Here is an 83,810-nt window from a genome sequence, read left to right as displayed (position 1 = left end):
AGTACATCCGCCAGCAGCAGCGCCCGGCCTGACCACACCCTGCTCCCCGGCTCCGCCGCGAAGCAGCCCCGACGCTCCGCGTCGGCTCATGGACAAACCGGACCCTGCGGCGCTCCGCGCCGCTACGACCAGATCGGCTACACCCCCGCCGTAAACGGCGGAGCCCTGCCGATGAACTTGGGAGGTCCCCCCCGGAGCGGATCCACCTCTACGGCTGCGCGGCCGTCGAGCCGACCGACGAGGACGGCGTCGTCCCGCGTGACGGGCCTGGTGGAGAAGCCGTCGCGCGAGAACGCACCGAGCCACTACGCGGTCATCGGCCGCTACGTCCTGGACCCGGCCGTCTTCGGCGTCCTCGAACGCACCCCGCCCGGCCGCGGCGGCGAGATCCAACTCACCGACGCCCTCCAGGAACTCGCCACCGGCGGCACGGTCCACGGCGTCGTCTTCGACGGCCTGCGCTACGACACCAGCGACAAGGCGGACTACCTCCGCACCGTCGTCCGCCTGGCCTGCGACCGCCCCGACCTGGGACCGCAGTTCGTGGCCTGGCTCAAGGAGTTCGTCGGGGGCTCGGGGACACCGAAGCCGACGGGCACCGGCAGCCGGCCCAGGAGTGCGGGAACGACGACGAGGGCATCGCGGCCTGACGAGGACGACAGACGCGCGCCAGGAAACGGGCGGCGGCCACAGGCCGCTGACGGACAGCCGACGCGGGTCGGAGCCAGTCAGTCACAGGTCGCCGACGGACAGCCGACACGGGGCGGGGCCGGTCAGCCACAAGCCAACGGCGAACGGCCAACGGCCAACGGCCAACGGCCAACGGCCCGACGACACCACAGGGTCCCGGCCGGAAACGACGTACCCGCGGCCGGGTCCCTCTTCCGTGACGGGAGTCAGCTGTTGGGGCGCAGGGTCCAGACGACCGTCATCTCAGTGGTCACGGCGCCGTCCTCGCGCTGGATGGCGACGGAGACGGGGAACTCCGGGCGCTTGCCCGCGTCGAGTTCGGCGACGACCTCCGCGATCGGGCGGCCGAGCGTGGCCGTGGCCCTGACCGGGCCGAGCGCGATCTTCTTGAAGGCGATCTCGGCATTGACCGGCAGCGGCACGGCGCGGGAGAGCTGGTCGCCGAAGGCGGCCAGGACGATCGCGCCACTGGCCGACTCGCCGAGGGTGAACATCGCTCCGGCGTGCGGTCCGCCGACGTGGTTGCGGTACTCGCTCTGGTCCGGGAGGGCGAGGACGGCCTTCTCCGGAGTGGTCTCCAGGTACTCCAGGTTCAGGGTCCGAACCATGGGCACCGTAGCGGCGAGCAACTCGCCGATCGACATCTGATCTGCGCTCATGACCGACACGTTACCCACGAGTAGCCTCCGCTGGCCAGACCCTGGGCCTCCGCCTTCGGTACGCCCCCGACAAGCGTCAGTGACCAATTCGTGTCCCAGGCGGCACCAGGGTTGCTCGGCATGTGACCAGGACAACAGCAGCCGCCCGGGGGCGAGCACAACCCGCAAGGGCAGAACAACCCGTACCAGCAGCCGGGATACCAACAGTCGAATCCGTACCAGCAGCCCGGCCATCAGCAGCCCAACGCAGATCCTCAGCACGGTGCGGCTGCACGGGGACCCGACGGAGAGCTGACCGGGCCGAACGCTACTCATCATCCAGCGTCAGTCCGACTTCTCCTCCGGTCGACTGCTGGGCACGGATGTGCAGGACGTCCCCGATGAACAGGTCGTACACCAGCACTCCGATCACGCCGCCGATCAGCGGCCCGACAATGGGGATCCAGAAGTAGTTGCTGAACGACCCCGACAGGGTGCCGGGCATCGCCAGATCCTGCCAGCCGGCAGCCCAGGTGAGCAGGCGCGGGCCCAGGTCACGGGCCGGATTGATGGCGTAGCCGGCGTTCGCCCCGTAAGACATGCCGATCGCCGCTACGACGAATCCGATGATCAAGGGCCCCAAGTTGGCTTTCACAGCGGTGTTACGCAGATCGACGACGGCGACGATCAGCATCACCAGGAACATGGTGCCGACGATCTGGTCGATCAGTGGTCCCCAGATGCCGCCATGGAAATACGGCGCCGGGAAGGTGCCGAAGATGGAGAAGGACGCGAGCGTGTGGCCATTGGTCTTCGGGCCCTTCATGGCAGCGTCGAAGGTGCTGATCGCGTCGTGGTAGACCCCGTAGACCAGCGCGGCACCGGTGAATGCCCCGATCAGCTGCGACGCCATGTACGGGAGGACCTTGGCCCAGGCGAATTTCCGGCGCACCGCGAATGCCAGGGTCACCGCCGGGTTGAGGTGCGCCCCGCTCACTCCCCCGGCCACGTACACACCGAAGGTCACGGCCAGTGCCCAACCCCAGGCGATCAGCAGCCAGTCCCCTGCTCCCCAGAAGAATGTCGTGGGCCCCGAGGTACGACCCGACCCCGGCAGGGCCGCGACCGTCATGGCCACCACACCGCAGCCGAAGGAGATGAGAACGAATGTCCCGAGGAACTCTGCCAGGCATTCGCCCCACAGGCCTCCACGGCGTCTGAGCCTAGAGGGCTTGAGAAGTGGCGGGATCTCTACAGCCATGGAACCTCCCAGACTGTCATCTGTCGCGCCGACAGGCGCTCGATCCCCTCCCTCCGATGCTGGTCATCCTACCGTGACCTGGACCTGCGGGCTCGGTGACGCCATGTCCCGCCCGAGCCTGCGAACGCAGAGGCGGTTGCCCTTCGATCGGCCATTCGTGTGGGCGCCCGCGCCGGAGGACCAAGCCGGTGACCCAGGGCGAGCCGGGCGCTGAGAACGGTTCAGCCGATACCGAAAGCCCCGTCGGGGGGCTCGGGGGACGGTACGGCGTCCTCGTCCCGTACGGGCCGCGCGTCGCCGATGAAGTCCCTCAGCGCGGCCCCGTGTTCGACGCGCGCCGGGAAGGCGTCGGCGGCGGCGAGCCGGGCCAGGGCCGCGGTGTCGAGCGGGTGGTGCGCGGCGACGAGCACCGCGTTGCCGAAGCGGCGGCCGCGCAGTACGCCCGGTTCGGCGATCAGCGTCAGTTCCCGGAACTCCGCGGCGAAGGTGGCGAGTTGGGAGCGCAGGAAGGCGAAGGGCGCGGCGTCGGCGAGGTTGGCCAGGTAGACGCCGCCGTCGCGCAGGACTCGCCGGGCCTCGCGGGCGTAGCCGAGGGACGTCAGGTGCGCGGGGACGCGGGAGCCGCCGTAGACGTCGGCGACGAGGACGTCGGCCGAGTCGTCGGGGGCGGCCTCCAGCCAGACGCGGGCGTCGGCCGCGTGCAGGGTGACGCCCGCGCCGTCCGGGAGCGGGAGGTACTCGACGACCAGCTTCAGCAGGCCCTCGTCGGCCTCGACGACGTCCTGCCGGGAGCCGGGCCGGGTCGCGGTCAGGTACCGGGGCAGCGTGAGCGCGCCCCCGCCGAGGTGCAGCGCGTCCAGTGGACGCCCCGGCTCCGCGACGGTGTCCAGGACGTGCCCGAGCCTGCGGGCGTACTCGAACTCCAGATGCGTCGGCTCGTCCAGGTCGACGTACGACTGCGGTGCCCCGTCGACGGTCAGCAGCCAGGCCCGCTCCCGGTCGACGTCGGGCATCAGCTTGGCGGCCCCGTGATCGACGACTCGGCTTACGGGTATGGGCTCGTTCACCCTCCCATTGTGCCCGCGTGGAGCGCCCCGGAGTGGCCCGGGGGACCGCGCGACCGGCCCTGGCCGGCCCCGCGGTCCCCCGCCCATGGAGCACCCGTCACCCGACGGCGGTCACGGTCCCCGCCCCGACGGTCCGCCCACCCTCGCGGATGGCGAAACCGAGCCCCGGCTCCAGCGGGACCTCGCGGCCCAGCTCGACCGTCATCGTGACGGTGTCGCCGGGGCGGGCGACCGCCGTCTCGCCGAGGTCGACGTCGCCGACCACGTCCGCGGTGCGGATGTAGAACTGCGGCCGGTATCCGGTCGACACCGGGGTGGTACGGCCGCCCTCGCGCCCCGACAGCACGTACACCTGCGCGGTGAAGCGCCGCCGGGGCACCACGCTGCCGGGCGCCGCGACGACGTGCCCGCGCCGGACCGCGTCACGCGGCACCCCGCGCAGCAGCAGCGCGACGTTGTCACCGGCCTGCGCCTCCGCCATGGGCTTGCCGAAGGTCTCCACGCCGGTGACGACGGTCTCGACACCGGCGCCGAGCACCTCGATCCGGTCGCCGACGCGGACCGTGCCGCGCTCCACGGCGCCCGTGACCACGGTGCCCCGGCCGGTGATGGTGAGCACGTTCTCCACCGGCAGCAGGAACGGCGCGTCCACGTACCGCTCCGGCATGGGCACATACGTGTCCACCGCGTCGAGCAGCGCCTCGATCGACGCCGTCCAGCGCGGGTCACCCTCCAGGGCCTTCAGCCCGGAGACGCGTACGACGGGGGCGGCGTCGCCGCCGTAGCCGTGCGCGGTGAGCAGTTCGCGGACCTCCAGCTCGACGAGGTCGGAGAGCTCCTCGTCGCCCATGTCGGCCTTGTTGAGCGCGACGACGATGTGGTCGACGCCGACCTGACGGGCGAGCAGCACGTGCTCGGCGGTCTGCGGCATGATCCCGTCGAGCGCGGAGACGACGAGGATCGCCCCGTCGAGCTGCGCGGCCCCGGTGACCATGTTCTTGACGTAGTCGGCGTGGCCCGGCATGTCCACGTGCGCGTAGTGCCGGGTGTCGGTCTCGTACTCGACGTGCGCGATGTTGATGGTGATGCCGCGGGCGGCCTCCTCCGGCGCCCGGTCGATGCGGTCGAACGGCACGAACGTGCCGGCCCCGCGGTCGGCGAGGACCTTGGTGATGGCGGCGGTCAGGGTGGTCTTGCCGTGGTCGACGTGGCCCATCGTGCCGATGTTCAGATGCGGTTTGGTGCGCACGTATGCCGTCTTGGGCATGGCGGTACCTCGAAGCCTCTCAGTGAGCCGAGTGATGGTCCCGGCGCTCGGAGCGCGGCCGGGACAGGGACCCCGAGAAACTGGCCGACCCTCCCCCTGCGGGGTCCGCCGGACTATCCGGAGAGGGTCAGCTTCGGGCGCCGTCGACTGCTGCGACGACCACGGGAACGGCAGCCTTCGGGGCATCCGCGACCGCGGATGCTGCGAGGAGGAAGGCGTACCGGAACATGACACCGATCATTGCCGACGCGTCACCTCACGTCGAATGGTTTTCCGGGCCACGACCTGCGTGGGCACGCGCGCGTGGACGCGGTTTTCACGCGCGCGTGGACGCGGTTTTCCCGGGGGCCATACGGCGATCACACACGTAAGTCGGTTACTGTCACCGGATGCTCGATGCCACCACCCGCTCTGGGGGCACCGCCACGGCCTCTCCCCGGGCCGCCGCGACGGAGTGCACCGTCGCCCTGTCCACGCCCGCCGGTTTCGGCTCGCGCTGCACGAGAGTGCTGCTCTCGCCCTGGTCCCGGTTCGCGCTGCTCGTCGTGCTGCTCGCGGCGGCGGCGGCGAGCGTGCTGCTCTTCGAGCCGCAGAAGCTGCTGGCGCACGGCTGGCCACCGCATGTCGGGGGTGCCGCGGCAGCCGTGGTGTTCGGCGTGGCGTACGGCCTGTGCACGGTGGCGTTCGTGCCACGGCCGTTGCTGAACCTGGCGGCGGGCGCGCTGTTCGGCTCGCAGCTCGGGGTCGGTTCGGCACTGGCGGGCACCGTACTCGGCGCCGGGATCGCCTTCGGTCTGGGCCGGGTGCTCGGGCAGGACGCGCTGCGGCCGCTGCTGCGGGGCCGCTGGCTGAAGGCGGCGGACGGGCAGCTCAGCCGGCACGGCTTCCGCTCGATGATGGCGGCCCGGCTGTTCCCCGGGGTGCCGTTCTGGGCGGCGAACTACTGCGCCGCCGTCTCCCGCATGGGCTGGCTGCCGTTCCTGCTCGCGACGGCGCTCGGGTCGGTTCCGAACACCGCCGCGTACGTCGTCGCGGGCGCCCGTGCCTCCGCGCCGACGTCGCCCGCGTTCCTCATCGCGATGGCCTGTATCGCCGTACCGGCGCTGGTGGGCGCGGTGGTGGCGTGGCGCAAGCGCCACCACCTGCGGCCCAGCTGACGACCTGTTATGCGGCTTCCAGGATCATGGCGTTGGCGAGGCCGCCCGCCTCGCACATCGTCTGCAGGGCGTAGCGGGCTCCGCGCTCGCGCATCGCGTGGACCAGGGTCGTGGTCAGACGGGTGCCGCTCGCGCCGAGGGGATGCCCGAGCGCGATCGCGCCGCCGTGCACGTTGACCTTGGCGAGGTCGGCGCCGGTCTCCTGCCGCCAGGCCAGCACCACACTGGAGAACGCCTCGTTGATCTCGAACAGGTCGATGTCGTCGAGGGTCAGGGAGGCCCTGCGCAGTACCTTCTCGGTCGCCGGGATGACGCCGGTGAGCATCAGCAGCGGGTCGGAGCCGGTGACGGCGAAGCTGTGCAGGCGGGCCAGCGGGCGCAGGCCGAGGCGAGCCGCGGTCTCGCCGGCCATGATGAGTACGGCCGAGGCTCCGTCGTTGATCGGGCTGGCGTTGCCCGCGGTGACGTTCCACTCGATCTGCGGGAAGCGCTCGGCGAAACCGGGGTCGTAGTAGGCGGGCTTCAGGCCGGCGAGGATCTCCGTGGTGCTGCCGGGCCGTACGCACTCGTCGCGGGTGATGCCCTCCAAGGGGGCGACCTGGGCGTCGAAGAGGCCCGCGTCCCAGGCTGCGGCCGCCTTCTGGTGCGAGGAGACCGCGAAGGCGTCCAACTCCTCACGCGTCATGGACCACTTCGCCGCGATGAGTTCGGCACTGATGCCCTGCGGCACGAGGCCCTCCGGGTAGCGCCCGGCGACCCCGGGACCGAAGGGGTCGGTGCCCGGCAGCACCGCCGATCCCATCGGCACCCGGCCCATGGACTCCACACCACAGGCGACGACCAGGTCGTACGCCCCCGAGATCACGCCCTGCGCCGCGAAGTGCACCGCCTGCTGGGAGGAGCCGCACTGGCGGTCCACCGTGGTCGCGGGCACCGACTCCGGGAAGCCCGCCGACAGCACGGCCTGCCGGGTGATGTTGACGGAGTGCTCACCGACCTGGGTGACCGTGCCGCCGATGACGTCGTCGATGAGCGCCGGGTCGACGCCGGAGCGGTCGACGAGGGTGCGCAGGGTGTGGGCGAGGAGCTCGACGGGGTGGACGTGCGCGAGGGCGCCGTTCGGCTTGCCCTTGCCTATCGGGGTGCGTACGGCTTCGACGATCACTGCATCACGCATGTGCGGGCCTCCAGGACGAGCAGCGACTCACTACCAGTGAGTAGGAAATTCAAACTCACCATAGCTCCACGAGTTGGAAAATCAAACCCTCCCCTAGACTTGGCTCCATGGCCGCCACCCGAGACCCGCGCCCCTGCTCCATCGCCGACGCCCTGGCGCTCGTCGGTGAGAAGTACTCCCTGCTCGTCCTGCGGGAGGTGCTCCTGGGCAACGGCCGCTTCGACCAACTGGTGCGCAACATCGGCGCCCCGCGCGACATCCTGGCCACCCGGCTGCGGCGTCTGGTCGACGCCGGGGTCCTGACGAAGCGCGTCTACAGCGAGCGACCGCAACGCTTCGAGTACCGGCCCACACAGGCGGGGCTCGAGTTGGAGCCGGTCCTGATGACCCTCATGGAATGGGGCGACCGTCATCTCCGTAAGGACGCCGAACGCCCCATGGTGATCGAGCACGTCTGCGGCAACGAACTGGTCCCGCTCGTCACCTGCTCAGCCTGCGGCGACGAGGTCCGCCACGAGGACCTGACGGCCCACCCCCAGGCCCCGGGCTGGACGGTGACGGGGCCGACGGCGGCCTGAGCGCTTCACTGGAAACGCGGTGATGAAGCTGCGGGCCGACCGATGAACCTGCGGGCCGGCCGTGGCTGGTCGCGCCCACGCGGCGGAGCCGCACATGTCACAGCCCCGCACCCCTGAGGGGCGCGGGGAACTGCGGCCCTCAGGGCCCGGCGTAGCAGTGCACGGCCACCGTCCGCCCCGGCCCCCACAACTGCTCGACCGTCGCCATGCGCTCCCACCCCAGCCGCTCGTACAGGGCGGCCGCGGCGGTGTCGGAGGATACGACGTCGAGCACCGGGTGCAGACCGTGTCGCCGCGCCTCCCGCACGGCCCGGTCGATCAGCAGGGCGCCGATGCCGTACCCCCGGGCCCACGGCGCGACGAACAGCCGGCCGAGGACGGCGGCCGACTCCGCGTCCGCACCGGTGCGCTCGTCCCACAGCCCGGGAGCAAGATCACCCTCCGCGCTCCGCGACAGTCCGACGTGGCCGGCGAGACGGCCGTCGAGTTCGGCCACCCAGGCCCCGAGGGAGGCGGCCGGCGACAGCCACTCCCCGGGCCGCTCGGGCCAGTTCACTGGATAGCCGTCACGCCGATGGACCTCGGACAGGACCCGCACGCACTCCGCGAGGTCGTCGTCCGTCCTGTCGCGGACCGGACCGGCCGCCCGTCCGTTCACATGCTCCCCTGCCGGATCTCGTACACGTCGAGCCTGCCGCACATCCCGAACCTCCCGTGCTCCGAGGGCTGTTCGGATCGTACGACGGCCCCGCCGAGGTGGGAGAGGTCGCCCCGTTCGAGGCGGTCGAGCTGCTCCCCCGTCGCCGCGGCGGCCGCCTCGGCACCGCGCCGCCAGCGCTCGCGCCACTCGGTGATCCGGGGCCGCACCAGCGCGCCGGCGGCCCGGTGGAAGGCGGCCAGCGCCTCGGGCCCGTCGGCGCCGCGCAGCGCCCGGTAGCCCTCCAGGGCGAGGTCGCGGCGGGCGCGGGCGATCCGCTCCCGTTCCGCCTCGGGCGCGTCGGCCGGGATCGTCGTCGCGGCGGCGTACGTCTCCGGGTCGGTCAGGTACGGCGGAGGCAGCGTGAGCACCGCGTCGCCCGCCTCCGGCAGACCGCTGTTCTGCATCAGGACGGTGATGCGCAGGTCGTCCTCGTTGACCAGCCGGTGGATCGTGCCGGGCGAAAACCAGGCGACCGTGCCCGGCGCGAGCGGTGTGACCGCGTACCCGGACCCGGTGAGCGTCTGCACGGCGCCGCGCCCGCCGGTGACGACGTACGCCTCCGAACAGGCCAGGTGCATATGGGGGGTTCCGCCGCACAGGCCGTCGGCCGCCGGCCAGTCGTACACCGACAGCTGCGAGAGACCGACCCCGCCCGGCAGACCGGCGAACTCCGCCGCGCTCACCACGGGTGCGCCTCCAGGTACTTGGCGATCTCCTCCCGTTCCCAGGCCCCGTCGGCCACCACGATCCGGTAGCGGCGGGTGAGCGTGTCGCCGGGGGCGAGTTCGAGCTCGTCGTAGAAGGACCAGGACGGGGCGACGCCGGCGAAGGGGTCGTTGCGGACGAACCAGTGGGCGGGGTGGGCGCCCTGGGTGCCGGCGTGGTCGTTCTCCGGGGCGTGCGCGAAGACGAGGGTCGCGTGACCGTCCGTGCCGTCGTGCTCACCACAGAGGGCGAGCCAGGGCGACTGGGAGCCCATGAGCTCCTGCCCCTCGCCCTCGGGGCCGATGACGCGGCCGTCGCGGAAGGCGCGCGGGCCGCGCCAGAACAGGCCCGTGTAGCCGGCCGTCTCGCGCCCGGCGGTGGTCGGGCTGCCGAACCGCAGCGGCTCGTCGCGCCGGTTCGTCACGGCCGTCGTCCAGGTCAGCGCCCAGGAGCCGGCGGCCGGGTCGACGTCGTGGATCTCGACGCGGCGCTGTTCCTCGGCCCACAGCTCCCCGCTGTACGGGTGCCAGGTGAGCCGTTCGGCGATGACGACACGGTCGCCGTCCGAGGCGACTTCGTCGAAGGTGACGTGCGCCATCGAGCCGACACGCTCTGGGAGTTCGAGATATCCCTCTCCGTGAACGTATGTGTTGCCGCCCCACAGATTCGCCCCCGACAGATGGGATGCGGTCAGCGACAGGCCCTTGTGCCAGCGGTGGTCGTTGGGCCGGTAGTCGGTGACGACGTCGCCGGCCAGGGTGCGGATGGGGTGGACGTACGGCTTGGGCGCCTCCCAGGCCGCCTCCGGCCGGTAGACGTAGGAGAGCAGCTCGACACCGGTGGTGGGCTCGGTCACGGTGATGCGGTCGCCGTGCGCGTGGACGATGCGCAGTCCGTTCGTCATGCGGGCACTTCCTCGCTCGTGTCGGGCTGTGCGACGGCGGTCGCGGGCGCCCAGCCGGGTACGCCCCCGTGCAGGGCCGTGTAGAACGGGTCACCGGGCCCGATCTCGCCCCGTCGCACCGTGACGTCCGTGAACGCCGACTTGTACAGCGCGCTGATCAGTTCCAGGCTGCTGCGCCCGTCTTCGCCGCTGCTGCGCGGCCGTTCCCCGGCGCGCATGCTCGCCACCAGTTCGCGCAGCTGCTCCAGGTGTGAACTGGGCACGTCCGCGCCGAAGTCCTGCCAGGCCGCCACCTCGTCGGCCGGTACGTCCGCGGCCGCGGTGATGCGCCAGTTGGCGTTGCTGTGCCCGTAGAGGTGGGTGAGTTCGACGGTGGCGCGCTCGCAGTCGATGCGGATGCGGCTGACCTCGTCGGGGCTGAGGACGCTGTTGACGATCGTCGCCATGGCCCCGTTCTCGAAGCGGACCAGGGCCGTGGACACATCCTCGGTCTCCACGTCGTGAACCAGGCGACCGGCCATGGCCCGCACCTCGGCCCACGGCCCGAGCAGATCGAGCAGCAGATCCATCTGGTGGATCCCATGCCCCATCGCCGGGCCGCCGCCCTCGGTCTGCCAGCGGCCCCGCCAGGGCACGGCGTAGTAGGCGGTGTCGCGGTACCAGGTGGTCTGGCAGTGCGCCACGAGCGGCCGGCCCATGGTCCGCTCGGTGAGCAGCCCACGGACGTGCCGGGAGCCGGAGCCGAAGCGGTGCTGGAAGACGATCGACGCGTAGGGACCGGCCTCGGCGCCCTCCTCCGCCTCGACGGCGTCGAAGTCGGCGAGGGTCGGCACCGGCGGCTTCTCGCACCACACCCAGGCCCCGGCGCGCAGCGCCGCCACCGTCTGTTCACGGTGCAGGGTCGGCGGGGTGCAGATGGTGACCAGGTCGGGCCGCTGCTCGCGCAGCATCCGGTCCAGGTCGGTGTACGCATGCGGAATCCCGCCCGCCGTACAGAACTCCTGCACGGCGACGGCGTCGATGTCGACCGCGGCGACGACCTCCGTCTCGCCCTCCTCGGCCAGCTGGGCCAGCGCCGGCAGATGGGAACCGCGCGCGATGGCGCCGGTACCGATGACGGCGGCGCGGATGCGGCGGCCGGTGAGCGGAGAGGAGAGCGGAGCGGCGAGCGGAGCGGAGTGGGGCTGGGACGTCCCGGGGTGGGCGGCGGGCGTGGACATGGACGTGATCAGCACTCCTCCGGAGCGACGAACAGAACGGCAGCGCGGCAGTAAGCGCTTTCCCTTTCGCTGCAACGTATGCGGCGGCACCGCGGCCGGTCAACACCCGGAGGCGCCTCCACGCCGACCGCCTCACCGACCGCCTTCGAAACCCCTGTGGTGGGCCTGTCACCCGGGGACGCTACGCTGCCCCACGGCGCACGTGATCAACGCGCGCGACGGAACGCGTGTCCGTATCACCGCACGGCGGACCCGGCGGCCCCTCGCCCCTTCCACAATCGGCACTTGGACTCCCTCACTTCATGTCTTGGTTTGAATCCCTCATCCTCGGACTCGTCCAGGGGCTGACCGAGTTCCTCCCCGTCTCCTCCAGCGCGCATCTGCGGCTGACCGCCGCCTTCTCGGGGTGGAACGACCCCGGGGCGGCCTTCACGGCGATCACGCAGATCGGCACGGAGACCGCCGTACTGATCTACTTCCGCAAGGACATCGGACGGATCATTTCCGCATGGTCCCGCTCGCTGTTCGACAAGGCGATGCGCGGCAACCACGACGCGCAGATGGGCTGGCTGGTGATCGTCGGCTCGATACCGATCGGCGTGCTCGGCCTGACGCTCAAGGACCAGATCGAGGGGCCGTTCCGCGATCTGCGGGTCACGGCAACCATGCTGATCGTCGTCGGCATCGTCATCGGCATCGCCGACCGGCTCGCGGCCCGCGACGAGCAGGGCGGCCGGCACCGGGCGCCCAAGCAGCGCAAGACACTCGAGAACCTGGGCGTGAAGGACGGCCTGATCTTCGGCCTCTGCCAGGCCTGCGCCCTCATCCCAGGCGTGTCCCGCTCGGGCGCCACCATCAGCGGCGGCCTGTTCATGGGCTACAAGCGCGAGGCCGCCGCCCGGTACTCCTTCCTCCTCGCCATGCCGGCGGTCCTCGCGTCCGGGGTCTTCGAGACCAAGGACGCGCTGGAGAGCGACCATGTGGCGTGGGGGCCGACGATGTTCGCGACGGTGATCGCGTTCGCGTCCGGCTACGCCGTCATCGCGTGGTTCATGAAGTTCATCTCCACGAAGAGCTTCATGCCGTTCGTCTACTACCGAGTCGCCCTCGGCATCGTCGTCATCGCCCTGGTCGCGACGGGCGCGCTGAGCCCACACGCGGCGGAGTCGGCGAGCTGACCTGGTGTCCGACGGCTTCGGGGACCCGCCACGGCTGCTCACGTGGGACTTCTGCCGCGATGCCGGTAAGCGCGCTCTCCGTCTCGTCGTCCGGATCGACTGATCACGCGTCATCGACTGATCACGCGTCGGTGACCAACCCCATACGGTCTGAGTAGCCACCCGGTAGCGCAGTGTCAGTGCTTGCGCCTAGGCTTGCCCGCATGTCCCCCGAATCCGTGGCCCCTGGTTCCGTGCGGTCTGCTGCCGAGGTGAACGAGCAGATCCGGGCGCTCTGGCTGCGCGCGGGCGGCTCCCTGTCGCCCCAGGAGCGGGCGGAGTACGCGCTGTTGGTCGTCGAGTGGGCCGCGGCGATCCGCGGCGAGGTCATCACGGCGGCTTGAAGTCGGCCGACGGCTTCCTGAGCAGATCCCCTACGGGGAGCACGTGACCGGCGTCCCGCCGCGCCGCGGTCGCCGTGCCGACGAGCCGCTCGCCGTCCGCCTCGGCCGAGGTGTCCACCCGTACGGTGCCGCAGCGCCCAACCTGCCGTGCGCAACTCCTGCGCCACCTCCTCGGCGGCCTCGGCCATCACGGACGTAGCCACCGCCACGTCGTGCCCGCCCGCCGCGAGACACCGACCGGCCGCGGCGCCGGTTCCCCGGCCGCCGCCCGTGACCACAGTCCCGGGCCGCACCCCCGGGCAAGGCGCAAAATGGACGTATGAGCGTCCGGCGCGTGTCGGTGGATCACCTCCTGGAGCAGCCGCTGAGCCGCGGGCTGGTGGCAATCCCGATCGTCCTGATCGTGGCGATCACCGTGGTGGACCTCCAGGTCCCGAACGATGTCCATCTGGGCCCACTGCTGGTCATCGCCCCCGCTCTCACCGCCTCCGTCGCCGGAACGCGGCAGACTGCCCTGGTCGGGGTCCTGACAGTGGCAGCGCAGGTGCTCATCGCCATGCTCCACGGCGGCCTGACCACACCCAACCACCTGTCCCAGATCACCGCGCTGACCGTGCTCTCCGCCCTCGTGGTCCTCCTGCGCCACATACGGGAGCGGCGGGACCGTGCGCTGAGCCTGGCACGCTCGGTGGCCGAAACAGCCCAGCTGGTTCTGCTGCGGCCTCCACCACGCCGGGTCGGACCGTTGCGCGTGGCCTGGATGTATCTGACCGCGGAGGACGAGACCCAGATCGGGGGCGACCTGTTCGCGGTCGCCCGCGCCGCCGATTCCGCCACCCGCGTGCTCATCGGTGACGTCCGGGGAAAAGGCCTGGGGGCCATCGCCGAGGCCTCGCTGGTGCTGGGAGCTTTCCGTGAAGGCGCTCACCGGTACGCCACCCTGCCCGAGCTCGTCGCCGCCGTCGATGACAGCGTCCACCGGAACCTGCAGGACGTCGCAGACACCCAGCACGACTTCGGCGAGCACTTCGTCACCGCGCTCCTGCTCGACATCCCCGACCACGACTCGCAGGCCGAGATGATCAACTGTGGCCATCCCCCGCTACTGCTGGTACGCGATCACCAGGTCACCGCCCTGCCCGCCCGACACCCCGTACCCCCGCTGGGCATGTGCGAACTGCCCGTCCCGACCCGCCCCACCGATCCGATCACCGTCAAGGCCGGCGACTTGCTCGTGCTGTACACCGACGGTGTCGTCGAAGCCCGTTCACCGACCGGAGCCTTCTACCCGCTCGCCGAACGGGTCGCCTCCTTTCTCCCCACGACCAGCCCCGACGCCCTGCTGCGTCAGATCCACCAGGACCTGCTCAGCCACATGGGCGACGGCCCCGCCGACGATGTCGCCGTCCTGGTGATCGAACGCACCCCGTCCCGTCACCTGCACCGGCCGCACCTCGCCGCCCACGCCCTCGACGGCCACTCCCGGCACCACGCCGACGAGTCACCCCGGGAGCCGGCCGACTGACCGCGGACGACGGGTCACCAGGAGCCGCGCAGCCGTTCGGCCGTACCGCTCCCGTGTCGCCCCTCGCCGCCCCGATGGCCGTCCGTTAAGGTCGCAACGCCACGAAGGTCCCGATCTTTACGGAGGGCAGGACGGCGGAGATCAATCGCGAGCGCCTGGTCAGAACGCTGACGTTCTGGCTGCGTCCTTCCTTCGCCTTGCGCGTCATCAACCGGTTCCAGAAGATCGTGGGCTTCGACCGCTCGATGGCCTTGGCATCCAGCGCGCTCACCGCGGTGATCCCGCTCGCGATCCTCGGCGGCACCCTGATGAGCAACTTCGCGGACTACGACGCCGCGGAGCGGATCATCAAACGCTACGGCCTCACCGGGGGAGGCGCCGAGGCAGTCAGATCCCTCCTTTCCCCTGCCGAGAACACCGGTACGAGCGTGGGCGTCTTCGGGGTCGTGTTCCTGACGATCTCCGCGCTGAGCTTCGCGCGCGCCGCGCAGCGACTGTTCGAACAGACCTGGGAACTGAAGCCCCTCAGCGTCCGCAACACACGGAACGGCCTGTGGTGGGTCCTCGCTCTCGCCGGCTACACGGCGGTCACCGGATGGATCTACGCGGTCCTCGGCGAAGGCCGGCTGGAACTGACGGCCGCGGCGTGCGAGGTACCGGTGACCGCCGTCTTCCTCGTCTGGAGCGGCCGGATCCTGTCCGCGAAGCGGATCGACTGGCCGGACCTGCTCCCCTTCGGCATCACCGCGGCCGTCCTGACGGCGGTCTGTTCGGTGGGCGCGACCCTCTACCTGCCGCGGCTCTTCAGCTCCTACGCCTCACGCTATGGAGCGGTCGGTGCCGTCTTCGCGATGATCTCGGCACTCTTCGGCGCCATGCTCGTCACCGTCGCGTCGGCGGCCCTGGGACGAGAGGTACGCGGCGAACTCATCCGGATCCGACAGGGCCTCCGCCCTTCGGACAACGAGGTCCGCCGCCAGTGGGACAGCGTGGTCGAACAGACCCGCTCGCGTTGGCGCACCGCACGGGAGCAGGTCTCTCATCGTCGGCCCAAGGACTCGGAGAAGACGTAGGCCTCAAGCAGCCGGAGTCGCCGCCCGTCCTCCGTGGTACCGGGGATTCACGATCACCGGGCAGGTGTTCCACAGCTCCACCCCGGCCGTGATCAGCTCCAGTACCGCGCGTCGTTCGTCGGGCGTCCACGCGGCGGACTCGCCTCCGAACAGCTTCTCGTACGCGCTGTTGTGCACCGCTCCCTGCTGGGGCAGTCGGTGGACCGCGTCCACACCTCGGGCCAGGTCCTCGAAGAAGTTCCACGCCTCCAACACGGGGCCCGGCGGCACCTTCCGGCGAATCGGATCGTCCAGCCAGTGCTGGACTCGGACCAGCTCCAGCGTGCCGACCTCGGAAGCGGCCGTCCTCCACCCGTGCCGGCGCACGTACGCCCGCATCTGCCGGCCAGTCACGAACACCGGTACGCGCCGACGACCGCCTCCCGCCAGGGCAAACACCTGGTCGGGTTCGTCACCCCGCCCACCGATCCACAGAACGATCCCGCCGCGTCCGCGCCCGCGCACCCGGTACGGGTAGAGACTCCCACGTCCTCGACCGGCTCCGGCTCCGGCTCCGGCTCCGGCTCCGGCTCCGGCTCCGGCTCCGGCTCCGGCTCCGGCCTCGAACGCGTCTTCCTTCTCCGTCGTTGTCACGCCACGCACACTGACATGACGTCTGTCACCCGGGGGCGCCCGGGGCGTGACTGTCCATGACCATCGAATACCGCCGCACGCCCCCTTGGCGCGGCCCGCCCCATGCCCAACACTGAGCCGATGACGCAGCGTGTGGAGCTCGCGACCGTGATGGACCGGCTGGCCGTCGACGGACTGATCACCGACTACGCGGTGGCGGTGGACGACGGGGACTGGGGGGCGTACCGAGGCCTGTTCACCCCGGACGGGCGCGCCGACTACCGCTCGGCCGGCGGTGTCGAGGGGGACGCCGGGAAGGTCGCCGCCTGGCTCGCCGACAGCATGCGGCTCTTCTCCATGCGGCAGCATCTGATCGTCAACCGCCGGGTGCGTTTCGGGGTCCTGGAGCAAGACGCCGGGGACACGGCCCGGGTCCAGGCCGACTACGTCAACCCCATGCGCTTCGCCGGTCCCGACGGCGACTCGGCCGCCGCGCCGCCGGACTTCGTGTGCGGCGGCCGCTACGCCTTCGGCCTGCTGCGGACGTACGACGGCTGGCGGCTGCGCGAGGTGGTCGTCGAGGAGAAGTGGCGCCGCATGCCCGGCCGACCGGCCAACGCCGTGGACGACTGAGCCGAGGCCCTCTGTCGGAGTTCCTCCCCCGGCGCGCACACTGGAACCACCCTGACCGGGTAGGGAGGCTCGGTATGAGGACGATCGACCGGTGGCTCGCCTCCCCGTGGCGCCGTGCCGCGCTCGCGGCACTGGCGGGTGCCCTGCCCGTACTCGCCTTCCCCGCCCCGTCCCTGTGGTGGTTCGCCTACGCCGCCCTGGTCCCGTGGATCCTGCTGGCGCGCTCCGCCCCGAACGGGAAGCGCGCTGCGTACGACGGATGGGCCGGCGGGTTCGGGTTCATGCTGGGCATGCACCACTGGCTGCTGCCGAACCTGCACGTGTTCACGCTCGTCATAGCGGGCCTGCTGGGCGTGCTGTGGGCCCCGTGGGCCTGGCTGGTGCGCCGGTTCCTGGCCGGGGTGCCCTCACGGAGCCGGGTCATGGCCGCCCTCGTCGTGCTGCCGTCGGGCTGGCTGGCGATCGAGCTGGTGCGTTCCTGGCAGGGCCTGGGCGGGCCCTGGGGCATGCTCGGCGCGAGCCAGTGGCAGGTGGAGGCGGCGCTGCGGCTCGCGTCGGTCGGCGGAGTGTGGCTGCTCAGCTTCCTGGTGGTGGCCGTGAACGTCGCGTTCGCCGTCCTCGCCTCGGTCCGGGAGTCCCGGGTGCCCGCCCTGGCCGGCCTCGTCGCCACCGCCGCGGCCACCTCGGCGGCCTGGGTGTGGTCGCCACGGCCCGACATCGACGGACGGGCCCGGATCGCCGTGGTCCAGCCCGGGATCATCGACGGCACCGACAGCGGCGACCATCGCTTCGCCCGTGAGGAGCAGCTGACGCGTGAGCTCGTCGGGCGGGACGTCGACCTGATCGTCTGGGGCGAGAGCAGCGTCGGCTTCGACCTCGGCGACCGGCCCGACCTGGCGCGGCGGATCGCCACGCTCTCCCAGGAGACCGGCGCCGACATCCTGGTCAATGTGGACGCCCACCGCTCCGACCGGCCCGGCATCTACAAGAGCTCGATCCTGGTGGGCCCGGACGGCCCCACCGGCTACCGCTACGACAAGATGCGGCTGGTCCCGTTCGGCGAGTACGTCCCGGCCCGCTCCCTGCTCGGCTGGGCGACCTCCGTCGGCAAGGCGGCCGGCGAGGACCGCAGGCGCGGCACCGAGCAGGTGGTGATGAACGCCGGGCACGGGCTGCACATCGGCCCGCTGGTCTGCTTCGAGACCGCGTTCCCCGACATGACCCGCCATCTCGCCGAGGACGGCGCCGACGTACTGGTCGGCCAGTCGTCGACGTCGACGTTCCAGCAGAGCTGGGCCCCGGAGCAGCACGCCTCGCTGGCGGCGCTCCGCGCGGCGGAGACCGGCCGCCCGATGGTGCACGCGACGCTGACCGGGGTCTCCGCCGTGTACGGCCCGAGTGGGGAACGGATCGGGTCGTGGCTGGGGACGAGCGCGAGCGCGGCGCAGGTGTACGAGGTGCCGCTGGCCACGGGTATCACCCCGTACGTCCGCTTCGGCGACTGGCCGGCACATGCGGCCCTGCTGGTGCTCGCGGCGCTGTGCCTCACCGAGGGCGCACGGGCGGTCAGACTGCGCCGGAGCGCTCCCGCACCGCACGCACCACACGCTCGCACAGCTCATGAGTGGCCAGCGCATCCCGGGCACTGAGGACCTTGCCCGCACGCACGGCATCGAGGAAGGCCAGCACGGCCTGTTCGATACCGCGCTGCCGGGCCACCGGCACCCAGTCGCCACGTCGGCGCACCGTGGGCTGGCCCTTGTGGTCGATTATCTCGGCGAGGTTGACCACCTGGCGCTTGGTGTCCTGGCCGGAGACCTCCAGGATCTCCTCGGCCGAGCCGCTGAGGCGGTTCATCACGCCCAGTGCGGTGAAACCGTCCCCGGCGAGCTGGAGCACGACGTGGTGCAGCAGGCCGTCGCGGACGCGGGCCCGGACGCTCACGTCGTCGACCGGTCCCGGCACCAGGAAGCGCAGTGTGTCCACGACGTGGATGAAGTCGTCGAGGATCATCGTGCGTGGCTCTTCCGGCAGCCCGATGCGGTTCTTCTGCATGAGGATCAGCTCGCGCGGGTGCTCGGCGCACTGCGCGTACCCGGGGGCGTGGCGCCGGTTGAAGCCGACAGCGAGTGACACCCCGCGCTCCTCGGCGAGCGCCACGAGCCGCTCGGAGTCGGCGAGTTCGTAGGCGAGCGGCTTGTCGACGTACGTCGGTACGCCCGCTTCCAGCAGCCGCGTGACGATCTCGGGGTGCGCGGCGGTGGAGGCGTGCACGAACGCGGCGTCCAGGCCTTGGGCGAGGAGGGAGCCGAGGTCCCGGTGACGCTGGGTGCCGGGGAGGTGAAGGGTGTCGGCGACCCGGTCGAGGGTCGCGGGCGTCCGGGTCTGGAGGTGCAGTTCGACCCCGGGCTGGACCCCGAGCACCGGCAGGTATGCCTTCTGCGCGATGTCACCGAGTCCGATGCAGCCGACCTTCACGGGGGCTCCTTCCCTGCTTGTCCGGGCTTGCCTGCACGGCAGCATACGGGCGCTGCGGGGGCCGCCGGTCCGCGATGCCGTCGAAGCCGTCGAAGCCGTCGAAGCCGCGCAGGAAGAGCGCCGGCCCCGCCTTGGAGAGCGCGGCGATCGCGGTGTTGCGCCGGCCCGATCGCCGACACCGCGCTCGCCCTGCTCGCCGAGCACGGGATGCGCGGGCTCACCCACCGGGCGGTCGACGAGGCGGCCGGGCTCCCGCAGGGCTCGACGTCCAGTCCCGCGCGGCCTCGGCAGGCGCTGCTGGAGCTCGCCGTACGGCGCCTGGCCGAGCGGGAGGCGCGGGTGCTGACGCTGGAGGAGAAGCCCGGTCCGCGGGCCGCACCGGCCTCGCTGGTGGACGGGCTGATGTTCTCCTGCGTGGCGGGGGTCCTTCGCCACCCGGGTGCCGGGCCCGCAGGAGGTCCGGGCCTCGCTGCGGGAACTGCTCCGGCGCATGCCCGGCGACTGAAAACGCCTGGTGGGAGAAGGCGAGTTGGGGGATGATGCGGGCATGACGCCCGAGCGCAGCGAACCCGCCCAGAACGCCGACGAACGCACCATGCTCGAAGGCTGGCTGGACTACCACCGGCAGACGCTCGCCTGGAAGTGCCAGGGCCTGACCGACGACCAGCTCAGGACCGCGTCCGTGCAGCCGTCCGAGCTTTCCCTGATGGGGCTCGTCCGGCACATGGCGGAGGTGGAGCGCAGCTGGTTCCGCAAGGTTCTGGTGGGTGCCGACCCGGGGCCCATCTACTACAGCGACGAGGACCGGGACGGCGAGTTCCATCTCACCGAGGCGGACACCTGGCAGGAGGCGTACGCCACTTGGCAGGCCGAGATCGAGGCCGCCCGGCGCAACGCGGCCGGCTTCGGTCTCGACGACCTCTCCAAGGGCGCGAGCAGGTTCACCGACGAGCCGTTCAGTCTGCGCTGGATCTACACGCACATGATCGAGGAGTACGCGCGCCACAACGGCCACGCCGACCTGATCCGCGAGCGCATCGACGGCGTCACGGGCGACTGACGTCAGCCTCGGCGGGCCCGAAGCCTCCTTATGGGGCGGGACATCACCCTTGGGGGGGGCAACCTCCGCTCGTCCGCTGTACCTCACGGCTGCGGACCCAGCAGAGTTGCGCGGGTGTATCGAACGACGACGACCGCAGCGCTCCTGGTCACCGTGGCCGTCTCGGCCCTCGCCGGCTGTGTGACGGTCCAGCACCCGCCCGCGTCCAGGCCTCCGACGGCCCCGGTGGCGCCCCCACCGACGTCCGTGCCCCGGCCGGACGGCGAGGCCGATCCGCAGGTCGTGCAGGCGCCGGCGCGGGAGGCGCTGGAGCTCGTAGGGCCGTCCCGGCGCGCGGAACCGAGGCCGCCTGCGCAGCAGGCGCCGGCTCCCCGCACTCCTGCGCACGACCGCTCCCAGCCGCCGCATCCGGAGCCCCGGCGGCATCAACAGCCGCGCGTCGAGACCCCGGACGTGTCCGAGCCGGTACGGAAGAACACGGACGTGTGCGCGCTCGGCAAGCAGTACGGGGGCTGGCGGGCGGACAGTCCGGAGGCGGTGATCTGCGAGCAGACGTACAGCCGTTGAGGCGAGCGGAGGCCGCCCTTTCAGGACCGCTGTCGCGGCGGCTTCCAGCTCCCCCCGCCGGAGTCGCCCCCCTCGCCCAGCCGCAGCTCCATCCGGCTGATCGCCGCCCGTACCCCGTCCCCGTACGTGTCGTCGCCCAGGGCTCCCGCAGCTCCGCGGGCCCGGCGGACGTGGCTGCGGGCGGCGTCGGAGCGGCCGAGCTTCACATAGTCCGCCGCCAGGTTCAGATGCAGCGACGGATACAGCGCCCGCGCAGCGACCGCCCCCTCGTTTCCCGCCTGCCCCGCTTGCCCGGCGAGCCGCTCGTCCGTGAGTTCCTCGGCGGCGGTCAACGCCCGTAGATCCCAGGCCAGTTCGTCGCCGGGATCGTCCTGGGTGTCGGCGAGGTAGTGGGCCAGGGTGCAGCGGTGCAGTGGGTCACCGTGCTCGCCGATCTCCGCCCACAGGTCCAGGAAGCGGCGGCGGGCCTCCTCACGGTCGCCTCCGTGATGCAGCATCACAACCTGCCCGATCCGCGTCAGCACGGCATCGGGCGCCGCCTGGTCCTGTCGCTCCGCCACGGTGTCCTCCGCGTGCTCGTCGGCCGTCCTGGCCGGTCTTTCCTGACCGACGCTAACGGCAGGCACCGGCGATCCGGGGCAGGCGGCACCGGGCCGGCCGTGGAAGCGACCGGCCCGGCGGCGGTCAGCCCAGGTTCGGGACGGTCCAGTCGATCGGCTCGTGGCCCTGCTGCGCCACCGCCTCGTTGATCTGCGTGAACGGACGGGAACCGAAGAACTTCTTGGCCGACAGCGGCGAGGGGTGCGCGCCCTTGACCACCACGTGCCGAGTTTCGTCGATCAGCGGGAGCTTCTTCTGCGCGTAGTTGCCCCACAGGACGAAGACCGCCGGGTCGGGCCGGTCGGCCACCGCGCGGATCACCGCGTCCGTGAACTTCTCCCAGCCCTTGCCCTTGTGGGAGTTCGCCTCACCGGAGCGGACGGTGAGCACGGCGTTGAGCAGCAGCACGCCCTGCTGGGCCCACGGCATCAGATAGCCGTTGTCCGGGATCGGCGTGCCCAGCTCCTCGTGCATCTCCTTGTAGATGTTGCGCAGGGACGGCGGGACCCTCACCCCAGGGCGGACCGAGAAGCACAGGCCGTGGCCCTGGCCCTCACCGTGGTACGGGTCCTGGCCGAGGATCAGGACCTTCACCTGCTCGTACGGCGTGGCGTCGAGTGCGGCGAAGACCTCCTCGCGCGGTGGGTAGACGGGACCTTTCGCCCGCTCCTCCTCGACGAACTCCGTCAGCCCCTTGAAGTAGGGCTGCTGCAGCTCGTCGCCCAGGACCCCGCGCCAGGATTCGGGCAGCATGGCGGTGTCGGTCACGTCAATGTCCTTATGTCGTGCGGTCGCTTCCAGGCCTCAGAACCTACAGGCGACCACTGACACTCGGCCCCGCGGACGGCACTACCAGCTGGTCTTGCGCGACAGCTGCCACATCATCATGATCGTCGACGGGTCCAGCGCACGTTCCCCGCCCGAGATGTCCTCGTTGGCGGCCACGTACTGCTTGCCCTGCCACAGCGGCAGCAGCCGCGCGTCGTCGACGAGGATCTGCTGGGCCTCCTCGAAGTCCTTCTCCACGTGGGCGCGGTCGCTCTCCTGACGGGAGCGGGGCAGCAGCGTCGCGGTGATCTCATGCGCCGGGTAGGGCGTACCGAGCGCGTTCTGCTCGCCGACGAACGGCGCGATGAAGTTGTCCGCGTCGGGGAAGTCGGGGAACCAGCCACGCCCGAACACCGGGTACTCGCCCTTCTGGTAGCCCTCGACGTACGTCTTCCAGGGCCGGTCCTTGAGCGTGATCGTGAACAGGCCCGAGGCCTCGAGCTGACGCTTGAGCTCCGCGAACTGCAGGGCCGTCTCGGAGCCGTAGCGGTCGCTGGTGTACCAGAAGGCGAGCGGGACCGGCTCGGTGATGCCCGCGTCGGTGAGGAACTTGCGGGCCTTGGCGGTGTCCGGGTCGCCGAAGTCGTCGAAGAAGCCCGTGGTGTGGCCCGTCAGACCCTTGGGGACCATGGAGTACAGCGGGTCCACGGTGTCCTTGTAGATCTTGTGGGTGATCGCCGCCCGGTCGACGACCTGCGCTACGGCCTTGCGCACCGCGAGCTTGCCGGCCCACGGGTCCCGCGGGTTGAACACCAGGTAGCTGATGTCGGTGCCCGCGCCCTCGACCAGCTGGAGATTCTCCGCGCCGTCCTTCTTCTCGAGGGCGACGATGTCGCCCGCGGCGAGACCGCGGTAGGTCACGTCGATCTGCTTGTCGCGCAGGGCCTTGACCATGGCGGCCGAGTCCTGGAAGTAACGGATCGTCACCGCATCGTTTCTGCGCTCCGCGAAGCCCTTGTAGTTCTCGTTCGTGACGAGTTCGGCCTTCTTGCCCTCGTCGTACGACCGGAGCTTGTAGGGCCCGGATCCGTAGACCTTGCCGTCCTTGCGGAGGGCGCCCGCCGGGTAGTCGTCGGGGTCGACGATGGACATGGCCGGGGTGGCGAGGACGAACGGGAAGGTCGCGTCGGGCTGGTTGAGGTGGAAGACGACCTCGCGGTCGCCGAGCACCTGCACCCGGTCCAGGCTGCCCAGCAACCCGGCCGGGCCGCCGGACACGTTGATCTTCTTGATCCGGTCGAACGAGTGCTTGACGGCCGAGGCGTCGAGCGCGTCCCCGTCGGAGAACTTCATGCCCTCGCGCAGCTTGCAGCGGTACGTGCGGTCGGAGTCATCGGTGAACCCACAGCTCTCGGCGGCGTCGGGCTGGGGCGTCGTCGCGCCGTTCGGGTAGGCCAGCAGCGTCTGGTAGATGTTCCGGAACAGTTCCCAGGAGCCGTCCCAGGAGGCGGCCGGATCCAGCGTGCTGGGGGCACTGGTCGTCCCCACGACGATCGGTCCCTCGCTGCCGGAGCCGCTGTCCGAGAAGTAGCCGCATCCAGTCACCAGGGATATGGACGCGATCGCCGCCACTTGCCGCAGGCTTCGCTTCCGGTTGAACACGCGCACGCTCCTCGATCTGCCATACCAAGGGTCGGCAGACCATACCGCAGTGCCACGCGAGTTGAACCTGCTTCGTACGGGGCTCTCGATCAACTCGCGGTCGGCGAGGTTGTCATATGGCTGTGAGTCCCCTGTGCGCCGAAACGGGCGCCGTTTCCGTAAAGATCCGCAGGCATCCGTAAGGATCCGTTGCGGAGGAAACAGCGCCCGTGTCGGGCTCGCGCGTGTCAGCCGACGCCGGCGTTGAGGAAGATGCCGCCGTCGACGACGAGCGTCTGGCCGGTGATCCAGTCGGACTGCGTCGAGGTGAGGAACGCGGCGGCGCCACCGATGTCGGAGGGCACGCCAAGCCGTCCCAGCGGGTAGGACGCCGCCGCCTCCGCCTCCCGGCCCTCGTACAGGGCCGTCGCGAACTTGGTCTTCACGACGGCCGGGGCGATCGCGTTGACCCGGACCTTCGGCGCGTACTCGTGCGCCAGCTGCTGGGTCAGGTTGATCATCGCGGCCTTGCTGACCCCGTACGCGCCGATGAAGGGCGAGGCCGAGAGGCCCGCGACGGAGGCGATGTTGACGATCGCGCCGCCGTTGTCCTTCTGCCAGGCGTGCCAGGTCTTCTGGGCGAAGCCGAGTGCCGAGATCACATTGGTCTCGAACACCTTGCGCGCGACGTCCAGGTCGAGGTCGGCGATCGGCCCGAACACCGGGTTCGTACCGGCGTTGTTGACCAGGAAGTCGACGCGGCCGAAGGCCTCCATGGTGCGCTCGACGGCGGCGGCCTGGTGGTCCAGGTCGTGGGCCTTGCCGGCGACGCCGATGACCCGGTCGGCGCCGAGCTTCTCGACGGCTTCCTTCAGGGCGTCCTCGCCCCGGCCGGTGATGCAGACCCGGTCACCGCGGGCGAGCAGCGCCTCGGCGACGCCGTAGCCGATGCCGCGGCTGGCGCCCGTGACGAGGGCGACCTTTCCCGAGAGCTCGGGGCGTTCAGTCATGTCCGTGATCCTTAGTTGAGCGGTCCGCCGGCGACGTACAGCACCTGGCCGGAGACGAAGCCGGCGGCCTCGCCCGTGAAGAAGGCGATGGCGTTGGCGATGTCCTCGGGCTCGCCGACACGCTGCACCGGGATCTGGGTGGCGGCCGCGGCCTTGAACTCCTCGAAGCCCATCTTGACGCGGTCGGCGGTGGCCTTGGTCATCTCGGTGGCGATGAAGCCGGGCGCGACGGCGTTGGCGGTGATGCCGAACTTGCCGAGCTCGATGGCCAGGGTCTTGGTGAAGCCCTGCAGACCGGCCTTGGCGGCGGAGTAGTTGGCCTGACCCCGGTTGCCGAGCGCGGACGACGAGGAGAGGTTGACGATCCGGCCGAAGCCCGCCTCCACCATGTGCTTCTGGATGGCCTTGGTCATCAGGAACGAGCCGCGCAGATGCACGTTCAGGACGGTGTCCCAGTCGGTGGCGGTCATCTTGAACAGCAGGTTGTCGCGGAGCACACCGGCGTTGTTGACCAGGATCGTCGGGGCGCCGAGCTCCTCGACGACGCGGGCGATCGCCGCCTCGACCTGCGCCTCGTCCGAGACGTCGGCGCCGACGGCGACGGCCTTGCCGCCCGCCGCGGTGATCTTCTCGACGGTGTCCTTGCAGGCGGCCTCGTCGAGGTCGATCACGGCGACCGCGCGGCCTTCGGCGGCCAGTCGTACGGCGGTGGCGGCGCCGATGCCGCGCGCTGCGCCGGTGACTACGGCGACCCGCTGCTCAGTGGTGGACATTGCTGGTTCTCCTCGCGCTTGAGATGCGGCTCCCACGGTACGCCCCTCTGGTGAGCGACCGCTTAGTACCTTCAGCAGACGTGACGCTAGAAGCCCTGGCACTCGGTGTCAACGGCACACCGCGCGCGTGTGATCCATTACCTGACGAGCAGGCCGAGCAGACGCTCCGTCTCCGCCGCCGGATCGGCGGTCAGCCCCGTGTGCACAGGGCCCGGCTGGACGACCGTGGAACGCGGCGCGATCAGCCAGCGGAAGCGTCGGCCGGCGTCGTCGCGCGCGGCCTGCCCGGCCGCCTCGCCGCCGGCGCACACGCCCTCGACCGCGCGCAGCGCGGCCCGCACGCCGGCCACGTCCACGTCCGGGTCGAGGGCCAGCAGCCTTTTCTCGTCGAGGTGCGTGCGCACGCCCACGAAGGACTTCGCCCGGCAGTACACGAGGACCCCGGCGTTGATGCACTCACCGCGTTCCACGCGGGGTACCACTCTCAGCACCGCGTACTCGAAGACGTTCCGCTCGTTCATCGGTCCCCCTCGATGCGCTCGTGGATGAACCCCGCGCGCGCGAGCAGGGGCCGCGCGTAGGCCTGCCGGAGGTCGTCCGGAGTGTCGAAGCCCGGCTCGTCCGTGAGCCAGGCGTCCGGAATCCCGGCGGTGACCTCGGCGAGGAGTTCCTCGGTGACCAGCGGCGCCAGTTCGGCGGCGGCCGCGGCGACATCCGGCGCGAACGGCCTGAGCGCGTGCTCGGAGATGTCGTAGGGGCGAGCCGCGGAGGCTTCGGCGCCGCGCCAGTTGTGGTGCCAGATCATGGTGGCGCCGTGGTCGATGAGCCACAGCTCGCCCCGCCACATCAGCAGGTTGGGGTTGCGCCAGGAGCGGTCGACGTTGTTCACCAGCGCGTCGAACCAGACGATCCGCCCGGCCTCCTCGGAGCTCACCCGGAAGGCGAGCGGATCGAAGCCGAGGGCCCCGGAGAGAAAGTCCATGCCGAGGTTGGTGCCACCGCTGGACTTGAGCAGCTCCTGCACCTCCTGGTCGGGTTCGCCCAGCCCCAGCACCGGGTCGAGCTCGACCGTCACCAGGCCGGGCACCCGGAAGCCGAGCCGCCGGGCGAGTTCCCCGCACACGACCTCGGCGACGAGCGTCTTGCGGCCCTGTCCCGCGCCGGTGAACTTCATGACGTACGTCCCGAAGTCGTCGGCCTCGACGAGTCCCGGCAGCGAGCCGCCCTCACGCAGGGGCGTGATGTAGCGGGTCGCGGTGACCTCTTTCAGCATTTTCCCAGGCCACCCATCTCATCAACCTTGCAATCCACGATCCGTCGATGACGGTACGCCCCTTGCTTCCGGCCTCCGGCCTGAAGTGAGCATAGTAACCGAGGGTGATCGCCGGCGAGGAGTGCCCGAGCCACCGTGCCAAGGTCACGACGGACTCTCCGGCTTCCAGGTGTAGGTGTTCCACGTGTTCACCGCGACGGCGTTGCCGAGCCGCGTGGTGAGCAGCAGGGAGAACTTCCTCCCCTGCCCCTCCGGCTTCCCCCACGGAAGCTCCACCTCCACCGGTGGGAACGCTTCGACGCGACGCTTCAGCTCCTCGGCCACCGAGGCGGGCAAGTCGACGGTACGGATCTTCTTCCCCTTCGGCTATGTACGCGCTGGTCCTTGTGGGCGGGGTGGTCGGTGCCGTCGAGGGCGAAATGACGCAGGGCGGTGAAGTGGATTCGACGCTCGCTGAGCAGGCCCTCGGCCGGCCGCGCGAGCTCGTCCCGAACGAGACCGGTCAGGCCGTCAGCACCATCACCCCCATCAGCGGCACCATGACAGGACTGCCCAGCCGGGCGAGCCGCGTCCCCAGCCCGGTGCGCCCTGCCGCGCGAGGCGGCAAAATGCCCGCGAACAGAGCTGTGCGGGCGCCCGCCCAGGCCAGCGTGACAGCGACGGTGACGGCCGCGGCCGGTGCCGGCAGAGCGGTGTGGCCCGCCTGGCCCGCGGCTGCGGGCCAGGCGGTCAGCGCGAGGAGCACCGCGCAGGCGACCAGGTCGGCGCACGTGTACCAGCGGGCGCCGGACGGGCCTGCGGTGGGCCGGGCAGTGGCCGGACCGCTGGCCGGCCACCCCGACCACACCGCGCTCGCGGCCAGCACCGCCGCGCCCGTCCAGGGCACGACGGCACTGGTGCCCGGCAGACAGGCCACGGCCATGACGACCCCCATCACCAGATGAGGCAGCCAGCAGCGGACGGACGCCCGGCTCCGAGCGGACCGGAGCGCGGCCAGGGCGCAGCCCCCACCGAGCACGGCCATGGCCGTCATCAGCACGGTGTGCGCCGCCCCGCCGTGCGTAGCCATGTGCGTCAGTGGCACGACGGTGCCTGCTCACCGCCGTGGCAGTGCCCACCGTTGCTGCTGCGCGGCACGTCGAGGGTCGGGTTGCGGTCGAAGAAGCCGACCGGCTTGAGGGCGAAGCCCGTGTAGTCGACCGGCATGACCGGCCAGTCCTCGGGACGCGGGAAGTGGGTGAGACCGAAGGTGTGCCACAGCACGATGTCCTCGCCGTCGATGCTTCGGTCGGCGGCCGTCCAGGCGGGCAGTCCCGCGCCGCCCGGGTGCTGGTTGACCAGATCGCCCGCCGGGTAGCGCTCGTCGTCGGCATGCCGGGTGACCCACAGGTGACGGGTGGCGAAGGCCGCTCGGGAGGTGACGGACGCCGAGTCGTCGGCGAGCAGCGTCGGCAGTCCCTCGGGGACGAGTGCGTAACCGACCGGCTGACCCAGCCGGTTGCTGACCTCCGGATTGACGACGTGCCAGACCCTGCCCCGGCTGCCGTCGGCCTGCCGCTGCGCCTGCTGCTCGCTGTGCAGGCGGGTGACCTGCCGCCCGAAAGCGTTGCCGTGCGGGTTCTTGTCGCTCACGGGCACGCGTACGGCATCGATCTCGTCGACGGCATTGGAGTGCCCGTCGACGGCCATGTCGAGCCGGGCGGAGAAGAGGTGCTGGTGGAAGGGCGCACCCAGGCCGGGGGCGATCTCGGTCGCGAACTCCCGCCCCTGCTCCGGATATCCGGAGGTGAAGACGATGCCGGTGGCCTTGGACTCGCACTCGATGGTGCCGTCCAGGTAGAGGTACCAGTAGAAGCCGTAGTCGTAGTTGCCGACGGTGGTGAAGAACGAGATCACCAGGCGGCGCTGGCGGCGGGTCTCGTTGGAGCCCGCGAAGAGGTCGGAGTGCTTCCACAGCACTCCGTAGTCCTCCTCGTGCATGCAGATCGCGTTGCGGATGGTCCGCGGCTCGCCGTGCTCGTCGGCGACGACGACGTCCGTGTAGTGGATCTCGCCGAGGCAGTCGCAGCCCAGCTCCAGGGAGTTGGTGTAGCGGCCGAAGAGGTACTCACCCTGGTCGAAGTAGTTCTGCCAGAAGCGCACCGGGGACGGATCGGCGTACGGGACGACCATTTCCGCGATCGAGGCGCGGTGCACGACGGACCGGTCGCGGCCCTTTGCACGGTCGTGAAAGCTGATCTGGTGGAGCGTCAGTCCCTCGCGGACGTTGAAGCCGAGCCGCAGGGTCCAGTTCTCCCAGCGGACGACCCCGTCCTCGACGGTGAAGCTGACTCCCTCGGGCTGGGTGATCTCGATGGGCTTGAGGGTGCTGCGGGCCGGTCCGGTGTACGCGGGGTCCTGGAAGTTGCCGGGCTCCTCGGGCACGGGGACCAGCTCGTCGTCGATGACCTGCACGACGGTGCGTGCCGTCAGGTCGACATACGCGACCAGGCCATCGACCGGGTGGGCCCAGGGGTGGTCCTGCTCGTGGTCCTGGTGGAATCCGAAGCTGCGGACGATACGGCGGCCCGCCTCGCCCTCGTGTCCGTAGTGGCCGGCGGAGAGCGGGACCGCCCGTACGGTCGAGGCGTCCAGTCCCCGGCGGGCCAGCGCCTCCCGCCAGGCGTGGTCGGCATCGACGATCTCCTGAACGGTCTCGAACTCCTCGTCCAGGATCGGGAGTTGACCGGACTCCGTGGTGTCGATCTTCTCGAAGTGGTCCAGGGCGCCGCGGGTGACGGAGACGATCGTGTCGTACGAGGCGCCGTTCGCCCGGTCGAGGAGCAGGATCCGCAGCCGCCGGTCCACGGGGCCGCCGGGCGAGAAGGCGAGCAGTTCGGCCTTGGCCGGTTCCTCGGGAACCACGGAGACGAAACGCACGTCTGGCCCGAGGTGCCCGGCCGTGTCCAGGACGGCGCGGGCGGCGCGTATCTCGTCGGCGGTGAGCATCGCGAGGGGGTGCGCGGTCGGCGGCACGGTGAGGCCGGCGGCGACAGCGGTGTCGGTCACGGTCATGGGAGTGCTCCTGGATCTTTCGATGGTGCGGGTGGTCAGGGAACGGGGAGGGAGGGGAGGGGCTGCGGATTCAGGCGGGGACGGGAACCTCGCCGGTGCGGCGCCGGCGTTCCCGTACGACACCGAGCACGAAGGCCGCGGCCGGCACGCCGAGCAGCACGACAGCGAGGACGGTGGAACCGCCGATCAGCAGCGGGAAGTTGAGGACCGTCAAGGTCAGCAGAGCGGCCAGGCCCAGGCCGCCGAGGGCGGGCGCCCACCGAGTGTGCCAGGGACGGGTGTCGCTGCCCGTGCGGCGGAAGAACACCAGCACTGCGACGCACGTGAGCAGCATCAGGACATCGACACCCGCGGTGGCCACGCCCGCCATCCACGTGAAGATCTCGGTGATGGGATCCATCCCGGCGAGGGTGAACAGGGCGATCAGCGCGGCCGCGCTCACGGTCTGCGCCAGGGACGCCGCGTACGGCGAGTGATGGTGCGGGTGGGCGCGGCCGAGCCGCGCGGGCAGCGCCTCGCGCCCGGCGAGCGAGTGCAGATAGCGGGCGATGACGTGGTGGAAGGAGAGCACGCAGGCGAAGAGGCTTGTCACGAACAGGGCCTGGGCGAGGTGTTCGGCGAACGGCCCGAGGTAGCGGCTCACGGTCGCCATCAGCATGCCCTCCGGGTCGCGACCGGCGGCGGCCACCGCCTGCTCATCGCCCCAGGCCGACACCAGGGCCCAGCTGGAGAGGGTGTAGAAACCGCCCACGAGCGCGAGGGCCAGATAGGTGGCGCGAGGAATGGTCCGGTCGGGGTCGCGGGCCTCGCTGCGGAAGACCGCTGTGGCCTCGAAGCCGATGAACGCGGCGATGGCGAAGGTGGCGGCGAGGCCCGGCGATCCGGAGGTGAGCCGGGACGGGGTGACGAGGGCGGTGGACAGCCCGTGGTCACCACCGGTGGCCACGACCGCCATGTCCAGTACGAGGACGATGCCGACCTCGCCGATCAGCAGGGCCCCGAGTACCTTGCCGCTGAGGTCGACATGCCGGTAGCCGAGCACACCGACCAGCGCGATCATTGCGCCGGTCCACAGCCACCAGGGGATGTGCGGCCCGCCGTAGGACTGGACGAGACCGTCGAGGGCGACACCGATGTACCCGTACACCGACACCTGGACCGCCGTGTAGGTGACCAGCGCGAGGAACGCCGAACCGAGACCGGCGCGCAGGCCGAGCCCCTTGTCGACGTACGCGTAGAACGCCCCCGCCTCACGCACGTGTCGCGCCATCGCACAGAAACCGACCGCGAACAGCAGCAGCACCACGCAGCAGACGGCGAACGCCGCGGGATACGCGGAACCATTGCCCAGGGCGATGCCCAGCGGCACGCTGCCGCCCACGACGGTCAGCGGCGCGGCGGCCGCCAGGACCATCAGCACGATCGAAGCGGTACCGAGAGAGCCGCGCAGACCGGGGCGGGCGGCATCGTCCCCGTCGGCGGTTGCGCGGGGTGAACTCGCCGTACTGCTCACGGTGCCTCCTGGATGATCGGCGGGAGTCGGCCTGCCCGGCAGTCTCAACGCCTCCCATTGCCGCTCCGTCACACCTCCGTCACGGACCGCGGCACACCGAACGGGAATGCTCCGTGCGGGATTTCCCGTTCGGGAACACGCCCGCGCAATGCAGAGCTCATACGCCGGAAACATGACGCCTTTACCGTGCCGGTCGGCACCACCGGCACCACCGGCACCAGGAGGACAGCGATGAGCGCCACCAGCACGGCGACACAGGCCTCTTCGCCCCCGGTGCTGCGCGGCCGCTCTCCCGTCGCGGGCCTCGACCGCCGTTCCCTCGGACCGCTGCCGGTGCTCGCCCAGTCCGTCTCGGCCGTGGCCCCGGCCGCCGCGATGGCCGCCACTCCCGCCCTGGTCACCGCGGATGCGGGCACCTCCGCGCTGTGGTCGGTGGCGCTCGCCGCGCTGCTGGCGCTGCTGGTCTCGGTGTGCGTACGGACCTTCTCGATCCGGATGGCCGCGCCGGGCGCCCTCTACAGCTTCACCGCCAAGGGCCTGGGCCCCGCTGCGGCCTTTGCCTGCGGATGCGCCTTGCTGATCGGCTACGGTGTGCTGGCCATGGGCGCCCTGACGGGCGCCGGACTGTATGCAGGGCAGCTGTTCGCGCGGCTGGGCATGACGGCCGGTCCGCCCGAACTGCTGGTCGCCCTCGTACTGTTGACGGTCGGCATCCTCACCGCGTACTTCCTCGTCAGGGGAGTGCGGCTGTCCGCGGGCCTCGCTCTGTGCCTGGAGGCCGCGTCGATCGTCCTGGCCCTGGCATTCTTCGCCGTGCTCCTCGTACGCCAGGGCCCGCACCCCGACATGCGTCAACTGAAGCCACCCGATGCGAGTCCGGCGGCGCTCGCCTCGGTCGTGGCGGGCGCACTGCCCGCGTTCGGCGCGTTCATCGGCTTCGAGAGCGCCACAGTGCTGGGCGCGGAGGCACGCCGGCCGTTTCTCGTCGTGGGACGGGCCGTGCGGTGGACCGTCGTGTGCTCCGCCGGCCTGTATCTGCTGGCGACCTACACCCAAGTGCTGGCGGCAGGAAGCAACGGTGTCCTGTCCCCACTGGGCGAGTTCCCCGACCACCATTCCGCGGTGCGGCTGCCCGTCCTGCTCGACCTCGGCATCGCCATCTCGTTCTTCGCCTGCGCCGTGGCCTCCGGCACCGCATTGGTACGTCTGTTGTTCTCGATGGGCCGCGAACGCATGACACCGCGCCAGCTGGGCAGGACGCATCCCACGCACGGCACGCCGCACATCGCGGTCTCCTTCGTGCTGCCCATCCTGGTGCTGGTCCCGCTCGGCCTGCTCGCCACGGGTCTCGAACTGTCCACAGTGTTCACCCTGTTGCTGAACCTGTGCACCTACGGATTCCTCACCGCCTACGCTCTCGTGTGCGTGGCCGCACCGGCGTTCCTGCACCGCATCGGCGAGCTCACCCGGGCCCCGGTGGCCGCAGCCGCAGTCTGTGTGCCGTTCCTGCTGCTCGTCCTCGCCGCCCACGCCCGGCTCAACGTGTCCGCGGGCAACGCCCTGCTGCCCGGTCTCTTCGCGGTGCTGATGGGCGCGGGAATGGTCTGGTTCCTGCTGGCCCGCCGACGTGATCCGGAGCGCGTCGGGGCGATCGGGGTGTACGACGAGACGAGCGCGCAGGACATTCTGCACCATGTGGACAGCCGGCGGGCGCGGTGAGCGGTGATGCCCTGCCCCTGAGCGGGCGCCAGCCCCGCGCCATACGGAACACGCTCGCCGTACTGCAGCACGTGGCAGCAGCCGGACCGGGCGTCACCGCCAAGGAGATCTCCACCGAACTGCGGCTGGCATCCGCCACGACGTACCGGCTCCTCAATCTGCTGGTCGAGGAGGAATACCTCGTACGGATGCCCGATCTGCGCGGCTTCGCCGTGGGCCGCAACGTCGTCGGCCTCGCGGGGCCGCGCCCGGTCCCCGCGGTGCCCGCGGCCGCGCACGCCGTGGTCTCCCGGCTGCGCGGGCATATACGGTTCGGGGTCCACCTGGCCGGATACGCCGATGGGCACATCTACTTCACCGATCCGGACCCGGATCACCCGCCGACCGACGCCGGCGTCCTTACCCGCCACCCACACGCCTCGGCCCTCGGCAAACTACTCCTCGCCGAAGGACAAGAGCTGCCCGCCCACCTGCCCGCGCTGACGCGGCACACCCTCACCACGCCTGCGTCCCTCGCCGCCGAACTCGACCGTGTCCGCGCCGAAGGAATCGCCGAGCAGCGGTGCGAACTCGATCCGCACCATGCCTGCCTGGCCGTGCCCGTCCACAGCGCCGCCACCGGCCGCCTGGCCGCGGCTCTCGCCGTCTGCGGCACTCCCGACCGGCTCGGCGATCCGGGCACCGACCTGGTCGACCGACTGCGGCAATGCGCGAAGGAGCTGACATCCTTGGTGGTCTGAACGGAGGGCTGTGGAGCCCACCGCAATTCCCGCCCGGCGCCGTCGTTCTCCGCGCCACCGTCGCCTTCCGGGTCGCCGTCCGCCGCCCGCTCCCCGTCCCGTCCGGCCGCGCGCGCATCCGGCTCCGCGGCGGCCGTGACTCAGCCGGTACAGACCGGTGCGGGGGACACCCTGAGGCAGCGCCGCCGCCGTCCGCGGAGGAGCGGTATCCCGTGGACGCCGCCGGGGTCGGTGGAGACGTTCATGGCTTGGTCATCCGGTCCCCGAACAGCTTCTTCCACTCGTCGTAGGCGGCGCGCTCCTGGCTCTCGTCCTCCAGGTCGACCGCCCATTCTGCGATGGCGCGGGCCCGGTTGAGCGCGTGGGCCGCGGCGAGTTTCTGAGTCGCGTTCATGACGGCGTTGACGTCACCGCCCAGGCCGGCGGGGTCGGGCCACTCGTCGCCGATGCGTTCGGCGGCGGTGGCCAGGAACAGCACGATCTCGTCCTGGTAGCGCCCTATCGGCGGTTTCACGAGCGACTGGGCCATGACCTCCAGCAGGAGCCCCGGCAGCGAGCCGCCCTCACGCAGGGGCGTGATGTAGCGGGTCGCGATGACTTCCTTGAGCAACGCCCCAGGTTACTGGGGCGTTCGCCGCCGGCGGACCGCGACCGCTCCCGATCGCGCGCGGATGGCGGCGCGATCTGAACAGCGGGTCCGCCCCGGCCGTACTGCTGTGCAGATCACTGGGCACCCGTACGGTGTGCAGATCACGAGGCATCCAGGGAAGGGAACGTCAGCATGACCAGCGAATCGCTTCAGCCCGTCGCCGGCCCCAGCCGCCGCACCGTCGTGGCGACGGTCGGGGCGGCCGGGATCGCCGTCGCGCTGACCGCGTGCGGGTCGGGAGACTCGGACGACAAGGACACCTCCGGCTCCGCGGGCACCGCCGGCACCGTCCTCGCGAAGACCTCGGACATCCCGGAGGGCGGCGGCAAGATATTCACGGACCCGGCCGTGGTGGTCACGCAGCCGACGGCGGGCACGTTCAAGGCGTTCTCGTCGAACTGCACGCACAAGGGGTGTCCGGTGACCAGCGTGGCCGACGGCGTGATCGTCTGCCCGTGTCACCACAGCGAGTTCTCCATCGAGGACGGCAGTGTCAAGAAGGTCCCGGCGACGAAGCCGCTGCCCGCCGTCGAGATCACCGTGTCCGGGGACGAGATCAAGCTGGCCTGAGCGCCGTCAACCGCGTCCGGCCCGCCGTGGCCGCTTGAGGCAGCCGAGTACCTCGTCGGTGGTCGCCAGGGTCGCCACCAGGGCGAGCGTGTTGCGGATCATCGCGGGGGTGTAGTCGGAGGGCACCCCCGCGATGGCGTCCGTCGGCACGACGGCTGTGTAGCCGCGGTTGACCGCGTCGAAGACGGCATTGGGGATGGCCACGTTGGCCGAGACACCGGTGACGATCAGCGTGCGGCAGCCGAGGTTGCGCAGCAGCGCGTCGACATCGGTGCCCTGCAGGGGCGACAGGCCGTGCAGGCGCCGTACGACGAAGTCCGCCTCGGCGACCTCGATCGGGGGCGCGACGCGCACCGCGGTGGTCCCGGTCAGCTGCTGGACGGGGAGTCGTTCGGCGGCGCGGAAGAGGCGGGCGTTGCGGCTGGCGCCCCGGCCGTCCGGGCGGCGCTCGGCGACGGCGTGGATCACCTGGATCCCGCTCTCGTGCGCGGCGGCGACCAGCCGGGCGACGTTGGCGAGGGCGCCCGACGACCGTGCCGCCCGGGCGAGTTCGGGCAGCGCGCTGTCGGGTCCGACGACGCCCTGCTGGCATTCGACGGTGAGCAGCACCGTACTCGCGGGGTCGAGGAGTTCGCTGAGCTGTTCGTACGACGGCATGACGCATCCTTGTCGCCGACGGTGTGGGGCGGGCGAGACTAGCCACCATTGCGCGGGGACGGAAGACGAACCATTCTTTTCTGACGTGATGTCAGAGGATCTCTCCATCTCGGGGAGGACCTCCTCTGGCACGACGTGAGAGAAGAAGAGGGGGCCGTATGACCGTCACTCAGCGCCGGGGCCGCAGGATCATGATGACACCGGGTGAGCTGGACGAGTTCCTCGCCAGCCAGCGCACCTGCCGGGTCGCCACCGTGTCGGTGGACGGCGCGCCGCACGTCAGCACGTTGTGGTTCGCGTGGGACGGCACCTCGCTGTGGCTGTACTCGGTGGTGCGCAGCAAGCGCTGGACCGACCTGCGCCGTGATCCCCGGGTGGCGATCGTGGTCGACACGGGCGAGGAGTACGACGAGCTGCGCGGCGTCGAGCTGTCCGGGGCGGTGGAGTTCGTCGGCGAGAGCCCGCGCACCGGGGAGCTGCGCGCGGAACTCGACGTCCCGGAGACCCTGTTCGCCCGCAAGAACTTCGGTCTGGAGGAGATGCCGCACGACGGCCGGCACGCGTGGGTGCGGCTGACGCCCGAGAAGATCGTGTCCTGGGACTTCCGCAAGCTGGGCGCCGCATAGGGGCGTTCAGCCGACGCGCTCCGCCGACGCCCGCAGCGCCTCGACCGCCGCGCGGATCGACGGGCGGCGGTCGGCGTCCGCGCGCCAGACCACGTACACGTGCCGCCGCACCCGCTGCCGGAGCGGGACGGTGACGACCCCGGGCGGCATCGGGTGCCGGCCCAGCAGGGGCGCGATGCACACTCCCAGTCCGGCCGCGACCAGTCCGAGCTGGGTGTGCGTCTCGCCGGCGCGGTGGCCGACGATCGGCTCGATGCCGCGCGAGCGCAGGGTGTACATCAGCCACTCGTGGCAGAACTCGCCCTCGCCCCAGGTGATCCACTCGTCCTCGGCGAACTCCCCGAGGTCCACCTCGTCCCGCCCGGCGAGCGGATGGCCGGCCGGCAGGGCCACGTCGGCGGGGTCGTCGAGGATCGGCGCCGTCACCAGGCCGTCGGGCACCGGCATCGGCTTGTTGTACCAGTCGAGTACGACCGCCAGGTCGAGGTCGCCGCGCAGCACGGCGGCGATCCCGGCCTCGGGTTCCAGCTCGCACGAGCGCACCCGCAGTGCCGGGTGCTCGGCGCGCAGTGCGGCGAGCGCGGTGGGGAACAGCCCGCGTGCGGCGGTCGGGAACGCCGACAGCCTGAGCTCGCCCACGACCTGCCCGCGCTGCGCCTCCAGGTCGGACTGGGCGAGCTGCACCTGCGACAGGATGCGCGCCGCGTGGTCGGCGAGCAGCCGGCCCGCGTCCGTCAGCCGTACCCCCCGGCCGTGCTTGGCCAGCAGTTGCTGCCCGACCTCGCGCTCCAGCTTGGCCATCTGCTGGGAGACGGCCGACGTGGTGATGTGCAGCCCTTCGGCCGCCCCGCTGACGGAGCCGTGCCGGGCGAGGGCGTCGAGGGTGCGTAGCCGCTCCAGGTTCAACATGTAAGCGATGCTACGAGATATCGGGCGCCAAATCTCGATTGTGCTACGAGATTTTCCTCTGCATTGTTACCCCCATGAGCACCGTCACCGTCACCGTCACCCGGAAGTCCGTTCCCACCACTCCCCGCCCGCGCCGCGCCCTGGACTGGCGCCTGCGCTTCGGCGCCCTGTCGCTGATCTGGGGCTTCAGCTTCCTCCTCATCAAGGTGGGCACCGAGGGGTACGCCCCCTTCCAGGTCACGCTCGGCCGGCTGGTGTTCGGGACGGCGGTGCTCGCGGCGGCCATGGCCGTCAAGGGCGAACGGCTCCCGCGTGGCGGGCGGACCTGGACGCATCTGGCGGTCGCCGCCTTCCTGCTCAACGCGCTGCCCTTCTCCCTCTTCGCCTACGCGGAGCTGACGATCCCGTCCACGCTGGCGGGCATCTGCAACGCCTCCTCGCCGCTGTGGGGCATGGCCCTCTCCCTGGTCGCCCTCTCCGAGGACCGTCCGACCCGGCTCAGGGTCGCCGGTCTCGGCCTCGGCTTCCTCGGCGTCCTGACCGTGCTCGGCGCCTGGCAGGGCTTCCACGGCCTGGACGCTACGGGCACGGCGATGGCCCTGCTGGCATCCCTCAGCTACCCGATCGGCTGGATCTACGTCCGCCGCACGCTGGCCGGGTCCACCCACTCGCACCTTTCCCTGACCGGCGCCCAGTTGCTGCTGGCGACCGTCCAACTGGCCGTCGTCACCCCGCTGTTCACCACCGTGCCGACGCACTTCGCGCTCGTGCCCCTGCTGGCGATCGCCGCACTGGGCACCCTCGGCACCGGGCTCGCCGTCCTCATCCAGTACGGACTGGTCGCCGAAGTCGGCCCGACGACCGCCCAGATGGTCACGTACTTCATCCCGGTCATCGCCACGGCCGCGGGCGTCGCGATCCTCGGCGAGTCGCTGAGCTGGTCGACGCCGGTCGGAGCGGCGATCGTGCTGGCGGGCGCGGCGCTGACACAGGTCCGCGCCAAGGCGTAGCGCTCTCCCGGCCGGCCCGGAGGGCAGGCACTCAGACGTATCCGCGCACCGGAGCCGGACCCACCGCGGAGGCGACCGCGTCCGCCAGGGGTCCGGTGTCGTCCGCGGTCAGAGTCGAGACGGTGATCCGGATGCCGGGCGGCGCGCTCATCCGGAAGCGCGCGCCGGGTGCGACCGCCCAGCCGGCGTGCAGGAGCCGGGAGACGGCTCCGGTCTCGTCGGGGACCGGGATCCAGACGTTCATGCCGCTGCGCCCATGAGCCTCGATCCCCCGCTCGGCGAGCGCGCCGATCAGCGCGCCCCGGCGCCGGCCGTACGCCGCCGCGACCGCCGGTGCGTCCACCGCACCGTCGGTCCACAGCCGCAGCACGGCCCGCTGGGTGATCCGGCTGACCCAGCCGGGCCCGAGCCGCTGCCGGCCACGGACCCGGTCGAGAGTGACGGCGTCCCCGGTGAGCACCGCGAGCCGCAGGTCGGGGCCGTACGCCTTGGCGACCGAGCGGACGAAGGCCCAGCTCCGGGTGGTGCCGGCGAGGGGGTGCAGGGGGAGGTCGACGATGCGGTGGCCGTGGTCGTCCTCGAGGAGGAGGGTGTCGGGGTACTGGCGGAGTACGGAACGCAGGGCACGCGCGCGTGCGGCGCTCACCGCGGCACCGGTGGGGTTCTGGGCCCGGTCCGTGACGATCAGGGCGCGCGCTCCGGAGTCCAGGGCCCGGCGTACGGCGTCCGGGAGCGGGCCTTCGTCGTCGACGCCGACGGCAGCCGTGCGCAGGCCGAGCGCCGGGACGAGGTCGAGCAGGCTGCCCCAGCCGGGGTCCTCGACGGCGACCGTGTCACCGGGTTTGAGGTGCGCCGCGAGGACCCGCTCGACGGCGTCCAGCGAACCGGAGGTGACGGCGAGTGGACCGTCCGGCACCCCGTCGGCGTCAAGGTCGGCCCGCGCGATCCGCACCAGCTCGGGCTCCACCGGATCGTCGCCGTACAGCACCGGCTCGCGGTCGGCCTGTCCGGCGGCCGCGGCGAACGCGGAGGCGAGCGGCGGCAGCAGGGCCGGATCCGGGTTGCCGTCGGCCACGTCCCGCACTCCCTCCGGCGCCTCCACCCGGATGTGCTCGCGCCCCGTGGTGGCCGGCTTGGCCCGCACCCGGCTGCCCCGTCGCCCGGCGGTCTCGATGACCCCGCGCTCGCGCAGGGTGCGGTAGGCGGCCGCGACGGTGTTCGGGTTCACCTCGAGCCGCTCGGCCAACTCCCTCATGGGTGGCAGCAGTTGACCGGGTTGCAGGTCACCGGCGCCCACCGCGCGCTCGACGCTCGCCGAAATCTCCGCTGCGCGCCGACCTTGGATCGGATATTCTCCTAGCACAAAGCCGATTATGCACTAGTACAATGGAGAGCGCCATGCAGGGGACCCCGCAGACGCCGTCGCAGCCCGCCGCCTACAGCCCGACCGACCGCACGGTCCCCACGCGTGCCGCGCAGAAGGCGTCGTACGACAAGGAACTCGTGCACGCGATACTCGACGAGGGCTACGTCTGCCATCTCGGGTTCGTCCGCGACGGCGCACCGGTGGTACTGCCCACCTTGTACGGCCGGGTCGGCGAGCGGCTCTATGTGCACGGCTCGACGGGATCGCGTCCACTGCGGATGACGGGGGAGGCCGACCCGGGGCTGCCGGTGTGCCTCACGGTCACCCACGTCGACGCGCTGATCCTGGCCCGCTCGGCCTTCCACCACTCCATCAACTACCGCTCGGTGGTGGTGCACGGCATCGCGCACGACGTGACGGACCCCGAGGAGAAGCGGCAGGCACTCGATGCCCTCGTCGACCACGTCGTACCCGGCCGCGCCGCCGACTCCCGGCCCGCGAACAAGAAGGAGCTGGCCGCCACCGCCGTGATCCGCCTCGACCTGAACGAGGTCTCCGCCAAGCTGCGCACGGGCGGTGTGAACGACGAGCCCGAGGACCTCGCCCTCCCGCACTGGGCCGGCGTCGTCCCCCTGCGCAAGGGCTACGACGCCCCGCTCGCCGACCCCGACCTGGCGTCCGGCACCGAGGTCCCGGACTATCTGGCGGTGCTGTGATGCTGATCCATCCCTGGGACGCGCCCCGTGACGACACCGAGTGGCAGGGGTGGCTGGCGGCACACGACTTCGGGCAGCTCGCGGTCAACGGCCTCCCGGGCGAGCCCCCGCACATCCAGCCCCTGCACTTCGCCTACGACCCCGAGCGCGCCGAGGCGGTCACCCATCTCGCCCGTCCCAACCCGCTCTGGGCGGCACTGGAGGCGAACCCGGACGTCGTGCTGAGCGTCGTCGATGACTACGTCTTCGTGCCCGGCCCCTGGCAGGCGCCGCCGGACGGCCCGTCCGAGCACGGCACACCGACGAGCTTCTACGCTGCGGTCCAACTCCGCTGCACGGCCCATGTCGTGGACGACGCGGCCCACAAGGCCGAGCTGCTCAACCGCCAGCTGGGCCACTTCCAGCCGGAGGGCGGCTCCGCGCGGGCCACGGTCGGCGAGGCGCCGTACGGCCGCCTGCTGTCCGGCATCCGCGGGCTGCGGCTCGAAGTGACGGGCGTACGGGCGAAGTTCAAGTACGCGGGGAAAAAGCCGGGCGAGGTCCAGGACCGGATCGCGACCGAGCTGGCGGCCCGCGGCGGCCCGGGCGACGCGACCGCACGCGAACACCTGCTGCGCAGGCGGGCGGGCTGACTGCGGGGCTCCTCCGGGGAGGGGTCCTCCTTGCTGATGGGCCTTTCCGGGGGGAGCCCTGCTGGTGAAGGGCCCCTCCCCCGGGCTTGCGGTGGCCCCGCCGACGCCGCCACGCGCGAACACCTGCCGCACGAACGGGCGCGCCGACCGAGGGGCCCTCCGGCGAAGGGCCCCTCCTCCGCGTCAGACCGGCGTCGCCGCGCCCCGTGCCTCCGCCAGCGCGAGGCCCGTGACCGAGCCGAGCATCAGCAGGGTGCCGGCGAGGGTCGCGGGGGTGAGCCGTTCGCCGAGCAGGGCGACGGCGAGGACCGCCGCGCCGACCGGCTCCAGCAGCATGATCACGGAGACGGTGGCGGACCGTACGACGGCCGCGCCCGCGAAGTAGAGGGCGTACGCGAGGGCCGTGGGGACGGCCGCGATGTACGCCAGCAGCCACAGGATCCGGCCGGGGTCGGCGGTGTGCGGTACCAGCCCCTCGGCCAGGGCGAACGGCAGCAGGCACAGGCTGGTGACCGCGAACGCGCCCACCGACGCATCCGCGGCGTCCACCGCGCCGCCGCGGCCCCACCAGCGCGTGAACAGGGTCATCGCGCTGTAGCCGGCGGCCGACACCAGCGCGAGCAGCACGCCCCAGGGGCGTACGGTCGTGCCTCCGCCGCCGGCCACGAGCACCCCGAGCCCGGCGAGCGCCCCAGCAACGGCGGTGGCCCCGCCGCGGCCGAGCCGCTCCCCCATGGTCAGCCGTGCGCCGAGTGCGATGAGGACTGGGCCGGCGCCGAGCGTGACGACCGTGGCGACGGCGAGGCCGGTGGCGGAGACGGCCGCGAAGTAGGCCGTCTGGAACACCGCGAGCCCCACACCGGTGACCCCGGCGCGCAGCGCCTTGTGGCGCAGTGACAGCGGTGCGGCGGTACGGGCTCGCGGACGCAGGCGGCGGGCGGCGAGCAGCAGGACGAGCCCGGCCGCGCAGCGCCAGAACGACAGGGTGACGGCGCCGAGGTCACTGGCCCGGTAGACGAGAGAGGCGGCCGCGCCCGCGGTGCCCCACGCGAAACCGGCGACGATCAGATACAGCAGGCCTCGCCCGACGGGCAGGCCGGAAACAGTAGTGGACATGCGTTCTCTCCGCAGACGCGCAGCGAAAGTGCGCGGAAGTTCGGGAAAGGACCCCGGCTCAGCGAGGGTCCGCGGACTTCGTCTGCGGGCAGCACCGTTCGGCCCGGCGACGTGCCGGGCGGATTACCGGAGGGCCCGCCTCAGGCGGCCGGGGGCGGAAGAACGAGTGCACGCGAAGGCATGATCCGCACCTTATGCCGCCGTTCCGCGGGCCGACAACTCCCTTTCGGGCGTGCCGCTCGCCACCGGCTCCGCCGAGCCCTTGGCGGGCGTGGACGACTGCGCGATGAACGCGCCGACCAGTACGAGGGCACCACCCGCGATCTGCGGCGCGGAAAGGTGCTCGCCGAGCAGTACCCAGGCCAGGACGGTCGCGATGACCGCCTCCAGGCAGGCCACCACGCCCGCGACCTGCGGGGAGAGCCGGCGCACGGAGAGCACGCCGGTGATGTACGCGACGACCGTGGCGACGAGCACGATCCAGGCCAGCAGCAGCCAGGCCGGGACCGGGGTGCCGTCCATCCGCGCGCTGTGCGCGAGCACGGACCAGTCCATATTCCAGGGGCGGGCGACGACGGTCAGCACGGCGGCACCGCCGAGGAGGCCGTAGGCGATGACGCCGAGCGGGTCGGGAACCTCTTCGCCGGAGTCGCTGCCCTGGTCGGACAGGACGAAGTACCCGACCTGGCAGCAGGCGGCGCCGAGCGCGAGAAGCAGTCCGAGGACGTCGAAGCTCAGTCCCGACCACACCTCGACGACACAGGCGAGCCCACCGGCCGCGAGGACCACACCGAGCGCCGCGGCGCGCGTCACCGGCCGCCGCTGCACGAACCGCACCCAGCCGAGGACCAGGGCGGGTGCGAGGTATTCGACCAGCAGGGCGACCCCGACCGGGATCCGGGAGATGGCGGCGAAGTAGCAGGCCTGGACGCCGGCCACGGCGAGCAGGGCGAATCCGGCGAGCAGCGCGGGTCGGCGGCGCACCAGGGCGCGGTGACGCACCGCGAGGGGCAGCATCACCAGGGCCGCGCCGGCGACCCGCAGCCACACCACATGCAGCGGGTCGAGGCCCGCCTCGATCAACGGCTTGGCCGCGACTCCGGATCCGCCGAAGGCCAGCGCCGACGCGAGCGCCAGACCCAGTCCGACGCCCTTTCCGCGGTCGGCCCGACCGCCCTCTGTCATATGCACCGGCACATGATGACAGGCGATGACATGAGCGTCACCCCCGATGACACCTGTCTCACCGGCTGGACGCGCGGCCCTTCACCAGGTCACGGGTCACGGGCCATGGGTCACCAGGCCGCCTCGCCACCCCCGACGTACTCCTCCAGGCCGCCGTCGATCCGGGCGGTCACCTCGCGCGGGTCGACGCCGGCGCGGGCCAGCACCTCCACGGCCCGCGCCTGCGGGTCGACGACGATCGCCGCGAGCAGGTCCACACCGCGGGCCGGTTCGCCGCCGCGCAGCGCGGCGCGTGCGCAGGCGTCCTCCATGACACCCGCGGCCAGCGGCGAGAAACCCTCGGCCGCCGCCTCCGTCACCACGGGCAGGGCGCCGGAGTCCTCGACACCGCCCTGCCAGCGCAGGCCGTAGCCGATGCTGCGCTGGACGAGATAGCCGAGCAGGCGGGCGATCTGCGGCCCTTCGCCGAAGACGGCGCGCGCCTCGGGGTCGGATTCCAGGAGCGAGTGGAGCAGATGGGCGGTGTCGATCTGGCGGTCCCCGTCCCGGAGCGCCCTGCGCCGGGCACCGGCGACCACCGCCGCCAGTTCGACACTGAGCCCGGCCTCGCCGTCGGCGCGACGGATGCCCTGGTCGCTGGTCGACTGCCGGGAATTACGGGGTTGCACATCTCCTAGCTCATCAGCCCCTGCGGATCCGGACATCCCCGGCGCGAAGCATTCTCGCGTCCCACGCAGAGTGGACAACGCGGGCGGGAATCTCCTCCTTACGGATGAGATCACGCCGTTTCTCCCGGAGGGGCGCGCGCCGCCTTGCTCCGCAATTTTTTTCTGACGGTTCATCAGTATTGAATGTTCGGGGCTCTGCGGCTACGTTCCGCGACACCGTAGCCCGACACGAAGAGGTGGTCGCATGGCCGAAGTCAGCGCGGAGGCACGCATCCAGGCCCCCGCCGAGAAGGTGTGGGCACAGCTCACGGACTGGTCCGCCTACGGCGAATGGAACGCGACCCACACCAACTTCCCCAAGGGCGGTCCACAGACCCTCGAAGTGGGCGCCACGTTCCAGGAGAACATGAAGCTGATGGGCTTCCCGGCGGAGGTCGAGTGGACCGTCGAGGAACTGGAGCCGGCCCGCGTGCTCGCCATCCGCGGCAAGGGCCCGATGGCGGTGACCGTAGCCACGCGCTACACGCTCACGCCCGACGGCGACGCCACGACGGTCCGCATGGACGGAGAGTTCACGGGCGCCGCCGTCTCGCTGATGGCAGGCAAGCTGAAGGACTCGGCGACGGCCGCGCTCAACGAGTCACTGCGCAAGCTGGACGGGCTGGTGACCTGAGGGGCGCGCGCAGAGGCGCCCCGCGGAGTGCTCCGCGGGGCGCCTCTGCCGTGCCGTACTGCTGTCAGTCCTCGTCGGCGAGGATCAGGTACAGCTTCTTGCGGGCGTCGTTGATGACGGTCAGCGCCTTCTCACGCTGCTCCTTGCTGCCGGTCTTCCAGACCTGACCGAAAGCCTCCATCAGACCGAAGCCGGCCTGGCGGATCTCGGTGAGGGCCTCCCAGTCGACTCCGCGCGAGGCCTCCTCCCAAGGCGCGTCAGCGCCTTCCTCAGCGGCCGTGCGGCCCGACTCGGTGAGCGAGAACAGCTTCTTGCCGCCCTCGGTCTCACTGACGATCAGGCCCTCGTCCTCCAGCAGTTGGAGGGTGGGGTACACCGAACCGGGGCTGGGCTTCCACGCCCCGCCGCTGCGCTCGGCGATCTCCTGGATCATCTCGTAGCCGTGCATGGGCCGGTCCTTGAGCAGGGCCAGGATCGAGGCACGTACGTCACCTCGCCGCGCCCTTCCCCTGGGTCCGCCACGCCCTCGTCCACCCCAGGGCCCGGGTCCGCCCGGACCGAATCCGGGGCCGCCGGGACCGAATCCGGGACCGCCGGGGCCGAAGGGCCCGAAGGCCGCACGCCGTCCGTCGCCGCCCCGGCCGCGCCGGGAGGGGCCGTCCTGTCGATGTCCACGCTCGAATCCGTGGGTACGCATCGCAATCACTCCATTCAGTCGTTGATCAGTCGCGATGCTTCAACGATATATCGGAACGACTCGCGCGGCAAGCCCCTGCTCGTTCTCGTCGGCTGTCCCGTCTCACTCAATCGAGCCGTTCGGGCTTCTGTCTCAGCGAACCTGGTCGCGCGGCTGAGTGCACTGGGGGTGCTGGATGGCTGTACCGGCTGGGGTGCATCAGGCAGGGCCGTGCATCGAGTTGTCGTGTGGGGTTGACCGGTGACCGGGAAGCTGCGGGTGCTGCCGACGTCCCGGATCGCGGAGTTCCCTGAGGCTGCCGCTGAGCGGGCCCGCTGGTGGGAGAGGCACATCCTGGAGGTCCTGCACGGACTGCCGCCGGACGCTCCGGAGGGGACGCGTCCCCGGCCGGAGTTCGATCCGAAACGGTGCTCGCTGGCCCAGCGTGAGCGGGCCAAGGCGGCTGAGCTGACGGCAGCCGGGCACCAGGTGTCCGCAAGCGGCATCAAGCAGCGGTGGCAGCGCTATCAGCGGGATGGGCTGGTCGGGCTGGCGGATGGCCGGTCGGCGAAGCAGATGCAGGCCTTCCGCCAGGTCGACCCGGCCGTGGTGGAGGCCATGCGACGGGCGGTCGCCGAGACCGCCGACGCGTCGTCGAGGACGATCGGATTCATCATCTGGTGGACGAAAGCCGAAACACGGTGGAGCCCGTTCCACCCCTACTACCGCTGCTTAGTGGCTCTGCAGAAGTCCGTCCTTGACGATCCACAACATCCGCTTCGCCGACCTCATGCCGATGCCAGCCGGAAACTGGCCTGCCTCGCAGCAGGTTCCATGATCTACTCCCGGTCATGCCGTTGTTGCTGCTGGACCTCGACAACACCCTTGTCGACCGCGATGCGGCCTTCCGCGCCGCCGTCGCCGACTTCCTTGCCGAGCACGACCTGCCCAGCTCCGACCTCACATGGGTGATGGCCATCGACGCAAGCGGCTACACCGCGCGTTGCGAAGTCGCCGCAGCCCTCACCGACCGATACGGCGACGTGGTGCAAACCGCCGCCGTCCGTGCCCTTCTCGACAACGGCGCCGCCGACCGCGTCGTCCTGGCTCACTCAGCCCGCGAGGCGCTGGGCAAAGCGCAGGCGGACGGCTGGACTTGCGTCATCGTCACCAACGGGCGCATCGTCCAGCAGGAGGCGAAGATCCGGAAGACCGGACTCGACCGACTTGTCCAGGACTGGGTCATCTCCGAAGCAGTCGGCTACAAGAAACCAGAACCGGAGATCTTCCAAGCGGCAGCCGATGCCGTCGGTGTCCCCCTCCCGGGCGCGTGGGTCATCGGCGATTCACCCCACGCCGACATCGCGGGCGCCAGCGCGCTCGGCCTTCAAAGCGTGTGGGTGACGGACGGACGTGCCTGGCCCCACGACTCCTACCAGCCCACCCGCGTCGCTGCCGACGTCGCCTCCGCGATCAACCACGCCATCACCGCACCCGGATAAAGCCTCGTCGCTCGTTTCCCGGCCGTCGCTCGCTTCGAGCGTGGTCGACTCATCGAGGCCCCACCGCCGTGACACCACGACCGGCTTCAGCCGAGTTCCCAGGGAGGCATCTGCCATGTCCGACCTCGACAGTCAGGTCCCCTACTGGGATGCCGCTGCGGCCACGAAGACGTTCACCCACCCGCTCCATCTACCCTGGCTCGACGGGGTCAGCACGCACGCGGCGATCCTCGACTACGGATGCGGATACGGCCGCATCATGGAGGAACTCCAGCAGCGCGGCTTCGACAACCTCACGGGTGTCGACGCCTCTCCGGGAATGATCAGTCGCGCACGCCGTCTTCACCCCACCATGCGCTTTGCCGCCCTGGATGCACCACCAGCCTCGCCCTATCCAGACGCAGGCTTCGACGCGGTTCTTCTCTTCGCCGTGCTGACCTGCATTCCCGGCAACGAGGCTCAACATCGGTTGATCGCCGAGCTGACCCGCGTCCTCAAGCCCGGCGGCATCCTCTACATCAGCGACCTTCTGCTGCAAGACGACGAACGCAACCGCGATCGCTATGACCGGCATGTTGATCACTACGGCAGCTACGGCGTGTTCGAAACCGCCGACGGTGCGATCTGCCGCCATCACGCCCGCGAGTGGTTCGCCACCCTGCTTCCTGGGTTCCGGACCATCGACACCCGAACCATCACGGTGCTCACCATGAACGGTCACGAGTCAACGGGTATCCAGATCCTCGCGCGCAAGTCCGAATCGGCATGAGCGCAGGTCAGATCCACCGGGATTGATCTCGCCGCACGCCGAAGATCTGCCGTTCCGTCTCAGCGAACCCAGTCCACGCGTCTCAGCCGTTGGCGCTACTCATGTCACGCGAGACCTCGCCCCGCACGGCGATGAAACCCCGGGATCTCGGTGTACAGCACGCGCCAATATGGTGGACCGATGACGTCGATCAAGAAGTTCCAAGTCACCTTCGACTGCGCAGAACCTGAGCGCCTCGCTCGTTTCTGGTGCGAGGTGTTGGGGTACGTAGTACCGCCGCCACCGGAGGGGTTTGCCACTTGGGACGATTTCAAGCGCTCGCAGCCACCTGAGCAGCGGGATTCGTGGTTCGCCTGCAGTGATCCCTCAGGTGTGGGCCCGCGACTGTACTTCCAGCGCGTCCCCGAAGGGAAGGCCGCCAAGAACCGGCTGCACCTTGATGTGCGGGTCGGCACCGGACTCGTGGGTGAAGAGCGCCTCGCCGCACTTGAGGCCGAATGCGCACGACTGGTCCCGCTCGGCGCGGTACACGTGCGAACGCTGTATGACGGCAATGATTCGTGCATCCCGATGCAGGACATCGAGGGCAACGAGTTCTGCATCGACTGAGGGGGACGCGTCCCGGCGCCGGGACGGCGCGGTGGCCCGTCCAGTCCTGACGCCGGTCCCCCGCCTGCCGTGGCCCGATGCCGGCCTGGCCCCGCGGCCCAGCGCCGAACCCGGTGTCGGCCTGGCCCCGCGGCCCGGTGCCGGCCCGGCGCTGTCGCCGAAACCGGTCCAGCGCCGGCGGATTGGCCTTGGTCTGCCGCATCGCGGGGCTCTAGCGTCGTGGCATGCGCATTCGTATCGTCGACGCCTTCACCGACCGTCCCTTCGCCGGCAACCCGGCCGGGGTCCTGCTCCTCGACTCCTTCCCGGACGACGACTGGCTCCAGAAGGTGGCCCTGGAGGTCAATCACGCCGAGACCGCGTTCGCCCACCGTCTGCCCGAGGGTGGCGAGGCCGACTGGGCGCTGCGCTGGTTCACGCCCGCCACCGAGGTCGCGATGTGCGGTCACGCCACGCTCGCCACCGCCCACGTCCTGCACACCACGGGCGCCCACGAGGGTCCCGTCCGGTTCGCCACACGCAGCGGCGTCCTGATCGCCACGCCCCGCGAGGACGGCTCGATCACCCTGGACTTCCCCACGGCCCCGCTGACGCAGGTCGAGCTCCCGGACGGGGTCGCCGAGGCTCTCGGCGCCGAGCCCCGCGCGGCCTTCGACACCGGCCCGAACGTCGGCGACCTGCTCCTCGAACTCGCCGACGAGAAGACCGTCCACGCCCTGAAGCCCGACCACCAGGCCCTCGCCGCCTACTCGGCGCGCGGCATCATCGCCACCGCCCGTGCCGAGGACCCCGCCCGCGGCTACGACTTCGTCTCCCGCTGCTTCTTCCCCAACGTCGGCATCGACGAGGACCCGGTCACCGGCAGCGCCCACACCGCCCTCGCCCCCTTCTGGTCCGAGCGCCTCGGCCGGCCCGGCCTCACCGGTCTGCAGGCCTCACCCCGCTCCGGCAGCGTCCGCACCGACCTGCGCGGCGACCGCACGCTGCTGAGCGGCCGCGCGGTCACCGTCATCGAGGGCGAACTGTTCGCCTGACAGCGGCAACAGGCCGTAGAGAAAAGGGGCGTACGACGTCGCCGTACGCCCCTCACGCTGCCTCACAGCGCCGCTCACGCCGTGGGCAGCCACCCCACCTTGCCCGCCAGCAGCGCGTACCCGACGAACGCCCCGATGTCGAGCAGGGAATGCGCCACCACCAGGGGGCCCACCCGGCCCCAGCGCCGGTAGAGGTAGACGAACACCACGCCCATCACCATGTTGCCGACGAAGCCGCCGATGCCCTGGTAGAGGTGGTAGGAGCCGCGCAGTACGGAACTGGCCACCAGTGCGGTGCCCGGGGTCCAGCCCAACTGGCCCAGCCGGCGCAGCAGATAGCCGACGACGATGACTTCCTCGAGGATCGCGTTCTGCAGCGCCGAGAGGATCAGCACCGGGTACTTCCACCACACGTCCGGCAGCGCCTCCGGCACCACCGTGAGGTTGAAGCCCAGGCCGCGGGCGGCCAGGTAGAAGGCGATTCCGGCGCTGCCGATCACCGCCGCGACCCCCGCCCCGCGGCCCAGGTCGGGCCAGGGCCGGGTGCGGTCGAAGCCGAGGGTGCGCAGGCCCTGGCCCTCGCGCAGCAGGAAGTGGGCGACGAGCGCGACCGGCACCAGGGCCGAGGCGATCCCGAAGAGCTGCCAGGCAAGATCCAGCCAGGGACGACCGGGCGCGGCCGAGGCGTTGAGAGTGGCCGCCTGGTCCTTGAGACCCCCCGGTTTGGTGACCGATCCAACAAAGCTGATCAGGGCGGACACTCCGCTCGCACCGAGCGAAAGCCCCAGGACGAGCAGCGTCTCGTCCCGGAGAATCCGTCGCGAGGGCCGCTCCTGCGGAAAAGAATCGGCCATCGAGTCCGCCTCCACGTGCACACCTGCCTCCAGTTGAGTAATCCCGCCCCATGCCCATCTTGGCCCGGCCTCTGCATGCCATACGGCCGTCATCCGGCGCGAGGTTCACCAGGGAGGGGCACCACCGTCATGGGACGTCACAGCTTGCCCGATCAGTACGGTGCGGGCACAGCCGACCCCCGTCCCCGCGCCCGCCGCCGGACCGTGGCCGTCACGACGGTCCTCGTCCTCACCGTCGCCGCCCTGCACGGCGACCGCCGTGCAGGGCGGACTGCTCTCCTTCGGATCCTCCTGTCAGGACAACCGAAGCCCGACGCGCAGGTGTGGGTGCCGGACTCGGATGTGTGGGGGCAGCAGATCGCCGGCGCGACCGGCGGCTCGGGGCAGTCGGTCAGCGATCCCTCGCAGATCCATATGGTGATCCTGAAGGCGATCGTGGCGGCGGGGGCGAGTGGAAGCCGGGGCTGACCCTGCGCGTCACCCGAGCGGCACCGGCTCGGGCAGCCCCACCGGCCAGGTGTGCACCGGCTCCCCGAGATTCATCAGGTCGCGGTACCGCCGGGTGGTGGCGGCCAGCGCGGCGTCCCGGGACAGGCCCTTCTCCAGGGCCCGGTGGAAGGTGGCCGCCTGCCAGGACGCGCCGTTGGTCCGCCGCCGGCAGCGCTCGTCGATCACGCCCAGGTACAGGTCGCGGTCGACGGGTTCGACCCCCCATGCGTCGAGCCCGGCCTCGGCGAGGGGCAACAGCTCGTCGCGTACGAGGCCGACGGCGTCGACCTGGGTCGTGCCGCCCAGCCGACCGCGTCGGGGCCACTCGAGGCGGGCGTCGATGCCGTACCGGCACGCGGCGTCGAAGTTGGCGGCGGCCGCCTCGAAGGGCAGCCGGGTCCACACCGGCCGCGACTCCTCGGCCAGCGCACGCACGACGCCGTAGTAGAAGGCCGCGTTGGCCAGGACGTCCGTGACGGTGGGCCCGGCGGGCAGCACCCGGTTCTCGACGCGCAGATGTGGGTGGCCGTCGGCGATGCCGTAGACGGGGCGGTTCCAGCGGTACACCGTGCCGTTGTGCAGGACGAGTTCGGCGAGTGACGGGACGCCGCCCGCCCCCAGGACCTCGAGCGGGTCCTCGTCGTCACAGATGGGCAGCAGTGCCGGGTAGTAACGCAGGTTCTCCTCGAACAGGTCGTACGCCGAGGAGATCCACCGCTCGCCGAACCAGGTCCGCGGCCGTACGCCCTGGGCCTGGAGCTCGGGCGGGCGGGTGTCGGTGGACTGCTGGAACAGCGGGGGCCTGGACTCACGCCACAGCTCGCGGCCGAACAGGAAGGGCGAGTTGGCGCCCACGGCGATCTGCGCGGCGGCGACGGCCTGGGCGGCGTTCCACACGTCCGCGAACCGGCCCGGGGTGACCTGGAGGTGCAGCTGCACGGAGGTGCAGGCGGCCTCGGGAGCGATGGATTTGGAGGTACAGGTGAGGCGCTCGATGCCGTCTATGTCGAGCACGAAGTCCTCGCCGCGGGCGGCCACGATCTGGTCGTTGAGCAGGGTGTAGCGGTCGACGTCGGAAAGGTTGGAGGACACCAGATCGTCCCGGTCGAGGGTCGGCAGAATCCCGATCATCATGATTCCGGCGTCGAGCTCGCCCGCTTTCCGGTCGGCATATGCCAAGGACGTACGGAGTTCCTCGGCGAGCCGGTCGAATACCCGCTCACCCAATCGGTGTGGGGCTATGTTGACTTCCAGATTGAACATGGCGAGTTCTGTTTGGAAATCTCGGCTTGCGATCCGTTCGAGCACCTGGGCATTGAGCATTTTCGGCATGCCGTCGGCGCCGACCAGATTCAGTTCGATCTCCAGCCCCATGAGGTTCTTCGGGCGATCGAACCGCTTCTCCTGCAGAAGCCGCTCCAGCCCCGCCAGACACCGCCGGAGCTTGTCACGGTAGCGCTGTCGATCGGACAGATCGAACCGACCCGCCACGACCTTCTCCCCCATGGAAGCGTCCCTCCTCGGCGGGCGGCCCGAAGATTCCGGCCGCCGGTGTCCTGGGTCAGGTGGGATGATGCCCAGTGGAAGCGATCGATAACGTTCCCACCGGGCCGGGCAGCCGCTACATTGGTCGGAAGTGACCGGCGGCACATTCACGGGGCATGAAACAGTGTGCACTTTCGAGTACCCGCTGTGCCTCGTGAAAAACGCCGACGAAAATTGGCCGACCGCCGCACCTGCATAACCCGAGGTCATCGCCGCGCAGCGAGCCCGGAACCGGGACGATTCCCGCGTACCGCCGACCGAATGAACCCTTGCCGAAACCGCGGGAAACGGCTAGACGAAACACAGTATGAACACTCGTCGTATAAACTCCGCGAACAAGGCGGAGAAGGTTGGCGCCCACGGTCGAAGGAACCTGTCGTCGAGGGTGACGTACGACAGGCACACCCGCATCCTGGTTCAGAGACCCCGGCCCCTGCCTCTCCGACCTCCGAGAGCTGACAGCGCCGTCCGCCCACGCCCCGCCCTCGCGCCACCGTGCCTGTCGAATGAGAGGCGACCCACCATGCCGCTGCATGTCCCCCCGGCTCCCTCGCCTGCCCTCCGCTCCGTCCTCACGGCCCTCGGTTCCCCCACCGCGGTCCGCGAGGCCCGAACCCCCTCCTTGCGCACCGCCCAGGGGCCCGCGACGCCCGAACTCCCGCTGCCCGTCCACGTACTGGACCGAATCACCCCCGAAGGCGTGTCCGCGACCCGGCTGGCCGGCTGGCGGTTCCTGATCCGCTGCGGCGACCGCGCGGTGGCCGCCGCCGAGACCAGGCTCACCCCCGACGGCTGGGCCTTCTCGCACTTCTTCGAGGGCCCCTACATCGCCTCCACCGAGCTCGCGCTGCGCCAGGCCGAGACGGTGCAACAGCCCTACCAGGCGCGCCTGCTGTCCATGCCGGGCCTGTACATGCTCACGCTGTGGCTGCACGGCGACTGCGATGCGGACGGCGCCGAAGGCCACCCCGCCGCGACGGACCTGCTGGTCCCACTGGCGCCGGCCCCGCCCGGCATCGCGGCCCACCGCCCGCACCGGGTCGCCGAACTGCTCCCGGTGCTGACGCATCGGGCGACTCCGGCACCACTGCTGAGCCAGCCGGCCTGACACCGGGGGATCGCCTCCGCCCGTACTCGTACCCCGCCGCCGAATTTCCGGGCAGCGGGGTACGCGTGCGTTTCCGGCGCCAATAGGCCGCGCTCGTAAGAGCCGCAAAGTGCTCGTACGAGCTGGAAATTGCCTCCGACCCGTAGGAACTAGCCCTGTACGACCACTTCGAACCACCCGAAGAGGCCGTGCAGTTGGAATGAACCGCTCGCGGCAGTGATGCGTCATCAACCTGTGAGAAGCGGTGCAGCGAAATCCCTGCGGATTGACGCCCGTAGGGCAACACTGGGTTCCGACCGACCAACCGCAACGGGGGCGGACATGACCACGACAGAGCGAGAGATCCCACCCATGTGCCAGCACCAGCCACCGTGCCCGACAGCCGACTCCGCCGACCGGGAATCCGCCCGCCTCATGGCGCACCACCCGGAGCAGGGCTGGAGCCTGCTGTGCAACGGCGTGCTCCTCTTCGAGGACACCGGTGAGCTCCTGCCGGACGGCCAGATCATCGCCCCGCACCGCCCACTGGAGACCAGCCGGGTCGTGACGGCCGCCTAGGGCCCGTCAACCCGCACCATCGGGCGGCGCGGTATGCCGCCGGGAGACATGAGGGGCCGGACCGCAGACTCTCTGCGAACCGGCCCCGACGCATGTCCGGGGGTGATCACTCACCGTAGTTCTCCGTACGAGATCCGGAAGATCCCCGCGATGACTTCCCACGACCGCCCGTTTTCCGGAAGACTCCTGGAAGTTTCGAGAGTGCGTCCGGAGCGACGGAGGTGGGGGCATTGGCAGCACGCGAGGCCGACGGTGGGACGGCGTCGGAGGCTGTGCGAGGCAAGGTCACGATCACGGAGTCGGAGGCTGTGCGAGGCAAGGTCACGATCACGGAGATCGCCCGGCAGGCCGGAGTCTCGGTGCCGACCGTGTCCCGGGTGGTCAACGGCCGGTCCGACGTGTCGCCCTCGACCCGGGCCCGGGTCGAGGACCTGCTGCGCCTGCACGGCTACCGCAAGCGCCCCGCGGCCGCCACCACCCGCGCGGCCCTGCTCGACCTGGTCTTCAACGACCTCGACAGCCCCTGGGCGGTGGAGATCATCCGGGGTGTCGAGGAGGTCGCCCACGCGGCCGGCGTGGGCACCGTGGTGTCGGCCATCCACGGGCGCTCGGGCGACGCCCGCGGCTGGATGCGCAACCTGCGGGCCCGCGCATCCGACGGCGTCATCCTCGTCACCTCGGCCCTGGAGCCGGTCCTGCACGAGGAGTTGCGCATCCTCGGCGTCCCGCTGGTGGTCGTCGACCCGACGGGCTCCCCCGCCCTGGACGCGCCCACCATCGGCGCCGCCAACTGGTCGGGGGGCATGGCGGCCACCGAGCATCTGTTGTCCCTCGGCCACCGCAGGATCGGCCTGATCGCCGGGCCGGCCCGGCTGCTGTGCTCGCGCGCCCGGCACGACGGCTACCGGGCGGCCCTGGAGGGCGCCGGCATCGCGGTCGACGAATCCCTCATCGTTCCCGGCGACTTCTACCCCGAGTCCGGTTTCAGCGCCTGCGGCAAGCTGCTCGACCTGCCCGAGCCGCCGACCGCGGTGTTCGCGGCCAGCGACCAGATGGCGCTCGGCGCGATCGAGGCGCTGCGCCGGCGCGGGCTGCGCGTGCCCGAGGACATGAGTGTGGTCGGTTTCGACGACCTTCCGGAAGTCCGCTGGTCCGCTCCCCCGCTCACCACCGTCCGCCAGCCGCTCGCGGACATGGGCAAGCTGGCCGTCCGTACGGTGCTGCGGCTGGCCCGCGACGAACAACCGGACTCGCCACGGGTGGAGCTGGGCACGGAGCTGGTGGTGCGGTCGAGCACGGCACCACCGGCCACGGCATGACGTTCCCGGGCGCCCGGCAGGCGGGCGCCCGGAACGGGCGTTACTTCAGCGCCTCCCGCAGCGCGAAGTACGCAGGCTTCGGCTGGAGTTGCTCGTCCCACGGCAGGGCCGCGCCCTCTCCCGTGAAGACCGCGGGGATCCACGAGTACTTGTCGGTGTAGTCCCACACCGTGATCCCCACGCACCGGCGCACCGCCAGGCACGCCTCGGTCATGTCCCGGTACCAGTCGGCCTGCTGGGCCAGCTTCTCCTCGGTCGCGGGCAGCAGCATCCGTACGTCGACCTCGGTGAGCGCGGTGTCGAGGCCGAGCTCGGAGAAGCGGCGCAGGTTCTCCTCCAGGGTGGTGGGATAGCCGTACTGGAGGGCGAGGTGGGCCTGGAGGCCGATGCCGTCGAGCGGGACTCCCTGCGCCTTCAGGTCCTTGGCGAGCTGGTAGTAGGCGTCGCTCTTCGGGCCGGTCGCCTCGATGTTGTAGTCGTTGAGGTAGAGCTTGGCGTGCGGGTCGGCCTGGTGGGCCCAGCGCAGCGCGTCGGCTATGTAGCCGGGGCCGAGCGTCTTGTAGAAGATCGTCTCGCGGTAGGTGCCGTCCTCGTTGAACGCCTCGTTGACGACGTCCCAGGAGTAGACCTTGCCGCGGTAGTGGCGTGCCTCGGCGAAGATGTGGTTCTTCAGCACGGCCCGCAGCTCGTCGGCGGTCCACTCGCGGCTGGTGAGCCAACCCGGCAGCTGACTGTGCCAGACCAGGGTGTGGCCGCGGACCTTCTGGTGGTTGGCGCGGGCCAGGTTCACGATCTCGTCGCCCTTGGACCAGTCGAAGACGCCCTGCTGGGGTTCGGTGGCGTACCACTTCATGCCGTTGCCCGGGGTGATCATGTCGAACTCGCTGCCGAGCAGCGCCGTGTAGGCGCTGTCGGTGAGTTCGGGGTTGTCGGTGGCACTGCCGAAGTAGCGGCCGTGGCGCTGGGCGAGGTCGGCGAGCGTCGGCTGCTTCTGGCTCGCCTGGGCCGCCGGGCCACCGGCGACGCCGGCGGCGACCAGGACGGCGGCGAGGGCTCCGGCGAGTCTGAGGCGGGTGCGGGACGGGCGGGTTGTGCGTGTGGTGCTCTCAGAACCGATGGTGCTCATGGTGCGACTCCTCACAATCGGGGTGTTGGTGAGCCGTACATCCGCGGGCGCGGCTCATCCCTTCGTCGCGCCGGCGGTGAGACCGCCGACGAGCTGGCGCTCGGCGACGGAGTAGAAGGCCAGGGCGGGGACCATGGCCAGGACGAGATAGGCGAAGACGCGGGCGTACTCCGCCGAGTACTGGCCCTGGAACTGCTGGACGCCGATGGGGAGGGTCCACCAGGTGTTGTCGGTGAACACCAGCAGCGGCAGGAAGAAGTTGTTCCAGCTGGTGACCACGGCGAGGACCGAGACAGTGCCGAGCGCGGGCCGCGCCATGGGCAGCAGTACCCGCCAGAAGAAGCCGAAGGGGCTGCAGCCGTCGAGGGTGGCCGCCTCCTCCAGCTCGCCGGGGATCTGCTGGAAGAAGCCGCGCAGAATGATGATCGTCATCGGCAGTCCGTAGGCGGCCTGCGGGAGGATCACGCCCAGCGGGTTGTCCAGCAGATCCAGGTAGCGCAGGATCAGGAACAGCGGCAGCGCCGCCACCGCGAAGGGGAACATCAGCCCCAGCGTGAAGACGGTGAACAGCACCTCCCGCCCGCGGAAGGCGAACCGGGCGAAGGAGAAGGCCGCGAGCGCGGACACGGCGACCACGAGCACGGTCGTCGCCACCGCGATCAGCGTGCTGTTACCGAGCAGCCGCCAGAAGTCGCCCGAGCCGACGATGTCGGTGTAGTTGCCGGTCAGCCACCGGTCGGGCAGCCCGAACGGGTTGCGGGAGAGCTCGTCGGTGGACTTGAAGCCGGACAGCACGGCGTACACCAGGGGCAGGATCATCACCGCGCCGACGACGACGAGGATCAGGTGCAGCGGCAGGCTGCGTACGGTCTTCCGGGTCACTTGCCGTCCCCCCTCATCGTCGTGGTGGCCCCTTCGAGGTCGCGGCGGAGCACGAACCGCTGGTAGGCGAGGGCGAAGACGAGGCAGATGCCGAACATGACCACGCTGATCGCGCTGGCATAGCCGACCTGATAGCGCTTGAAGCCGTACTGGAACATGGTCACGGCCATCGTCTCGGAGTGGTGGTCGGGGCCGCCCTGGGTGATCACCCACACCAGGTCGAACAGCTGGATCGACCCGATGACGGACAGGAAGACGCTGATGCGCAGGGTGGGCGCGAGCAGCGGCAGGGTGACGTGGCGGAAGCGCATCCAGGGTCCGGCGCCGTCGATCAGCGCCGCCTCGGTCAACTCGGCCGGGATGGACTGGAGTCCGGCCAGGTAGAGCATCATGTGGAAGCCGAAGTACTTCCACATCATGACCAGGAAGAGGGTCGCCATGACGTAGGAGGGATCGGCGAACCACTCGCCGCCCAGACCGTCCAGACCGATGCTTCCCAGGATGTGGTCGGCGAGTCCGTCGTCGGGCGCGAAGACCATGCCGAACAGAACGCCGGTGATCGCCTCGGACAGGACGTACGGCGCGAAGAACAGCATCCGGTAGACGGCCCGGCCGCGCAGCCGCTGGTTGAGGAGCACCGCCATGGCGAGCGCGAACGGCAGCTGGAACGCGAGCGACAGGCCGACCAGGACCAGACAGCGCCACAGGTCGCCCAGGAAGACCGGGTCCTGGAAGAGCCGGGTGAAGTTGTCCGTGCCCGTGTAGTCGGAGGGCATTCCGAAGCCGCCCCAGCGGAAGAAGGCGGCGTACAGCGCGAACAGCATCGGCAGCAGGACCAGACCGATGAACATCACCAGCGCGGGCACCTGGAAGCCGACCGCGGTGAGCCAGTTCAGCAGGCGCCGCCGGGCCCGCCCCCGGGCCGAGGCCGCGGTCGGGGGCGGGAGGGCGACGTCCGGGCCCGACCGCTTGTCCGGGAGGAAAGTGGAGGTCATCGTGGGCTACTGCTCTTCCTTCGCGGTCTTCGTGATCGACTGCGTGACCTGCTCGGAGGACTTGGAGCCGGCGATCAGCGCGGCGACGCTGTCGTTGATCTCCTGGCCGACGGCGGGTGCGTAGGCCTGGTCGAGGTAGAGCTGGAAGCCGGTGGAACCGCTCAACTGGGTTTGTACAGCCTTGGTGTTGGGGTCACTCAGGGCCTTCTCTGCCCCGGGGACCACCGGGAGGGTGTTGGTCTTCTTGACGAGCTCCAGGTCGGTGGCCTCGGAGGCGAAGAACTTCAGGAAGTCGACGGCCTCCTTCGGGGCGCCCTTGCGCAGGGCGTGCCCGCCGCCACCGCCGAACACCTCGGTGATGACACCCTTTCCACCCTCGACCGCGGGGAACGGGAAGAAGCCGAGGTCCGAGCCGAGGCCCTTGCCCGCGTCGGCCTCGACCACCGGGGCCCACTGGCCCATCAGCTCCATCGCCGCCTTGCCGTTGCCGACGGCGGCGGCCTGACCGGTGGGAGTGGAGTAGGCGGCGCCGAGGAAGCCCTTCTGGAACGGCTGGAGGCCGACGAGATCCTTGAGGTGCTGCCCGGCCTCGACGAAACCGGCGCCGGTGAAGTCCTTGTCCTCGTTGGCCTTTTGCAGGGCGTCGACGCCAGCGGTGCGCATCGCGAGGTACGCCCAGTAATACATGCCGGTCCAGCTCTCCTTGCCCGCAAGGGCGATGGGGGTGATACCGGCGGCCTTCAGCTTGCGCACGGCGTCGAGGAAGCCGCTCCAGGTGGTCGGAGGCGTGCTGATGCCGGCCTGCTTGAACAGCGCCTTGTTGTACCAGAAGCCGATCATGCCGATGTCGAACGGGACGCCGTACAGCTTGTCGTCGATCAGGTACGGCTGCTTGGCGACCGACAGCATGCTGTCCGACCAGGGCTTGGTGCTGTCACTGAGATCCTCGACGAGCCCGGCGTCGACCTGCTGCTTGAGCACGCCGCCGCCCCAGGTGTGGAAGATGTCCGGCAGCTTTCCGGAGGCGATGAGCGCCGTCATCTTCGACTTGTAGGCGTCGTTCTCCAGCTGCACGATCTTGATCTTCACATGGGGGTTCTGAGCCTCGAACTTCTTGGCCAGGCCAGCCCAGACGGTCTTCGTGGGCTCGGTGGTGGAGATGTTCCACCATTCGATCGTGGTCGTCCCCGACGACCCTCCGTCCGAGTCTCCGCCGCAGCCGCTCAGTGCCGTCATGCCCAGACCGGCCGCGGCGGAGACCGCCAGGAAGCTGCGGCGGGACAGTGCCGGGTCGACCATGATGCGCTCCTTGGGTACGGGACGGCGCGTCCTGCCCGTCCGAATTCCGAAAGTTTCGGACTTGATCCAGAAACCTTCGCTGTTGCCGCACCCTAGAGACAGCCTCCGACGGGTGGCAACCCCCTGTGCGCGGCGAATCCGTCGCCAACTTCTCCGGAGTTCGCCACGGTTGGTATCAGCGCGGTTCGATGCCCGGCGCCACCTGCTGCGGACCGTGGTCGAACCAGTCGTACGCAGCACTGCCTTCGGTGACGTACATACCGATCACCCGTCCGGTGAAGCCCCCGGCGACCTCGGTGGACAGGTAGCGGCCGTCGAGTTCGGCGAGCCGCACGTCCCCTTCGGAACTCTCGGCCGAGAAAGCGATCGTGTCGGGCCCGCCGGCCCTCACCCCGGGGGCCTCCTGCCCGGTGGTCGTGACCGTGGGCGGCAGGACACCGCCGGTGCGGGTCTCGACGGCCAGCGTGATCGGTCCGGGCGGCACGGCGTGCTCCGCGACGCGCTGCCGCACCGGGCCGATCCGGGCATGGACGCTCACCGTGCCGTCGTACACCTCGAGGTCGTAGTGGTGGGCCTCGTCCAGGCGGACGGACAGACCGGCCCGGGCCCGCCCGGCGTCCAGGAGAGCCGCCGTCCGGCTGTCGGGGTGCTGCTGCCGACGGCCGACGAACGTGTGCCCGGGGCGGTCCAGGCTGTCGCCCGTCGCGGTCAGCGTCAGCCATCCGGGCCGCCGGGTCAGCGACCAGGAGCTGTCGGGCCTGCTGCGCGGGGAGAGCCAGTACGGCGCGAGGGCCACGGTGTCGAAGTCGTCGCGCACCGGCTCCGGTTCGAGGGGATGCCAGGCCGCGGGCGCCGGGTGCCGCTCGGCGACCGGTCCGACCCGCGGCCAGCCGTCCACCCACTCCACCGGCGTCAGGAAGGTCTCCCGCCCGAGCACGTGGAACTGGGGGAAGTAGCCGCGCGGACGCGTGCCCAGCAGCACCATCCACCAGGTGCCGTCGGCCGCCTGGACCAGATCGGCGTGCCCGGTGCACTGGACCGGCAGGTCCGTACTGCGGTGGGAGAGGACCGGATTGCCCGGCGCCGGTTCGAACGGCCCGCGCGGCGAGCGTGCGCGGGCGACGGAGACACTGTGGCCGTGGGCCGTGCCGCCCTCCGCCAGCATCAGGTACCACCACTCACCGATCCGGTAGAGGTGCGGGGCCTCCGGATGCTGCATCCCCGTCCCGGACCAGACGGGGACCGGCCCTTCGAGCACCTTCCCGGTCGTGGCGTCGATGCGCGCCAGCCGGACCCCGGAGACGGCGCACCAGCAGGAGCCGTCGTCGTCCCAGGCGAGGTCGGGATCGATCCCGGGCAGGTCGATCCACACCGGATCGGACCACGGCCCCTCGGGCCGCTCGCTGTGCACCAGGAAGGTGCCTCCGCCGGCGACGTTGGTGGTGATCATGTGGAACCGGCCGTCGTGGTACCGGAGGGTGGGGGCGTAGATCCCGGCCGAGGCGGGCAGATCCTCCGGCAGCTCCAACTGCCCCGGCCGGTCCAGCACATTGCCGATCTGCCGCCAGTGCACCAGGTCGCGGCTGTGGAAGAGCGGGACGCCCGGGACGTACTCGAAGCTGGAACACACCAGGTAGTAGTCCTCCCCGACCCGGCAGATGCTGGGGTCGGGATGGAATCCGGGGATCACCGGGTTGTCGTACGTCCGAGTCGCCATGCGCGTCAGCTCCTCCACGGGAAGCCGAACGAAACTTTCGGCTTCGTCGACGAACATTACGGAGCGGACTGTAAGGGGGCGGCGGGAGCCGGGCAAGGCGTTCCGCCGTCCCCGGCGAGGTGCGGGCTACAGGCCCACGTCGCGGCTGCGGATGTCGTCCAGGGACTCGCGGCGGACGAGGAGCCGCGTGCGACCGGCGTGCACGGCGGCTACCGGCGGGCGGCCGACCAGGTTGTAGCCGGAGGCCATGGAGTTGTCGCTCATGCCGTGGCCCAGTGCCGGGGCCACGCACAGGCCGAGTCGCTGCGCAGGGCGCCGGCAACCGGGCTGGGCCGGAGGGGGCCGCATTGCGGCTGTCGCCTTCATCTGCTTCCGGGGCAGTCAGTACGTGGGCGTAGCGGTCTTCACCACTCCGGACCACCGCCGCCACCGCCTGGCCCTGGCCTGCGTCACGCTCTGTGCGCCGAGATCGATGACCGCGGCCGCACCCCCCCAGCTGGAACTGCCCGTCCCCCGTACAGCCCAACCCGCGCCTGGCCAATCCGCCAGCCCCTTTCTTGATGCGCAGCCCACGCTCACGCGGCCAGTCTTAACGGAAGCTTGACGCCCACCGCCCCAAGATCCGTGGGCCCAGGCGTCACGCTCTGCTTACGCTGGTGCCGCCGTCCGCGTGATGGCCGGAACCACACGCTGAGCCGCACATCAGGAGCACGCCGATGGCCACAACCGAACACCCGCCTCCCAGTCGCCTGCGCGCCTGGATGCTGGAGGGCCTGTCCGACATGGGCAAGGGCGGCGCCCACCACGGACCGCACGCCGTACCCGAGCCCGCGCACAAGGGCCAGCGTTGGTGGCGGGTGATGTGCCTGACCGGTGTCGACTACTTCTCGACCCTCGGCTACCAGCCGGGCATCGCGGCCCTCGCGGCCGGCCTGCTGTCACCCATCGCGACCATCGTGCTGGTGATCGTCACCCTGGCGGGCGCCCTGCCCGTGTACCGACGCGTGGCCGAGGAGAGCCCGCACGGCGAGGGTTCGATCGCGATGCTGGAGCGGCTGCTGTCGTTCTGGCAGGGCAAGCTGTTCGTCCTGACCCTGCTGGGGTTCGCGGCCACCGACTTCCTGATCACCATCACCCTGTCGGCGGCGGACGCCTCGACCCACCTGGTCGAGAACCCTCACCTGAACAGCGTCCTGCACGACAAGCAGATGCTGATCACCCTGTTCCTGGTGGCGCTGCTCGGTGCGGTGTTCCTCAAGGGCTTCCTGGAGGCGATCGGCGTCGCCGTCGCCCTGGTGGGCATCTATCTCGCGCTGAACGTCGTCGTCGTGATCGTCGGCCTGTGGCACGTCGCCACCGCCGGCCACGTGGTCACCGACTGGTCCACCGCCCTGACCGCCGAACACGGCAACGTCTTCGCCATGGTCGGCGTGGCCCTCCTGGTCTTCCCCAAGCTCGCGCTCGGCCTCTCCGGCTTCGAGACCGGCGTCGCCGTCATGCCACACGTCAAAGGCGACCCGGACGACACCGAGGAACAGCCGACCGGCCGCATCCGGGACACCAAGAAGCTGCTCACCACCGCCGCCCTGATCATGAGCGTCTTCCTGATCGCCACCAGCTTCATCACCACCCTCCTGATCCCGGAGAAGGAGTTCGAGTCCGGCGGCCAGGCCAACGGACGCGCCCTCGCCTACCTGGCCCACGAATACCTGGGCAACACCTTCGGCACCGTCTACGACGTGTCGACGATCGCGATCCTGTGGTTCGCCGGCGCCTCCGCCATGGCGGGCCTGCTGAACCTGATGCCGCGCTACCTGCCCCGCTACGGCATGGCCCCGCACTGGGCACGGGCCGTCCGCCCGATGGTCATCGTCTTCACGCTCATCGGTTTCCTCGTCACGTGGATCTTCGACGCGGACGTGGACGCGCAGGGCGGCGCGTACGCCACCGGCGTGCTGGTGCTCATCAGCTCCGCGGCGATCGCCGTGACCATCGCCGCCCACAAAGCCGGCCAGCGCAACTGGACCATCGCGTTCGGGGTCATTTCGGCGGTCTTCCTCTACACGACCGTCCTGAACGTCATCGAGCGCCCCGACGGCGTGAAGATCGGCGCCTGCTTCATCGCGGGCATCATCCTGGTCTCCCTGCTCTCCCGGCTGGCCCGCGCCTTCGAGCTCCGCGTCACCAGCGTGACGCTCGACGACATGGCGGAACGATTCATCCGGGACATGGCCAGCCGGAAGATGCGGTTCATCGCCAACGAGCCCGACCGCCGGGACAAGGCCGAGTACCGCGACAAGATCGAGCAGATCCGGGCCGACAACGACATGCCGGAACAGGAGGACTTCGTCTTCGTCGAGGTGACGGTGACGGACCCCTCCGAGTTCGAGGCGGGCCTGACCGTCCGCGGCGAGGTCCTGCACAACCGCTACCGCGTGCTGACCCTGGAATCCGCCTCCATCCCCAACGCCTTGGCCGCGCTGCTCCTGCACGTCCGTGACGCCACCGGCTGCACCCCGCACATCTACTTCGAGTGGACCGAGGGCAACCCCTTCGCCAACTTCCTGCGCTTCTTCCTCTTCGGCCAGGGCGAGGTCGCCCCGGTCACCCGGGAGGTCCTGCGCGAGGCGGAGCCGGACCGCGCACGCCGTCCCCGCGTCCACACCGGCTGAGCAGAGCCCGGAGCGTCAGGGCCCCGTCAAGATCGGGCCGTACGGCGTCAGAGCACCATCAGCGGCCGTGTCCACGCCGTCGGCGCACGCCTACCGTCGACTTCATGGGACGCACCACACCACTCCCCCCGGACGGCGACCGCCACTGGCGGAACAGCGCCTGGCTCGCGGTGGGCTGCGCCCTGGTCTTCTGCGGCCTGACCTTCCTGGTCGACTGGGACGCCGGAACCCTGACGCCGGCGCGGGCCGTGCTGTGGCTGGCCATGACCGCCGCGGTCCTCACGGTCCTCCTGCCGCAGCGCGTCAGCGCGGGACCCGGCTGGCTGGCGATACGCGGCCCCGTACGCGGGCGCATGGTCCGTACCGACGCGCTGACGGACATACGGCAGTACCCCGGCGTCTCCGGACACCTGGTCCTGCGGGACACCTACGGCCACCGGATGGAACTCGACCCCCGTGTCCTCGTCGCCAATCCGCTGCTCTGGCACGACCTGGACACGGGCGCGCGCCGCTCACGCGAACGCGGCACGCTGTGGGAGGGCACCGAGGTGCTGGAACGGCTGGGCCGGGAGATCGACGACGCGACCGCGCGGGCCGTGCTCAGGGAGTCCGGGATTTCCTGAACAGCGTGCGCCGCGGCGGACGCGCCACGACCTGCCCGTAACGCATACGGCCGGCGATCTCGACACGCAGGACGACCGGGGTGTCCGGTGCGCCCGCCGGACGCGTCCTGATCTGGGCGTAGTCCATCACCAGGGAGTCGGTGTCCACGACGACGCCCGGCCGGGTGACCAGCCGCAGGGCACCAGCGTGCATGTCGAGGTCGATGTGCAGGGTGTGGTGCGTGATCACCGCCCGGGTGAAGTCGAGCGTGACATCACCCCAGGAGGACTCGATCACCATCCGCCGCGGCACCACCCAGCCGTCGCCGCGCACGGCCGAGGCGCCCTGCTGCTCGATGCGGACGACGTCCTTGGCCTCGGCTCCCCCTGCCGCGGCGGGCAGGTCGGCCGTCAGGACGGCCAACTCTCCCAGCGTGCGGGCGGACAGGGCACGTCCACGACCCGGTCCCGGTCCGCGTGCGAGGCCCGCAGCCCGGGCGACGCGCCCGTATGCGTGAGCTCAGCCGACATACCCTCACCCCGATCATCGCCATCGACGAGTAACGCTATATCGCGTTATACCCAACGACCAACCCCACGTCCACCACCACCCGTTCCCGGCCCTATCGTGACCCGTATGCAGTCCTACACAATCGGCCAGGCGGCGCGGCTGCTCGGCGTGAGCCCGGACACCGCCCGGCGCTGGGCGGACGCGGGCCGGGTGAACACCCATCGCGACGAGAGCGGCCGCCGTCTCATCGACGGAAAGGACCTCGCCGCGTTCTCCGTCGAGCTCGCCAGGGCCGGAAACGCCGAGGAAGACGCCCCGTACACCTCGGTCCGCAACGCCTTCCCCGGCATCGTCACCGCGATCAAGCTCGGCGACGTGGCGGCCCAGGTGGAGATCCAGGCCGGCCCGCACCGCCTGGTCTCCCTGCTCACCCGCGAGGCCGTGGAGGATCTGGGCCTGGAGGTCGGCATGGAGGCCACCGCCCGGGTGAAGTCGACGAACGTGCACATCGACCGCGTCTGAGCAGGGGTGGCCCCCTTCAGCCCGGCCGCCCAGCCCTCGCCAACGCCCCTGCGGACGTCACGGGCGTCCGGTTCACGGAGCTGCCGCTGACCCACGACCGGGTGTGGCCGGCGTCGGCGGCCGGCAATCGTAGCCCCCGTCGACCCGTATCGCGCTGATGCCGCTGATGTGCCGGGCCCCGCAGCGGTCCTGCGGCAGCACGAGCTGCGGTCCGGCGTGATCGAGGGGGGTGTCGTCGATGCTCACCGCGAGCAGAACCGGGGCATGCGCGAAATCGGGGTCGATCTCGGCCCAGGACAGCAGGGCGTGGTGCCCGTCCGCGCCGGAGACGGCGATCAGAAAGCGCAGTCGGTCCTTGCGCCGGACCGGGTCGAAGCCGGGCCCCGCGTCGGACAGCACGTCGTACAGGCGCGGCCCCGCGAACCGGTGGTGCTGCGTGCCGCTGGTGGCGCACTCGAAGCTGACCCGCACCCGGTGCTGACGCCAGCCGAGCAGGTCCGGCACGGTCAGGCGGGTCGGGCGGGCGAGGTCGCCGATCAGGGAGAGCTCCGCGAGCGTCACGTGCCACCACCTCCCGGATGACGGTACCCGGACGACAGCCCCGTACAAACGCACATGCCCACCCCAACCCCGATTGCAAGCAGATCATGCGATGCCACAGGAGACTTACGCCTTGCATATGCGGCAGTATCATCGCTGCGCGGCCCACACGAGGCCGTGGAAGGGCCCGACGGCTCTTAGGTGAAGCAGCAGAGGGAGTAGACCCGTGATGACCCGTCCCGCACGCCGGACCCGCCGCACCCTGCAGATGGCCGGTGCGGGTGCCGCCGCGTTGCTGGCCCTGAGCGCCTGCTCCTCCTCCGACTCGGACTCGTCCGCCAAGTCCGACTCCTCGGCGTCGGCGTCGCCGAAGCTCTCCGGCACCGTCACCGTCTTCGCGGCCGCCTCCCTCAGGGAGAGCTTCACGACCCTGGGCAAGGACTTCGAGAAGGAGCACCCGGGCACGAAGGTCACCTTCAACTTCGGCGGCAGCGACACCCTCGCCGCCAGCATCACCAGCGGCGCCCCCGCCGATGTCTTCGCCGCCGCCAGTACCAAGACCATGGCGATCGTGACGGACAAGAAGGACGCCGCCACCACGCCCGTCACCTTCGTCCGCAACCAGCTGGAGATCGCCACCCTGCCGGGCAACCCCGACAAGATCGCCTCCCTGAAGGACCTCACCAAGTCCTCGCTGAAGGTCGTCCTGTGCGACAAGACGGTGCCGTGCGGCGCCGCCGCCCAGAAGGCCCTGGACGCCAGCAGCCTCAAGCTGACCCCGGTCTCCTACGAGCAAGATGTCAAGAGCGCCCTGACGAAGGTCGAGTTGAAGGAGGCCGACGCCGCGGTCGTCTACAAGACCGATGTGCACGCGGCGGGTGACAAGGTGGAGGGCGTGGAGTTCCCCGAGTCCGCCGACGCCATCAACGACTACCCGATCGCCCTGCTCAAGGACGCGCCCAACGCCGAGGCCGCCAAGGCGTTCATCGCGCTGGTGCAGTCCGCCGAGGGCCAGAAGGTCCTGACCGAGGCCGGGTTCCTGAAGCCGTGACCCCGACCGACAAGGCCGACACCGCGGGCGACACCCTCAGAGGCGGCCCGCGGCGTGGCCGTGTCCTGACCGGAACCCGGGGCGTCCCGCTTCCTCTGCTGTTGCCCGCGCTCGTGGGCCTCGCCTTCCTGCTCCTGCCCCTGATCGCCCTGCTTGTACGGGCGCCCTGGAGCAGCATGCCCGAGCAGCTGACCAGCGCCGAGGTCTGGCAGGCCCTCCAGTTGTCCCTGGTCTGCGCGACGTCGGCGACCGCGGTGAGCCTGGTCATCGGCGTCCCGCTGGCCTGGGTGCTGGCCCGCACGGACTTCCCCGGCCGTGGCTTCGTGCGCGCCCTGGTGACCCTGCCCCTCGTCCTCCCCCCGGTCGTCGGCGGCGTGGCGTTGCTGCTCGCGCTCGGCCGCAACGGGGTCGTCGGCCAGTGGCTGGACGCCTGGTTCGGGATCACGCTGCCGTTCACCACGACGGGCGTCGTCGTCGCGGAGACGTTCGTGGCGATGCCGTTCCTCGTCATCAGCGTCGAGGGCACGCTGCGGGCCGCCGATCCGCGCTACGAGGAGGCGGCCGCCACCCTGGGCGCCTCCCGCTTCACCGCGTTCCGCCGGGTCACCCTGCCGCTGATCGCGCCTGGCATCGCGGCGGGCGCCGTCCTCGCCTGGGCGCGCGCGCTCGGCGAGTTCGGCGCGACGATCACCTTCGCGGGCAACTTCCCCGGCCGTACCCAGACCATGCCGCTCGCGGTCTACCTCGCCCTGCAGAACGACCCGGAGGCGGCGATCGCGCTCAGCCTGGTGCTGCTGGCCGTGTCGATCGCGGTGCTGGCGGGCTTGCGGGACCGTTGGATGACGGCGTCATGACGCCCGGCCGAGCAACACGGACCAGCAGGCCACGACGACCTCCGTGGCACCCCCTGCGCCTGCCGAAGAGCACCACGAAGACCTCTGCCCACACCCCCCGACCATGCCGGACGATTCCTTCATGACCGATCTCGACGCCGCCAAGGCCGGCCTCGCCTCCGAGGACACGCGCGGCCAGGGCCTCGACGCCCGTCTCGTCGTGGACCGCGGCGCCTTCCGCCTCGACGTGGCGCTGTCCGCCGCACCCGGTGACGTCGTCGCTCTGCTCGGCCCGAACGGCGCCGGCAAGACCACGGCCCTGCGCGCACTCGCGGGTCTCGTCCCGCTCACGGGCGGCCATCTGCGTCTCGACGGTGTCTCGTTGGGCCGTACACCTCCCGAGTCCCGCCCGGTCGGCGTGGTCTTCCAGGACTACCTGCTCTTCCCGCACCTGACGGCTCTGGACAACGTGGCCTTCGGACCGCGCTGCCAGGGCGCGAGCAAGGCGCAGGCCCGTGCGCAGGCCGCCGAATGGCTGGACCGTATGGGCCTGGCCGACCACACCGGCGCCAAGCCCCGCCGTCTCTCGGGCGGTCAGGCGCAGCGCGTCGCCCTCGCCCGCGCCCTGGCCACCCACCCCCGCCTGCTGCTCCTCGACGAACCCCTCGCCGCGCTGGACGCCCGCACCCGCCTCGATGTACGGGCCCAACTCCGCCGCCACCTGGCCGAGTTCGAGGCGGTCGCCGTCCTGGTCACCCACGACCCGCTGGACGCCATGGTGCTGGCCGACCGACTGGTCGTCGTCGAGCATGGCCGCGTCGTCCAGGAGGGCACCCCGTCCGACATCGCCCGTCATCCCCGTACGGACTACATCGCACAGCTGGTCGGCCTGAACCTGTACCGGGGGCAGGCCGAGGGCCACACGGTCCGCCTCGAGGCGGGTCCGGCCATCACCACCACCGAGGACCTCTCGGGGGGAGTCTTCGTGGCCTTCCCTCCGAGCGCGGTCACCCTCCACCGGGACCGTCCCACCGGCTCCAGCGCCCGCAACCTCTGGCGCTGCGAGGTCGCGGGCCTGGAGACCCACGGCGACCAGATCCGCGCCGGCCTCACCGGCGAACTCCCACTCGCCGCGGACCTGACCACGGTCGCCGCGGCCGAACTCGACCTGCACCCGGGCGCACCGGTCTGGGCGACGGTGAAGGCGACGCAGACGCACGCGTACCCAGCCTGACACCGAGACGCGGTTACGGTGGGGCCACCCAGGCCCAAAGCCTGACAAACCCCACCTTCTGTGAGGCATCCCCCATGAGCCTGAGCATCCGCAACCAAATTCCCGGCACCGTCACCGCCGTCACCCGCGGCGAGGTCATGGCAACCGTCAAGGTCCGCCTGGCCGGAGGCCAGGACCTCACCGCGGCGATCACCCTGGAGGCCGTCGAGGAACTCGGCCTCACGGCGGGCTCCGCCGTACGCGCCCTGGTGAAGTCGACGGAGGTCTCCCTCGCCACGGACGGGGTCGACGGCCTCTCCATCCGCAACCAGCTCCCCGGCACGGTGCGTGACGTCGCCACCGGCGGTGCCATGGCCACCGTCAAGGTCGCCGTCGACGGCGCCGAACTGACCGCGGCGATCACCAAGGACGCCGCCACCGACCTCGGCCTGTCGGCGGGCTCCCCCGTCATCGCCCTGATCAAGTCGACCGAGGTGTCACTCGCGTCCGCCTGACACGCAGGGGCTCCCCGCACCCCAAGAGGGACGCGGGGAACTGCGCGACCGGCAGACGACGCACCGGACGTCCCGCGGAGGCTCAGTCCTCGTACGCGTCCAGCGGCGGGCACGAGCAGACCAGGTTCCGGTCACCGAAGGCCTGGTCGATACGGCGCACCGGCGGCCAGTACTTGTCCGCGGCCGAGACACCGGCCGGGAAGACGGCCACCTCGCGGCTGTAGGCGTGCTCCCACTCCCCGCCGAGCGCCGCGGCGGTGTGCGGGGCGCCCCGCAGCGGGTTGTCGTCGGCCGGCCACTCGCCCGCGCCGACCTTCTCGATCTCCGCATGGATGGCGATCATCGCCTCGCAGAACCGGTCCAGCTCGATCAGGTCCTCGGACTCGGTCGGCTCGATCATCAGCGTCCCTGCCACCGGGAACGACATCGTCGGCGCGTGGAAGCCGTAGTCGATGAGCCGCTTGGCGACGTCGTCGACGCTCACGCCGGTCGCCTTGGTGAGCGGGCGCAGGTCGATGATGCACTCGTGCGCGACCAGCCCGCCGGGGCCGGTGTAGAGCACGGGGTAGTGCGGCTCGAGCCGCTTGGCGATGTAGTTGGCGGAGAGCACCGCCACCTGCGTGGCCCGCTTGAGGCCCTCGCCGCCCATGAGGCGGACGTACGCCCACGAGATCGGCAGGATGCCCGCGGAACCCCACGGGGCCGCCGAGATCGGGCCGACCCCGGTCTCCGGTCCGGCCGCGGGCTGCATCGGGTGGTTCGGCAGATACGGCGCCATGTGCGCCCGTACGGCCACGGGGCCGACGCCGGGACCGCCGCCGCCGTGCGGGATGCAGAACGTCTTATGCAGGTTCAGGTGCGAGACGTCGCCACCGAAGTGCCCCGGCTGGGCGAGCCCCACGAGCGCGTTGAGGTTGGCGCCGTCGACGTATACCTGGCCGCCCGCCTCGTGCACCTGCGCGCAGATGTCGGCGACATGCTCCTCGAACACGCCGTGCGTGGACGGGTACGTGATCATCAGCACCGAAAGCTCGTCGCGGTGCTTCTCGATCTTCGCCCGCAGGTCCTCGACGTCGATCTCGCCGTCCTCGGCGGTCTTCACGACGACGACCTTCATGCCGGCCATGACAGCGCTGGCGGCGTTGGTGCCGTGCGCGGAGGACGGGATCAGACAGACGGTGCGCTGCTCGTCCCCGTTGGCCCGGTGGTACCCGCGTACGGCGAGCAGACCGGCCAGCTCGCCCTGCGACCCGGCGTTGGGCTGAAGGGAGACCTTGTCGTAGCCGGTGACCTCGGCGAGCCGCTCCTCCAGCTCATGGATGAGCGTGAGGTAGCCCTGCGCCTGCTCGGCGGGCGCGAAGGGGTGCAGCTGGCCGAACTCGGGCCAGGTGACCGGCTCCATCTCCGTGGTCGCGTTGAGCTTCATGGTGCAGGAGCCCAGCGGGATCATGCCGCGGTCGAGCGCATAGTCGCGGTCGGCCAGCCTGCGCAGATAGCGCAGCATCGCGGTCTCGGAGCGGTGCTGGTGGAAGACCGGGTGGGTCAGGTACGCGTCGGTGCGCAGCAGCGCGGCCGGCAGGGCGTCCTCCATGGCCGCGTCCAGCGCCTCGATGTCGGCCTCGACCCCGAACGCCGTCCACACGGCGGCGATCTGCGCCCGCGTGGTGGTCTCGTCGCAGGCGAGGGACACGTGGTCGGCGTCGACGAGGTACAGGTTGACGCCGTGCTCGCGCGCCGCGGCCACGGTCTCGGCGGCCCGGCCCGGCACCCGCGCGGTGAGCGTGTCGAAGAAGGCGCCGTGGACGACCTCGACACCGCCAGCGGTGAGACCCGCGGCGAGGAGCGTGGCGTAGCGGTGAGTGCGCTGAGCGATGGCCTTCAGGCCCTCGGGCCCGTGGTAGACGGCGTACATGCCGGCCATCACGGCGAGCAGCACCTGCGCGGTGCAGATGTTGCTGGTCGCCTTCTCCCGGCGGATGTGCTGCTCACGCGTCTGCAGGGCGAGGCGGTAGGCCCGGTTCCCGTCCGCGTCGACGGAGACGCCCACGAGCCGCCCCGGCAGGCTGCGCGCGAACTTCTCGTGCACGGACATGTAGCCGGCGTGCGGCCCGCCGAAGCCCATCGGCACACCGAAGCGCTGCGTCGTACCGACCGCGATGTCCGCGCCGAGCTCGCCCGGCGAGGTCAGCAGCGTCAGCGCGAGCAGGTCCGCGGCGACGGTGACGAGCGCGCCCAGCTCGTGGGCCTGGTCGATGACCGGCTTGAGGTCGCGCACGGCACCGGAGGCGCCCGGGTACTGGATCAGCACGCCGTTGATCTCGCGCTCGGCGATCTCGGCCGGGATGCCGTCGCTGAGGTCGGCGACGACGACCTCGACGCCGGTCGGCTCGGCGCGGGTCTCGATCACGGCGATGGTCTGCGGCAGCGCGTCCGCGTCGACCAGGAAGAGGCCCTTCTTGTTCTTGCCCATGCGCCGGGACAGCGCCATGGCCTCGGCCGCGGCCGTGCCCTCGTCGAGCAGCGAGGCGCCCGACGTCGGGAGTCCGGTGAGCTCGGCGACCATGGTCTGGAAGTTCAGCAGCGCCTCGAGACGGCCCTGCGAGATCTCCGGCTGGTACGGCGTGTACGCCGTGTACCAGGCCGGGTTCTCCATGACGTTGCGCAGGATGACGGGCGGCGTGAACGTCCCGTAGTAGCCGAGACCGATCATGGAGCCGAGTACCTGGTTGCGGTCCGCGAGGGAGCGCAGCTCGGCCAGCACCTCGGCCTCGGTGCGCGCGCCCGGCAGGTCGAGCGCGTCAGCGTTCTTGATCACATCCGGCACCGCGGCTGCCGTGAGCTCGTCCAGCGAGCCATAGCCGACCTGCGCGAGCATCTTGGCCCGCGCCTCGTGGTCGGGCCCGATGTGGCGCTGCTCGAACGGGATTCCCTGTTCGAGTTCGGAGAGCGGAATGCGGTGGGCGGTCATTGCGGAGGCCTCCTGGTCTGACGCGACCTGCGAGGGGCACCACGGCGTGGGTACCCGGACGGCCTCCCCCTCTGTCATCTCAACCTGAGAGCTTCACCGGCTCGCCCAGGAAGGGGTTGCCGGCTTTCACCGTCGGTGAGGGCGGGAGCCGTCGACACCCGCCCTGCTTTCCAGAGTGACCTCGTCCGTGCGGTACGTGGGCCTGAGAGATTCCGGGGAGGATTTGCTCCTTCGGCGCCTCCGACAATGTTCCGGAGGACTCTCCCGCACGGGGTCAGCAGCCGTTCGCCAGCCTACCAGCGAGGTCGGCACCGGATCCTTCGAGTGGCCACCTTCCTGAATGTGCTCTTTTGTAGTGCTTACGGATGAGTTGCGACCAAGAGGAGGGCCCGTGCAGACCGAAATCGATCCGCGCAACCTGATCGGCCGCAAGGCGTTCGACCGCAATGGCACCAAGATCGGCACGATTGACGAGGTCTACCTCGACGACGCGACCGGTGTGCCGGAGTGGGCAGCCATACGTACCGGCCTGTTCTCAAGGGACGCCTTCGTCCCGCTCGAGCCCAGCGAACTGATCGAGGGCGCCCTGCGTGTCCCCTTCGACCGCGCCCTGATCAAGGACGCCCCCGACTTCGGCGTCGGCCGCCACCTCTCCCCCGAACAGGAACTCCAGCTCTACCACCACTACGGCCTCGACATCGCCGCTCCTCCCCCATTCCCGGACCGCGACTTCGGCAAGCTGGCCGGCACGGACGAGGCCTGAAGGCCGCCTCCCGGCCGGGCCGACGGACCGGGCGCGCTCCGCCCGGGAACACGCGCCGGGGCCCTTCCGCGCCGGCCAAGCCCCGGCAAGGCACTGGGGCCCCACGACGCTCATCCTGCCTCTGCTTCCCGGGAAAGCCGCCCCTTGGCAAACTGCCGCACCGCGCTCACCCCGAGGCAGCCGACCGCTCCCCCGCGACACCGGGGTCCGCAGCCAGGGCCCCGTCCTCCTCCGGTCTTCGCCGCACCAGCGGCAGCGGATCCGCCGGTTCCAGATCCGGGTCGTCGATCCGGAAAGTCCGTACACGCCCCGGTTCCGAGTCGGGCGTCTCGAACCGCACGGTGACCCGCCCGAGGCCGCTGCCCTGCACCCACCCGTGCCCGTACTCGGCATGCCACACGTCGTGCCCCGCCGGCCAACGCCGCTCGACCTGCTCCCGCGGCTCCTGGACGGGCTCGTCCACCGTCAACTCCTCCACCGCACCCTCCGCCCGCTCACTGGCCGCCTGCGCGAACAGATCCTCCTGCGTGTAGTCGGCGAGCCCGGACACTCCCACCCCGAGCAGTCGCACACCGCCCGTGGTGTCCACGGAGTCCAGCAGCCGGGCGGCCGCCTCCCGTACGACCGCCGGATCGTCCGTGGGTCCCCGCAGCGTCTCGGACCGGGTCAGCGTGGAAAAGTCGTACCGCCGCACCTTCAGCACGATGGTCCGCCCCGACAGCCCGGCCCCGCGCAGCCGCCGCACGCACCGGTCGGCCAGCCGCTGCACCTCGAACCCCACCCTGAGCCGGTCGTGGATGTCCACGTCGTACGTGTCCTCGACCGACACCGACTTGGCCTCCCGCTCGGCCACCACGGGCCGGTCGTCGCGCGCCAGCGCCATGGCGTGCAACGCGTGCCCGTGCGCCTTGCCCAGCAGCCGTACGAGCTCGTCCTCGCCCGCCTCGGCGATCCCGTCGACCGTGGTGATCCCGGCCCGCCGCAGATGGTCCCCTGTGGCCGGCCCGACGCCCGGCAGCGTCCGCACCGACATGGGCCCGAGCAACGCCCGCTCGGTGCCCGGCTCGATCAGCACCAGCCCGTCCGGCTTCGCCTGCTCGGAGGCGATCTTCGCCAGCATCTTGGAGGCGGCAAGCCCCACGGACCCCGTGAGCCCGGTGCCGGTCCGTATGTCGGCGCGCAGCTTCAGGCCGGCCAGCCGGGCCGACTCCGCGTCCCAGGCGGCTTCCCCGGCCTCCAGGTCCACGAACGCCTCGTCCAGGCTCAGCGGCTCCACCAGCGGCGACAGCGCTCGCAGCAGCCCCATCACCTGCTCGCTGATCGACCGGTAGAACCCGAAGCGCGGCACCAGGTACGCCGCGTTCGGAGCCAGCCGGCGCGCCTGGGCCATGGGCATCGCCGAGTGGACCCCAAAGACCCGCGCCTCGTACGAAGCGGTCGCCACCACCCCGCGCGGCCCGAGCCCGCCCACGACGACGGCCTTCCCGCGCAGGCTCGGCTTGGACGCCTGCTCCGCCGAGGCGAAGAAGGCATCCATGTCGAGATGCAGGATCGTGGGCGCGGTTCTCACATCTCCGATGCTGCCCTACGCCACTGACAATGCCCCGGTACGGCTCCGGGGCAGGGCTCAGACGGCCCGGTTGCGCCGCCGCGCCAGCTCGTCGGCAGGGTTGGGCCCGACCAGGGTCTCGCCCGTGTCGATCCGCTCCCCGTGCAGCTGCGACAGGGCGCTCTCCACGTCCCGCCACACGACGCCCACGGCGATCCCGAAGATGCCCTGACCGCCCTGGAGCAGCGCGTGGACCTCGTCGGGCGAGGTGCACTCGTAGACCGTGGCGCCGTCGCTCATCAGCGTCATGCGCTCCAGGTCGCTGAAGCCCCGCTCCCTGAGGTGCTGGACGGCGGTGCGGATGTTCTGCAGCGACACCCCGGTGTCGAGGAACCGCTTGACGATCTTCAGGACAACCACGTCGCGGAAGCTGTACAGCCGCTGCGTCCCGGATCCGTAGGCGGGCCGCACACTCGGCTCGACCAGCCCGGTACGGGCCCAGTAGTCGAGTTGCCGGTAGGTGATGCCGGCGGCCGCACAGGCCGTCGGGCCTCGATAGCCGATCTGCTCGGACGCCATGGACGTCGCCCCTCCGCTGCTCGGCACGGCCGTCGGTCGCTGCGGAGCGTGACCGGCCGCGTCGCTGTGAAGCGGGTACGGACCGCTCGCCCCGAAACCGTGTCCGGGGGCACCCCCAGCCATACCGCCGCCGCTGCTGCTCACGCCGACCTCCGTCCTTGACCTGCCTTCTCGACGGTAGGCAGTCACCAGGGGCGCGTCAACGATCGCCACACTCGGCACGCCGAGTGATAATCACCCTAAGAGTGGTTTCCCGTACCCCACCGCGGGGAAAGGCTAGCCGAATGCTCTCGGAGAGAGCCGTAGGACGCTCTCACTCGCCGCTGGCAATTGCCGCCGTTCCGGTCCGTCACCGGGCCCACGGCGCCCCGTCCCGCACCGGCTACTGGCTGCTGGTCCCGAAGTCCTCGGGGGAGATCTGGTCGAGGAACTCGCGGAACTTCTCCACCTCGTCCTCCTGCTCGTCCGGGATCGCGATGCCCGCGTCGTCGAGCACCGTGTCACTGCCGTAGATCGGCGTCCCGGTACGCAGTGCCAGCGCTATGGCATCGGACGGACGGGCACTGACCTCGACCCCGCTGGCGAAGACCAGCTCCGCGTAGAAGACGCCTTCACGCAGGTCCGTGATGCGCACTTCGGTGAGCTCCTGGCCAACGGCTTCCAACACGTCCTTGAACAGGTCGTGGGTCAGCGGTCGCGCGGGGGCCATGCCCTGCTGGGCGAAGGCGATGGCCGTCGCCTCCCCCGGCCCGATCCAGATGGGGAGGTAGCGGTCGCCTCCCACTTCACGCAGGAGCACGATCGGTTGGTTGGAGGGCATTTCGACCCGGACACCTACGACATCGAGCTCGTTCACACAGCAACCCTAGGCCGTGCCCGGGACGTTTGGGTAGTCGGGCCGGGAACGGGTGCCCGATCACGGCTCCCGGGACCACCCGGTTCAGGGCAGCCGGACCCCGAGCGCCGTCTGTACCAGTGCCGCGTGCAACTTCACCGTGAGTCCCGCCAGCTCCTTGGTGCGATCCTCCGCGTGTGCCCTGGTCTGCGGATTGCGGTGGCGCTTGAGCGGGGCCACCACCTGGTCCACGAGCCCGGCCTCGCGGTCGGCTGCGGCCTTCATCACCCGCAGGTGCCGAGGCTCGATCCCGAACCGTCCCAGCTCGGTGACGAGCGAGGCCACCGTGACCGCCTCGGCGTCGTACACCTCGCCCTCCAGCGGGGTGATGAGACCATAGGACTCCCACTCCTCGAGTTCCTGCTCGCCGACCTCCGCGGCTGCCAGCAGCTCGGCCCGCCCGATCCGGGCCGCGGTGGGCCCGTCGGACGCCTCCGGCAGGGCCTCGCCGTCCCGCTGGCGCCCCACGGCCGGCAGCCGCACGGCCTCACCGCGCTCCATCGCCTCCAGGTGCTCACGGATCACCTTGAGCGGCAGATAGTGGTCCCTCTGCATCCTCAGGACATGACCGAGGCGCTCGACATCCTGAGTGCTGAACTTGCGATACCCCGAGGGGGTCCGCTGCGGCTCGATGAGGCCCTCCGACTCCAGGAAACGGATCTTGGAGATGGTGACCTCGGGGAACTCCTCGCGCAGCACGTTCAGCACCGTGCCGATACTCATCAGCCCACTGTCCGCCGCGGCGGCGCCGTGCCCGGCACCGCCGCCCGGTGTTCGAAGCATGGACCTTCCCTGACGGGTGTCAGTAGCCTCGCTGGCTCGCGTAGAAGACCAGCCGGTACTTGCCGATCTGCACCTCGTCACCGTTCGACAGAGCGACCTGGTCGATCCGCTCACGGTTGACGTACGTGCCGTTGAGGCTGCCCACGTCGGCGACCGTGAACGTGCCGTCCTGGCCACGTCGGAACTCCACGTGCCGGCGCGAAACCGTCACGTCGTCCAGGAAGATGTCGCTCTGCGGGTGACGCCCGGCCGTGGTCAGCTCGCCGTCCAGAAGGAAGCGGCTGCCCGAGTTCGGCCCCCGGCGCACGACCAGGAGCGCGGAACCCAGCGGCAGCGCATCGACGGCCGCCTGCGCCTCGGGCGACAGCATCGGCACCGGCGTCTGACCGGTGGCTTCGGCGTCGTAGGCCTCGATGCCGGAGATCGAGATCGTGGATGTGGTCTCCGACGCTCGCTCGGGCGTCAGGCCGGGGCGCAGCGGCGCGCCGCAGTTGGAGCAGAAGCGGCTGTTCTCGCCGTTGCGGTTACCGCACCTCGTACACACCAGGGCCGACACGGAAAACCCTCCACCCGTACTTGAGGTTGACGGTTGCCCGAAACCTATGCCTCCGGACTGGGCAGGGTCAACAGACGGCGCGCCCTGACCTCCGGAAATGTCACCGCCGGGACCAGCCACCTGGTCCCGGAACAGCGGCCGCTGGCCCTCTGCGTCGGGCTGTGCGCGATGGCGAGCGGTCGCGTTGCCGCTGCCCTCTCGCGCGCTCTTGCCGAACAACTTCGCAAACAACTTCACGGGCGATTCCCCTTGACCGAAACAGACCCGCCCGTGGGGCAGGACGAACCCTGACTCATTACGCCGGTCGAACCGGACATCCTCACAACGTCCGTATCCACCAGACAGTTTCCACCACGCACCACCCATTCGGTGCGCCGACCCCCCGCAACCTCATGCCCTCGCGCGTCGGCCGCCATGCACCCCCGGTTCACTGGGAGGACGACCGAGCGTAGTCAGGCCGCTTCGCCGCCCGCAAGGCGTCCACGACGATCTTGCTCGAACGCTCGACGGTGACCGTGGCCTGCTCCTTCTCCAGTGTCTGCACCACGCCTCCGGGGATGTTGAGCGCCGGTTCGAGATCCTGCGGCTTGCCGATGACCTTGAAACGATACGGAGCGTTGATCTGGTTCCCGTCGACGCTCACGCTCTTGCCGGAGTCCGTCAGGTACGTGCCGGCGACCACGCGCACGCCGTTCACCTGGATCGCCTCCGCACCGGCCGCGCGCAGCTCCTGGATCGCATCGAGCAGCATGTCCGCCTCGACCGTCCCCTTGGTGTCCTCGATCGTCATCGTGATGCCGGGCCCCTGCGCGGCCACCGTGCCCGCGAGGATGCCGAGTTGTCTCTCCTTCTCGACCGTCTGCTTACGGGCCTCCTCGGCCTGGTCGGAGCTGTTCTCCAACTCGTCGCGCTGCTTCTCCAGACCTTGCTTCTCGTCCTCAAGACGCTGAGTGCGGTCGTCGAGTTCATCGAGAATGCGAACAAGGTCTTCCTGGCGGGCTCCGCGCAGCGCGCTGTCACTGTCGCTGTTCGACGCCACCTGCACGGCCAGTCCGAAGCCGAGACCGAACAGCAGCACGGCCACGATGAGTTGGGCACGGGAGACACGCGGCGGCCACAGCCCCTTCACCAGCCGCTGGCGGCCGGTCAGCGTGGGCCCGGGCGTCTTCTCGCGGACCTGCTCGGGCTCGGGAACCTGCGCGGGCACCTCATCAGGCAGTTCCTTGCGCAGCCTGTGCTCGGGCTCGGGCTGCTGCTCGTCCTGGTTGCTCATCGGTGGTCTCACGCCCGGAACACATGCCGGCGGATGGCCGCGGCGTTGGAGAAGATGCGGATGCCGAGGACGACCACGACACCCGTGGAGAGCTGGGCGCCCACACCCAACTTGTCGCCCAGGAACACGATCAGCGCGGCCACGACGACGTTCGACAGGAACGACACCACGAACACCTTGTCGTCGAAGATGCCGTCGAGCATGGCCCGCAGACCTCCGAAGACGGCGTCCAGCGCCGCCACGACGGCGATCGGCAGGTAAGGCTCGACGACCGCCGGAACCTCAGGCCGGACCAACAGGCCGGCCACGACTCCCACGACGAGGCCCAGTACGGCGATCACGATGTGCCCTTCTCGGTTATCGGCTGTGCTGTACGTACGATCACACTCGGTGCGGCGGGCAGCCGGAGGTCGTCCACCGTGGAGATGCTGGTCCGGATGCCGTAGTTCTCCTGCAAGGCGTTCAGATACAGGCCGTCGGCGCTGTTCTGGAACCTGGTGCTAAGCCGCTCCCCGGCCCCCACCGCGAGCACCGCGTACGGCGGCACCAGCGGCTTGTTGTCGACCAGTATCGCGTCACCCGCGGCCCTGATCGCCGACAGCGCCGTCAGCCGCTGTCCATTGATGGAGATCGCCTCGGCGCCCGACTCCCACAGCCCGTTGACCACACGCTGCATGTCCCGGTCGCGCACCCGCCCGGTGTCGGAGAAACCGGACGTCTCACGCGGATCGCCGTCACCGCCGGTGGTGGCTTCCTTGGCGTCGTTCACGACCAGTTTCACGCCGGGGCCGTGCACCTCTGCGGCGCCCGACAGTATGCCCACCAGCTCTGCCTGGTCACCGCCGCCGCTCTGGTTGAGCGCCTCGCGCTGCCGCGCGCTCACATCGCCCCTGAGCGTGTCGACAGTGCCCTCGAGCTTGTCGGCCTTCTCCGTCTCGCGGTCGATGCGGTCGATCAGCTCCTGGCGCTCCTTGGCGACAACCGGGGCCGCGACCCGGGCCTGCGCCGCGCCCACGGTGACGACGAGCGCCGCGAGCACCAGGCCGGCGGCGAGACCGAGCTTCGCGCTGAGCGTCCTGGGCATGCCGACGGCACCTTCGGACTTCTTCCGGGCGGCGGCCTCGGCGTATCCGTCGTCGAGGCTGTGGTCCATGACGTTGGTGAGCAGCGACATGGACGCGTCCGGACGCGACGGGCGCGTAATTGTGCTCCGAACGGGGGGCTGCTGCGGCATGCCGCACATCGTCGCATGTCGCGACCGCTACCTCCGAACGGCCCCACCTGCGTGCCGGACAGGCCCCCTTGGGGACACTTGTCCGGCACGCACGCGTACTGGGTGTTTCAGCGGCCGGCGCTGTCCACGACCGCCGACCACTCGTCCAGCAGGGCCTGCGCGGATGCGTCGTCCGGCCCTTCCGCCCACAGGTGCGTGACCGCTTCGGCCGGGTCGGGCAGCACCATCACCCAGCGCCCGTCGGTCTCCACGACCCGCACACCGTCAGTGGTGTCCACGAAGCGGTCTCCTGCCTCCTCGACCACGCGCCGCATGACCAGTCCCTTCACGGCCCACGGAGTCGCCAGATCCCGCTTGAGGACGTGCGCCCGCGGGATCCGCGCGTCGATCTGGCTGAGGGTGAGCTGCGTCCGTGCCACCAGCCCGATCAGCCGTACGAAGGCAGCCGTACCGTCGAAGACGCTGCTGAACTCCGGGACGATGAATCCGCCCTTGCCGTCCCCGCCGAAGATGGTCGTCTCGTCACGCCCGACCCGGGTCAGGTCGTCGGGCGAGGTCGTCGTCCACTCCACCTGGGTCCCGTGGTAGGCCGCCACCTGCTCGGCGATCCGGGTCGTGGTCACCGGCAGCGCCACACGGCCGCTGCGCCGCTCCGCGGCCACGAGATCGAGCATCACGAGCAGCGCGCGGTCGTCCTCCACGATCCGCCCCTTCTCGTCGACGAGCGACAGCCGCTCACCGACGGGGTCGAACCGCACTCCGAACGCGGCCCTGGAGGACGCGACGATCTCGCCGAGCCGCACCAGTCCCGACCGCCGCACATCGGCGCTCTCCGTCGGCCTGGACTCGTCGAGACCGGGATTGACGGTCAGCGAGTCCACCCCCAGCTTGCCGAGCAGACTGGGCAGGACGAGCCCGGCCGAGCCGTTCGACGCGTCGACCACGACCTTCAGCCCGGACTCGGCGATACCGGTCGTATCGACGTTCCGCAGCAGCGAACCGGTGTACGAGTCGAAGACGCTGGCCGGGAAGTACAGATCCCCGATCTCTCCCGGGAACGCACGCCGGTACTCCTGTCGCGCGAACACCCTGTCCAGCTTCCGCTGGCTGGCCTGCGACAGGTCCGCGCCCTGCCCGTCGAAGAACATGATGTCAACGGAGTCCGGCACACCGGGCGACGTCCTGATCATGATCCCGCCGGCACTGCCCCGCGCGGTCTGTTGCCGCGCGACCGGCAGCGGTACGTTCTCCAGGTCCCGAACGTCGATGGCGCTGGCCTGCAACGCGGAGATGACGGCCCGCTTCAGCGCGCGGGCACCACGGGAGTGGTCGCGGGCCGTGGTAACTGTGGAGCCCTTCTTGAGCGTCGTCGCATAGGCTCCGGCAAGCCGCACGGCCAGCTCCGGCGTGATCTCCACATTGAGGATCCCGGACACCCCTCGGGCCCCGAACAGATGGGCCTGTCCCCGCGACTCCCAGATCACCGAGGTGTTGACGAAGGCGCCCGCCTCGATGGTCTTGAACGGGTAGACCCGGACGTTGCCCTGCACGATCGATTCTTCACCGATCAGGCACTCGTCACCGATGACCGCGCCGTCCTCGATCCTGGCGGCACGCATGATGTCGGTGTTCTTGCCGACCACACAGCCTCGCAGGTTGCTGTGTTGTCCGATGTAGACGTTGTCGTGCACCACGGCCCTGTGCAGGAAGGCCCCGGTCTTCACGACGACATTCGAGCCCACGACGGTGTGCTCGCGGATCTCGGCGCCGGCCTCGACCTTGGCGTAGTCACCGATGTAGAGCGGCCCCCGGAGCACGGCGTCCGGATGTACTTCGGCGCCCTCCGCCACCCATACGCCCGGAGAGATCTCGAAGCCGTCGAGCTCGACGTCGACCTTTCCTTCCAGGACGTCGGCCTGCGCCTTCACATAGCTCTCGTGCGTACCGACGTCCTCCCAGTAACCCTCGGCGATATAGCCGTAGATCGGCTTGCCTTCCTTCATCAGCTGCGGGAAGACGTCGCCGGACCAGTCGACGGGCACATCGGGCTCGACATAGTCGAACACCTCGGGCTCCATGACGTAGATGCCCGTGTTCACGGTGTCCGAGAAGACCTGTCCCCAGGTCGGCTTCTCAAGGAAGCGCTCGACCTTGCCCTCTTCGTCGACGATGGTGATGCCGAATTCCAGCGGATTGGGTACGCGCGTCAGGCAGACGGTGACCAGCGCGCCCTTTTCCTTGTGGAAGTTGATCAGCTCGGTCAGGTCGAAGTCGGTCAGGGCATCGCCGGAGATGACGAGGAAAGCATCGTCCTTCAATGCTTCCTCGGCGTTCTTGACGCTTCCGGCGGTACCGAGTGGCTTCTCCTCGTTGGCATAGGTGAGCTCCATCCCGAGCTCTTCGCCGTCTCCAAAGTAGTTCTTGACGAGCGATGCCAGGAACTGCACAGTTACGACGGTCTCATTGAGCCCATGCCTTTTGAGCAGCCGCAGAACGTGCTCCATGATCGGCCGGTTGACCACCGGCAGGAGCGGCTTGGGCATACTCGAGGTCATGGGGCGAAGGCGTGTGCCTTCGCCTCCGGCCATCACGACGGCCTTCATGTCGGAAGCGTCCTCCTCTAAGAGACGACGGTCTAGCCGACTTCACCCGTCCTGATTGTCCCGCACTTTTCTGCAACGGGCCATCGAGCCACTGTTACCGCCGAAGGGCGAGCTCAGTCGGCCATGGCGTCCGCACGAACCAGACGGCGGACTTGTACCACGTAGAGGACTCCTGCCCACCAGTACAGGGTTGTACCCCATCCTGCGAACGCCCATCCGAAAACAGCGGCAAGTGACGCGATCCATCCACTTCCGTCGCTGAGCAGGAGGAGCGGGAAGGCGTACATCAGGTTGAACGTGGCGGCCTTGCCCAGGAAGTTAACCTGGGGCGGCGGATAGCCGTGCCGCCTGAGGATGCCCACCATCACCAGCAGGACCAGCTCGCGCGCAAGAAGTACAGCGGTCAACCAGATGGGCAGAATCTCGCGCCAGGTGAGCCCGACCAACGTCGAGAGAATGTAGAGCCGGTCGGCCGCGGGGTCGAGGAGCCGGCCGAGGCTGCTGATCTGGTTCCAGCGCCGCGCCAGCTTGCCGTCCAGGTAGTCGCTGACTCCGCTCAGAGCCAGTACGAGTAGGGCCCAGCCGTCGCTCTTGGGACCCCCGAACTCGGGCCTGAGGATCAGCCACAGGAAGACAGGCACGCCGACGAGACGCGCCATGCTCAGGATGTTCGGGATGGTGAGGACCCGGTCTGTCTGGACACGGGTCTCCTGGACCTCCACCCGGGGGCCTCCAGTAGAAAATAAGCCAACGATGCCCCCTGACCTTACCCCAACGCAAAAAAGCTCTGGCCCTTGGGCTGGTGCCCAAGAGCCAGAGCTCTAAAAGGAGTTCGGCGGCGTCCTACTCTCCCACAGGGTCCCCCCTGCAGTACCATCGGCGCTGTAAGGCTTAGCTTCCGGGTTCGGAATGTAACCGGGCGTTT

The 83,810-nt window shown here is 70.5% G+C and carries 86 protein-coding genes, 1 rRNA gene, 4 pseudogenes and 1 riboswitch; of the genes and pseudogenes, 36 read left to right on the top strand and 55 right to left on the bottom strand.

Annotated elements, in window-relative coordinates:
• Positions 1-188: 188 nt before the first annotated feature.
• Positions 189-579 (top strand): annotated as a pseudogene (locus ABT114_RS43970) (sugar phosphate nucleotidyltransferase); the annotation flags it as partial.
• A 317-nt stretch (positions 580-896) separates the two neighbouring features.
• Here ABT114_RS43970 and ABT114_RS43965 read toward each other — a convergent pair.
• The 4 genes from ABT114_RS43965 to tuf form a co-directional block, all read right to left on the bottom strand.
• Positions 897-1,334 carry a DUF4442 domain-containing protein gene (locus ABT114_RS43965; RefSeq protein ID WP_351151056.1) on the bottom strand — a complete coding sequence of 146 codons (438 nt, stop codon included), beginning with the start codon at positions 1,332-1,334 and terminating at the stop codon, positions 897-899.
• Between the two features lie 322 nt (positions 1,335-1,656).
• Positions 1,657-2,589, bottom strand: a complete 933-nt coding sequence (locus ABT114_RS43960; RefSeq protein ID WP_351151046.1) for an MIP/aquaporin family protein — start codon at positions 2,587-2,589, stop codon at positions 1,657-1,659.
• Between the two features lie 221 nt (positions 2,590-2,810).
• On the bottom strand, positions 2,811-3,656 hold the full coding sequence (locus tag ABT114_RS43955) for a spermidine synthase (protein ID WP_351151043.1): 846 nt from the start codon (positions 3,654-3,656) through the stop codon (positions 2,811-2,813).
• A gap of 97 nt (positions 3,657-3,753) precedes the next feature.
• The gene (gene tuf, locus ABT114_RS43950) at positions 3,754-4,923 is read right to left on the bottom strand and encodes an elongation factor Tu (protein WP_351151041.1); all 1,170 of its coding nucleotides are present in this window, start codon (positions 4,921-4,923) and stop codon (positions 3,754-3,756) included.
• 389 nt (positions 4,924-5,312) lie between these two features.
• On the opposite strand from tuf, the gene ABT114_RS43945 reads away from it, so the two are divergent.
• Positions 5,313-6,080, top strand: coding sequence for a TVP38/TMEM64 family protein (locus ABT114_RS43945; protein ID WP_351151038.1), 768 nt, complete (start codon positions 5,313-5,315; stop codon positions 6,078-6,080).
• Between the two features lie 7 nt (positions 6,081-6,087).
• Here ABT114_RS43945 and ABT114_RS43940 read toward each other — a convergent pair whose 3' ends face one another.
• Positions 6,088-7,257 carry a thiolase family protein gene (locus ABT114_RS43940; protein WP_351151035.1) on the bottom strand — a complete coding sequence of 390 codons (1,170 nt, stop codon included), beginning with the start codon at positions 7,255-7,257 and terminating at the stop codon, positions 6,088-6,090.
• A gap of 107 nt (positions 7,258-7,364) precedes the next feature.
• Here ABT114_RS43940 and ABT114_RS43935 point away from each other — a divergent pair, with 107 nt between their 5' ends.
• Positions 7,365-7,835, top strand: coding sequence for a winged helix-turn-helix transcriptional regulator (locus ABT114_RS43935; protein ID WP_351151032.1), 471 nt, complete (start codon positions 7,365-7,367; stop codon positions 7,833-7,835).
• A gap of 139 nt (positions 7,836-7,974) precedes the next feature.
• Here the strand turns inward: ABT114_RS43935 and ABT114_RS43930 are convergent, their stop codons facing one another.
• Genes ABT114_RS43930 through ABT114_RS43915 form a run of 4 tightly spaced genes read right to left on the bottom strand, consistent with a single transcriptional unit; the run spans position 7,975 to position 11,364 of the window.
• Positions 7,975-8,493 (bottom strand): GNAT family N-acetyltransferase, encoded by a 519-nt coding sequence (locus tag ABT114_RS43930; protein WP_351151029.1) that lies wholly within the window; start codon positions 8,491-8,493, stop codon positions 7,975-7,977.
• Positions 8,490-9,221 carry a cupin domain-containing protein gene (locus tag ABT114_RS43925; RefSeq protein ID WP_351151026.1) on the bottom strand — a complete coding sequence of 244 codons (732 nt, stop codon included), beginning with the start codon at positions 9,219-9,221 and terminating at the stop codon, positions 8,490-8,492. Before ABT114_RS43925 ends, ABT114_RS43930 begins: the two co-directional genes overlap by 4 nt.
• Positions 9,215-10,144 (bottom strand): DUF6807 domain-containing protein, encoded by a 930-nt coding sequence (locus ABT114_RS43920; RefSeq protein ID WP_351151023.1) that lies wholly within the window; start codon positions 10,142-10,144, stop codon positions 9,215-9,217. Before ABT114_RS43920 ends, ABT114_RS43925 begins: the two co-directional genes overlap by 7 nt.
• Positions 10,141-11,364, bottom strand: a complete 1,224-nt coding sequence (locus ABT114_RS43915) for a Gfo/Idh/MocA family protein (protein ID WP_351151020.1) — start codon at positions 11,362-11,364, stop codon at positions 10,141-10,143. The genes ABT114_RS43920 and ABT114_RS43915 overlap by 4 nt, the downstream gene beginning before the upstream one ends.
• A gap of 302 nt (positions 11,365-11,666) precedes the next feature.
• On the opposite strand from ABT114_RS43915, the gene ABT114_RS43910 reads away from it, so the two are divergent.
• Both ABT114_RS43910 and ABT114_RS43905 read left to right on the top strand, forming a co-directional pair.
• Positions 11,667-12,542, top strand: coding sequence for an undecaprenyl-diphosphate phosphatase (locus ABT114_RS43910; protein ID WP_351151018.1), 876 nt, complete (start codon positions 11,667-11,669; stop codon positions 12,540-12,542).
• Positions 12,543-12,745: 203 nt separating this feature from the next.
• Positions 12,746-12,925 (top strand): hypothetical protein, encoded by a 180-nt coding sequence (locus tag ABT114_RS43905; protein WP_351151015.1) that lies wholly within the window; start codon positions 12,746-12,748, stop codon positions 12,923-12,925.
• On the opposite strand, the gene ABT114_RS43900 is transcribed toward ABT114_RS43905, so the two are convergent.
• On the bottom strand, positions 12,912-13,043 hold the full coding sequence (locus ABT114_RS43900) for a hypothetical protein (RefSeq protein ID WP_351151012.1): 132 nt from the start codon (positions 13,041-13,043) through the stop codon (positions 12,912-12,914). The two genes, ABT114_RS43905 and ABT114_RS43900, sit on opposite strands and share 14 nt — an antisense overlap.
• Positions 13,044-13,244: 201 nt before the next feature.
• Here ABT114_RS43900 and ABT114_RS43895 point away from each other — a divergent pair, with 201 nt between their 5' ends.
• Together ABT114_RS43895 and ABT114_RS43890 are read left to right on the top strand one after the other, a co-directional pair.
• Positions 13,245-14,450: a PP2C family protein-serine/threonine phosphatase gene (locus tag ABT114_RS43895; RefSeq protein WP_351151010.1), complete on the top strand. Its 1,206-nt coding sequence runs from the start codon at positions 13,245-13,247 to the stop codon at positions 14,448-14,450.
• Between the two features lie 197 nt (positions 14,451-14,647).
• Positions 14,648-15,523: a YhjD/YihY/BrkB family envelope integrity protein gene (locus tag ABT114_RS43890; protein ID WP_351151007.1), complete on the top strand. Its 876-nt coding sequence runs from the start codon at positions 14,648-14,650 to the stop codon at positions 15,521-15,523.
• Between the two features lie 3 nt (positions 15,524-15,526).
• Here the strand turns inward: ABT114_RS43890 and ABT114_RS43885 are convergent, their stop codons facing one another.
• The gene (locus ABT114_RS43885) at positions 15,527-16,156 is read right to left on the bottom strand and encodes a hypothetical protein (RefSeq protein ID WP_351151006.1); all 630 of its coding nucleotides are present in this window, start codon (positions 16,154-16,156) and stop codon (positions 15,527-15,529) included.
• A 120-nt stretch (positions 16,157-16,276) separates the two neighbouring features.
• Between ABT114_RS43885 and ABT114_RS43880 the strand changes: the two genes are divergently transcribed.
• Positions 16,277-16,768, top strand: a complete 492-nt coding sequence (locus tag ABT114_RS43880) for a nuclear transport factor 2 family protein (RefSeq protein WP_351151004.1) — start codon at positions 16,277-16,279, stop codon at positions 16,766-16,768.
• A 74-nt stretch (positions 16,769-16,842) separates the two neighbouring features.
• Entirely contained in the window at positions 16,843-18,417 is a 1,575-nt protein-coding gene (lnt, locus tag ABT114_RS43875; protein ID WP_351151002.1) for an apolipoprotein N-acyltransferase, read from the top strand.
• On the opposite strand, the gene ABT114_RS43870 is transcribed toward lnt, so the two are convergent.
• A complete protein-coding gene (locus ABT114_RS43870) occupies positions 18,335-19,246 on the bottom strand; it encodes a Gfo/Idh/MocA family protein (RefSeq protein WP_351150999.1) in 912 nt (303 codons plus the stop codon). The genes lnt and ABT114_RS43870 overlap by 83 nt on opposite strands.
• Positions 19,218-19,406: pseudogene (locus tag ABT114_RS43865) on the bottom strand (hypothetical protein); the annotation flags it as partial. The pseudogene ABT114_RS43865 and the gene ABT114_RS43870, both read right to left, overlap by 29 nt.
• An 8-nt stretch (positions 19,407-19,414) precedes the next feature.
• On the opposite strand from ABT114_RS43865, the pseudogene ABT114_RS43860 reads away from it, so the two are divergent.
• The 3 genes and pseudogenes from ABT114_RS43860 to ABT114_RS43850 all read left to right on the top strand — a co-directional run.
• Positions 19,415-19,681: pseudogene (locus ABT114_RS43860) on the top strand (TetR/AcrR family transcriptional regulator); the annotation flags it as partial.
• Between the two features lie 112 nt (positions 19,682-19,793).
• Entirely contained in the window at positions 19,794-20,306 is a 513-nt protein-coding gene (locus tag ABT114_RS43855; protein WP_351150996.1) for a DinB family protein, read from the top strand.
• A 114-nt stretch (positions 20,307-20,420) separates the two neighbouring features.
• Positions 20,421-20,873 carry a hypothetical protein gene (locus ABT114_RS43850; protein WP_351150994.1) on the top strand — a complete coding sequence of 151 codons (453 nt, stop codon included), beginning with the start codon at positions 20,421-20,423 and terminating at the stop codon, positions 20,871-20,873.
• Between the two features lie 20 nt (positions 20,874-20,893).
• On the opposite strand, the gene ABT114_RS43845 is transcribed toward ABT114_RS43850, so the two are convergent.
• The 11 genes from ABT114_RS43845 to ABT114_RS43795 all read right to left on the bottom strand — a co-directional run bounded on the left by ABT114_RS43845 (position 20,894) and on the right by ABT114_RS43795 (position 31,505).
• A complete protein-coding gene (locus ABT114_RS43845; protein WP_351150991.1) occupies positions 20,894-21,433 on the bottom strand; it encodes a hypothetical protein in 540 nt (179 codons plus the stop codon).
• A gap of 124 nt (positions 21,434-21,557) precedes the next feature.
• The gene (locus ABT114_RS43840; RefSeq protein ID WP_351150988.1) at positions 21,558-22,241 is read right to left on the bottom strand and encodes a uracil-DNA glycosylase; all 684 of its coding nucleotides are present in this window, start codon (positions 22,239-22,241) and stop codon (positions 21,558-21,560) included.
• Between the two features lie 81 nt (positions 22,242-22,322).
• Positions 22,323-23,903 (bottom strand): ABC transporter substrate-binding protein, encoded by a 1,581-nt coding sequence (locus ABT114_RS43835; RefSeq protein WP_351150985.1) that lies wholly within the window; start codon positions 23,901-23,903, stop codon positions 22,323-22,325.
• Positions 23,904-24,130: 227 nt separating this feature from the next.
• Positions 24,131-24,892: an SDR family oxidoreductase gene (locus tag ABT114_RS43830; protein ID WP_351150982.1), complete on the bottom strand. Its 762-nt coding sequence runs from the start codon at positions 24,890-24,892 to the stop codon at positions 24,131-24,133.
• A gap of 11 nt (positions 24,893-24,903) precedes the next feature.
• The gene (fabG, locus tag ABT114_RS43825) at positions 24,904-25,665 is read right to left on the bottom strand and encodes a 3-oxoacyl-ACP reductase FabG (protein WP_351150980.1); all 762 of its coding nucleotides are present in this window, start codon (positions 25,663-25,665) and stop codon (positions 24,904-24,906) included.
• 137 nt (positions 25,666-25,802) lie between these two features.
• A complete protein-coding gene (locus ABT114_RS43820) occupies positions 25,803-26,186 on the bottom strand; it encodes a DUF3037 domain-containing protein (RefSeq protein WP_351150977.1) in 384 nt (127 codons plus the stop codon).
• Complete coding sequence (locus ABT114_RS43815) at positions 26,183-26,938, bottom strand: HipA family kinase (RefSeq protein ID WP_351150974.1); 756 nt, start codon at positions 26,936-26,938, stop codon at positions 26,183-26,185. Before ABT114_RS43815 ends, ABT114_RS43820 begins: the two co-directional genes overlap by 4 nt.
• A gap of 144 nt (positions 26,939-27,082) precedes the next feature.
• Positions 27,083-27,274, bottom strand: coding sequence for a hypothetical protein (locus ABT114_RS43810; protein ID WP_351150971.1), 192 nt, complete (start codon positions 27,272-27,274; stop codon positions 27,083-27,085).
• Positions 27,275-27,440: 166 nt separating this feature from the next.
• Entirely contained in the window at positions 27,441-28,007 is a 567-nt protein-coding gene (locus tag ABT114_RS43805; protein ID WP_351150968.1) for a hypothetical protein, read from the bottom strand.
• Between the two features lie 5 nt (positions 28,008-28,012).
• Positions 28,013-29,992 (bottom strand): primary-amine oxidase, encoded by a 1,980-nt coding sequence (locus ABT114_RS43800; RefSeq protein ID WP_351150966.1) that lies wholly within the window; start codon positions 29,990-29,992, stop codon positions 28,013-28,015.
• Between the two features lie 70 nt (positions 29,993-30,062).
• The gene (locus ABT114_RS43795; RefSeq protein ID WP_351150963.1) at positions 30,063-31,505 is read right to left on the bottom strand and encodes an APC family permease; all 1,443 of its coding nucleotides are present in this window, start codon (positions 31,503-31,505) and stop codon (positions 30,063-30,065) included.
• Between the two features lie 231 nt (positions 31,506-31,736).
• On the opposite strand from ABT114_RS43795, the gene ABT114_RS43790 reads away from it, so the two are divergent.
• Positions 31,737-33,224: an APC family permease gene (locus tag ABT114_RS43790; protein WP_351150960.1), complete on the top strand. Its 1,488-nt coding sequence runs from the start codon at positions 31,737-31,739 to the stop codon at positions 33,222-33,224.
• Positions 33,221-33,964: an IclR family transcriptional regulator gene (locus ABT114_RS43785; protein WP_351150957.1), complete on the top strand. Its 744-nt coding sequence runs from the start codon at positions 33,221-33,223 to the stop codon at positions 33,962-33,964. Before ABT114_RS43790 ends, ABT114_RS43785 begins: the two co-directional genes overlap by 4 nt.
• Positions 33,965-34,205: 241 nt before the next feature.
• On the opposite strand, the gene ABT114_RS43780 is transcribed toward ABT114_RS43785, so the two are convergent.
• Positions 34,206-34,574 (bottom strand): hypothetical protein, encoded by a 369-nt coding sequence (locus ABT114_RS43780; protein WP_351151060.1) that lies wholly within the window; start codon positions 34,572-34,574, stop codon positions 34,206-34,208.
• 171 nt (positions 34,575-34,745) lie between these two features.
• Between ABT114_RS43780 and ABT114_RS43775 the strand changes: the two genes are divergently transcribed.
• The gene (locus ABT114_RS43775; RefSeq protein WP_351150955.1) at positions 34,746-35,183 is read left to right on the top strand and encodes a Rieske (2Fe-2S) protein; all 438 of its coding nucleotides are present in this window, start codon (positions 34,746-34,748) and stop codon (positions 35,181-35,183) included.
• 6 nt (positions 35,184-35,189) lie between these two features.
• Here ABT114_RS43775 and ABT114_RS43770 read toward each other — a convergent pair whose 3' ends face one another.
• Positions 35,190-35,840, bottom strand: coding sequence for a cysteine hydrolase family protein (locus ABT114_RS43770; protein WP_351150952.1), 651 nt, complete (start codon positions 35,838-35,840; stop codon positions 35,190-35,192).
• Between the two features lie 158 nt (positions 35,841-35,998).
• Between ABT114_RS43770 and ABT114_RS43765 the strand changes: the two genes are divergently transcribed.
• Entirely contained in the window at positions 35,999-36,466 is a 468-nt protein-coding gene (locus ABT114_RS43765) for a pyridoxamine 5'-phosphate oxidase family protein (RefSeq protein WP_351150949.1), read from the top strand.
• 6 nt (positions 36,467-36,472) lie between these two features.
• On the opposite strand, the gene ABT114_RS43760 is transcribed toward ABT114_RS43765, so the two are convergent.
• A complete protein-coding gene (locus ABT114_RS43760) occupies positions 36,473-37,375 on the bottom strand; it encodes a LysR family transcriptional regulator (RefSeq protein WP_351150946.1) in 903 nt (300 codons plus the stop codon).
• Between the two features lie 74 nt (positions 37,376-37,449).
• On the opposite strand from ABT114_RS43760, the gene ABT114_RS43755 reads away from it, so the two are divergent.
• The gene (locus tag ABT114_RS43755) at positions 37,450-38,385 is read left to right on the top strand and encodes a DMT family transporter (protein ID WP_351150943.1); all 936 of its coding nucleotides are present in this window, start codon (positions 37,450-37,452) and stop codon (positions 38,383-38,385) included.
• A gap of 31 nt (positions 38,386-38,416) precedes the next feature.
• On the opposite strand, the gene ABT114_RS43750 is transcribed toward ABT114_RS43755, so the two are convergent.
• Positions 38,417-39,748 carry an aminotransferase class I/II-fold pyridoxal phosphate-dependent enzyme gene (locus ABT114_RS43750; protein WP_351150940.1) on the bottom strand — a complete coding sequence of 444 codons (1,332 nt, stop codon included), beginning with the start codon at positions 39,746-39,748 and terminating at the stop codon, positions 38,417-38,419.
• A gap of 35 nt (positions 39,749-39,783) precedes the next feature.
• Here ABT114_RS43750 and ABT114_RS43745 point away from each other — a divergent pair, with 35 nt between their 5' ends.
• Together ABT114_RS43745 and ABT114_RS43740 are read left to right on the top strand one after the other, a co-directional pair.
• Positions 39,784-40,467: a pyridoxamine 5'-phosphate oxidase family protein gene (locus tag ABT114_RS43745; protein WP_351150937.1), complete on the top strand. Its 684-nt coding sequence runs from the start codon at positions 39,784-39,786 to the stop codon at positions 40,465-40,467.
• The gene (locus tag ABT114_RS43740) at positions 40,467-41,099 is read left to right on the top strand and encodes an FMN-binding negative transcriptional regulator (protein WP_351150934.1); all 633 of its coding nucleotides are present in this window, start codon (positions 40,467-40,469) and stop codon (positions 41,097-41,099) included. The genes ABT114_RS43745 and ABT114_RS43740 overlap by 1 nt, the downstream gene beginning before the upstream one ends.
• Positions 41,100-41,282: 183 nt before the next feature.
• Here ABT114_RS43740 and ABT114_RS43735 read toward each other — a convergent pair whose 3' ends face one another.
• The 3 genes from ABT114_RS43735 to ABT114_RS43725 form a co-directional block, all read right to left on the bottom strand.
• The gene (locus tag ABT114_RS43735) at positions 41,283-42,215 is read right to left on the bottom strand and encodes a DMT family transporter (protein WP_351150931.1); all 933 of its coding nucleotides are present in this window, start codon (positions 42,213-42,215) and stop codon (positions 41,283-41,285) included.
• A gap of 192 nt (positions 42,216-42,407) precedes the next feature.
• Entirely contained in the window at positions 42,408-43,400 is a 993-nt protein-coding gene (locus ABT114_RS43730; protein WP_502988501.1) for an EamA family transporter, read from the bottom strand.
• 110 nt (positions 43,401-43,510) lie between these two features.
• On the bottom strand, positions 43,511-44,068 hold the full coding sequence (locus ABT114_RS43725) for a Clp protease N-terminal domain-containing protein (RefSeq protein WP_351150925.1): 558 nt from the start codon (positions 44,066-44,068) through the stop codon (positions 43,511-43,513).
• A 244-nt stretch (positions 44,069-44,312) separates the two neighbouring features.
• On the opposite strand from ABT114_RS43725, the gene ABT114_RS43720 reads away from it, so the two are divergent.
• Positions 44,313-44,741 carry a type II toxin-antitoxin system Rv0910 family toxin gene (locus tag ABT114_RS43720; protein WP_351150922.1) on the top strand — a complete coding sequence of 143 codons (429 nt, stop codon included), beginning with the start codon at positions 44,313-44,315 and terminating at the stop codon, positions 44,739-44,741.
• Positions 44,742-44,805: 64 nt separating this feature from the next.
• Here the strand turns inward: ABT114_RS43720 and ABT114_RS43715 are convergent, their stop codons facing one another.
• Complete coding sequence (locus ABT114_RS43715) at positions 44,806-45,438, bottom strand: PadR family transcriptional regulator (protein WP_351150920.1); 633 nt, start codon at positions 45,436-45,438, stop codon at positions 44,806-44,808.
• Positions 45,439-45,944: 506 nt separating this feature from the next.
• On the bottom strand, positions 45,945-46,094 hold the full coding sequence (locus tag ABT114_RS43710) for a hypothetical protein (protein ID WP_351150917.1): 150 nt from the start codon (positions 46,092-46,094) through the stop codon (positions 45,945-45,947).
• 174 nt (positions 46,095-46,268) lie between these two features.
• On the opposite strand from ABT114_RS43710, the gene ABT114_RS43705 reads away from it, so the two are divergent.
• The 4 genes from ABT114_RS43705 to ABT114_RS43690 all read left to right on the top strand — a co-directional run bounded on the left by ABT114_RS43705 (position 46,269) and on the right by ABT114_RS43690 (position 49,331).
• Positions 46,269-46,919 carry an HAD family hydrolase gene (locus ABT114_RS43705; protein ID WP_351150915.1) on the top strand — a complete coding sequence of 217 codons (651 nt, stop codon included), beginning with the start codon at positions 46,269-46,271 and terminating at the stop codon, positions 46,917-46,919.
• A gap of 115 nt (positions 46,920-47,034) precedes the next feature.
• Complete coding sequence (locus ABT114_RS43700; protein WP_351150913.1) at positions 47,035-47,688, top strand: class I SAM-dependent methyltransferase; 654 nt, start codon at positions 47,035-47,037, stop codon at positions 47,686-47,688.
• A 180-nt stretch (positions 47,689-47,868) separates the two neighbouring features.
• A complete protein-coding gene (locus tag ABT114_RS43695; RefSeq protein WP_266502703.1) occupies positions 47,869-48,297 on the top strand; it encodes a VOC family protein in 429 nt (142 codons plus the stop codon).
• Positions 48,298-48,521: 224 nt separating this feature from the next.
• On the top strand, positions 48,522-49,331 hold the full coding sequence (locus ABT114_RS43690; protein WP_351150909.1) for a PhzF family phenazine biosynthesis protein: 810 nt from the start codon (positions 48,522-48,524) through the stop codon (positions 49,329-49,331).
• Positions 49,332-49,405: 74 nt separating this feature from the next.
• Here the strand turns inward: ABT114_RS43690 and ABT114_RS43685 are convergent, their stop codons facing one another.
• Entirely contained in the window at positions 49,406-50,185 is a 780-nt protein-coding gene (locus tag ABT114_RS43685) for a CPBP family intramembrane glutamic endopeptidase (RefSeq protein ID WP_351150906.1), read from the bottom strand.
• 129 nt (positions 50,186-50,314) lie between these two features.
• Here ABT114_RS43685 and ABT114_RS43680 point away from each other — a divergent pair.
• Positions 50,315-50,605, top strand: a pseudogene (locus ABT114_RS43680) (hypothetical protein); the annotation flags it as partial.
• Between the two features lie 57 nt (positions 50,606-50,662).
• Here ABT114_RS43680 and ABT114_RS43675 read toward each other — a convergent pair.
• Entirely contained in the window at positions 50,663-52,180 is a 1,518-nt protein-coding gene (locus ABT114_RS43675; protein ID WP_351150900.1) for a glutamate-cysteine ligase family protein, read from the bottom strand.
• A 562-nt stretch (positions 52,181-52,742) separates the two neighbouring features.
• Here ABT114_RS43675 and ABT114_RS43670 point away from each other — a divergent pair.
• From ABT114_RS43670 to ABT114_RS43660, 3 genes are all read left to right on the top strand, one after another.
• Positions 52,743-53,327 carry a hypothetical protein gene (locus ABT114_RS43670; RefSeq protein ID WP_351150898.1) on the top strand — a complete coding sequence of 195 codons (585 nt, stop codon included), beginning with the start codon at positions 52,743-52,745 and terminating at the stop codon, positions 53,325-53,327.
• 351 nt (positions 53,328-53,678) lie between these two features.
• A complete protein-coding gene (locus tag ABT114_RS43665) occupies positions 53,679-53,885 on the top strand; it encodes a DUF5999 family protein (protein WP_351151053.1) in 207 nt (68 codons plus the stop codon).
• Positions 53,886-54,157: 272 nt separating this feature from the next.
• A complete protein-coding gene (locus tag ABT114_RS43660; RefSeq protein ID WP_502988500.1) occupies positions 54,158-55,204 on the top strand; it encodes a LacI family DNA-binding transcriptional regulator in 1,047 nt (348 codons plus the stop codon).
• A 40-nt stretch (positions 55,205-55,244) separates the two neighbouring features.
• Here the strand turns inward: ABT114_RS43660 and ABT114_RS43655 are convergent, their stop codons facing one another.
• From ABT114_RS43655 to ABT114_RS43630, 6 genes are all read right to left on the bottom strand, one after another.
• Positions 55,245-56,330, bottom strand: coding sequence for an endo-1,4-beta-xylanase (locus ABT114_RS43655; RefSeq protein WP_351150895.1), 1,086 nt, complete (start codon positions 56,328-56,330; stop codon positions 55,245-55,247).
• 54 nt (positions 56,331-56,384) lie between these two features.
• Positions 56,385-57,149 carry a carbohydrate ABC transporter permease gene (locus ABT114_RS43650; protein WP_351151049.1) on the bottom strand — a complete coding sequence of 255 codons (765 nt, stop codon included), beginning with the start codon at positions 57,147-57,149 and terminating at the stop codon, positions 56,385-56,387.
• A 59-nt stretch (positions 57,150-57,208) separates the two neighbouring features.
• Positions 57,209-58,207: a carbohydrate ABC transporter permease gene (locus tag ABT114_RS43645; RefSeq protein ID WP_351150892.1), complete on the bottom strand. Its 999-nt coding sequence runs from the start codon at positions 58,205-58,207 to the stop codon at positions 57,209-57,211.
• Positions 58,208-58,213: 6 nt separating this feature from the next.
• A complete protein-coding gene (locus tag ABT114_RS43640) occupies positions 58,214-59,506 on the bottom strand; it encodes an extracellular solute-binding protein (protein WP_351150890.1) in 1,293 nt (430 codons plus the stop codon).
• A gap of 175 nt (positions 59,507-59,681) precedes the next feature.
• Positions 59,682-61,223, bottom strand: coding sequence for a glycoside hydrolase family 43 protein (locus ABT114_RS43635; RefSeq protein ID WP_351150887.1), 1,542 nt, complete (start codon positions 61,221-61,223; stop codon positions 59,682-59,684).
• Between the two features lie 126 nt (positions 61,224-61,349).
• Positions 61,350-61,487, bottom strand: a complete 138-nt coding sequence (locus tag ABT114_RS43630; protein WP_351151057.1) for a hypothetical protein — start codon at positions 61,485-61,487, stop codon at positions 61,350-61,352.
• Positions 61,488-61,939: 452 nt separating this feature from the next.
• On the opposite strand from ABT114_RS43630, the gene ABT114_RS43625 reads away from it, so the two are divergent.
• Both ABT114_RS43625 and ABT114_RS43620 read left to right on the top strand, forming a co-directional pair.
• Complete coding sequence (locus tag ABT114_RS43625) at positions 61,940-63,895, top strand: APC family permease (protein WP_351150884.1); 1,956 nt, start codon at positions 61,940-61,942, stop codon at positions 63,893-63,895.
• Positions 63,896-63,999: 104 nt separating this feature from the next.
• The gene (locus ABT114_RS43620; RefSeq protein WP_351150881.1) at positions 64,000-64,518 is read left to right on the top strand and encodes a hypothetical protein; all 519 of its coding nucleotides are present in this window, start codon (positions 64,000-64,002) and stop codon (positions 64,516-64,518) included.
• Here the strand turns inward: ABT114_RS43620 and ABT114_RS43615 are convergent.
• Positions 64,496-64,921, bottom strand: coding sequence for a hypothetical protein (locus ABT114_RS43615; RefSeq protein WP_351150878.1), 426 nt, complete (start codon positions 64,919-64,921; stop codon positions 64,496-64,498). The two genes, ABT114_RS43620 and ABT114_RS43615, sit on opposite strands and share 23 nt — an antisense overlap.
• A 213-nt stretch (positions 64,922-65,134) precedes the next feature.
• Here ABT114_RS43615 and ABT114_RS43610 point away from each other — a divergent pair, with 213 nt between their 5' ends.
• Entirely contained in the window at positions 65,135-65,530 is a 396-nt protein-coding gene (locus ABT114_RS43610) for a TOBE domain-containing protein (RefSeq protein ID WP_351150875.1), read from the top strand.
• A gap of 72 nt (positions 65,531-65,602) precedes the next feature.
• On the opposite strand, the gene ABT114_RS43605 is transcribed toward ABT114_RS43610, so the two are convergent.
• Positions 65,603-66,091, bottom strand: coding sequence for a molybdopterin-dependent oxidoreductase (locus tag ABT114_RS43605; protein ID WP_351150872.1), 489 nt, complete (start codon positions 66,089-66,091; stop codon positions 65,603-65,605).
• Positions 66,092-66,299: 208 nt separating this feature from the next.
• On the opposite strand from ABT114_RS43605, the gene modA reads away from it, so the two are divergent.
• From modA to ABT114_RS43585, 4 genes are all read left to right on the top strand, one after another.
• Complete coding sequence (gene modA, locus ABT114_RS43600) at positions 66,300-67,121, top strand: molybdate ABC transporter substrate-binding protein (protein ID WP_351150869.1); 822 nt, start codon at positions 66,300-66,302, stop codon at positions 67,119-67,121.
• The gene (locus ABT114_RS43595; protein WP_351150867.1) at positions 67,118-67,975 is read left to right on the top strand and encodes an ABC transporter permease; all 858 of its coding nucleotides are present in this window, start codon (positions 67,118-67,120) and stop codon (positions 67,973-67,975) included. Before modA ends, ABT114_RS43595 begins: the two co-directional genes overlap by 4 nt.
• A gap of 121 nt (positions 67,976-68,096) precedes the next feature.
• On the top strand, positions 68,097-69,188 hold the full coding sequence (locus ABT114_RS43590) for an ABC transporter ATP-binding protein (RefSeq protein ID WP_351150864.1): 1,092 nt from the start codon (positions 68,097-68,099) through the stop codon (positions 69,186-69,188).
• 74 nt (positions 69,189-69,262) lie between these two features.
• Positions 69,263-69,682: a TOBE domain-containing protein gene (locus ABT114_RS43585; RefSeq protein WP_351150861.1), complete on the top strand. Its 420-nt coding sequence runs from the start codon at positions 69,263-69,265 to the stop codon at positions 69,680-69,682.
• 82 nt (positions 69,683-69,764) lie between these two features.
• Here the strand turns inward: ABT114_RS43585 and gcvP are convergent, their stop codons facing one another.
• Entirely contained in the window at positions 69,765-72,650 is a 2,886-nt protein-coding gene (gcvP, locus tag ABT114_RS43580) for an aminomethyl-transferring glycine dehydrogenase (RefSeq protein ID WP_351150858.1), read from the bottom strand.
• A gap of 180 nt (positions 72,651-72,830) precedes the next feature.
• A riboswitch (glycine riboswitch) is annotated at positions 72,831-72,927 on the bottom strand.
• A 114-nt stretch (positions 72,928-73,041) separates the two neighbouring features.
• Here gcvP and ABT114_RS43575 point away from each other — a divergent pair.
• Complete coding sequence (locus tag ABT114_RS43575; RefSeq protein WP_351150855.1) at positions 73,042-73,413, top strand: PRC-barrel domain-containing protein; 372 nt, start codon at positions 73,042-73,044, stop codon at positions 73,411-73,413.
• A 166-nt stretch (positions 73,414-73,579) separates the two neighbouring features.
• Here ABT114_RS43575 and ABT114_RS43570 read toward each other — a convergent pair whose 3' ends face one another.
• The 11 genes from ABT114_RS43570 to rrf all read right to left on the bottom strand — a co-directional run.
• Positions 73,580-74,983 carry a DNA polymerase IV gene (locus ABT114_RS43570; protein WP_351150853.1) on the bottom strand — a complete coding sequence of 468 codons (1,404 nt, stop codon included), beginning with the start codon at positions 74,981-74,983 and terminating at the stop codon, positions 73,580-73,582.
• Positions 74,984-75,040: 57 nt separating this feature from the next.
• On the bottom strand, positions 75,041-75,685 hold the full coding sequence (locus ABT114_RS43565) for a MerR family transcriptional regulator (RefSeq protein ID WP_351150850.1): 645 nt from the start codon (positions 75,683-75,685) through the stop codon (positions 75,041-75,043).
• 238 nt (positions 75,686-75,923) lie between these two features.
• Complete coding sequence (locus tag ABT114_RS43560; protein WP_026253112.1) at positions 75,924-76,397, bottom strand: bifunctional nuclease family protein; 474 nt, start codon at positions 76,395-76,397, stop codon at positions 75,924-75,926.
• A gap of 84 nt (positions 76,398-76,481) precedes the next feature.
• Positions 76,482-77,219 (bottom strand): transcriptional regulator FtsR, encoded by a 738-nt coding sequence (gene ftsR / locus ABT114_RS43555; RefSeq protein WP_351150848.1) that lies wholly within the window; start codon positions 77,217-77,219, stop codon positions 76,482-76,484.
• A gap of 19 nt (positions 77,220-77,238) precedes the next feature.
• Positions 77,239-78,141, bottom strand: a complete 903-nt coding sequence (locus ABT114_RS43550; protein WP_351150845.1) for an FHA domain-containing protein — start codon at positions 78,139-78,141, stop codon at positions 77,239-77,241.
• A 61-nt stretch (positions 78,142-78,202) separates the two neighbouring features.
• Positions 78,203-79,048, bottom strand: a complete 846-nt coding sequence (locus ABT114_RS43545; protein ID WP_351150843.1) for a DUF881 domain-containing protein — start codon at positions 79,046-79,048, stop codon at positions 78,203-78,205.
• 8 nt (positions 79,049-79,056) lie between these two features.
• Positions 79,057-79,389: a small basic family protein gene (locus ABT114_RS43540; protein WP_003988855.1), complete on the bottom strand. Its 333-nt coding sequence runs from the start codon at positions 79,387-79,389 to the stop codon at positions 79,057-79,059.
• Positions 79,386-80,222 carry a DUF881 domain-containing protein gene (locus ABT114_RS43535; RefSeq protein WP_351150840.1) on the bottom strand — a complete coding sequence of 279 codons (837 nt, stop codon included), beginning with the start codon at positions 80,220-80,222 and terminating at the stop codon, positions 79,386-79,388. Before ABT114_RS43535 ends, ABT114_RS43540 begins: the two co-directional genes overlap by 4 nt.
• Before the next feature lie 167 nt (positions 80,223-80,389).
• A complete protein-coding gene (locus ABT114_RS43530) occupies positions 80,390-82,885 on the bottom strand; it encodes a sugar phosphate nucleotidyltransferase (RefSeq protein ID WP_351150838.1) in 2,496 nt (831 codons plus the stop codon).
• Positions 82,886-82,998: 113 nt separating this feature from the next.
• Positions 82,999-83,607 carry a cardiolipin synthase ClsA gene (gene clsA / locus ABT114_RS43525; RefSeq protein ID WP_351150835.1) on the bottom strand — a complete coding sequence of 203 codons (609 nt, stop codon included), beginning with the start codon at positions 83,605-83,607 and terminating at the stop codon, positions 82,999-83,001.
• A gap of 108 nt (positions 83,608-83,715) precedes the next feature.
• Positions 83,716-83,810, bottom strand: a 5S ribosomal RNA gene (gene rrf, locus ABT114_RS43520); the annotation flags it as partial.

Source organism: Streptomyces sp. NPDC002088 (assembly GCF_040296605.1).
Classification (GTDB): domain Bacteria; phylum Actinomycetota; class Actinomycetes; order Streptomycetales; family Streptomycetaceae; genus Streptomyces.
This window is presented reverse-complemented; position numbering and strand designations above follow the sequence as displayed.

Bases quoted from the DNA above. Each gene is read 5' to 3' on its own strand.
- ABT114_RS43530 (WP_351150838.1), bottom strand. From the start codon at position 82,885: ATGAAGGCCGTCGTGATGGCCGGAGGCGAAGGCACACGCCTTCGCCCC.
- ABT114_RS43765 (WP_351150949.1), top strand. From the start codon at position 35,999: ATGACCGTCACTCAGCGCCGGGGCCGCAGGATCATGATGACACCGGGT.
- lnt (WP_351151002.1), top strand. From the start codon at position 16,843: ATGAGGACGATCGACCGGTGGCTCGCCTCCCCGTGGCGCCGTGCCGCG.
- ABT114_RS43800 (WP_351150966.1), bottom strand. From the start codon at position 29,992: ATGACCGTGACCGACACCGCTGTCGCCGCCGGCCTCACCGTGCCGCCG.
- ABT114_RS43820 (WP_351150977.1), bottom strand. From the start codon at position 26,186: ATGAACGAGCGGAACGTCTTCGAGTACGCGGTGCTGAGAGTGGTACCC.
- ABT114_RS43550 (WP_351150845.1), bottom strand. From the start codon at position 78,141: ATGGGTGGTGCGTGGTGGAAACTGTCTGGTGGATACGGACGTTGTGAG.
- ABT114_RS43545 (WP_351150843.1), bottom strand. From the start codon at position 79,048: ATGAGCAACCAGGACGAGCAGCAGCCCGAGCCCGAGCACAGGCTGCGC.
- ABT114_RS43770 (WP_351150952.1), bottom strand. From the start codon at position 35,840: ATGCCGTCGTACGAACAGCTCAGCGAACTCCTCGACCCCGCGAGTACG.
- gcvP (WP_351150858.1), bottom strand. From the start codon at position 72,650: ATGACCGCCCACCGCATTCCGCTCTCCGAACTCGAACAGGGAATCCCG.
- ABT114_RS43585 (WP_351150861.1), top strand. From the start codon at position 69,263: ATGAGCCTGAGCATCCGCAACCAAATTCCCGGCACCGTCACCGCCGTC.
- ABT114_RS43915 (WP_351151020.1), bottom strand. From the start codon at position 11,364: ATGTCCACGCCCGCCGCCCACCCCGGGACGTCCCAGCCCCACTCCGCT.
- ABT114_RS43945 (WP_351151038.1), top strand. From the start codon at position 5,313: ATGCTCGATGCCACCACCCGCTCTGGGGGCACCGCCACGGCCTCTCCC.
- ABT114_RS43920 (WP_351151023.1), bottom strand. From the start codon at position 10,144: ATGACGAACGGACTGCGCATCGTCCACGCGCACGGCGACCGCATCACC.
- ABT114_RS43695 (WP_266502703.1), top strand. From the start codon at position 47,869: ATGACGTCGATCAAGAAGTTCCAAGTCACCTTCGACTGCGCAGAACCT.
- ABT114_RS43790 (WP_351150960.1), top strand. From the start codon at position 31,737: ATGAGCGCCACCAGCACGGCGACACAGGCCTCTTCGCCCCCGGTGCTG.
- ABT114_RS43665 (WP_351151053.1), top strand. From the start codon at position 53,679: ATGTGCCAGCACCAGCCACCGTGCCCGACAGCCGACTCCGCCGACCGG.
- tuf (WP_351151041.1), bottom strand. From the start codon at position 4,923: ATGCCCAAGACGGCATACGTGCGCACCAAACCGCATCTGAACATCGGC.
- ABT114_RS43645 (WP_351150892.1), bottom strand. From the start codon at position 58,207: ATGACCTCCACTTTCCTCCCGGACAAGCGGTCGGGCCCGGACGTCGCC.
- ABT114_RS43650 (WP_351151049.1), bottom strand. From the start codon at position 57,149: ATGATCCTGCCCCTGGTGTACGCCGTGCTGTCCGGCTTCAAGTCCACC.
- ABT114_RS43880 (WP_351151004.1), top strand. From the start codon at position 16,277: ATGACGCAGCGTGTGGAGCTCGCGACCGTGATGGACCGGCTGGCCGTC.
- ABT114_RS43710 (WP_351150917.1), bottom strand. From the start codon at position 46,094: ATGATGAATCCGATCGTCCTCGACGACGCGTCGGCGGTCTCGGCGACC.
- ABT114_RS43720 (WP_351150922.1), top strand. From the start codon at position 44,313: ATGGCCGAAGTCAGCGCGGAGGCACGCATCCAGGCCCCCGCCGAGAAG.
- ABT114_RS43775 (WP_351150955.1), top strand. From the start codon at position 34,746: ATGACCAGCGAATCGCTTCAGCCCGTCGCCGGCCCCAGCCGCCGCACC.
- ABT114_RS43760 (WP_351150946.1), bottom strand. From the start codon at position 37,375: ATGTTGAACCTGGAGCGGCTACGCACCCTCGACGCCCTCGCCCGGCAC.
- ABT114_RS43745 (WP_351150937.1), top strand. From the start codon at position 39,784: ATGCAGGGGACCCCGCAGACGCCGTCGCAGCCCGCCGCCTACAGCCCG.
- ABT114_RS43940 (WP_351151035.1), bottom strand. From the start codon at position 7,257: ATGCGTGATGCAGTGATCGTCGAAGCCGTACGCACCCCGATAGGCAAG.
- ABT114_RS43625 (WP_351150884.1), top strand. From the start codon at position 61,940: ATGGCCACAACCGAACACCCGCCTCCCAGTCGCCTGCGCGCCTGGATG.
- ABT114_RS43675 (WP_351150900.1), bottom strand. From the start codon at position 52,180: ATGGGGGAGAAGGTCGTGGCGGGTCGGTTCGATCTGTCCGATCGACAG.
- ABT114_RS43635 (WP_351150887.1), bottom strand. From the start codon at position 61,223: ATGGCGACTCGGACGTACGACAACCCGGTGATCCCCGGATTCCATCCC.
- ABT114_RS43630 (WP_351151057.1), bottom strand. From the start codon at position 61,487: ATGAGCGACAACTCCATGGCCTCCGGCTACAACCTGGTCGGCCGCCCG.
- ABT114_RS43735 (WP_351150931.1), bottom strand. From the start codon at position 42,215: ATGTCCACTACTGTTTCCGGCCTGCCCGTCGGGCGAGGCCTGCTGTAT.
- ABT114_RS43535 (WP_351150840.1), bottom strand. From the start codon at position 80,222: ATGTCGCTGCTCACCAACGTCATGGACCACAGCCTCGACGACGGATAC.
- ABT114_RS43910 (WP_351151018.1), top strand. From the start codon at position 11,667: ATGTCTTGGTTTGAATCCCTCATCCTCGGACTCGTCCAGGGGCTGACC.
- ftsR (WP_351150848.1), bottom strand. From the start codon at position 77,219: ATGCTTCGAACACCGGGCGGCGGTGCCGGGCACGGCGCCGCCGCGGCG.
- ABT114_RS43700 (WP_351150913.1), top strand. From the start codon at position 47,035: ATGTCCGACCTCGACAGTCAGGTCCCCTACTGGGATGCCGCTGCGGCC.
- ABT114_RS43610 (WP_351150875.1), top strand. From the start codon at position 65,135: ATGCAGTCCTACACAATCGGCCAGGCGGCGCGGCTGCTCGGCGTGAGC.
- ABT114_RS43690 (WP_351150909.1), top strand. From the start codon at position 48,522: ATGCGCATTCGTATCGTCGACGCCTTCACCGACCGTCCCTTCGCCGGC.
- modA (WP_351150869.1), top strand. From the start codon at position 66,300: ATGACCCGTCCCGCACGCCGGACCCGCCGCACCCTGCAGATGGCCGGT.
- fabG (WP_351150980.1), bottom strand. From the start codon at position 25,665: ATGTCCACCACTGAGCAGCGGGTCGCCGTAGTCACCGGCGCAGCGCGC.
- ABT114_RS43620 (WP_351150881.1), top strand. From the start codon at position 64,000: ATGGGACGCACCACACCACTCCCCCCGGACGGCGACCGCCACTGGCGG.
- ABT114_RS43935 (WP_351151032.1), top strand. From the start codon at position 7,365: ATGGCCGCCACCCGAGACCCGCGCCCCTGCTCCATCGCCGACGCCCTG.
- ABT114_RS43815 (WP_351150974.1), bottom strand. From the start codon at position 26,938: ATGCTGAAAGAGGTCACCGCGACCCGCTACATCACGCCCCTGCGTGAG.
- ABT114_RS43655 (WP_351150895.1), bottom strand. From the start codon at position 56,330: ATGAGCACCATCGGTTCTGAGAGCACCACACGCACAACCCGCCCGTCC.
- ABT114_RS43960 (WP_351151046.1), bottom strand. From the start codon at position 2,589: ATGGCTGTAGAGATCCCGCCACTTCTCAAGCCCTCTAGGCTCAGACGC.
- ABT114_RS43640 (WP_351150890.1), bottom strand. From the start codon at position 59,506: ATGGTCGACCCGGCACTGTCCCGCCGCAGCTTCCTGGCGGTCTCCGCC.
- ABT114_RS43905 (WP_351151015.1), top strand. From the start codon at position 12,746: ATGTCCCCCGAATCCGTGGCCCCTGGTTCCGTGCGGTCTGCTGCCGAG.
- ABT114_RS43755 (WP_351150943.1), top strand. From the start codon at position 37,450: ATGAGCACCGTCACCGTCACCGTCACCCGGAAGTCCGTTCCCACCACT.
- ABT114_RS43685 (WP_351150906.1), bottom strand. From the start codon at position 50,185: ATGGCCGATTCTTTTCCGCAGGAGCGGCCCTCGCGACGGATTCTCCGG.
- ABT114_RS43830 (WP_351150982.1), bottom strand. From the start codon at position 24,892: ATGACTGAACGCCCCGAGCTCTCGGGAAAGGTCGCCCTCGTCACGGGC.
- ABT114_RS43670 (WP_351150898.1), top strand. From the start codon at position 52,743: ATGCCGCTGCATGTCCCCCCGGCTCCCTCGCCTGCCCTCCGCTCCGTC.
- ABT114_RS43715 (WP_351150920.1), bottom strand. From the start codon at position 45,438: ATGCGTACCCACGGATTCGAGCGTGGACATCGACAGGACGGCCCCTCC.
- ABT114_RS43740 (WP_351150934.1), top strand. From the start codon at position 40,467: ATGCTGATCCATCCCTGGGACGCGCCCCGTGACGACACCGAGTGGCAG.
- ABT114_RS43895 (WP_351151010.1), top strand. From the start codon at position 13,245: ATGAGCGTCCGGCGCGTGTCGGTGGATCACCTCCTGGAGCAGCCGCTG.
- ABT114_RS43805 (WP_351150968.1), bottom strand. From the start codon at position 28,007: ATGGCTACGCACGGCGGGGCGGCGCACACCGTGCTGATGACGGCCATG.
- ABT114_RS43705 (WP_351150915.1), top strand. From the start codon at position 46,269: ATGCCGTTGTTGCTGCTGGACCTCGACAACACCCTTGTCGACCGCGAT.
- ABT114_RS43855 (WP_351150996.1), top strand. From the start codon at position 19,794: ATGACGCCCGAGCGCAGCGAACCCGCCCAGAACGCCGACGAACGCACC.
- ABT114_RS43965 (WP_351151056.1), bottom strand. From the start codon at position 1,334: ATGTCGATCGGCGAGTTGCTCGCCGCTACGGTGCCCATGGTTCGGACC.
- ABT114_RS43730 (WP_502988501.1), bottom strand. From the start codon at position 43,400: ATGACAGAGGGCGGTCGGGCCGACCGCGGAAAGGGCGTCGGACTGGGT.
- ABT114_RS43590 (WP_351150864.1), top strand. From the start codon at position 68,097: ATGACCGATCTCGACGCCGCCAAGGCCGGCCTCGCCTCCGAGGACACG.